113 protein-coding genes, 3 tRNA genes, 1 pseudogene and 1 other annotated feature (1 of these 118 only partly in view) are annotated in these 113532 nt (G+C 55.6%); of the genes and pseudogenes, 55 read left to right on the forward strand and 62 right to left on the reverse strand.

The window, feature by feature from the left end; translation table 11 throughout:
- Window positions 1-224: 224 nt before the first annotated feature.
- From dapB to B3511_RS15540, 7 genes and pseudogenes are all read right to left on the reverse strand, one after another.
- Window positions 225-1046 carry a 4-hydroxy-tetrahydrodipicolinate reductase gene (dapB, locus tag B3511_RS15510; protein ID WP_286783734.1) on the reverse strand — a complete coding sequence of 274 codons (822 nt, stop codon included), beginning with the start codon at window positions 1044-1046 and terminating at the stop codon, window positions 225-227.
- Between the two features lie 189 nt (window positions 1047-1235).
- A complete protein-coding gene (ispH, locus tag B3511_RS15515) occupies window positions 1236-2186 on the reverse strand; it encodes a 4-hydroxy-3-methylbut-2-enyl diphosphate reductase (protein ID WP_286783735.1) in 951 nt (316 codons plus the stop codon).
- A 1-nt stretch (window position 2187) separates the two neighbouring features.
- Window positions 2188-2637 carry an FKBP-type peptidyl-prolyl cis-trans isomerase gene (gene fkpB, locus B3511_RS15520; RefSeq protein ID WP_040077225.1) on the reverse strand — a complete coding sequence of 150 codons (450 nt, stop codon included), beginning with the start codon at window positions 2635-2637 and terminating at the stop codon, window positions 2188-2190.
- Window positions 2638-2689: 52 nt separating this feature from the next.
- The gene (lspA, locus tag B3511_RS15525; RefSeq protein WP_046885016.1) at window positions 2690-3190 is read right to left on the reverse strand and encodes a signal peptidase II; all 501 of its coding nucleotides are present in this window, start codon (window positions 3188-3190) and stop codon (window positions 2690-2692) included.
- Window positions 3190-6006 carry an isoleucine--tRNA ligase gene (gene ileS, locus B3511_RS15530; protein WP_286783736.1) on the reverse strand — a complete coding sequence of 939 codons (2817 nt, stop codon included), beginning with the start codon at window positions 6004-6006 and terminating at the stop codon, window positions 3190-3192. The genes lspA and ileS overlap by 1 nt, the downstream gene beginning before the upstream one ends.
- 33 nt (window positions 6007-6039) lie before the next feature.
- Complete coding sequence (gene ribF, locus B3511_RS15535) at window positions 6040-6978, reverse strand: bifunctional riboflavin kinase/FAD synthetase (RefSeq protein ID WP_046885018.1); 939 nt, start codon at window positions 6976-6978, stop codon at window positions 6040-6042.
- 7 nt (window positions 6979-6985) lie between these two features.
- A pseudogene (locus tag B3511_RS15540) lies at window positions 6986-7183 on the reverse strand (DUF2575 domain-containing protein).
- Between the two features lie 123 nt (window positions 7184-7306).
- On the opposite strand from B3511_RS15540, the gene rpsT reads away from it, so the two are divergent.
- The gene (gene rpsT / locus B3511_RS15545) at window positions 7307-7570 is read left to right on the forward strand and encodes a 30S ribosomal protein S20 (protein ID WP_001518655.1); all 264 of its coding nucleotides are present in this window, start codon (window positions 7307-7309) and stop codon (window positions 7568-7570) included.
- Between the two features lie 59 nt (window positions 7571-7629).
- Here rpsT and nhaR read toward each other — a convergent pair whose 3' ends face one another.
- The 4 genes from nhaR to dnaK all read right to left on the reverse strand — a co-directional run bounded on the left by nhaR (window position 7630) and on the right by dnaK (window position 13082).
- Window positions 7630-8529, reverse strand: a complete 900-nt coding sequence (gene nhaR / locus B3511_RS15550; RefSeq protein WP_040077230.1) for a transcriptional activator NhaR — start codon at window positions 8527-8529, stop codon at window positions 7630-7632.
- Between the two features lie 60 nt (window positions 8530-8589).
- Window positions 8590-9765, reverse strand: coding sequence for a Na+/H+ antiporter NhaA (gene nhaA, locus B3511_RS15555; protein ID WP_046885020.1), 1176 nt, complete (start codon window positions 9763-9765; stop codon window positions 8590-8592).
- A gap of 170 nt (window positions 9766-9935) precedes the next feature.
- Window positions 9936-11075, reverse strand: coding sequence for a molecular chaperone DnaJ (gene dnaJ / locus B3511_RS15560; protein WP_046885021.1), 1140 nt, complete (start codon window positions 11073-11075; stop codon window positions 9936-9938).
- A gap of 87 nt (window positions 11076-11162) precedes the next feature.
- Window positions 11163-13082 carry a molecular chaperone DnaK gene (gene dnaK / locus B3511_RS15565; protein WP_040077235.1) on the reverse strand — a complete coding sequence of 640 codons (1920 nt, stop codon included), beginning with the start codon at window positions 13080-13082 and terminating at the stop codon, window positions 11163-11165.
- A 296-nt stretch (window positions 13083-13378) separates the two neighbouring features.
- On the opposite strand from dnaK, the gene satP reads away from it, so the two are divergent.
- From satP to B3511_RS15585, 4 genes are all read left to right on the forward strand, one after another.
- Complete coding sequence (satP, locus tag B3511_RS15570; RefSeq protein WP_286783737.1) at window positions 13379-13945, forward strand: acetate uptake transporter; 567 nt, start codon at window positions 13379-13381, stop codon at window positions 13943-13945.
- Between the two features lie 230 nt (window positions 13946-14175).
- Window positions 14176-15249: a FecCD family ABC transporter permease gene (locus B3511_RS15575; protein ID WP_286783738.1), complete on the forward strand. Its 1074-nt coding sequence runs from the start codon at window positions 14176-14178 to the stop codon at window positions 15247-15249.
- Window positions 15246-16022 (forward strand): ABC transporter ATP-binding protein, encoded by a 777-nt coding sequence (locus tag B3511_RS15580; protein WP_414671880.1) that lies wholly within the window; start codon window positions 15246-15248, stop codon window positions 16020-16022. Before B3511_RS15575 ends, B3511_RS15580 begins: the two co-directional genes overlap by 4 nt.
- 25 nt (window positions 16023-16047) lie before the next feature.
- A complete protein-coding gene (locus tag B3511_RS15585) occupies window positions 16048-17172 on the forward strand; it encodes an ABC transporter substrate-binding protein (RefSeq protein WP_286783739.1) in 1125 nt (374 codons plus the stop codon).
- Here the strand turns inward: B3511_RS15585 and B3511_RS15590 are convergent.
- The 3 genes from B3511_RS15590 to tal all read right to left on the reverse strand — a co-directional run bounded on the left by B3511_RS15590 (window position 17147) and on the right by tal (window position 20234).
- Entirely contained in the window at window positions 17147-18460 is a 1314-nt protein-coding gene (locus B3511_RS15590; protein ID WP_046885024.1) for an MFS transporter, read from the reverse strand. The genes B3511_RS15585 and B3511_RS15590 overlap by 26 nt on opposite strands.
- Window positions 18461-18582: 122 nt before the next feature.
- The gene (mog, locus tag B3511_RS15595; protein WP_040077241.1) at window positions 18583-19170 is read right to left on the reverse strand and encodes a molybdopterin adenylyltransferase; all 588 of its coding nucleotides are present in this window, start codon (window positions 19168-19170) and stop codon (window positions 18583-18585) included.
- 110 nt (window positions 19171-19280) lie between these two features.
- Entirely contained in the window at window positions 19281-20234 is a 954-nt protein-coding gene (tal, locus tag B3511_RS15600) for a transaldolase (protein WP_040077242.1), read from the reverse strand.
- A 260-nt stretch (window positions 20235-20494) separates the two neighbouring features.
- On the opposite strand from tal, the gene B3511_RS15605 reads away from it, so the two are divergent.
- Together B3511_RS15605 and yaaA are read left to right on the forward strand one after the other, a co-directional pair.
- A complete protein-coding gene (locus B3511_RS15605; protein WP_286783740.1) occupies window positions 20495-21925 on the forward strand; it encodes an alanine/glycine:cation symporter family protein in 1431 nt (476 codons plus the stop codon).
- 66 nt (window positions 21926-21991) lie between these two features.
- Entirely contained in the window at window positions 21992-22765 is a 774-nt protein-coding gene (yaaA, locus tag B3511_RS15610) for a peroxide stress protein YaaA (RefSeq protein ID WP_286783741.1), read from the forward strand.
- A 31-nt stretch (window positions 22766-22796) separates the two neighbouring features.
- Here yaaA and B3511_RS15615 read toward each other — a convergent pair whose 3' ends face one another.
- From B3511_RS15615 to yjjY, 7 genes are all read right to left on the reverse strand, one after another.
- Window positions 22797-23087 carry a DUF2502 domain-containing protein gene (locus B3511_RS15615; protein WP_286783742.1) on the reverse strand — a complete coding sequence of 97 codons (291 nt, stop codon included), beginning with the start codon at window positions 23085-23087 and terminating at the stop codon, window positions 22797-22799.
- Between the two features lie 213 nt (window positions 23088-23300).
- The gene (thrC, locus tag B3511_RS15620; RefSeq protein WP_286783743.1) at window positions 23301-24587 is read right to left on the reverse strand and encodes a threonine synthase; all 1287 of its coding nucleotides are present in this window, start codon (window positions 24585-24587) and stop codon (window positions 23301-23303) included.
- A gap of 3 nt (window positions 24588-24590) precedes the next feature.
- Window positions 24591-25520 (reverse strand): homoserine kinase, encoded by a 930-nt coding sequence (gene thrB / locus B3511_RS15625; RefSeq protein ID WP_286783744.1) that lies wholly within the window; start codon window positions 25518-25520, stop codon window positions 24591-24593.
- 1 nt (window position 25521) lies between these two features.
- Window positions 25522-27984 carry a bifunctional aspartate kinase/homoserine dehydrogenase I gene (gene thrA / locus B3511_RS15630; RefSeq protein ID WP_286783745.1) on the reverse strand — a complete coding sequence of 821 codons (2463 nt, stop codon included), beginning with the start codon at window positions 27982-27984 and terminating at the stop codon, window positions 25522-25524.
- A 24-nt stretch (window positions 27985-28008) separates the two neighbouring features.
- Window positions 28009-28126 (reverse strand) — a sequence feature (Thr leader region).
- Window positions 28065-28133, reverse strand: a complete 69-nt coding sequence (gene thrL, locus B3511_RS15635) for a thr operon leader peptide (RefSeq protein ID WP_072039575.1) — start codon at window positions 28131-28133, stop codon at window positions 28065-28067. (Overlaps the previous feature by 62 nt.)
- Window positions 28134-28345: 212 nt before the next feature.
- The gene (locus B3511_RS15640; protein WP_286783746.1) at window positions 28346-29032 is read right to left on the reverse strand and encodes a tRNA/rRNA methyltransferase; all 687 of its coding nucleotides are present in this window, start codon (window positions 29030-29032) and stop codon (window positions 28346-28348) included.
- A 398-nt stretch (window positions 29033-29430) separates the two neighbouring features.
- Entirely contained in the window at window positions 29431-29571 is a 141-nt protein-coding gene (gene yjjY, locus B3511_RS15645) for a protein YjjY (RefSeq protein WP_085938930.1), read from the reverse strand.
- Window positions 29572-29666: 95 nt separating this feature from the next.
- Here yjjY and arcA point away from each other — a divergent pair, with 95 nt between their 5' ends.
- On the forward strand, window positions 29667-30383 hold the full coding sequence (arcA, locus tag B3511_RS15650) for a two-component system response regulator ArcA (RefSeq protein ID WP_040077250.1): 717 nt from the start codon (window positions 29667-29669) through the stop codon (window positions 30381-30383).
- 43 nt (window positions 30384-30426) lie between these two features.
- Here arcA and creD read toward each other — a convergent pair whose 3' ends face one another.
- From creD to creA, 4 genes are read right to left on the reverse strand one after another with little or no spacing between them, the layout of a single operon-like run.
- Window positions 30427-31767 (reverse strand): cell envelope integrity protein CreD, encoded by a 1341-nt coding sequence (gene creD, locus B3511_RS15655; RefSeq protein ID WP_286783747.1) that lies wholly within the window; start codon window positions 31765-31767, stop codon window positions 30427-30429.
- Window positions 31768-31824: 57 nt separating this feature from the next.
- A complete protein-coding gene (creC, locus tag B3511_RS15660) occupies window positions 31825-33249 on the reverse strand; it encodes a two-component system sensor histidine kinase CreC (protein ID WP_286783748.1) in 1425 nt (474 codons plus the stop codon).
- Entirely contained in the window at window positions 33249-33938 is a 690-nt protein-coding gene (creB, locus tag B3511_RS15665; RefSeq protein WP_207292963.1) for a two-component system response regulator CreB, read from the reverse strand. The genes creC and creB overlap by 1 nt, the downstream gene beginning before the upstream one ends.
- 14 nt (window positions 33939-33952) lie before the next feature.
- Window positions 33953-34423, reverse strand: coding sequence for a protein CreA (gene creA, locus B3511_RS15670; RefSeq protein ID WP_207292962.1), 471 nt, complete (start codon window positions 34421-34423; stop codon window positions 33953-33955).
- Between the two features lie 213 nt (window positions 34424-34636).
- Here creA and robA point away from each other — a divergent pair, with 213 nt between their 5' ends.
- Window positions 34637-35506: an MDR efflux pump AcrAB transcriptional activator RobA gene (robA, locus tag B3511_RS15675; protein ID WP_040077258.1), complete on the forward strand. Its 870-nt coding sequence runs from the start codon at window positions 34637-34639 to the stop codon at window positions 35504-35506.
- Here robA and gpmB read toward each other — a convergent pair.
- Window positions 35503-36150, reverse strand: a complete 648-nt coding sequence (gene gpmB / locus B3511_RS15680) for a 2,3-diphosphoglycerate-dependent phosphoglycerate mutase GpmB (RefSeq protein WP_286783749.1) — start codon at window positions 36148-36150, stop codon at window positions 35503-35505. The two genes, robA and gpmB, sit on opposite strands and share 4 nt — an antisense overlap.
- Before the next feature lie 49 nt (window positions 36151-36199).
- Here gpmB and yjjX point away from each other — a divergent pair, with 49 nt between their 5' ends.
- Window positions 36200-36715 carry an inosine/xanthosine triphosphatase gene (gene yjjX / locus B3511_RS15685; RefSeq protein ID WP_046885036.1) on the forward strand — a complete coding sequence of 172 codons (516 nt, stop codon included), beginning with the start codon at window positions 36200-36202 and terminating at the stop codon, window positions 36713-36715.
- Here the strand turns inward: yjjX and trpR are convergent.
- Both trpR and sltY read right to left on the reverse strand, forming a co-directional pair.
- On the reverse strand, window positions 36706-37035 hold the full coding sequence (gene trpR / locus B3511_RS15690) for a trp operon repressor (RefSeq protein ID WP_040077262.1): 330 nt from the start codon (window positions 37033-37035) through the stop codon (window positions 36706-36708). The genes yjjX and trpR overlap by 10 nt on opposite strands.
- A gap of 56 nt (window positions 37036-37091) precedes the next feature.
- The gene (gene sltY / locus B3511_RS15695) at window positions 37092-39029 is read right to left on the reverse strand and encodes a murein transglycosylase (protein ID WP_286783750.1); all 1938 of its coding nucleotides are present in this window, start codon (window positions 39027-39029) and stop codon (window positions 37092-37094) included.
- Window positions 39030-39248: 219 nt separating this feature from the next.
- On the opposite strand from sltY, the gene ettA reads away from it, so the two are divergent.
- Entirely contained in the window at window positions 39249-40916 is a 1668-nt protein-coding gene (ettA, locus tag B3511_RS15700; RefSeq protein WP_040077264.1) for an energy-dependent translational throttle protein EttA, read from the forward strand.
- Window positions 40917-40992: 76 nt separating this feature from the next.
- Here the strand turns inward: ettA and B3511_RS15705 are convergent, their stop codons facing one another.
- On the reverse strand, window positions 40993-41892 hold the full coding sequence (locus B3511_RS15705) for a LysR family transcriptional regulator (RefSeq protein WP_286783751.1): 900 nt from the start codon (window positions 41890-41892) through the stop codon (window positions 40993-40995).
- A 108-nt stretch (window positions 41893-42000) separates the two neighbouring features.
- Between B3511_RS15705 and B3511_RS15710 the strand changes: the two genes are divergently transcribed.
- Window positions 42001-43002, forward strand: coding sequence for a zinc-binding alcohol dehydrogenase family protein (locus B3511_RS15710; protein WP_040077266.1), 1002 nt, complete (start codon window positions 42001-42003; stop codon window positions 43000-43002).
- Between the two features lie 140 nt (window positions 43003-43142).
- On the opposite strand, the gene nadR is transcribed toward B3511_RS15710, so the two are convergent.
- The 3 genes from nadR to serB are packed head-to-tail and all read right to left on the reverse strand — an operon-like array spanning window position 43143 to window position 46773.
- Window positions 43143-44375, reverse strand: coding sequence for a multifunctional transcriptional regulator/nicotinamide-nucleotide adenylyltransferase/ribosylnicotinamide kinase NadR (gene nadR / locus B3511_RS15715; RefSeq protein ID WP_040077267.1), 1233 nt, complete (start codon window positions 44373-44375; stop codon window positions 43143-43145).
- A 35-nt stretch (window positions 44376-44410) separates the two neighbouring features.
- On the reverse strand, window positions 44411-45793 hold the full coding sequence (gene radA / locus B3511_RS15720; protein ID WP_040077268.1) for a DNA repair protein RadA: 1383 nt from the start codon (window positions 45791-45793) through the stop codon (window positions 44411-44413).
- A gap of 11 nt (window positions 45794-45804) precedes the next feature.
- The gene (gene serB, locus B3511_RS15725; RefSeq protein ID WP_286783752.1) at window positions 45805-46773 is read right to left on the reverse strand and encodes a phosphoserine phosphatase; all 969 of its coding nucleotides are present in this window, start codon (window positions 46771-46773) and stop codon (window positions 45805-45807) included.
- A 118-nt stretch (window positions 46774-46891) separates the two neighbouring features.
- Between serB and B3511_RS15730 the strand changes: the two genes are divergently transcribed.
- Both B3511_RS15730 and lplA read left to right on the forward strand, forming a co-directional pair.
- Window positions 46892-47536: a YtjB family periplasmic protein gene (locus B3511_RS15730; protein ID WP_040077271.1), complete on the forward strand. Its 645-nt coding sequence runs from the start codon at window positions 46892-46894 to the stop codon at window positions 47534-47536.
- A 38-nt stretch (window positions 47537-47574) separates the two neighbouring features.
- On the forward strand, window positions 47575-48591 hold the full coding sequence (lplA, locus tag B3511_RS15735; protein ID WP_040077273.1) for a lipoate--protein ligase LplA: 1017 nt from the start codon (window positions 47575-47577) through the stop codon (window positions 48589-48591).
- A gap of 59 nt (window positions 48592-48650) precedes the next feature.
- Here the strand turns inward: lplA and deoD are convergent, their stop codons facing one another.
- From deoD to B3511_RS15795, 12 genes are all read right to left on the reverse strand, one after another.
- Window positions 48651-49370: a purine-nucleoside phosphorylase gene (gene deoD / locus B3511_RS15740; protein WP_040077274.1), complete on the reverse strand. Its 720-nt coding sequence runs from the start codon at window positions 49368-49370 to the stop codon at window positions 48651-48653.
- A 130-nt stretch (window positions 49371-49500) separates the two neighbouring features.
- Window positions 49501-50724, reverse strand: coding sequence for a phosphopentomutase (gene deoB / locus B3511_RS15745; RefSeq protein WP_040077275.1), 1224 nt, complete (start codon window positions 50722-50724; stop codon window positions 49501-49503).
- 53 nt (window positions 50725-50777) lie between these two features.
- Window positions 50778-52100: a thymidine phosphorylase gene (gene deoA, locus B3511_RS15750; RefSeq protein ID WP_286783753.1), complete on the reverse strand. Its 1323-nt coding sequence runs from the start codon at window positions 52098-52100 to the stop codon at window positions 50778-50780.
- Window positions 52101-52154: 54 nt separating this feature from the next.
- Window positions 52155-52934 (reverse strand): deoxyribose-phosphate aldolase, encoded by a 780-nt coding sequence (gene deoC, locus B3511_RS15755; RefSeq protein WP_040077277.1) that lies wholly within the window; start codon window positions 52932-52934, stop codon window positions 52155-52157.
- A gap of 642 nt (window positions 52935-53576) precedes the next feature.
- On the reverse strand, window positions 53577-54359 hold the full coding sequence (locus tag B3511_RS15760; RefSeq protein ID WP_286783754.1) for a TatD family hydrolase: 783 nt from the start codon (window positions 54357-54359) through the stop codon (window positions 53577-53579).
- Window positions 54356-55426: a patatin-like phospholipase family protein gene (locus tag B3511_RS15765; RefSeq protein WP_233801893.1), complete on the reverse strand. Its 1071-nt coding sequence runs from the start codon at window positions 55424-55426 to the stop codon at window positions 54356-54358. Before B3511_RS15765 ends, B3511_RS15760 begins: the two co-directional genes overlap by 4 nt.
- 136 nt (window positions 55427-55562) lie before the next feature.
- Window positions 55563-55724 (reverse strand): DUF1328 domain-containing protein, encoded by a 162-nt coding sequence (locus B3511_RS15770; RefSeq protein ID WP_046885052.1) that lies wholly within the window; start codon window positions 55722-55724, stop codon window positions 55563-55565.
- Between the two features lie 126 nt (window positions 55725-55850).
- Window positions 55851-56468, reverse strand: a complete 618-nt coding sequence (gene osmY, locus B3511_RS15775; RefSeq protein ID WP_046885053.1) for a molecular chaperone OsmY — start codon at window positions 56466-56468, stop codon at window positions 55851-55853.
- A gap of 304 nt (window positions 56469-56772) precedes the next feature.
- Window positions 56773-58362, reverse strand: coding sequence for a peptide chain release factor 3 (gene prfC / locus B3511_RS15780; RefSeq protein WP_046885054.1), 1590 nt, complete (start codon window positions 58360-58362; stop codon window positions 56773-56775).
- Window positions 58363-58452: 90 nt separating this feature from the next.
- Entirely contained in the window at window positions 58453-59130 is a 678-nt protein-coding gene (gene yjjG, locus B3511_RS15785; RefSeq protein WP_040077282.1) for a pyrimidine 5'-nucleotidase, read from the reverse strand.
- Between the two features lie 16 nt (window positions 59131-59146).
- On the reverse strand, window positions 59147-59590 hold the full coding sequence (gene rimI, locus B3511_RS15790) for a ribosomal protein S18-alanine N-acetyltransferase (RefSeq protein ID WP_286783755.1): 444 nt from the start codon (window positions 59588-59590) through the stop codon (window positions 59147-59149).
- The gene (locus B3511_RS15795; RefSeq protein WP_040077284.1) at window positions 59559-59972 is read right to left on the reverse strand and encodes a DNA polymerase III subunit psi; all 414 of its coding nucleotides are present in this window, start codon (window positions 59970-59972) and stop codon (window positions 59559-59561) included. The genes rimI and B3511_RS15795 overlap by 32 nt, the downstream gene beginning before the upstream one ends.
- Before the next feature lie 101 nt (window positions 59973-60073).
- Here B3511_RS15795 and rsmC point away from each other — a divergent pair, with 101 nt between their 5' ends.
- The 4 genes from rsmC to B3511_RS15815 all read left to right on the forward strand — a co-directional run bounded on the left by rsmC (window position 60074) and on the right by B3511_RS15815 (window position 61568).
- Complete coding sequence (rsmC, locus tag B3511_RS15800; RefSeq protein ID WP_286783756.1) at window positions 60074-61102, forward strand: 16S rRNA (guanine(1207)-N(2))-methyltransferase RsmC; 1029 nt, start codon at window positions 60074-60076, stop codon at window positions 61100-61102.
- Between the two features lie 147 nt (window positions 61103-61249).
- A tRNA-Leu gene (locus B3511_RS15805) sits at window positions 61250-61335 on the forward strand.
- A 28-nt stretch (window positions 61336-61363) separates the two neighbouring features.
- Window positions 61364-61449: transfer RNA gene (locus B3511_RS15810), tRNA-Leu, on the forward strand.
- A gap of 33 nt (window positions 61450-61482) precedes the next feature.
- Window positions 61483-61568: transfer RNA gene (locus B3511_RS15815), tRNA-Leu, on the forward strand.
- A gap of 28 nt (window positions 61569-61596) precedes the next feature.
- Here the strand turns inward: B3511_RS15815 and B3511_RS15820 are convergent.
- The gene (locus B3511_RS15820; RefSeq protein WP_286783757.1) at window positions 61597-61827 is read right to left on the reverse strand and encodes a DUF1435 domain-containing protein; all 231 of its coding nucleotides are present in this window, start codon (window positions 61825-61827) and stop codon (window positions 61597-61599) included.
- Between the two features lie 151 nt (window positions 61828-61978).
- Between B3511_RS15820 and fhuF the strand changes: the two genes are divergently transcribed.
- On the forward strand, window positions 61979-62767 hold the full coding sequence (gene fhuF, locus B3511_RS15825; RefSeq protein WP_212478236.1) for a siderophore-iron reductase FhuF: 789 nt from the start codon (window positions 61979-61981) through the stop codon (window positions 62765-62767).
- Window positions 62768-63081: 314 nt separating this feature from the next.
- Here fhuF and B3511_RS15830 read toward each other — a convergent pair whose 3' ends face one another.
- Window positions 63082-64425 (reverse strand): PTS sugar transporter subunit IIC, encoded by a 1344-nt coding sequence (locus B3511_RS15830; protein WP_040077289.1) that lies wholly within the window; start codon window positions 64423-64425, stop codon window positions 63082-63084.
- 329 nt (window positions 64426-64754) lie between these two features.
- Here B3511_RS15830 and B3511_RS15835 point away from each other — a divergent pair, with 329 nt between their 5' ends.
- The gene (locus B3511_RS15835; RefSeq protein ID WP_046886515.1) at window positions 64755-65213 is read left to right on the forward strand and encodes a YbaK/EbsC family protein; all 459 of its coding nucleotides are present in this window, start codon (window positions 64755-64757) and stop codon (window positions 65211-65213) included.
- A 32-nt stretch (window positions 65214-65245) separates the two neighbouring features.
- On the opposite strand, the gene bglJ is transcribed toward B3511_RS15835, so the two are convergent.
- On the reverse strand, window positions 65246-65881 hold the full coding sequence (bglJ, locus tag B3511_RS15840; protein ID WP_040077290.1) for a DNA-binding transcriptional activator BglJ: 636 nt from the start codon (window positions 65879-65881) through the stop codon (window positions 65246-65248).
- Window positions 65878-66612 (reverse strand): helix-turn-helix transcriptional regulator, encoded by a 735-nt coding sequence (locus tag B3511_RS15845; RefSeq protein ID WP_040077291.1) that lies wholly within the window; start codon window positions 66610-66612, stop codon window positions 65878-65880. The genes bglJ and B3511_RS15845 overlap by 4 nt, the downstream gene beginning before the upstream one ends.
- A gap of 365 nt (window positions 66613-66977) precedes the next feature.
- Between B3511_RS15845 and B3511_RS15850 the strand changes: the two genes are divergently transcribed.
- From B3511_RS15850 to opgB, 9 genes are all read left to right on the forward strand, one after another.
- The gene (locus B3511_RS15850) at window positions 66978-67754 is read left to right on the forward strand and encodes a threonine/serine ThrE exporter family protein (protein ID WP_046886512.1); all 777 of its coding nucleotides are present in this window, start codon (window positions 66978-66980) and stop codon (window positions 67752-67754) included.
- Entirely contained in the window at window positions 67745-68218 is a 474-nt protein-coding gene (locus B3511_RS15855; RefSeq protein ID WP_286783758.1) for a threonine/serine exporter, read from the forward strand. Before B3511_RS15850 ends, B3511_RS15855 begins: the two co-directional genes overlap by 10 nt.
- A 65-nt stretch (window positions 68219-68283) precedes the next feature.
- On the forward strand, window positions 68284-68925 hold the full coding sequence (locus tag B3511_RS15860; RefSeq protein WP_286783759.1) for a TetR family transcriptional regulator: 642 nt from the start codon (window positions 68284-68286) through the stop codon (window positions 68923-68925).
- Window positions 68926-68966: 41 nt separating this feature from the next.
- Window positions 68967-69419 (forward strand): MarR family winged helix-turn-helix transcriptional regulator, encoded by a 453-nt coding sequence (locus B3511_RS15865; protein ID WP_046886510.1) that lies wholly within the window; start codon window positions 68967-68969, stop codon window positions 69417-69419.
- 82 nt (window positions 69420-69501) lie between these two features.
- The gene (locus B3511_RS15870; protein WP_040077297.1) at window positions 69502-69930 is read left to right on the forward strand and encodes an organic hydroperoxide resistance protein; all 429 of its coding nucleotides are present in this window, start codon (window positions 69502-69504) and stop codon (window positions 69928-69930) included.
- Window positions 69931-70037: 107 nt separating this feature from the next.
- Window positions 70038-70583: a primosomal protein DnaT gene (gene dnaT, locus B3511_RS15875; RefSeq protein ID WP_046886509.1), complete on the forward strand. Its 546-nt coding sequence runs from the start codon at window positions 70038-70040 to the stop codon at window positions 70581-70583.
- Window positions 70580-71317 (forward strand): DNA replication protein DnaC, encoded by a 738-nt coding sequence (gene dnaC / locus B3511_RS15880; RefSeq protein WP_040077299.1) that lies wholly within the window; start codon window positions 70580-70582, stop codon window positions 71315-71317. Before dnaT ends, dnaC begins: the two co-directional genes overlap by 4 nt.
- 76 nt (window positions 71318-71393) lie before the next feature.
- Complete coding sequence (locus B3511_RS15885; RefSeq protein ID WP_286783760.1) at window positions 71394-71876, forward strand: DUF2501 domain-containing protein; 483 nt, start codon at window positions 71394-71396, stop codon at window positions 71874-71876.
- Between the two features lie 274 nt (window positions 71877-72150).
- Window positions 72151-74442 carry a phosphatidylglycerol--membrane-oligosaccharide glycerophosphotransferase gene (gene opgB / locus B3511_RS15890; RefSeq protein ID WP_286783761.1) on the forward strand — a complete coding sequence of 764 codons (2292 nt, stop codon included), beginning with the start codon at window positions 72151-72153 and terminating at the stop codon, window positions 74440-74442.
- 80 nt (window positions 74443-74522) lie between these two features.
- On the opposite strand, the gene B3511_RS15895 is transcribed toward opgB, so the two are convergent.
- Window positions 74523-75545 carry a zinc-binding alcohol dehydrogenase family protein gene (locus B3511_RS15895; RefSeq protein WP_286783762.1) on the reverse strand — a complete coding sequence of 341 codons (1023 nt, stop codon included), beginning with the start codon at window positions 75543-75545 and terminating at the stop codon, window positions 74523-74525.
- Window positions 75546-75689: 144 nt separating this feature from the next.
- Here B3511_RS15895 and B3511_RS15900 point away from each other — a divergent pair, with 144 nt between their 5' ends.
- Both B3511_RS15900 and B3511_RS15905 read left to right on the forward strand, forming a co-directional pair.
- Complete coding sequence (locus tag B3511_RS15900; RefSeq protein WP_046886505.1) at window positions 75690-76604, forward strand: GntR family transcriptional regulator; 915 nt, start codon at window positions 75690-75692, stop codon at window positions 76602-76604.
- A gap of 212 nt (window positions 76605-76816) precedes the next feature.
- Window positions 76817-78178 carry an MFS transporter gene (locus B3511_RS15905; RefSeq protein ID WP_212478244.1) on the forward strand — a complete coding sequence of 454 codons (1362 nt, stop codon included), beginning with the start codon at window positions 76817-76819 and terminating at the stop codon, window positions 78176-78178.
- 38 nt (window positions 78179-78216) lie between these two features.
- Here B3511_RS15905 and tsr read toward each other — a convergent pair whose 3' ends face one another.
- Complete coding sequence (gene tsr / locus B3511_RS15910) at window positions 78217-79881, reverse strand: methyl-accepting chemotaxis protein (RefSeq protein ID WP_286783763.1); 1665 nt, start codon at window positions 79879-79881, stop codon at window positions 78217-78219.
- Between the two features lie 86 nt (window positions 79882-79967).
- Window positions 79968-80408: a homoprotocatechuate degradation operon regulator HpaR gene (gene hpaR / locus B3511_RS15915; RefSeq protein ID WP_040077306.1), complete on the reverse strand. Its 441-nt coding sequence runs from the start codon at window positions 80406-80408 to the stop codon at window positions 79968-79970.
- 270 nt (window positions 80409-80678) lie between these two features.
- Between hpaR and hpaG the strand changes: the two genes are divergently transcribed.
- The 14 genes from hpaG (at window position 80679) to yjiA (ending at window position 95673) form a co-directional block, all read left to right on the forward strand.
- A complete protein-coding gene (hpaG, locus tag B3511_RS15920; RefSeq protein ID WP_212478245.1) occupies window positions 80679-81956 on the forward strand; it encodes a 4-hydroxyphenylacetate degradation bifunctional isomerase/decarboxylase in 1278 nt (425 codons plus the stop codon).
- Window positions 81953-83419 (forward strand): 5-carboxymethyl-2-hydroxymuconate semialdehyde dehydrogenase, encoded by a 1467-nt coding sequence (gene hpaE / locus B3511_RS15925; RefSeq protein ID WP_286783764.1) that lies wholly within the window; start codon window positions 81953-81955, stop codon window positions 83417-83419. Before hpaG ends, hpaE begins: the two co-directional genes overlap by 4 nt.
- A 1-nt stretch (window position 83420) precedes the next feature.
- Window positions 83421-84272, forward strand: a complete 852-nt coding sequence (gene hpaD, locus B3511_RS15930) for a 3,4-dihydroxyphenylacetate 2,3-dioxygenase (protein ID WP_040077310.1) — start codon at window positions 83421-83423, stop codon at window positions 84270-84272.
- A 9-nt stretch (window positions 84273-84281) separates the two neighbouring features.
- The gene (locus tag B3511_RS15935; RefSeq protein ID WP_286783765.1) at window positions 84282-84662 is read left to right on the forward strand and encodes a 5-carboxymethyl-2-hydroxymuconate Delta-isomerase; all 381 of its coding nucleotides are present in this window, start codon (window positions 84282-84284) and stop codon (window positions 84660-84662) included.
- A gap of 131 nt (window positions 84663-84793) precedes the next feature.
- Window positions 84794-85597, forward strand: coding sequence for a 2-oxo-hept-4-ene-1,7-dioate hydratase (gene hpaH / locus B3511_RS15940; RefSeq protein ID WP_015572593.1), 804 nt, complete (start codon window positions 84794-84796; stop codon window positions 85595-85597).
- A 9-nt stretch (window positions 85598-85606) separates the two neighbouring features.
- Entirely contained in the window at window positions 85607-86404 is a 798-nt protein-coding gene (gene hpaI, locus B3511_RS15945) for a 4-hydroxy-2-oxoheptanedioate aldolase (protein ID WP_286783766.1), read from the forward strand.
- 21 nt (window positions 86405-86425) lie between these two features.
- Entirely contained in the window at window positions 86426-87772 is a 1347-nt protein-coding gene (gene hpaX / locus B3511_RS15950; RefSeq protein WP_286783767.1) for a 4-hydroxyphenylacetate permease, read from the forward strand.
- Window positions 87744-88670: a 4-hydroxyphenylacetate catabolism regulatory protein HpaA gene (gene hpaA, locus B3511_RS15955; RefSeq protein WP_286783768.1), complete on the forward strand. Its 927-nt coding sequence runs from the start codon at window positions 87744-87746 to the stop codon at window positions 88668-88670. The genes hpaX and hpaA overlap by 29 nt, the downstream gene beginning before the upstream one ends.
- A 184-nt stretch (window positions 88671-88854) precedes the next feature.
- On the forward strand, window positions 88855-90417 hold the full coding sequence (gene hpaB, locus B3511_RS15960) for a 4-hydroxyphenylacetate 3-monooxygenase, oxygenase component (protein ID WP_010427196.1): 1563 nt from the start codon (window positions 88855-88857) through the stop codon (window positions 90415-90417).
- A 17-nt stretch (window positions 90418-90434) separates the two neighbouring features.
- Entirely contained in the window at window positions 90435-90947 is a 513-nt protein-coding gene (locus B3511_RS15965; RefSeq protein ID WP_040077316.1) for a 4-hydroxyphenylacetate 3-monooxygenase reductase subunit, read from the forward strand.
- 205 nt (window positions 90948-91152) lie between these two features.
- Window positions 91153-92040, forward strand: a complete 888-nt coding sequence (locus B3511_RS15970; protein ID WP_286783769.1) for a helix-turn-helix transcriptional regulator — start codon at window positions 91153-91155, stop codon at window positions 92038-92040.
- 215 nt (window positions 92041-92255) lie between these two features.
- A complete protein-coding gene (locus B3511_RS15975; protein WP_046886494.1) occupies window positions 92256-94409 on the forward strand; it encodes a carbon starvation CstA family protein in 2154 nt (717 codons plus the stop codon).
- A 96-nt stretch (window positions 94410-94505) separates the two neighbouring features.
- A complete protein-coding gene (locus B3511_RS15980) occupies window positions 94506-94709 on the forward strand; it encodes a YbdD/YjiX family protein (protein ID WP_046886493.1) in 204 nt (67 codons plus the stop codon).
- Window positions 94710-94719: 10 nt separating this feature from the next.
- A complete protein-coding gene (yjiA, locus tag B3511_RS15985; RefSeq protein ID WP_286783770.1) occupies window positions 94720-95673 on the forward strand; it encodes a GTPase in 954 nt (317 codons plus the stop codon).
- 35 nt (window positions 95674-95708) lie between these two features.
- Here the strand turns inward: yjiA and B3511_RS15990 are convergent, their stop codons facing one another.
- Together B3511_RS15990 and B3511_RS15995 are read right to left on the reverse strand one after the other, a co-directional pair.
- Entirely contained in the window at window positions 95709-96188 is a 480-nt protein-coding gene (locus B3511_RS15990) for an Hcp family type VI secretion system effector (RefSeq protein ID WP_207292928.1), read from the reverse strand.
- 225 nt (window positions 96189-96413) lie between these two features.
- Entirely contained in the window at window positions 96414-97106 is a 693-nt protein-coding gene (locus tag B3511_RS15995; protein ID WP_286783771.1) for a hypothetical protein, read from the reverse strand.
- A 546-nt stretch (window positions 97107-97652) separates the two neighbouring features.
- On the opposite strand from B3511_RS15995, the gene B3511_RS16000 reads away from it, so the two are divergent.
- A complete protein-coding gene (locus tag B3511_RS16000; protein ID WP_286783772.1) occupies window positions 97653-98198 on the forward strand; it encodes a YfaZ family outer membrane protein in 546 nt (181 codons plus the stop codon).
- A gap of 54 nt (window positions 98199-98252) precedes the next feature.
- Here the strand turns inward: B3511_RS16000 and B3511_RS16005 are convergent, their stop codons facing one another.
- Window positions 98253-99623, reverse strand: coding sequence for an NAD-dependent succinate-semialdehyde dehydrogenase (locus B3511_RS16005; RefSeq protein WP_286783773.1), 1371 nt, complete (start codon window positions 99621-99623; stop codon window positions 98253-98255).
- A 344-nt stretch (window positions 99624-99967) separates the two neighbouring features.
- On the opposite strand from B3511_RS16005, the gene B3511_RS16015 reads away from it, so the two are divergent.
- From B3511_RS16015 to B3511_RS16025, 3 genes are read left to right on the forward strand one after another with little or no spacing between them, the layout of a single operon-like run.
- A complete protein-coding gene (locus B3511_RS16015) occupies window positions 99968-100711 on the forward strand; it encodes a helix-turn-helix transcriptional regulator (RefSeq protein WP_212478262.1) in 744 nt (247 codons plus the stop codon).
- Window positions 100712-100756: 45 nt separating this feature from the next.
- Window positions 100757-101422: a LysE family translocator gene (locus tag B3511_RS16020; RefSeq protein ID WP_286783774.1), complete on the forward strand. Its 666-nt coding sequence runs from the start codon at window positions 100757-100759 to the stop codon at window positions 101420-101422.
- Window positions 101423-101426: 4 nt separating this feature from the next.
- A complete protein-coding gene (locus B3511_RS16025; protein WP_040077327.1) occupies window positions 101427-102695 on the forward strand; it encodes a DUF445 domain-containing protein in 1269 nt (422 codons plus the stop codon).
- Here B3511_RS16025 and B3511_RS16030 read toward each other — a convergent pair.
- A complete protein-coding gene (locus B3511_RS16030) occupies window positions 102685-103548 on the reverse strand; it encodes a LysR substrate-binding domain-containing protein (RefSeq protein WP_286783775.1) in 864 nt (287 codons plus the stop codon). The genes B3511_RS16025 and B3511_RS16030 overlap by 11 nt on opposite strands.
- A 95-nt stretch (window positions 103549-103643) precedes the next feature.
- On the opposite strand from B3511_RS16030, the gene B3511_RS16035 reads away from it, so the two are divergent.
- Together B3511_RS16035 and B3511_RS16040 are read left to right on the forward strand one after the other, a co-directional pair.
- Window positions 103644-103952 (forward strand): carboxymuconolactone decarboxylase family protein, encoded by a 309-nt coding sequence (locus B3511_RS16035; protein WP_286783776.1) that lies wholly within the window; start codon window positions 103644-103646, stop codon window positions 103950-103952.
- Window positions 103952-104332, forward strand: a complete 381-nt coding sequence (locus tag B3511_RS16040; protein ID WP_233801852.1) for a tautomerase family protein — start codon at window positions 103952-103954, stop codon at window positions 104330-104332. The genes B3511_RS16035 and B3511_RS16040 overlap by 1 nt, the downstream gene beginning before the upstream one ends.
- Here B3511_RS16040 and B3511_RS16045 read toward each other — a convergent pair.
- From B3511_RS16045 to B3511_RS16065, 5 genes are all read right to left on the reverse strand, one after another.
- On the reverse strand, window positions 104323-105387 hold the full coding sequence (locus tag B3511_RS16045; protein ID WP_286783777.1) for a DUF2955 domain-containing protein: 1065 nt from the start codon (window positions 105385-105387) through the stop codon (window positions 104323-104325). The two genes, B3511_RS16040 and B3511_RS16045, sit on opposite strands and share 10 nt — an antisense overlap.
- Window positions 105377-106444, reverse strand: coding sequence for an HlyD family secretion protein (locus B3511_RS16050; RefSeq protein ID WP_233802039.1), 1068 nt, complete (start codon window positions 106442-106444; stop codon window positions 105377-105379). Before B3511_RS16050 ends, B3511_RS16045 begins: the two co-directional genes overlap by 11 nt.
- Window positions 106441-106911: a MarR family winged helix-turn-helix transcriptional regulator gene (locus B3511_RS16055; protein ID WP_040077330.1), complete on the reverse strand. Its 471-nt coding sequence runs from the start codon at window positions 106909-106911 to the stop codon at window positions 106441-106443. Before B3511_RS16055 ends, B3511_RS16050 begins: the two co-directional genes overlap by 4 nt.
- Before the next feature lie 109 nt (window positions 106912-107020).
- A complete protein-coding gene (locus tag B3511_RS16060; RefSeq protein WP_233801848.1) occupies window positions 107021-107623 on the reverse strand; it encodes a YcxB family protein in 603 nt (200 codons plus the stop codon).
- A 134-nt stretch (window positions 107624-107757) separates the two neighbouring features.
- A complete protein-coding gene (locus tag B3511_RS16065; RefSeq protein WP_286783778.1) occupies window positions 107758-109167 on the reverse strand; it encodes an aldehyde dehydrogenase family protein in 1410 nt (469 codons plus the stop codon).
- A gap of 100 nt (window positions 109168-109267) precedes the next feature.
- On the opposite strand from B3511_RS16065, the gene B3511_RS16070 reads away from it, so the two are divergent.
- Window positions 109268-110167: a LysR family transcriptional regulator gene (locus B3511_RS16070; protein WP_286783779.1), complete on the forward strand. Its 900-nt coding sequence runs from the start codon at window positions 109268-109270 to the stop codon at window positions 110165-110167.
- Here the strand turns inward: B3511_RS16070 and B3511_RS16075 are convergent.
- Window positions 110157-110633, reverse strand: a complete 477-nt coding sequence (locus B3511_RS16075) for a carboxymuconolactone decarboxylase family protein (RefSeq protein WP_040077335.1) — start codon at window positions 110631-110633, stop codon at window positions 110157-110159. The genes B3511_RS16070 and B3511_RS16075 overlap by 11 nt on opposite strands.
- A gap of 102 nt (window positions 110634-110735) precedes the next feature.
- Between B3511_RS16075 and B3511_RS16080 the strand changes: the two genes are divergently transcribed.
- Window positions 110736-112127 (forward strand): PLP-dependent aminotransferase family protein, encoded by a 1392-nt coding sequence (locus B3511_RS16080; RefSeq protein ID WP_286783780.1) that lies wholly within the window; start codon window positions 110736-110738, stop codon window positions 112125-112127.
- 103 nt (window positions 112128-112230) lie between these two features.
- Complete coding sequence (locus tag B3511_RS16085; RefSeq protein WP_040078604.1) at window positions 112231-112485, forward strand: DUF4282 domain-containing protein; 255 nt, start codon at window positions 112231-112233, stop codon at window positions 112483-112485.
- 24 nt (window positions 112486-112509) lie between these two features.
- On the opposite strand, the gene B3511_RS16090 is transcribed toward B3511_RS16085, so the two are convergent.
- Window positions 112510-112701 (reverse strand): DUF1127 domain-containing protein, encoded by a 192-nt coding sequence (locus tag B3511_RS16090; protein ID WP_040077337.1) that lies wholly within the window; start codon window positions 112699-112701, stop codon window positions 112510-112512.
- 177 nt (window positions 112702-112878) lie between these two features.
- On the opposite strand from B3511_RS16090, the gene B3511_RS16095 reads away from it, so the two are divergent.
- A protein-coding gene (locus B3511_RS16095; protein WP_286783781.1) for a PLP-dependent aminotransferase family protein crosses the window boundary here: on the forward strand, window positions 112879-113532 show its beginning. 762 nt of this gene lie beyond the right edge of the window; only the first 654 of its 1416 coding nucleotides appear in the window; it begins with the start codon at window positions 112879-112881; its stop codon lies off the right edge, out of view.

Genomic DNA, 113532 nt, shown 5'->3' on the forward strand with positions numbered 1-113532 from the left:
TGCGGAGGGGTTTAATTAACAATTATCAATGAGGAGGGCCTAAAAGTGGACCAGATGGTCAAATTTTACAAAAAAGCAACGATAAATACGCAGATAATTGTTAATAACAACGGCTTTAAAGCAATAACTAGACATAAAACCTAAAATAAAGGGGCAATAAAATATTGCCCCGTGCAATCAAGTGCTTATGACTGCCATAACCACATCACGAAGGGTAATAATCATCATAAATTGTTGAGATCGAGTACATCTCGCATATCAAAAAGACCTTTATCCTTACCTTTTAACCACAAACCCGAACGAATCGCCCCGTTGGCGAATGTCATACGACTCGAAGCCTTATGGGTAATCTCTACGCGCTCGCCGATATCGGCAAACATAGCAGTATGCTCGCCTACAATGTCGCCTGCGCGAACGGTAGCAAAACCGATAGTACCTGGCACACGTTCGCCTGTATGCCCTTCACGAGAGTACACCGCGCAGGACTTCAGATCTTTATCCATGGCCTGAGCAATGGCTTCGCCCATTGCCAGCGCTGTCCCGGATGGGGCATCCACTTTGTAACGGTGATGCGCTTCGACAATTTCTATATCGGTGTAATCACCCATGACTTTTGCCGCCTTCTCCAGCAGCTTGAGCATCACATTGACGCCGACGCTGAAGTTGGCCGCAAAAACGATAGCGATCTCTCCAGACGCGTCCTGAATGGCCTGCTTACCCGCGTCATCAAACCCGGTAGTCCCAATGACCATTCCCTTGCCGTGCTGACGGCAAAACGCCAGGTGATGCAGTGTGCCCTCTGGACGCGTGAAGTCGATGAAGACATCGAAATCCTCTTTTACCGCCTCAAGGCTGCTCTGAACGGTGACGCCAGTTTTCGCGGTTCCTGCCAGTTCACCGGCATCAACCCCCAGCAGAGAAGAGCCTTCGCGCTCCAGTGCGGCACCCAGCGCAACGCCATCCATCTGGAGCGTAGCCTGAATCAACTGACGGCCCATACGGCCGCCTGCGCCCGCGATTGCGACACGGACCTGTGCATCATGCATAGTTATTCTCTTACGTTAAAATGATGTAAATCGTTTTCAGATTAACCAGCCTCCGCCGAAGCCGCCATCTGAAAACGTCGATAATTAGAATTTAATGATAAACAGCAGGAACTATCAGTAAAAGACATGATTTACCGCACTGGGCGGTAAAACAAAAAAGCCAGCAATGAATTGCTGGCTTTGGAAGGATTACTCCACTTCTCGTGCGTCGATTCGCAGCTCTTTAGGGACTTCGAAGACAATATTCTCTTCGCGCCCTTCCAGCGGTATCGCCTCGCCGCCGCCCAGTTCCTGCAGACGGGAAATGACGTTCTGCACCAGGATATCCGGCGCGGAAGCTCCGGCCGTTACGCCAACGCAGGCTGCGTTTTTCACCCATGCTTCCTGAATATCCGTAGCGTCGTCGATCAGAAACGCCGCTTTCCCCATACGCTGGGCCAGCTCGGCCAGGCGATTGGAGTTTGAGGAGTTTTTCGATCCGACCACCAGCACCACATCCGCCTGTTCAGCCAGCGCACGCACGGCTTCCTGACGGTTGGTGGTGGCGTAGCAGATGTCGTCTTTACGCGGCCCGACGATTTTCGGGAAGCGCTGGCGCAATGCGTCGATTACATCAGAGGTGTCATCAACGGAGAGCGTGGTCTGGGTCATAAACGACAGCTTCGCTTCGTTTTTCACGTTCAGCGTTATTACATCTTCCGGCGACTCAACCAGATACATCCCCCCTTCCGGGTTACTGTACTGGCCCATCGTGCCTTCGACTTCCGGGTGGCCTGCGTGACCAATCAGAATAGATTCTTCACCACGACGGCTGGCACGCGCGACTTCCATATGTACTTTTGTCACCAGCGGACAGGTGGCATCAAACACAGTCAGATCGCGGCTTTTCGCCTCGTTACGTACCGCCTGGGAGACGCCGTGGGCGGAGAAGATGAGGATCGCCCCGTCCGGCACTTCACTGAGCTGTTCAATGAAAATGGCGCCGCGCTCGCGCAGGCTGTCGACCACGTAGCGGTTATGCACCACTTCATGACGCACGTAAATAGGGGCGCCGTAAATTTCCAGCGCATTTTCAACAATGCTGATAGCGCGGTCTACACCGGCGCAGAAACCGCGCGGGTTAGCCAACAGGATCTGCATTTCACGCCTCCAGTGCCGGATCGATCTCCAGCACTTCGATATCAAAATGGACCGTACGCCCGGCAAGGGGATGGTTGAAATCGACGGTAATAGAGTCACCGTTAATTTCGCGGATCACGCCAGGCATTTCGCTGCCATCCATTGCGGTAAAGAGCATAATTGCCCCAATCTCAGGTTCACCCGCATCCATAAATTCACGGCGCGAGAAATACTGGATCAGGTCCGGGGTCGGCACGCCAAATGCCGCGTCCGGCTCCAGAGAAAAGGCTTTTGTCTCACCCTCTTTCAACCCCAGAAGCTGCTGCTCCAGGCCTTCAGAAAGCGAGGTATCACCAAGACGAAACAGCGCAGGCTTACCATTATTGCGGGTAGACTCAGCCGTGGAACCATCATCAAGTTTCAGGGTGAAGTGAACGAGGATCGCGCTGTTGCTCTGTACGGATTTAGACATGCAAGTTGCTCGCTGGTTTTGCCCGGTGACGCTACACCACCGGGCGAGTATGTTACGCCTGCTCTTTTGCGGCCGGTTTCGGCAAGAAGCCTTCCAGCACGATTAACACCGCGCCTACGCAAATTGCGCTATCGGCCAGGTTAAAGGTGGCGAAGTGCCAGTTGCCGACATAGAAGTCGATCATATCGACCACAAAGCCGTGCCACAGACGGTCAAACAGGTTGCCCAGCGCGCCGCCAATGATCAGCGCGTAAGCGATATTGTTAAGCTTCTGCGTCGCCTTAGCGCGGTACATCAGCACTGCCAGCACCACACAGATACCGAAAGCGATACCCGCAAAGAACCAGCGCTGCCAGCCGCCGCTGTCGGCGAGGAAGCTAAAAGCCGCACCGTAGTTGCGCGCATAATGCAGATTAAGCGACGGGAACAGCGGGACCGTATCCCCCAGAGCGAAATTCTGGAGGATCAGGAACTTGCTACCCAAATCGATAATCAGCACAACCACGACCAGCCACAGCCAGCGCAGTCCCGTTGAACTCAGAGATTTACTCATCAGGCAAACTTACGTTTTTCGCCATCACCGGCGACGTTGCTGACACAGCGTCCGCAGATATCTGCGTGTTCCGCCACCTGGCCAACATCGGTGGTGTAGTGCCAGCAGCGCGGGCACTTCTCACCGTCGGCTTTGCTCAGCGCGACTTTCAGTCCTTTGAGCAGTTCACTCTGCTGAGCATCAGCAGAAGCGTCAGCATAATCCGCAACTTTCGCACCGGAGGTCAACAGGACAAATCGCAATTCATCGCCCAGCGCCGTCAGTTTTGCCGCCAGCTCAGGTTCCGCGTACAGGGTGACTGCCGCTTCCAGTGAGCCGCCGACTTTCTTGTCAGCACGCGCCTGCTCAATCACCTTGTTCACTTCGCCACGCACTTTCAGCAGCGCGTCCCAGTAAGTATGGTTCATCGCTTCAGTGCTGGAGAGATCAAACAGACCTTCATACCACTCACCGGTGAAGACATACTTCTCGCGATCGCCCGGCAGGTAGCCCCAGATTTCATCTGCGGTGAAGGACATGATCGGTGCCATCCAGCGTACCAGCGCTTCTGCAATGTGATAAAGCGCGGTCTGGCAGCTACGACGCGCCACGCTGTCCGCTTTCGCGGTGTACTGACGGTCTTTGATGATGTCGAGGTAGAACGAGCCCATTTCGATGGAGCAGAAGCGCATCAGGCGCTGCACCACTTCGTGGAAGTCGTAAGACTCGTAAGCTTTTACGATGTCTTCCTGCGCCGCTTTGGCACAGCCTACCGCCCAACGGTCCAGCACAACCATCTCTTCCGGTTTCACCATGTCTTTTGCCGGATCAAACCCGTTAAGGTTCGCCAGCAGGAAGCGCGCGGTGTTACGGATACGACGATAGCTGTCGGCGGCACGCTTCAGGATTTCATCAGAAACGGCCATTTCGCCGGTGTAGTCGGTAGAGGCAACCCACAGACGCAGAATGTCCGCGCCCAGTTTGTTCATCACGTCCTGCGGAGAGACGGTGTTGCCGATAGATTTGGACATCTTACGGCCCTGACCATCAACGGTGAAACCGTGGGTCAGTACCTGGCGGTATGGCGCTTTACCTTTCATGGCGGTGGAGATCATCAGCGATGACATGAACCAACCGCGGTGTTGGTCAGACCCTTCCAGATACATATCGGCGGCGTGACCGGCAAACTCAGGGCGCACATCCACAACGGAAGAGTGGGTAGAACCGGAGTCAAACCACACGTCCAGGGTGTCGGGCACTTTCTCGTAGTTGTCTGCGTCCGCGCCCAGGATGTCGCGGACGTCGAGATCCCACCACGCCTGAATGCCGTCAACTTCGACGCGCTTCGCCACTTCTTCCATCAGCTCCAGCGAGTTCGGATGCAGCTCTTGCGTCTCTTTATGGACGAACAGAGACATCGGCACGCCCCAGGTACGCTGACGGGAGATACACCAGTCAGGACGGTTAGCCACCATGGATTCGATACGCGCCTGGCCCCAGTCCGGGATCCACTGCACGCCTTTGATCTCTTTCAGCGACTGCGCGCGCAGACCTTTCTGATCCATGCTGATGAACCACTGCGGGGTCGCACGGAAAATGATCGGTGATTTGTGACGCCAGCAGCACGGATAGCTGTGCTGCATTTTCTCAACGTGCAGCAGCGCGCCGCTGATGCGCAGGATGTCAACGATGATGTCGTTGGCTTTAAAGACGTTGATACCGTCCAGCGCCGGGTAAGTGCCAGGCAGGTAAGAGCCGTCCGGACCCACTGGGTTCGCGATTTCCAGACCGTATTTCAGGCTGATGTTGTAGTCGTCAGGACCGTGGCCACCGGCGGTGTGAACCGCACCGGTACCCGCGTCCAGCGTCACGTGGTCACCCAGGATGGCCGGAACGTCGAAGTCCAGGAACGGGTGTTTAAAGCGCATCAGCTCCAGGGCGTCACCTTTGACGGTGCCCAGAATGCTGTAGTCGGTGATGTTCGCGCGTTTCAGTACGCTCTCGACCAGATCTTTCGCCAGGATAACCGCGCGGCCTTCAATCTGCACCAGCGCGTATTCAAACTCGCTGGAGAGGGAGATTGCACGGTTGGCTGGCAGGGTCCACGGGGTGGTGGTCCAGATCACCAGAGAGATCGGGCCATTTACGCCAGGCAGACCAAATTTACCTTTGACTGCATCCTGATCGACCGCTTCGAAAGCAACGTCGATAGATGGCGAGGTTTTGTCGTAATACTCAACTTCCGCTTCTGCCAGCGCAGAACGGCAGTCCACGCACCAGTGCACCGGCTTCGCGCCTTTATGCAGGTGGCCGTTACCGATGATTTTGCCCAGCGCACGGATGATGTTGGCTTCGGTTTTGAAATCCATGGTCAGGTACGGGTGCGACCAGTCGCCCAGCACGCCCAGACGGATAAAGTCTTTACGCTGACCATCAACCTGCTGTGCTGCGTATTCGCGGCATTTTGCACGGAACTCGGCCGCGGTGAACTTCTCACCCGGTTTGCCATATTCCTGCTCTACTTTCAGCTCGATTGGCAGACCATGGCAGTCCCAGCCCGGTACGTAAGGCGAGTCATATCCCGCAAGTCCTTTGGACTTCACGATAATGTCTTTCAGAATCTTGTTTACAGAGTGACCAATATGAATGCTGCCATTCGCATATGGAGGGCCATCATGCAGAATGAAGGTTTTTTTGCCTTTCTTGGCTGCACGGATGATGCCGTACAGGTCATCATCGGTCCAACGCGCCAGCATTCCCGGTTCGCGCTTGGCGAGATCGCCGCGCATTGGGAACCCTGTTTCCGGCAAATTCAGGGTTGATTTATAGTCACTCATCAGATTCTCGGTTCCGTATTTATCACTCAGGCGTTACGCCGGGTTTGAAAGCCCAAAAAATTCCCGGGCCGTTAACTCATCTCTCGCGATTTGCGCTTTCAACTCATCAAGCGAAGCAAATCGCTGCTCATTGCGTATTTTTTTACGCAGGATTACATCTATATGGCGACCGTAGAGGTCCATTACAACGTCCAGCAGATGCACTTCCAGTTGCTGACGTACGCCAGCAACTGTCGGACGGGTGCCAATATTGGCCACGCCCGGCAAGGGCTTATCGCCCAGTCCTGTCACTTCTACCGCATAGACCCCTTTTACCGGGGAGACCTGACGACGCAGCGGTAAGTTCGCCGTCGGAAAACCAATGGTGCGGCCCAGCTCATCACCATGCACGACGCGTCCGGAAATAGTAAACGGACGCCCTAGCAGGTTCTCTGCCGCGTCGAGTTTATCTTCCGCCAGCGCTTGCCGCACAGCCGTGCTGCTGACGCGCACTCCGCCTTCACAGAAAGTTTGCGTGCTGGTCACGTCAAAGCCGTACTCGAGGCCAGCCTTCTGTAATAGCAAGAAATCCCCCTGACGACCAGCGCCAAAGCGGAAATCATCACCCACGGCGAGAAACTGTACGCCAAGTCGTTTCACCAACAGGTCGCCAACAAAATTTTGCGCCGTCAGTGCGGCAAAACGTCTGTCAAAACGCACGCACAGCACGTAGTCGACGCCGCATTGCGCCAGATAGCGCAATTTCTCGCGCAGGCGAGTCAGACGCGCAGGGGCTTTTTCGCTGGCAAACAGCTCCAGCGGTTGTGGTTCAAATATCATGACCACTACCGGCAGGCCACGCGCCCGCCCCTCTTCGCGTAATCCTTGCAACAGCGCCTGATGCCCACGATGCACGCCGTCGAAATTACCAATAGTCAGCACACACCCGTGCGGGGCCTGACTGAGATTATGTATGCCGCGTATCAGCTTCATGACTGGCTCAAAACAGTGAAAATCGCCCGAGTATACCTTGTACAGCGATTAAGGTTAACCGACGATTGTCGCCGTAAAAGAGAAAGCCGTAATGATTTCATCACGCTTGCCTTTCAAAGCGAAAAAATCTGCCTGTGTTAGACGTTTTTTGTGCCGAAAAGCTGTATTCAGCCCTCACAAGCTGGTAGAATCCTGCGCCATCAATACGTAACGAGCGTTGTCACACTAACGGCGCTTATTTGCACAAATCCATTGACAAAAGAAGGCTAAGAGGTCATATTCCTCGGCCTTTGAATTGTCCACATAGATCATATTTGGGAGTTGGACCTTGGCTAATATCAAATCAGCTAAGAAACGTGCCGTTCAGTCTGAAAAGGCTCGTAAGCACAATGCAAGCCGTCGCTCTATGATGCGTACTTTCATCAAGAAAGTATACGCAGCTATCGAAGCAGGCGACAAAGCTGCTGCACTGAAAGCATTTAACGAAATGCAACCAATCGTGGATCGTCAGGCTGCTAAAGGTCTGATCCACAAAAACAAAGCAGCGCGTCATAAAGCAAACCTGACCGCGCAGATCAACAAACTGGCTTAATCGTCGCTTGTTGTTGCTTGTTTTAAAAGAACCCGCTTAACGCGGGTTTTTTTATGCCCTTAGCGCACAGGTGGCGTAAACAGCGATGCGTAGTTCTGATTACAGATGCGCTGCACCGCCGGGTGCTGGATCATTCGTTCAGCAAAAATGGCGTGGTACTCTTCCATCACATTGTCCACTCTGCCAATCTCGGTCACTCTGTCGTCGGTATAGAGATCGTGCGCATAAAGCGTCGGTGCCACGAAGATAGCGTTGTGCGCCTCGCCGAAAGCTTTCATTAGTGCGGCATCATCAAACTCACCCAGAATCTCAACGTTAAGCCCCTGTGAGGTAAACCAGTTCAGCAGCTTGCGTCCTAACATAGAACGACGGCCTGGCACCAGCAGGCGACGCTCTTCAAGACAGGCGGGGAAGGGTTTTTCCGGCGGAGGGTTGATGCACCAGAAACTGACACCGCATTCGCCGATTTTTACCGAGAACAGCCCCTCCTGCTGCGTGGAATCAATGGGGCAGTCGGAGATAATAATATCCAGCTTATGCTGGCTCAGTTGCTCCAGCAGCATCTCGTGTGTCGATTCAAAACAGCGCAAGTGAATTTGCTCGTCTGCCACCACCGCCGCATCCAGCACGCCGCTCACCAACCGTTTTGAGAGCGCATCCGCCACCCCCACATCGAAGAGCAAGTTCGACTCTTTGCGGTAGTTAACGATATCCAGCATCTCCTGGCTCAGGGTGAACATTTTATCGGCGTAGCGGAACACCAGCTCGCCCAGTTCGCTTGGTTCAATGCCCCGCCCTTTACGCTTAAAGAGTTTGCCTTGCAGGCGTTCTTCAAGCGCTTTGATCTGCCCGGTAATGGTCTGGGGCGTGAGATAGAGCGCCTCAGCAGCCCCTACCACCGAGCCCTCTTTATAGACGTGCCAGAAGTAGTACAGATGGTTGTAATTAATATGAGACATGCGTGCTTCTCTCCCTGCTAATTTTGACGGGAGGGCACCCTTGCCCTCCCCCGATTCTCTTTAGGCCGGATGCTGCTGCTCCGGTAGTTTCATCTTCAGTAAGGTGTAGCCCACAAACGCGGCCAACAACGAGCCTGTTAAAATGCCCAGCTTAGCCCAGACGATAAGCTCCGGGGCATGCGAGCCAAACGCCAGCGTCGAAATGAAAATCGACATTGTAAAACCGATACCACATAGCACGCCGACCGCCATAATTTGTCGACCGGTGGTGCCGTGCGGCAGCGATGCCAGCTTCAGTTTCAGCGCCAGCCAGCAGAACAGGCTAATCCCCAGCGGCTTACCAATAAACAGCCCGGCGATGATCCCCAGCGGCAGCATGGAGGTCAGGCCCGCCAGCGTCACACCGTCCAGCGATACCCCCGCGTTCGCAAAAGCAAACAGCGGCAGGATCAAAAAGGCGACCCACGGGTGTAAAACATGCTCGAGCTGTTTCGCCGGAGATTTACCCTCCTGCTGCTTCAGGGGGACGAAGAAACCGACGATGACCCCGGCCAGGGTCGCATGGACCCCCGATTTCAGTACCGCCGTCCATAAGACCATGCCCACCAGCACATAGATGCCCACCCGGCGCACGTTACAGATATTCAAAAGTGCCAGTACCGCAATCGCGGCCGCCGCGACGCCCAGAGAGAGCATCGACAGATCGCTGGTGTAGAACAGTGCGATGATTATAATCGCGCCCAGATCATCGATGATCGCCAGCGCCATCAGGAAGATTTTAAGCGCCATGGGCACGCGATTGCCGAGCAGTGCCAGCACCCCAAGGGCAAACGCAATATCGGTCGCAGCCGGTATCGCCCAGCCGTGACGCGCAACAGGATCCTGGTAGTTAAACGCCAGGTAAATCAACGCTGGCACCACCATACCGCCAAGGGCGGCAATCACCGGAAAGGCTGCACGCTGCCGGCTGGCCAACGATCCCAGCACCAGTTCGCGCTTCACCTCCAGGCCCACTAGCAGGAAGAAGACCGCCATCAACGCGTCGTTAATCCACAGCAGCATGTTTTTATTGATCTCCAGAACCCCGACTTTTAACTCGACGGGGGTTTCCAGAAAAGCGTGATACATGCTCTGAGTGACATTCAGGTTCGCCAGCATCATTGCCAGCGCCGCGGCAATAATCAGAATGATGCCGCTGGACGCTTCGCTATTAAAGAAACGCTGTAATAATTTCATTTAAGTTCTCTCTTACCACAATACCTCGATAAAACCATAATACCAAGCCACACATATCGGTAAAAACAGATATATATTGCCAATACATTCAGTTTTACCGAGCAATCCCTGCAAAAACAAAAAGCCCGGAATCGCTTCCGGGCTTTCAGAGACAGGCTTCTGCTAAGTGATTAGCGAGTCAGGTCATCAAAGAATTTTTTGACGCCATCGAAGAAGCTTTTAGAACGCGGGCTATTCTTTTCACCCGTCGGACCGCCGAAGCTCTCCTGCAACTCTTTCAGCAGCTGTTTCTGTTTATCGTTCAGGCCGACCGGGGTCTCTACTACCACGCGACACAGCAGGTCACCCTGTGCACCACCGCGGACAGATTTCACGCCTTTACCGCGCATACGGAACAGCTTGCCGGTCTGAGTTTCACCTGGCACTTTCAGGTTCACGCGCCCATCCAGCGTCGGCACTTCGATTTCACCACCCAGCGCAGCCATGGCGAAGTTGATCGGCACTTCGCAGTAAAGGTTATTGCCTTCACGCTCAAAGATAGCGTGCTGCTTCACCTGAACCTGAACGTACAGATCGCCTGCCGGTGCACCGTGCTCACCCGCTTCGCCTTCGCCAGCCAGACGGATACGATCGCCCGTATCCACACCTGCCGGGATTTTAACCGACAGCGTTTTGGTTTTCTCGACGCGACCGTGGCCATGACACTTGTTGCAAGGGTCTTTAATCAGCGTACCGCGACCATGACAGTGTGGACACGCCTGCTGTACCGCGAAGAAGCCCTGACGCATCTGTACCTGGCCGGAACCGTGACAGGTCGGACAGGTTTGCGGCTGCGTACCCGCTTTGGCACCGCTACCATGGCAGATGTCGCACTCTTCCAGAGTCGGAATGCGGATCTCTTTAGTCACACCGCGAACGGCTTCTTCAAGAGACAGCTCCATGTTGTAGCGCAGATCGGCACCGCGCGCCGCGCGCTGACGACCACGGCCGCCGCCAAAGATATCGCCAAATACGTCGCCAAAGATATCGCTGAAGTCCGCACCGCCGCCGCCGAAGCCACCGCCGTATCCGCCCCCACCGCCTTGTTCAAACGCGGCGTGGCCATACTGATCGTAGGCAGCACGTTTTTGGGCGTCGGTCAGGATCTCATACGCTTCTTTAATCTCTTTAAATTTCGCTTCGGCCTCTTTGTCACCCTGGTTACGGTCCGGGTGAAACTTCATGGCCAGGCGCTTGTAGGCCTTTTTGATTTCACGCTCTTCCGCACTTTTCGGAACGCCTAAAATCTCGTAATAGTCTTGCTTTGCCATTGTTTTTTTTAAGCCCCTTAACATGCAAGCACGGGCGGAGAGGAAACCTCTTCGCCCGTGCCGGTTAATTACCCTGCATCAGGGCGATTATTTTTTGTCTTTAACTTCTTCGAACTCAGCGTCGACAACGTCGTCGTCTTTTGCGTTGTTCTGGGAAGCGTCAGCACCCGCGCCAGCCTGCTGCTGAGCGTGTTGCTGCTGAGCGATTTCCATCAGTTTCTGGGAAACCTGCGCCAGCTCCTGCATCTTCGCTTCGATATCTGCTTTATCTTCGCCTTTCAGAGACGTTTGCAGTGCAGTCAGCGCCGCTTCGATTGCAGTTTTGTCGTCAGCTGGCAGCTGTTCGCCTGCTTCTTCAACCTGCTTACGGGTGCTGTGCAGCAGATGGTCGCCCTGGTTACGGGTCTGTACCAGCTCTTCAAACTTACGGTCGGATTCGGCGTTTGCTTCCGCTTCCTGAACCATTTTCTGGATCTCTTCTTCATTCAGACCGGAAGAGGCCTTGATGGTGATCTTCTGCTCTTTACCGCTGTTTTTGTCTTTCGCGGAAACGTGCAGGATACCATCAGCATCGATATCGAAGGTCACTTCGATCTGCGGCATGCCGCGCGGTGCCGGGTTGATACCATCGAGGTTAAACTGACCCAGAGATTTGTTATCGCCGGCACGTTTACGCTCACCCTGCAGCACATGGATGGTTACCGCAGACTGGTTGTCTTCAGCGGTAGAGAACACCTGGCTGTGCTTGGTCGGGATGGTGGTGTTTTTGTTGATCAGCGCAGTCATCACGCCGCCCATGGTTTCGATACCCAGAGAGAGCGGGGTAACGTCCAGCAGCAGTACGTCTTTCACTTCACCAGTCAATACACCACCCTGAACGGCAGCACCGATAGCAACGGCTTCGTCCGGGTTAACGTCTTTACGCGGCTCTTTACCAAAGAATTCAGCGACTTTCTTCTGAACCATTGGCATACGAGTCTGACCACCGACCAGGATAACGTCCTGGATGTCAGACACGGACAGGCCAGCGTCCTGCAGTGCAACTTTCAGCGGCTCGATAGAACGGTTAACCAGATCTTCTACCAGGCTTTCCAGTTTCGCACGGGTCACTTTGATGTTCATGTGTTTAGGACCGGTCGCGTCTGCAGTGATGTACGGCAGGTTCACGTCGGTCTGCTGAGCGGAAGAGAGTTCAATCTTCGCTTTCTCAGCGGCTTCTTTCAGGCGCTGCATCGCCAGCGGATCGTTACGCAGGTCGATGCCCTGATCTTTCTTGAATTCGTCAACGAGGTAGTTGATCAGACGGGTATCGAAGTCTTCACCACCCAGGTGGGTATCACCGTTGGTTGCCAGAACTTCGAAGGTTTTTTCGCCATCAACTTCGTCGATTTCGATAACAGAGATATCGAAGGTACCACCACCCAGGTCGTAAACCGCGATAGTACGGTTGCCCACTTCTTTATCCAGACCGTAAGCCAGTGCAGCTGCGGTTGGTTCGTTGATGATACGCTTAACTTCCAGACCTGCGATACGGCCAGCATCTTTGGTTGCCTGACGCTGAGCATCGTTGAAGTATGCAGGAACGGTAATAACTGCTTCAGTTACCGGTTCGCCCAGGTAATCTTCCGCCGTTTTCTTCATTTTCTTCAGCACTTCTGCAGAGATCTGCGGTGGTGCGGTTTTGGTGCCTTTCACATCAAGCCATGCGTCGCCGTTATCGGCAGCAATGATTTTGTACGGCATGATGGAAACGTCACGCTGCACTTCTTCGTCCTGGAAGCGGCGGCCAATCAGGCGTTTGATCGCAAACAGGGTGTTTTGCGGGTTTGTCACTGCCTGACGTTTAGCCGGCTGACCAACCAGAGTTTCACCATCCTGGGTATAAGCAATGATAGAAGGCGTGGTGCGATCGCCCTCGGCGTTCTCCAGCACACGTGCAGTAGTGCCGTCCATAATCGCTACACAAGAGTTGGTAGTACCCAGGTCGATACCAATAATTTTACCCATCTAAACGTCTCCACTAAAAATTCGATCAACATGTGGTTGTGTACCTGTAATAAGGGCAGAAGGTGCTTTTTCAACTGCCCAGATCTGTTTTTTTTCAGGTCCACTCACTGCGGTTGACTACAAGATGGGGTCGCCACGGCATCCATCAAGGGGGAAGGATAAAAAATATTTTAATTTCACCCTGATCAGATCATAGACGGCATCGATAGCGCCCATTATGATGCCGCGCCCCGTCAGGGAGAATTGACGCGGGATTCACCATTTCACCATATTAATGATGATTTTTTTGAGGACTTATGGGCAACACTAAGTTGGCTAATCCGGCTCCGCTGGGCCTGATGGGTTTTGGCATGACCACCATCCTGCTGAACCTGCATAACATCGGGCTCTTCCCGATGGATGGCATTATCCTGGCGATGGGCATTTTTTACGGCGGTATCGCGCAAATCTTCGCGGGCCTGCTGGAATATAAGAAAGGCAATACCTTCGGTTTAACGGCATTTACCTCCTACGGTTCGTTCTGGCTGACGCTGGTCGCAATTCTGCTGATGCCTAAAATGGGTCTGACAGAAGCGGCGAACGGCCACTTCCTGGGTGTCTACCTGGGCCTGTGGGGCGTCTTCACCCTGTTCATGTTCTTCGGTACGCTGACCAGCAACCGCGCGTTGCAGTTTGTGTTCCTGAGCCTGACCGTCCTGTTTGCCCTGCTGGCAATCGGCCATCTCGTGGATAACGAAGGCATCGTTCATGTCGCGGGCTGGATTGGCCTGGTTTGCGGCGCAAGCGCTATCTACCTGGCGATGGGTGAAGTGCTGAATGAGCAGTTTGGTCGTACCGTGCTGCCTATTGGTGAAAAACACTAATCCGCTCTTTAACGTGCCTGCCCTCGCAGGCACGTCTCCTCTCCCGCTTACTTTTCCAGCAAAACCCAAACAATTAATCAATGAAAGAGCAATAACTCCATCATTGAATTGATAAGCATTATCACTTTGCATACCCTCCCCCGGTATCTCCCGGATAATGGATATCAGGCAGCACGACCAACAGGAAGGTGGGAGACAGACGATTTTGTTGTGTTGCTTAAGGTTATCCAATGAATTCCAGCCTTGCCGCCGCCGTAAAGCCTGACGAAACGACCGTTGCCGCCCACTATCGCCGGGTGGTGCTACGCCGCTACGCACTCGCGGGCGTGCTTCTGCTATTTATACTCTGCTCGCTGCTGCTTGATTTCACCCTTGGCCCTTCGGGCATGTCGGTATCAACGCTCTGGCATACGCTATTCCATGCCGATGCCGCCGATGCAGGTACGCGCGTTATCGTCTGGGATATCCGTCTTCCCTTCGCTCTGATGGCGATCGTCGTCGGGATGGCGCTGGGACTGGCGGGCGCAGAGATGCAAACCATCCTGAATAACCCCCTTGCCAGCCCCTTTACGCTGGGCGTTTCGTCGGCCGCCTCGTTTGGCGCCGCGCTGGCAATCGTGCTTGGTCTTGGCATCCCCGGCGTACCGGATCAATGGTTTATCTCAGTCAACGCCTTCGTCTTTGCCCTGATGGCCTGTTTTATTCTCGATGGTATTAGCCGTTGGACGCGCGTGGCGACCTCCGGGGTGGTGCTCTTCGGCATCGCCCTCGTCTTTACCTTTAATGCGCTGATCTCAATTTTGCAATTTGTTGCCAGCGAAGACACGTTACAAGGGCTGGTTTTCTGGACCATGGGCAGCCTCGCCCGCGCTTCATGGGATAAGCTTGGCATCATGACACTGGTCCTGCTTGTCGTCGCGCCGCTGTCATTGAAAAACGCCTGGAAGCTCACCGCCCTGCGCCTTGGTGAAGATCGTGCCGTGAGCTTTGGCATTAATGTTCGTCAGCTACGCCTGACAACCTTGCTGCGCATCAGCATCATTTCAGCGTTGACCGTGGCCTTTGTCGGCCCGGTAGGCTTTATCGGCCTGGTGGCCCCTCATATTTCACGCATGATGTTTGGCGAGGATCACCGTTTCTATCTGCCGGGCAGCATGTTTATTGGTGCGCTGGTGTTGTCACTGGCGTCGGTGATGTCTAAAAATATCGTCCCTGGCGTCATCATTCCTGTGGGCATTGTCACCTCCCTGGTCGGCGTACCCTTCTTCCTGAGCATTATCATTCGCCACCGGGGTACGCTGTGATGGACGGCCTGCTGATTCGCGATCTTCATACGGGCTACCGTAAAAAGAACATTATCGAGGGACTCACTACCCCACTTCTGCCGCGCGGCAAAATCACTGCCCTGCTGGGGCCCAATGGCTCAGGCAAATCCACGCTGTTGCGCGCGCTGGCCGATCTTAATCCGGCCGAAGGCAGCATTGAACTCAACGGCGAAAACCTGATGCACTTGTCGGGCGCTGAGCGCGCGCAAAAAGTCGTTTATCTGCCCCAGTCGCTGCCTGCAGGAGTGCATTTGCACGCGCTTGAGTCGGTGATGGTGGCGCGCCGCGCCAGCGGATATCAGCAGCAGGGTAATGCCGAGCAAGAGGCCTTTGCGATCCTCGACAAGCTGGGGGTTGCTCACCTGGCCATGAGCTTCCTCGACCAACTCTCCGGCGGACAGAAACAGCTGATTGGTCTGGCGCAGTCGCTGATCCGCCAGCCCGATCTGCTGCTGCTGGATGAACCCTTAAGCGCTCTCGATCTCAATTATCAGTTCCACGTCATGGATATCGTCGCACGGGAAACGCGCCTGCGAAATATCGTCACCCTGGTGGTTATCCATGACATCAACATCGCGCTGCGCCACGCCGAGTACGCCACGATGTTAAAAAACGGCGCGCTCATTGCCAGCGGCAGGCCCGACGAGGTCGTTACGCCCGCCAATCTGGCGACGGTATATGGCGTAGAAGGCCGGGTGGAATATTGTTCGCAAGGGCTGCCACACGTGGTAGTGGATGGTTTAACGATATAACTAGAATCTGCAGACAGGGGAAATCATGGCAATAAAGAAAGCACTTCTTGGCGTAGCGCTACTGCTCTCGCCACTACTGGCGCTGGCACAAACCTGGCCCGTTACCGTAAAAGATATTGATAACCGCACGGTGACCATTCCACAGGAGCCGCAGCGCATCATATTGCAGGATGGTCGGGATATCCTCACCCTGGCAATGCTGGAACCTAAAGACCCCTTCGCCAAAGTTGTGGCCTGGAACAATCTGCCCAAAAAACAGGACACCGAAACCTGGAACGTTTTGAAACGCAAATGGCCGGAGGCTGAGCGGATCCTCGACATGAAATTCTCCGACCAGGGCAATGTGGATCTGGAAACTGTCATATCGCGTAAGCCGGATCTGATGATTGCTCAACTGCGGGCCAAACCCGCTCTGACCCAGAGCGGAGTCTTAACACAGCTTGAGGCCCTGCATGTGCCCGTGGTGTTTGTGGATTACGAGTTACATCCCGTTGAAAACACTCGCCCCAGCATTTCTCTGTTAGGCAAGGTGCTGGGCCAGCCCGAGCGGGCGCAGGCTTATGTCGACTTCTATCAACAGCGCCTGGACCAGATCCATCAACGCCTGGCCAAAGCCGGGAAAAAACCGCTGGTATTTATTGAGCCCATAGCCGGTGTTGCGGGGCTCGACAACGGCTGCTGCTTTACCCATGCGCGAAACGGCTGGGGCGGCCTGGTCGAGGCTGCTGGTGGAGAAAATATCGGTTCTGCCCTGCTGCCGGGCGCGACGGGGACAGTCTCGGTAGAAAAGATCATTTCAATGAACCCTGACTATTACCTGATGACCGGCTCCAAACGCCCGGGCAAAGGCACCGCCATCATTCCGTTTGGCTACAACGTACAGGCGAATGCGGTGCAATCGGCCTTCACGGCGTTACTGGCGCGACAGGGGGTTAGCAGTATCCCGGCGGTAGAGAAAGGCCATACCGGGGCGCTGTATCATCATTTCTACAACAACCCCTACAACATCATTGCCATCGAAGCGTTGAGTAAAATTTTCTACCCAACGCTGTTTGCCGACGTGGATCCGCTGGCGGATTATCATCTGCTTATCACACGCTTCACTCAGATTCCGGATGACAACATTATTTTGAGCTATACCCCTCATTAACCGGCGCAGGCGCCATCAACTGATGGCGCTCACCGCGTAACCAGAGACCAATTCCCAATCCCATCAATGAGAGCGCCAGCACGTACCAGGCGGGTGCCATCGGCGATACGCCCATTAACAGCGTAACGGCGATGGGGGTTAAGCCACCGAAGATGGCGTACGAGACGTTATAAGAGAATGAGATGCCGGTGAAACGTACCTCTGGCGGGAAGGCGCGAACCATCACGTAGGGCACTGCCCCCACGACACCCACGCAAAGCCCCACCGTGCCATACAACAGGAACAGCTGTTCTGGATGGGCTCCCGCCAGATGATAGAAAGTCCAACTGGAGCCGGCCAGCAAAAGGCTTCCGATAATAAAGGTCACGCTGGAGCCAAAACGATCCACCACCAGGCCGGCAATCAGGCAACCGAAGCAGAGCATAATCGTGGCGATGCTGTTGGCCTGCAGGGTTACCGCCGGCGCGAAGCCATACTGTTTTTGCAGCCAGACGGGCGACATCAGGATCACGACCACGATACCGGCGGAGAGCAGCCAGGTCAGCAGCATGGAGACCACGACGGCTCGCTTATGACGTACCACTACCGCCTTCACCGGCAACTCTTGCGCCAGCGCTTTACGCTGCTGCATCTCCAGGAAGATGGGGGTTTCTTGCAGCCAGCGGCGCAGATACATCGCCACCAGGCCAAATGCACCGCCCAGCAGGAACGGGATACGCCAACCCCAGTCATGCACAGCCTGTTGCGTCATGCTGGTATTGATAAGGGTAGCGACCACCGAGCCGAGCAGGATCCCTATGGTTAACCCGGCGGTTAAGGTTCCGCAGGCGATACCAATGCGGCGTGCCGGAACGTGTTCCGCCACAAACACCCAGGCGCCGGGGACTTCGCCACCAATGGCCGCGCCCTGCAGCAGGCGCATCAGCAGCAGCAACAGCGGAGCAACGATACCCATTGAGGCATAGGTTGGCAGCAGACCGATCGCCAGTGTCGGTACTGCCATCAACAGAATACTGAGCGTAAACATCTTCTTACGCCCCACCAGATCGCCAAAATGCGCCATAATAATGCCGCCCAACGGACGCGCCAGATAGCCTGCAGCAAAAATGCCGAAGGTCTGAACCTGACGCAGCCATTCCGGGATATCAGCCGGGAAGAAGAGCTCTCCTACCACAGCCGCAAAAAAGACGAAGATGATGAAGTCGTAAAACTCCAGCGCGCCACCTAAAGCAGCGAGCGTAAGCGTTTTATAATCCTGACGATTCAGAGGCCGGGTGTAATGTGACATAGCGAACCTGTTTATCTGTGTTGTTGATTTATTTTTACAGCGATCGTAAAGAAAAAATTACTATACCGAAAAACCAACCGCACGCTATCAGCGCTGCAGCTTATGTCACAAAAGCACTAATTTCAGGAGATTGTTTCGCGTCGCGCGCTTTTAGGACGAAAAGCTGCTATCACCTGCGGATCGGTTTCGACGTAAGGACCATCCAGCAGCTGTATACAATACGGTACACTTGCAAAAATACCGGCGACGACCACTTTTCCATCTTCCTCTTTTACCCCTTCCAGCGTCTCTTTAATCGACTTTGGCTGGCCTGGCAGGTTAAGGATCAGTGCTTGCTTACGAATCACTCCAACCTGTCGAGAGAGAATAGCCGTCGGCACAAAGTGCAGGCTAATTTGTCGCATCTGCTCGCCGAAGCCCGGCATTTCGCGATCGGCGATGGCGAGGGTGGCATCCGGTGTCACGTCGCGCCGTGCAGGGCCGGTGCCGCCGGTGGTTAATACCAGGTGGCAGCTCATCTCATCCACCAGCTCGCACAGTGTCTGTTCGATGATGGCCTGTTCGTCGGGGATCAGCCGGGTCTCTATTTCAAATGGGGTTGTCAGTGCGCTGCCCAGCCACGCTTCTAGCGCAGGCAGGCCTTTATCCTGATAAACACCGCTGGAGGCGCGGTCAGAGATCGAGACTAAGCCGATGCGTAAGGTATTCATATTCATTCCATTCAAACAATACTGATTGAAGTGAATGATACACGCAGAGGAGGAATTCAGACAGGAGACAAAAGAAGACGCGTGACCGGGAGCCCGGTCACGCAGAGTGATTACAGCAGATCGCCGATCATTTTTTCCAGTTTTTCCTGGTCGATAGCAAACTTACGGATACCATCCGCCAGCTTGTCTACAGCCATTGGATCCTGGTTGTGCTGCCACAGGAACTCAGACTCGGTAATGCGCTCTGGACGCGCTTTCACTTCGCCGGTGTAAGAGAGTTTACGCTCAATGGCACCTTCGCTCTCTGCCAGCTCTTTCAGCAGCGCAGGGGCGATGGTCAGGCGGTCACAGCCAGCCAGTTCGATGATCTCACCAACGTTACGGAAGCTTGCGCCCATAACGACGGTCTCGTAACCGTGCTGTTTGTAGTATTCGTAGATCTCAGAAACAGAAACCACGCCCGGATCTTCAGCAGCGGCATACTCTTTCTTGTCGGTGTTGGCTTTGTACCAGTCCAGAATACGGCCCACGAACGGAGAGATCAGGTACACGCCTGCTTCCGCACATGCACGCGCCTGCGCGAAGGAGAACAGCAGAGTCAGGTTACAGTTGATACCGTCTTTTTCCAGCTGCTCGGCAGCACGGATACCCTGCCAGGTAGAAGCCAGTTTGATCAGGATACGGTCATTGCTGATACCCGCATCGTTGTACAGTTTGATCAGACGTTTTGCTTTGGTAATTGACGCTTCGGTGTCGTAGGACAGGCGGGCATCAACTTCAGTAGAGATACGACCTGGAACCAGTTTCAGGATTTCCAGACCGATGTTAACAGCCAGTTTATCAGTGGCATCCACAACCTGCTGCGCACGGTCGTTGCTCTGCGCTTTCGCCCAGGTAACAGCGTCGTCGATCAGCTTGCGGTATTCAGGGATCTGGGCGGCGTTAAGGATCAGAGAAGGGTTGGTGGTGGCATCCTGCGGCTGATACAACTTCATTGCCGCGATATCTCCGGTGTCAGCTACGACAGTGGTGAACTGACGAAGGGAGGTCAATTTATCCGTCATGATAGTGTTTCTCTTTACTTGCCCTGGATAATTCGCGTAACCGGCAGGATGCCAGAAACGGAAAAATGACAGGTTTACTTGTTAGGGGGATGTAACCGGTCTGCCCTGATGATAACACGACGGAATGACAGCGCAACCGCAGACAATGCGCTTACGGAGAGTATGATAAACTCAAGAGATTATCTGCTCGCCAATGGCCTGGTTGTTCAATCAGTCATAGCCCTTATCTATGCACTTCGGCATCAACAAGAGGGACGTTAATGCCTGATTTCTTATCCTTTATTAATGAAATTCTCTGGGGTTCGGTGATGATCTACCTGCTTTCTGCGGCAGGTATCTGGTTCACCTTTCGATGCGGTTTTATTCAATTTCGCGCCTTTCGCTACCTCGGAAAAAGTCTGAAAAACAGCCTCTCCCCGCAGCCGGGGGGATTAACCTCATTTCAGGCACTCTGTACGAGCCTGGCGGCGCGCGTCGGCAGCGGTAATCTTACCGGCGTGGCGCTGGCCATCAGCGTCGGTGGCCCTGGCGCCGTTTTCTGGATGTGGGTCACCGCGCTCTTCGGGATGGCCACCGCCTTTGCCGAATGCTCGCTGGCTCAGTTGTATAAAGAGCCGGACAAGCAGGGACAGTTTCGCGGCGGCCCGGCCTGGTATATGGCTCGCGGCCTGGGTATGCGCTGGATGGGCGTGCTGTTCTCCATCTTTCTCCTCATCGCCTATGGGCTGATTTTTAACACCGTACAGGCTAACTCAGTCTCCCACGCCCTGCGCTTTGCCTTTGATTGCCCGGAAATTCTCACCGGCAGCGTGATGGCAATGGCGACGTTGCTGGTGATTGTCACCGGTATTAAAGGGGTTGGCCGCATAATGCAGTGGATGGTGCCGGTCATGGCGCTGCTGTGGGTAGCGGCCAGCCTGGTGGTGAGCGCGCTCAATATTGAGCAACTACCCGATATCTTCACGCTTATCATGAACAGCGCCTTCGGCTGGCGCGAAGCGGGCGCCGGAGTAATGGGCTATACCCTGAGCCAGGCGCTGGCTGCGGGTTTCCAGCGCGGCATGTTTTCAAACGAGGCCGGGATGGGATCTACCCCCAATGCCGCTGCGGCTGCCGCCTCCTGGCCACCGCATCCGGCTGCGCAAGGGATCGTGCAGATGATTGGCGTTGTTGTGGATACCCTGGTTATCTGTACCGCCAGCGCAATGATTGTGTTGTTGGCCGGGCCTGTTGATGATGAGCAGAACGTGGCTGGTATCCAGTTGGTACAGCAGGCGCTCATGAACCTCGCCGGCGGCTGGGGCGCTGGTTTCGTGGCGCTGATTGTCATCCTCTTCGCCTTTAGCTCCATCGTGGTGAATTATATCTATGCGGAGAATAACTTAATCTTTCTCCACCCCACGGCCGGCAAATCGCGCTGGCTGCTGCGCGGCAGTGTAGTCGCCATGGTGGTGATGGGATCGTTACTGAGCCTGCCACTGGTCTGGCAGCTGGCTGACGTGATCATGGCGCTGATGGCGATCACCAACCTGACCGCTATCCTCCTGCTCTCGCCGGTAGTGCTGCTCATCGCCCGGGATTATCTGCGCCAGCGGAAGCTTGGCATCCAGCCCGTCTTTGATGCAGCCCGCTACCCGGACATCGAGGCGCAAATCGCCCCCGGTGCCTGGGATGATTTGCCGCGTCAATAACAGCTATTGATCAACCGTAACGGTTTATTTGATAAAATCGCACCAAATTTCCCGCAAGGACTGGATATGCTGATTCTGATTTCACCTGCCAAAACGCTCGATTACCAGAGCCCGCTTGCCACCGAGCGCTATACCCAGCCTGAGCTGTTGGATTACTCACAACAACTGATTCGCGAAGCGCGCAAACTCAATGCCCCGCAAATCGCGAAGCTGATGAGTATCAGCGATAAACTGGCGGATTTAAATGCTACCCGCTTCCACGACTGGCATCCCGATTTCACACCGGCTAACGCCCGCCAGGCGATTCTCGCCTTTAAAGGTGACGTTTACACCAGTCTGCAGGCGGAAACATTTAGCGAAGCTGACTTCGATTTTGCACAGAAGCACCTGCGCATGCTCTCGGGTCTGTATGGCGTGCTGCGCCCGTTGGATCTGATGCAGCCCTACCGTCTGGAGATGGGTATTCGTCTGGAGAATGCGAAAGGCAAAGATCTTTACCATTTCTGGGGCGAGACCATTACCCAGACGCTGAATGACGCGCTTAAAGAGCAAGGCGATAACGTCGTCATTAACCTGGCCTCTGACGAATACTATAAATCAGTGAAGCCAAAACTACTGAATGCCGGGATCATCAAACCGGTCTTCCTTGATGAGAAGAACGGCAAGTTTAAAGTCATTAGCTTCTACGCCAAAAAAGCCCGTGGGCTGATGACCCGTTACATCATTGAAAATCGCCTGACACAACCGGAACAGCTGACCGCGTTTAATAGCGAAGGGTACTTCTTCGATGAAGAAACTTCAGAAAACGGTGAGTTAGTCTTTAAGCGTCACGAGCAGTAATAACAAACCCCGCCATCAGGCGGGGTTCTTGTTAGTGGTGCTTCCAGCCCGGTCCCGGACGGCGATCGTCCCGGTGGTCATGGTGGTCATGGCGGTCATGATGAGCGTCATGGGCGCGCCAGCGGTTATCACGCCATTCGTAATGTGACTTCCACCAGCTATGGTCGCGCCAGTGGCCGCCATCCCAGTAGTGTCCGTGATTATCCCGATCGCCAATCTGCAGTTTTACCGCAGGTAACAGCGTGATTTCCGATGCCTGTACCGCCATGGGAGCGACCAGCATCAGTGAAAGTGCGATGAGAGCAGGTTTCAGTGTAGACATGGGTGACTCCTTATTCAGCTTGCCCAGCGTGGGCCGATGTAAGGAGATTACGCGAGGAGTTAAGAGGGCGTTATTCTCTGCAATCCTATTCTGTAAGTTACCGCATTTATTGGGAATTTCTGCTTTTTTACTGCTATTTTTCTCCATAATTTCTTCACAAAAAAGCCCGGCGGCGATCTCGCCTTTCCGGGCCTGTGTCACTGCTAAGGGCTTTTACGCGCGCGTCATCATCAACTTACGCAGCTCGGCAAAGTCTGCCGGCAGCGTGTGGGAGAGCAGCGGTAAATCGGCACGATCCGCCAGCTCTTTTGGCAACGGCAGCGATTCACCCAGAATTTCATCCACGCTCTCCTTAAACTTCGCCGGATGCGCCGTGCCAAGGAACAGACCATATTCACCCGGGTTCAGTTGATCGCGCAGGGCGCGATATGCCACCGCCGCGTGCGGCTCGGAGGTGTATCCCAGTTGCTTCAGTGCGCGCATGGTCTCTTTAGTGGTTTCATCGGTGACAGAGGCGTAGCCCAGGTCGCCCAGACGCCAGATCTTGCGACGGAACAGCTCTTCCACGCGTGGCCAGTTGTTAGGCTGGGAAACGTCCATCGCATTCGAGAGCGTCGCCTGCGTCGCGTTTGGCGTCCATTTGCCCTCTTTCAGGAAGCGCGGCACCGTATCGTTGGCGTTGGTGGCGGCGATAAAGCGCTTCACCGGCAGCCCGAGCGATTTTGCCAGCAGGCCTGCCGTCAGGTCGCCGAAGTTACCGCTCGGAACAGAGACCACGAGCTGATTACGCGCTTCCTGCGGCAGCTGCGCCACGGCTTCGAAGTAGTAACAGATCTGCGCCAGCAGACGGCTGATGTTGATGGAGTTTGCCGAGTTCAGGCCCAGCGCCGTTTTCAGCTCTTCGTCATCGAAGGCCTGTTTTACCAGCGCCTGACAGGCATCGAAATCCCCGTCGATAGCAACGGTTTCAATATTGCCGCCGAGGGTGCAGAACAGTTTTTCCTGCAGTGGGCTGATTTTACCCTGTGGATAGAGAATGACTACGCGGACGTTTTTCAGACCATAAAACGCATGCGCCACGGCCGCACCGGTATCACCGGAGGTCGCGGTCAGGATGGTTACCGGCTTGTCGCCGCTGATGTGCGTCAGCATCTGGGCCATAAAACGGCCGCCAAAATCTTTGAATGCCAGGGTCGGGCCGTGGAACAGCTCCAGGCACCCTACGTCCGGCTCCACCTGGCTCACCGGCGCCGGGAAGGCAAACGCCGCGCGAACGCGCTCTTCCAGCAGCTCCTGCGGAATTTCGTCGCCAATAAACGCGGAGAGAATTTTGGTGCTGCGGCTGACAAAATCCATCTCCAGCATCGCATCAATATCGGTCAGGCTAAATTCCGGCAGATCGTGCGGAAAGAAGAGCCCCTGGTTTTTACCCAGCCCCTGAGTCACCGCCTGCGCGAAGCTGACCTGCTCATTGTGATCTTTAAGATTGTAGAGTTTCATCGATTATCCCAGTACTCGTGCGCCCGCCGTGTCCAGACGGCAAATATGAACAAAGCCTTCCTGATTTTGCAGGTAATTTTTACCCAGCCACTCCGCGACGCGCTGCGCGGTATCCGGCTTATCGCACAGTGCGAACAGCGTCGGACCGGAGCCGGAAATACCGCACGCGACCGCGCCGATCTCCAGGGCGGCGCTACGCGCCTCGTTAAACCCTGGTAGCAGCCTGGTGCGGTACGGCTCGGCTATTACGTCTTTCATCAATTTCGCCGCCAGTTGAGGCTGACGGGTATAACAGGCATGAATGAAGCCTGCCAGGTGACGACCATGCGCGATACAGTCCTGGCGACGATACTGCGCCGGCAGAATGGCACGCGCTTCGGCGGTCGAAACTTTAATGCCCGGATAGGCCAGCACCCATAGCCACTCATCAAAGCCGGGGACCTGCTGACTGATGATGCCATTCTCTTCAATCATCAACTGCATGCCGCCCAGGAAGCAAGGGGCCACGTTGTCGTAATGAATGCTGCCAGAGATGCGTCCTTCCAGCTCGCCCATCAGCGCCAGCAGACGGTTGTTATTCAGCGGTTTGCCGCAGTGTTCGTTCATCGCGACCAGGGCCGCAACGACGGAGCAGGCGCTGGAGCCCAGACCTGAGCCAATCGGCATCCCCTTTTCAAGGGTCATGGCCACCGGAACGGTTTTCCCTATCTCCTGACAAAAACGTTCCCAGCACTGGTAAACAATGTTTTCACGCGGTTCCGTTGGCAGCTTGCTGGCAAAACGCCCTACATTTTGCAGGCTAAACGTCTGAGCCGCTTCGACAGTGACGATATCGCCCAACAGAGAGCCCTCGGTTGGCGTAACAGCCGCCCCCAGAACATCAAACCCGACGCTCATATTGGCGCTGGAAGCCGGGGCATAAACTTTAACCATCTTAAACTCCTAACTTCCATGACAGGGTACGCAACAGATCGGCAAACACCCCCGCCGCTGTCACATCATTCCCTGCGCCATAACCGCGAAGCACTAACGGCAATGGCTGATAATAGTGACTGTAAAATGCCAGCGCATTTTCGCCGTTTTTAACTTTGAACAGCGGATCGTTACCGTCCACTTCTGCAATCTTCACGCGACAGACGCCGTCCTCTTCGATATTGCCAACATAGCGCAATACGCAACCTTCATCACGGGCTTTCGCTACGCGAGCAGCAAAGAGATCGTCCAGCTGCGACAACCGGCTCATAAAGTCAGCCACGTCGCCCTTGTCATCGAAGGATGCGGGTAGCACAGGTTCGATCACTATGTCGCTCAACTCCAGTTCACGCCCGGTTTCACGGGCAAGGATCAGCAGCTTACGCGCCACATCCATACCAGAAAGATCATCACGCGGATCCGGCTCGGTGTAGCCCATCTCACGGGCTAATCGGGTAGCTTCAGAGAGGCTCATGCCCTCGTCGAGTTTACCGAAAATGAACGAGAGCGAGCCTGAGAGGATCCCGGAGAAACGTTGCAGTTCATCGCCGGCATTCAGCAAGTTTTGCAGGTTTTCGATAACCGGCAGCCCTGCCCCGACGTTGGTATCGTAAAGGAATTTGCGTCGCGATTTTGCCGCTGCGTGGCGCAGTTGATGGTAATAGGCCATCGACGAAGTGTTGGCTTTTTTGTTCGGGGTGACCACATGGAAGCCTTCGCGCAGGAAGTCGGCGTACTGATCGGCGACGACCTGGTTCGACGTACAGTCGACAATGACCGGGTTCAGCAGATGGTACTCTTTCACCAGGCGGATCAGGCGCCCAAGGTTAAAGGGCTCTTTGGCTTCGGCCAGTTCAGTCTGCCAGTTTTCCAGATTCAGGCCATGCACGTTGGTCAGCAGCGCTTTTGAGTTCGCCACGCCACAGATGCGCAGATCGATATGTTTGTTCTTCAGCCACGTCTGCTGGCGCTTGACCTGCTCCAACAGCGCGCTGCCGACGCCGCCTACACCGATCAGGAACACTTCGATCACCTGGTCGGTGTTGAAAAGCATCTGGTGGGTAACGCGCACACCGGTCGTCGCATCGTCATTATCCACCACCACGGAGATTGAACGCTCAGAAGAGCCCTGCGCAATGGCCACGATGTTGATATTGGCGCGAGCCAGTGCGGCAAAGAACTTCGCGGAGATGCCGCGCAGGGTACGCATGCCATCGCCTACAACCGAGATAACGGCCAGACGCTCCTGAATGGAGAGCGGCTCAAGCAACTCCTCTTTCAGCTCCAGATAGAACTCCTCTTCCAGCGCCCGGCGTGCACGCAGACAGTCGCTCTGAGGGACGCAAAAACTGATGCTGTACTCAGAAGAGGATTGGGTGATCAGTACCACCGAGATGCCATTGCGCGACATGGCGGCAAACACGCGGGCCGCCATCCCGACCATACCTTTCATTCCGGGGCCAGAGACGCTGAACATCGCCATGTTGTTCAGGTTAGAAATGCCTTTCACCGGCAGGCCATCTTCATCGCTGCTCGCCCCAATCAGCGTGCCAGGTGCCTGCGGATTACCCGTATTTTTAATCAGGCAGGGGATCTGGAATTGGGCAATCGGAGAGATGGTACGCGGGTGGAGCACTTTGGCGCCGAAGTAGGAGAGCTCCATCGCCTCCTGGTAAGACATTGACTTCAGCAGGCGCGCATCCGGCACCTGGCGCGGATCGCAAGTATAGACCCCATCGACGTCAGTCCAGATCTCACAACAGTCGGCGCGCAGGCAGGCGGCCAGTACCGCGGCAGAGTAATCAGAACCATTACGCCCCAGCACGACGAGCTCGCCTTTCTCATTTCCGGCGGTGAAGCCCGCCATCAGGATCATGTGGTCGGCAGGAATTTTCCCTGCTGCGATACGACGGGTTGATTCGGCAATATCAACGGTAGATTCGAGGTAGTGACCTACGGCGAGAAGCTTTTCCACCGGATCGATCACGGTGACGTTATGGCCACGCGCTTCCAGTACGCCTGCCATGATAGCGATAGAGAGTTTTTCACCGCGGCAGATGAGCGCCGCATTGATGCTGTCCGGGCATTGCCCTAACAGGCTGATACCATGCAGTACGTGTTTGATCTGCGCGAACTCTTGCTCAACAAACGCTTTCAGTTGCGCGAGGGGAAAACCGGGCTGGGCATCGGCCAGGCCCTGCAACAGCTCGGCGAAAATGCGTTCGGCGTCGCTGATATTCGCCAGCGCGTCCTGGCCACCGATGGTTTTTTCAATCATCGCCACCAGATGGTTAGTAATTTTGGCCGGGGCAGAGAGCACCGTTGCTACCTGCCCCTGCCTGGCATTGCTTTCCAGGATGTCGGCAACCCGCAGAAAACGTTCTGCATTTGCCACTGATGTACCGCCGAACTTCAACACTCGCATGGTATTACCTCATGATCTTTGGCCGAAAAAAAAGCCCGCACTGTTCAGGTGCGGGCTTTTTTCTGTTTTTCCTGTACGCGTCAGCCCGCATCGTTACCTGTGGTAATGATGGTGGTTGTAGTAATGGTGGTGATGCTGATGCGTTTCATGGATGTTGTGTACTCTGTAATTATTATCTGTCTGTGCTGTATCCCTATATTGGTTAAAGTATCCGGGCGGCTAAGTCAACGAATTTCTATTTTAAGCCCCTGACAGGGAGCTTTTACGTCTCGCTGCTGAGGGGTTTATTTCATTCCGGATCGGACCGAAATACCTCCCCAAACCCGGAGCTTTATCCATAACAAAAAGTGATAACAGAATTTTACTCTGCCAGTTTTTTTTCAATATCGTGCAGCAATCGGTGCAACATTGCCGTGTCTCGTTGCTCAAGCAAGCCAATGCGCTGGGCTATCCAGTCAGCCATTTTTTGATCATCTGCCACATTCAGCGTCGATAAAAGACGTTCTACCCTGGCACGCAATGCCTGAAGCTGATTTTCATCTGCCTGGTCGATAGGCGCTGCGGGAATTTGCATTAGGGAAGCTAATTGATAACAGTAAACCATCACCGCCTGCCCCAAATTGAGTGAAGGATAATCGGCCACCATAGGCACCCCTGTCAGCACATCGGCGAGCGCCAGTTCTTCATTAGTGAGACCCGAATCCTCCCTTCCAAAGACCAGCGCCGCCCGATTTATCCATTGGCTTTTTTCCTGCATCAGCGGCACCAGTTCGGCGGGCGTCGCATAGTAATGGAATTTTGAACGACTGCGTGCGGTGGTCGCGACGGTAAAGGAAACATCGTGCAGCGCGGCTTCAAGCGTTTCGTAAGTAGTTATATTATCGAGTATTTCCCCCGAACCATGGGCAACGCGACGGGCACCCTCTGCCAGGTGCGCTTCGCTGGCTACGATGCGCAGATCGGTAAACCCCATGGTCTTCATAGCGCGTGCGGCAGCGCCGATATTTTCCGCTCTTGCCGGGGCGACCAGCACGATAGACAAATGCATTAATGCTCTCTTTTTAGGCAGTTAGCGCGTAAAATTGTGATGTCCATCAACATATTACGCAGCACGAATTTACAAAATTGCAACACGAATCACCGAAATAGCGTTTCATAACAAATTAAAATCGCTAAACTATTTATGAACGAAACTTCAGCGATAATGTTAAAAAAAGCTGGTTATCCTCATGTTTATTAATGATAATATCATTACAAGATGTTGCAGGACATTGGATTCGCCTCGTTTATCAATCAATCAGCGCAACTAGTTGGTTTATTGAAAATTTGTGACAAAGGCTAGCAATCCGCTACGAGGATTTCATCAAACTGTTAACGTGCTACAATTGAACTTGATATATGTCAACGAAGCGTAGTTTTATTGGGTGTCCGGTGTCACTTAGCCTGTTATGTTGCTGTTAAAATGGTTAGGATGACAGCCGTTTTTGACACTGTCGGGTCCAGAGGGAAAGCACCCACGACCAAGCTAATGATGTTGTTGACGTTGATGGAAAGTGCATCAAGAACGCAATTACGTACTTTAGTCACGTTACGCCGGTCATGTTAATTTGCGACATGTATCAGGCAGGTCAGGGACTTTTGTACTTCCTGTTTCGATTTAGTTGGCAATTTAGGTAGCAAACATGCAGACCCCGCACATTCTTATCGTTGAAGACGAGTTGGTAACACGCAACACGTTAAAGAGCATTTTCGAAGCAGAAGGCTACGATGTCTTTGAAGCGACCGATGGCGCAGAGATGCATCAGATCCTTTCTGAAAATGATATCAACCTGGTTATTATGGACATCAACCTGCCCGGGAAAAACGGCCTTCTGCTGGCGCGCGAATTGCGTGAGCAGGCGAACGTGGCGCTGATGTTCCTGACAGGCCGCGACAATGAAGTGGATAAAATCCTCGGCCTGGAGATCGGTGCGGATGACTACATCACCAAACCTTTCAACCCTCGCGAGCTGACCATTCGTGCGCGCAACCTGCTGTCCCGTACCATGAACCTGGGCACAATCAGCGAAGAGCGCCGCAGCGTAGACAGCTACAAGTTCAACGGTTGGGAATTAGATATCAATAGCCGCTCCCTGGTTAGCCCGAATGGCGATCAGTATAAACTGCCACGCAGTGAGTTCCGCGCTATGCTGCACTTCTGCGAAAATCCGGGCAAAATTCAGTCTCGTGCAGAACTGCTGAAGAAAATGACCGGCCGTGAGCTGAAGCCGCACGACCGTACCGTCGATGTCACTATTCGTCGCATTCGTAAACATTTCGAATCCACGCCGGATACCCCGGAAATCATCGCCACTATCCACGGTGAAGGTTACCGTTTCTGCGGTGATTTGCAGGAATAATCCAGCCAAAGACGTAAAAACGGCGCACCTAGCGCCGTTTTTTTTATTTCCATAGCCGCATTGAATTCTCATCTGGCTCACGCGGTTTTACGGTTGAAAACGCATACCAGTCCAGATGACGCGTCAGGTACATCACCGCAAACAGCGCCAGCACCAGTACGCCTGAACCCAGTAGCAGCGCGCTATCTTCAGAACGCAGCAGGAACCACATCACCGTATCCAGCATCAATAACGCGATGACGAAAACGACGCCGCGCCTCCAGCTTTTGAGCACCGCCTGTAAGTAAATGCCGTTCATCATTGCTCCCAGCAGGCTGGCAATGACCCATGCCGGCGTGAATCCTACATGCTCTGAGCAGGCCAGCAAAACCAGGTAAAAGAGCACTAGCGACAGGCCAACCAGCAGATACTGCATCGGATGCAGACGCAGCCTGGTCAGGGTTTCGTAGACGAAAAAGGCCATAAACGTCAGGGTAATAAGCAAAATCGCATATTTGATGGCACGGTCCGTCAGCTGATATTGATCCGCCGGCGTCGCCACCGTGACGCTAAACGCAGGGACGTTGTGCCATTCGGGGAGGGCTTTCTCGCTGAACAGGCTTTCAAGGTTGTTCGCAAACCAGCTACTTTCCCAGTGTGCCTGGAACCCCGAGGCAGTGATGTCACGCTTTACGGGCAGGTAGTCACCCATAAAGCCGGGATGCGGCCAGTTACTCGTCAGGTTAAGCTGGCTATTGCGCCCCACGGGCACCACCGAGAAGCTTCCTGTACCGTTCAGACTGAGTGACATCTCCAGGGCGATCGTTTTCTCTTCCAGAATTTTACCGCTCAAGGGAATATGAATGCCCGGCAGCTGCCCGGCCACACCCGAGCCGGGTTCAACGGTGAGCGTTTCGCCGTTGACGGGCGATACTTTCACCGCGCTAATACCTCGGGCATCCCCTACGCCGACCACAATAAACGGCTGCCCCAATGTCAGCGTTTCGCCTGTCAGTTGCGCCAGTTTTTCGGTGTTATACCGCGCCTGAAGCTTAAGATCGGTATGCCAAATCTGACCGTCATAAATGCCGATACTCCGGGACTCAACCTGTTGATTTCCGTCAACCACCAGGGATTCCGGCAGCAAAAAATGGAGGAAGCTGCGCTTATGCTCAACTTTTTTATCCTCCTCGTATTTGTAAAAGACCTCGGTAACCGGTATAGCGATCAACGGTCCAACCAGCTGCTGTGAACCACTGGTACTCTGGCGCAGCGCACTCTCCACCTCCTCGCGATAGCTGGCGCGCTCATCGGTCAGGTTACTGACCATTAGCAAGGGAACGAGCAGCAGCATAATGCAGCCGATAAGGGTAGTAACTTTCCAGAACAGGGGGGATTTTTTCATGACCTTCTCCTTTGTGATGGAGAAAGCGTACGGCAGCTCTGTGCGGGTAATTTGAAGTTATGTGAAGGGACGGTGAAGTTCCAGTACGGCCTCTACCCCACCCTCTTTGCGGTTGTGAAGATGGATCTCTCCCTGATGAAGGCGCGCCACTTCCTGCACAAAGGCCAGCCCCAGCCCACTGCTCTTAAGGCCGTTTTCCCGCGGTAAGGAGTAAAAGCGCTCGAATACGCGCTGCAGGGCGTAGTCAGGGATCCCACTGCCGCTGTCCGTCACGCACAGCATAACCCGCTGATGCGCTTCGCGGGCCGTAAGCGCAAGGGTTCCTTCTGGCGGCGAGAAATCCATCGCGTTATCCAGCAAATTCCCCAGCGCCTGCTCCAGCAACTCCTCATCACCCTGAACCATCAGCGATGATGTCGGGCAGATGACGTTAAGCTTTTTCGCCTGAATCTGTGCAGCACGGGCATCAAGGAGGCGGCGGAACAGTGCATCCACCGAAACAGCCGTAGCGCTGATTTCGATACGGTTTTCCAGCCGCGCCTGCGCCAGCAGCTTTTCGACCAGCGTCTGCATCCGCGCATTTTGCACAAGGATATTATCCGTAAAGCGCGCAGCGACATCCGGCGGGGGCAATTCCCGTAAGATTTCTGCCGCGCCGCGTATGGCGGCAAGGGGACTCTTCAGCTCATGGGTCAGAGCGTGAACGTACTGCTCTATGTAATTTTTACCTTCCAGACGCATACGCATATTCTCCAGCGCCTGCGCCAGTTTGCGAAGCTCGCTACTTCCGGGATCGGGCAGCGGTAGCGGGTTGTCGCCGCTGACGGAATCGGCATAGCGTGACAGCGCGCTTATCGAACGGTTAATCCACCAGGCCACCGCCAGGCCAATCATCAGGGCAATACCCAGCAAAGCGCCACCGGCCCACAGAATACGGCGCTCACTGCGCTTGATCACCGGTGCCATCGCGCTATTGGGTTTGCCAACGCTCAGTACGCCAATAATTTTGCCGTTCTCCGTTACCGGAGCGGCCACATACATTACTGTGCTTTCGGGATCTGCGGGGTTGCTCTGCGTGCTCCGGGCACCGTATTCACCGCGAAGCGTCAGCCAGACATCATTCCAACGCGAATAATCCTGCCCCACGGCTTTGCCAGCGGAGTCAAACACCACTCGCCCCTGGGCATCGGTCATGTAGACGTGATACTCGTTACGGACTTTATGAATCCCGCCAATATCGGCGCGAAACGGGCGCGCAGCGAGCCGGGAAAATGCCTGGGCCAGCTTGCCGTTTAGCGGGTCGCCCGACAGCAGGTCGTCGCGCCCGACTTCGGCCAGTAACGTGGCGGTATCGATGAGCGTCCCTTCGGTGGCGCGGCGCACCCCGGGTTTGACCTCTTGTACGAAGATGGAGAGCACAAACCAGGCGGCGATCGCCACAATCAAAAAATAACCCAGCAATAACCGCATCCCGATGCGCATTAATTCAGACCCAGACTGTAGCCGAGCCCACGATGGGTGCAAATGGGTGACAAGTCGCCATTGATAGCCCGCAGCTTGGCGCGCAAGGTTTTGATGTGAGTATCTACGGTGCGGTCAAAACTGTCGCCCTCATCTCCCCAGACCATGTCCATCAGTTGCTGCCGTGAGTAGACGCGTCCTGGGGCACGCAGCAGCGTCTTCAAGAGTAAAAATTCATAGCGGGTCAGCTGCAGCGGTTTGCCGCACCAGCTGATGTGCGCCGCGGGCTCATTAAGCGCAAACTGTCCGATGTGTACGATCTCTGCAGGTGTGGAAGATTTCTGCAAGCGCCGCAGAATAGTCCGGACCCGGGCGCACACTTCACGTGGTGAGAAGGGCTTCGCCACATAGTCATCGGCCCCCATCTCCAGACCCAGCAGCTTATCCACCTCATCACTGCGGGCAGTGAGAAATAACACCGGCAGCAGAGGATGCTGCGCCAGCAGCTGGCGGCACAGCTCAAAACCGCTGATATCAGGCAAACCAACGTCAAGGATTGCCAGCGCCGGAAGTTGATGCCGGGCTTCCTCCAGCGCAGGCAGACCCCTGGCAAACGCTTTGACCCTAAACCCCTCCTGCGAAAGCATGTAAATGAGGGTGTCGGCAATGCTGGCTTCATCCTCAACCAGCCATATCAACGGTTGCTGCATGCTGCGTCCTTATATTAATGCCACGGCATAATTGGCACCGCGCTGAGCGCGTTTTTCGGCGATCCTTCTACCACTTTATCGGAGTAGGCCAGGTAGGCCAGGGTGTTGCGCTTTGCATCGTAAAAACGCACGACCTGCAGTTTTTTGAAGACCAATGACGTGCGTTTCTGGAAGACCACATCCCCTTCTGTCTTGCCCTTTTTGATCTTGTCGCTGAGCTCAATAGGGCCCACCTGCTGACAAGAAATGGCCGCATCGGAGGTATCTTCAGCCAGCCCCAGGCCACCCTTGATGCCGCCCGTCTTCGCCCGACTGATATAGCAAGTCACATTCTTCACATCAGGATCGTCGAAGGCTTCAACCACGATTTTGTGGTCAGGGCCAAAGACTTTAAAAACGGTGTCAACGGAACCAATTTGCTCGGCCTGCGCGGCATGAGCGCCAGCAAAAAGGAGCGTGAAAGCGATCAAACTCTTGTATTTCATATTGTTACCATATCAGAAAATTGCGTTGCGTAATTATTCAACACGTGAGTAGAAAAAGGTAGCAAGATCACAGGATTAGAAAATAGTTCTCATATCCACTGGTCAAAACGCATCAATGCGCAAAAAAAACACCGAATGCTTAAACATCAAAAAATGCTATTATCCGCTAACCTGTTAGCAGGGCTCTTGCTGTTTTAAGGATGAGGATAGTATATGGATCAGTCTGGAATTATTCGCGATCTGCTTACCTGGCTGGAAGGCCACCTGGACCAACCTTTGTCACTTGATAATGTGGCGGCAAAAGCGGGTTATTCCAAGTGGCATTTACAACGGATGTTCAAAGATGTCACCGGCCACGCTATCGGTGCCTATATCCGCGCTCGTCGGCTCTCTAAATCAGCCGTCGCGCTTCGCCTTACCGCGCGTCCGATTCTGGACATCGCGCTGCAATACCGTTTCGACTCGCAGCAAACCTTTACCCGAGCCTTTAAAAAGCAGTTCTCGCTCACGCCGGCGCTCTATCGCCGCTCGCCGGACTGGAACTCCTTTGGGATGCGACCACCGCTGCGCATGGGTGAATTCACTATGCCTAAGCATGAATTCATTACCCTGCCTGAAACGCACCTTATCGGCACCACGCAGAGCTACTCCTGCTCACTGGAGCAGATTTCAGAGTTTCGTCATCAGATGCGCGTACAGTTCTGGCGTGACTTCCTGAGCCATGCCCCGGCCATCCCGCCGCTGCTGTATGGCCTGAACGAAACGCGTCCGAGCCAGGAAAAAGATGACGAACAAGAGGTGTTCTACACTACCGCGCTGACGCCAGAGATGGCCAACGGCCATGTCCATGATGCCAAACCGGTGGTAGTGGAAGGCGGTGAGTATGTGATGTTCACCTATGAAGGGCTGGGAACCGGGGTGCAGGATTTCATTCTGACGGTTTACGGCACCTGCATGCCTATGCTCAATCTGAACCGCCGTAAAGGGCAGGACATTGAGCGTTACTACCCGGCCACCGATGTGAAGCCGGACGAACGCCCAATCGACCTACGCTGCGAATACCTGATTCCGATTCGTCGTTAACGCTGCAGTTCGTCCAGTGCAGGGGCATCCAGATGCGAAATGTCCCCTGCCATCTCCACTACCCATCCCGACGCCAGCCACGGGCTTTCCTGATAGTCGATACGGGAAAGCGAGCAGTTGCGCAGACGCAGGCGGCGCTCAGCGTAGGCCGGCAGTCCAAGAATGGTACTCACCAGGCAGCCCAGCGCCATACCATGGCTTACCAGCAAAGGACGACTCCCCTCCGGCAGCTTCAGGCACTCTGCCAGCGCCGCGTGCATACGCTGGCTCAGCTCAAGCATGGACTCACCTTCAGGAATACGTCCATCTTCCGTACCGTTAACCAGCGTTCGACGCCAGCTCTCCTCTTCTTCTGTCAGGGAGGCGACGTGACGCTGCTCCAGCACACCCATGTCCAGTTCGCGCAGGCGAGAGTCCAGGGTGATCTCGCATCCGCAGGCATCTGCGATAATGCGCGCCGTTTGTTGAGTGCGGCCCAGGTCGCTGGCAATGACGTGGGTGATCCCCAACGTTCTTGCACGCTCCGCCACTTGCCACGCTTGTTCCACCCCTTTAGAGGTGAGAGGACTGTCTGACTGGCCTTGAATACGTCGCTCGGCGTTCCACTGCGTTTCACCGTGGCGAACAAGGTAAACCTGTAACATGTTATTTTCCGTTATACTGCGATGAGTTTTTTTTGAATCGAGTTCAATTATGCACCATGTTGTCTCTGCTACCACTAATCCTGCCAAAATTCAGGCAATTCTAAAGGCTTTTGAAGAGATCTACGGCGAAAGATCGTGCCACATTGACGCCGTCAGCGTCGAGAGCGGCGTCCCGGAACAGCCTTTTGGCAGTGAAGAAACACGGGCTGGCGCACGTAATCGCATTGCCAATGCCAAAGCCGCGGTACCGGATGCCGATTTTTGGGTCGCCATTGAAGCCGGTATCGACGAAGGGGCGACATTCAGTTGGGTGGTGATCGAAAGCCGGGATCAGCGCGGCGAAGCCCGCTCGGCAACCCTGCCGTTACCCGAGAAGATTTTAAGAAAAGTGCAAGAAGGTGAAGCGCTCGGGCCGGTGATGTCGCACTACACCGGCATCGATGAGATTGGTCGTAAAGAGGGGGCGATCGGTGTCTTTACTGCCGGGGCACTCACGCGCGCGAGCGTCTATCACCAGGCGGTGATCCTGGCGTTGAGTCCGTTCCACAACGCTATCTATCGCTGATCGCCCAGTAGAACAGAGTCGAGCCAGTGACGAAGCTCTACGGGAGCCGATTTCAGGCTGTTTGAGCCTCGGGTGATGGTGGCAATACCGGCGCCAAGTTCGCTTTTCAGCTCGCGCTGGCTCATTTCACCGCGCAGAAGCTCTTCGATAATACGCACCCGCGTGCCCAGCGCTTCGCGCTCGTCGGGGGTGAGCATTAACTGCAGCAGCGGTAAGTGCAAGTCTTGCTCATAAGATTGACGAAGCAGCTCCACAAAACGAAGCCACTCCTGGTTGCGTTGTTCGGCCATTGCCGAGGAATACGGGGAATGCTGGGTCATGTTATGCCGCCTGTTGTACTCTTAAACGAGTACAAGCATAACATAACCCACCGCGATCAGTAACGTCGCTGCCACTCACTCTCACTCAACAGGGTATCTTTCTGCCCCATGAAGTGACGATAGTAGGCATCATAAGCCAGCACGTTTTTCACATAGCCGCGGGTTTCAGAGAACGGAATGCTTTCAACGAAGGCGACCGCGTCGATACGCCCTGCGCTGTTATTCAGCCAGGTGCGTACGCGTCCAGGACCGGCATTATAGGCCGCTGAGGCGAAGATACGGTTGTTACCAAACTGCTCATAAACATGCTGCAGATAGCTGGTGCCGATATTGATATTCATCTCCGGCTCCAACAGTTGCGCAGAGCTACTGTAACCCGGGATATTAAACATCTTCACCGTATGCGTCGCCGTGGCGGGCATCACCTGCATCAGGCCACTGGCACCTACCGGCGAACGTACTTTTGGATTCCAGGCGCTCTCCTGGCGGGCGATCGCCATCGCGTAGCTCTGCGGGATCGCTTTGCCAGTGACGTACTGCGCAAAGAGATCGTTATAGGCCAGCGGGAAACGCTCCTCGAGATGATCCCACAGCTTGCCGGCGATCGTGGCCTGTACGCTAAGATCCCACCAGTGATTGTTAAAGGCATAGCGGGCCAGCTGCGCTTTTTCATCCTGGGTACGACTGGTCACCAGATTGGCCCACTCACTGCGCGCGGTATTATCCAGGTTCCAGTACATTAACTCGCGTACGCGCGCCATCTCTGGCCCCTGCACCAGCGACGGGTCGATCGTTGTCGGCGCTTTATCGATCTTGTAGGTGTACTCTTCACCAAGACGCTGAGCGGAGATCATCGGATAGAAACCGCGCTGCTGCATCAGGGAATGCAGGATCGTCTTCGCCTCTTCCTCCCGGCCACGCTCCAGCAGCAGATCGGCCTGCCAATAACGCCACTCGTCTTTCTCTTTCGCATCCATTGGCAGACGCGCCAGCCAGGTATTCAACCCCCGGCGATCGCCGCTTCCCAGCGCCATACGGACACGGCGCTCCACCAGCGAGGTAGAGTTCGAGCGCATGATGGCATCATCACGCCAGCGTGCCTGTTCATCGGTAACATCATTGCCCATCAAACGCCAGGCGACGATGTCCCGTAGCGCTTGCGTCTGCTCCTCGTTGAGCTGCTGTGCCTCTGCCAGCGACGGGATCATCAGGCGGGCGTTTTCCGCATCCTCCCGCGCCACGCTGGTGAAGGCCACCTCCGCCATCTGACGCGTGAAATCGGTCGCGCCGGTCGTGCGGGCAAAATCCATCACCGTGTCTGGATTGTTCGCTAACTGGATAACGGCAGAGGAGATAGTTTGATACTCCGACGGCATCTGCCCGGCAAGGGTGGTCACCAGACGGGTGTTGCCAGCTTTCATTGCCAGGCGAATGCGTTCGAGCCAGGCCAGCGGATCTTGTTTGCCGGAGGCACGCCAGGCGCCGAAGAGGGAATCACAGGCGTTTGGCTGGCTTTTTCCGGACAGCCACAGCGCTTTCGCTCCTGCCCAGGCCTCGTCCTGCTGACCGGTAACCCATTTGGCGTAGTAGTAGTTGCACTGTGCTTCTGTGGTGCCCGGTTTTTCCGGGCTGAAGGCCAACAACCCGCGCCAGTCTTCCCGGCGCGCCAGTTCATTCACAAAACGTGACTGCAGGGTACGCGCAGGCGGCAACGTTGGGTTGGCCTGGATGAAATTGGCGACGGCGACGGTCGGCTGGTTCATCAAATCGTCAGTCAGCTGACGATATTCCAGGTAGGGGTACAGCGGATAGTCTTTGAGGCTGGGCATCAGCGCCTGGACGGTGTCCATCTGGCGGCTGTCCCAGGCCTGCTTGATCTGCGCATAGCGGTTACGTTGTTCATCCAGTGAATCGGCGCGAGCCACGTGGTTTATCGTCATCACGCATACGCTGGCAGCCAGCAGACGCCAGACCACCTGTTTGGCTTTTTCCACAAGCTCTTCCTCTTGATTCATCATTAAATGCAGCATCTTGCCGCGTAAAAGCGTCACTCACTTATGCTAACCAGGCATCCGGCAGCGCGCCACGTTACGGACACTTTTTTACCTTTTCTGCGCGTTTTAACACTCCAGGCGTCGGTGGCTGGGATTAGGGCGGGAAAAAGGCTACACTTCGCAGCTATTCTCATCACGATAAAAGAGGCGAAGTCCAACGTGGCTCAATTCGTTTATACCATGCATCGTGTCGGCAAAGTCGTACCGCCGAAACGTCATATTCTCAAAAATATCTCGCTGAGCTTCTTCCCGGGCGCGAAAATCGGGGTTCTGGGTCTCAACGGTGCCGGTAAGTCCACCCTGCTGCGCATCATGGCCGGCATTGATACAGACATCGAAGGCGAAGCCCGTCCGCAGCCTGGCATCAAGATCGGCTACCTGCCGCAGGAGCCGCAGCTGAATCCGGAACACACCGTACGTGAATCCGTGGAAGAGGCGGTTGCCGAAGTGGTTAACGCTCTCAAAGGGCTGGACGAGGTGTACGCAAAATACGCCGAGCCCGATGCGGACTTCGACAAGCTGGCTGCTCAGCAGGGCAAGTACGAAGAGATCATTCAGGCGCACGACGGCCATAACCTGAACGTGCAGCTGGAGCGCGCGGCGGATGCCCTGCGTCTGCCAGACTGGGATGCGAAGGTCGAGAAGCTTTCCGGTGGTGAACGCCGCCGCGTGGCGCTGTGCCGCCTGCTGCTGGAAAAACCAGACATGCTGCTGCTCGACGAACCAACTAACCACCTGGATGCAGAATCCGTGGCCTGGCTGGAACGCTTCCTGCACGACTTCGAAGGTACCGTCGTGGCCATTACCCACGACCGTTACTTCCTCGACAACGTGGCGGGCTGGATCCTGGAACTGGACCGTGGCGAAGGTATTCCATGGGAAGGTAACTACTCCTCCTGGCTGGAGCAGAAAGACCAGCGTCTGGCTCAGGAAGCCTCTGCTGAAGCGGCGCGTCGCAAGTCTATCGAGAAAGAGCTGGAGTGGGTACGTCAGGGTGCGAAAGGCCGTCAGTCTAAGGGTAAAGCCCGTCTGGCACGCTTCGAAGAGCTGAACAACACCGAATACCAGAAACGTAACGAAACCAACGAACTCTTTATTCCACCTGGAGCACGTCTGGGGGATAAAGTGGTGGAAGTCAGCAACCTGCGTAAATCCTACGGCGACCGCCTGCTGATTGACGATCTGAGCTTCTCCGTGCCGAAAGGGGCGATCGTCGGCATCATCGGTCCGAACGGCGCGGGTAAATCCACCCTGTTCCGCATGATGTCCGGTCAGGAACAGCCTGACAGCGGCTCTATCACCCTGGGTGAGACCGTGAAGCTGGCCTCCGTTGACCAGTTCCGTGACGCGATGGATAACAGTAAAACCGTGTGGGAGGAAGTCTCCGGCGGTCTGGATATCATGCGTATCGGCAACACCGAGATGCCAAGCCGCGCCTACGTTGGCCGCTTTAACTTCAAAGGCACCGACCAGGGTAAACGCGTGGGCGAGCTCTCCGGTGGTGAGCGTGGTCGTCTGCACCTGGCGAAACTGCTGCAGGTAGGCGGAAACGTGCTGCTGCTCGATGAACCGACCAACGACCTGGATATCGAAACCCTGCGCGCGCTGGAAAACGCCCTGCTGGAGTTCCCGGGCTGCGCGATGGTTATCTCGCACGACCGTTGGTTCCTCGACCGTATCGCAACCCACATTCTGGACTACCAGGACGAGGGTAAAGTGGAATTCTTCGAAGGTAACTTCACCGAATACGAAGAGTACAAGAAACGCACGCTGGGCGCTGATGCGCTGGAGCCAAAGCGTATCAAGTACAAGCGTATCGCGAAATAAAAGCAAAACGGCAACTTCGGTTGCCGTTTTTTATATTTGTTCCGGCTCCCCGTGGGAAGGGCATCAGGCCGTCTTTTCACACTCCCACGTAAAACCGCTTCACCTCATCAAACTGCATTGCAAACTCGATATAACTCATTAGCGCAGGCGAGTTCAGTTTGCGGCTCGGATAGGCCAGCCACAGGTCGTTCCCCTCGACGTTCCACTCCGGCAGCACTTTTACCAGCGCCCCTGTCTCAATCTTATCTTCCAGCAGGAACGCGGGGAGCAGCGTGATCCCGGCCCCGGCGATAGCACACTCCCGGGCGTAGACCAGGTTATCGGTCAGATGGGCATTATCCGGCAGATAACGGTAATCCTCGTTCTCGCTTTGCAGCAACCACTCTGACCAGGCTTTATGAGTAATACAGCGGTGCTCTACAAGCAGGCTGGGATGGGTGAGCGGAGCCCGACTCGCCAGATAGTCCGGCGAGGCCAGCATGTAACGAGGACAGTGGCCAATCATGCGGCCAATCAGGGAGGAGTCCTGTGGCTTGCCGGTGCGCAACGCGACGTCAAAGCCCGACTCAACCAAATCCACCACGTCGTCAGAGATGGACACATCCAGCGAAACGTCCGGATAGCGGCGCTGAAATTCGGCATTCAAATGGGCCAGCAACGTCGCGCCGAGACCTGCCGGGCAGGTGATACGCAGCCGCCCGCTGGGGTTATCCCGTAGCCGCTGAATGGCATACTCGGCGCGTTCACTGGCGGCAAGCATCTCCCGACAGTGAATCAGGTAATGCTCCCCGGCAAACGTCAGATTGAGTTTGCGGGTCGTTCGGTTGAGCAGGCGGATCCCTACCTGCTGCTCAAGCTGGCTAATGCGCTGACTGACGCTCGACTTCGGCAGACCCGCCTTTAGCGCAGCCGAGGTAAAGCTGCCCAGTTCCGCCACCAGCGCAAAGAGCGCCATATCCTGCAGCTGTTTAAACATGATTGTTCACCTTATGCGAACACTGCGTTCTTGATTGTCCATCTTATCACGCAACTGATGGCTTAATAGACTAGCCTCAACACTGCGCATTCCAATGAGGAGATCACCATGTCAGTTAAAGCCATTGCCGTTAACCCAGCGAACCCCGCCGCTTTTATTGAAATCACCCCGCCGATGCCGCAGCCGGGTGAGCACGATCTCCTGGTTGAAGTGAAGGCCGTCTCCATTAACCCGGTCGATACCAAAGTCCATGCCGGGATAGCTAAAAACGGCCTACAGGAACCGCGTATTCTCGGCTGGGATGCCAGCGGCATAGTCAAAGCCGCAGGAAGCGCCGTCACGGGTTTTAAAGAAGGTGATGAGGTCTGGTATGCCGGCGATATTACCCGCCCAGGCAGCAACACTACGCACCAGCTGATTGATGCACGCATTGTCGGCCATAAACCCACCCGCCTCGACTGGGCCGCTGCTGCCGCCCTGCCCCTGACGGCACTCACCGCCTGGGAGGGACTGTTTGAACGACTCAACGTACAGGATGCCGACGCGGATAAAACCCTGCTGATTATCGGTGGCGCGGGCGGGGTCGGCTCGCTGGCGATCCCGTTTGCGAAGCACAACAGCAAGGTGAAGGTGATTGCCACCGCATCGCGTGAGGATTCCGCGCAGTGGTGTCGGGATCGCGGTGCGGATATGGTGGTGAACTACCGCGATCTAAAAGGTGAGCTGGCGAAACAGGGGATTAACTTCGTCGATTACATCTTTATTCTTAATGATACCGATGGCCACTGGGATGCAGTCAGTGAGCTGATTGCGCCGCAGGGGCATATCTGTACCATCGTTGAGAACGCGCATCCGTTGAATCAGGACAAGCTGAAGTCCAAATCCGCTGCTCTGCACTGGGAGTTTATGTATACCCGCAGCATGTACCAGACTGCAGATATGGCACGTCAGGGCGAGATTTTAAACGCAGTGGCGAAGCTGGTGGATGAAGGTGTGGTGGAGAGTTCCCTCAGCGAAACGCTGCATGGTCTGAGCGTAGAGAGCATCACCGAGGCGCACCGTAAAGTGCTGGAAGGGCATATGCGCGGAAAAGTGGTTGTGGCGTATTGAGCGGTCTGCTGCCCTCACCCCGACCCTCTCCCAGAGGGAGAGGGAGGTGATAGGCTACTCACCCTGTAAGCGAAGGTGAAAAGACAACTCTGAACGATCCCCTCTCCCTGTGGGAGAGGGTTAGGGTGAGGGGTGGCAATCTACCCCTGCTCCCCCATCATCGCCTTCACCAGCTCTACGCAGCGCAGGAAACGGGTGTCGTAATCCGACGCTTCAACGTGCACAAACTCAACGTTATTCTCATTAAGCATCTCCACCAGCATGGTCTGGAACTCTTTCCTGTCCACGGAACTGCCGAGGCTACGCATACCGTCTGCAACCCACGGCGTGTTGTTCTCCAGCAGGATCACCAGGTCGAAGCGATACTCATCAATCAGCGCCTGCACGAACGGGTGCTCGCGCCCTTCGTACTTCTTACAAAACGCCTGAGTAGTAACGAAATCGGTATCGATGAAAGCGACCTTATTGGCATATTTCACCGCGAAATCAATGTACTGGGCATGCCCAAGCGCAATTTTATCGTAATCAGAATACTGCAGCGCCATCTCATCACCGCCCAGATGTGAGAAGACGTAATCCCGCCCGTACTCCCATGCGCTGGTAGTGTTAAAGATGTTTGCCAGCTTGTTCACCAGCGTCGATTTACCGCTCGACTCACCGCCCAGAATCGCCACGGTACGCACGAAGAATGGCTTAACCTCGGTGGGAATGTACTCCCAGTAGCGGAACGGGTTTTCGCGGATCTGCGCGCCGCTGATGTTCATGAACGTCCGTTTAGGATCGATAAGCACCGTTTCGGTTCCCAGATGCTGCAGATACTGGGATGCGTCAGACTCTTCAGAGGTGTAGATCGAGTTCGGCTGAATCCCCTTCTCTTCCATAAACGCCCGGATGCCATTACTCCAGACGTCCCAGCCGTGGGGATACGGCTCCATCCCCTCTTCGTTGAAAGCGTGGATGCGGATATTTTTTTGATACTTAAAGGTCTGCAGCAGCCAGCGCAGACGATCCGACACCGTCGGCTGCTGGGACATCGCACTCGCCTCAAACAGCTCACGGTCGCGTTTATCATCGTAGCCCATGATGATGTGCAGCTCATCCACCTGGCTACAGGCGCGCTGAATCAGATAGATATGGCCCGTATGCAGGGGGTAAAACTTGCCGAACACCACCCCGATGTTCTTCTGAAGGCGCGGGAATTCGAGCCCCAGAAAACGGTGCAGCGCTTCAAGTTTTTGCGCACTGGGGCTTTTGATTTTGGCGTTAAGCAGTTGGCTTAGGTAGCCTTTGGTCATGCCGCTGGCTTCCGCCACCTGCTGTAACGTACAGCCCTTCTGGCGAATCGCGGTCTTGATATAGTCAAATGACGACATAAATTACGGTGCCTCCTGCAACATCGAATGCATAATTATAAGTCGTCAAAAACACTTAACGCATCAGAGAGTTTTTTAACCGGGAAGACTTTCATCCCTTCAGGCAATTTTTTCGGTACGTTGGCTGCCGGCACAATGGCCCGACGGAAGCCATGTTTTGCAGCCTCGGAGATACGCTCCTGGCCGCTCGGTACGGGGCGAATCTCCCCGGCCAGACCCACTTCACCAAAGACCACCAGATCCTGCGGCAGCGGCCTGTCGCGCAGGCTCGAGACCATCGCCAGCAACAATGCCAGGTCAGCGCTGGTCTCAGTGACCTTCACGCCGCCCACGACGTTGACAAAGACATCCTGATCCGCCATCTGCAAGCCACCGTGACGGTGCAGCACCGCCAGAAGAATGGCCAGGCGGTTTTGCTCAAGCCCCACCGCCACGCGGCGCGGGTTGCCCATCATGGAGTGATCCACCAGCGCCTGAATCTCTACCAGCAGCGGACGGGTCCCTTCCCAGACCACCATCACCGAACTGCCAGAGGTTACTTCATCGCCGCGGCTTAAGAAGATGGCCGACGGGTTGCTCACTTCACGCAGCCCCTGTTCGGTCATGGCAAAGACCCCCAGCTCATTGACCGCGCCAAAGCGGTTTTTATGGCTGCGCAGAGTACGGAAACGGGAATCGGCGTCGCCATCCAGCAGTACCGAACAGTCGATACAGTGCTCAAGCACTTTTGGGCCGGCCAGCGAGCCATCTTTGGTCACGTGGCCCACCATCACAATGGCCACACCCCGCGTTTTGGCAAAGCGCGTCAGGTAGGCTGCAGTTTCACGCACCTGGGCCACGCTGCCCGGCGAGGATTGGACATCGGCCATGTGCATCACCTGAATGGAGTCGATCACCATCAGTTTCGGCTGCTCTTCATCAGCGATCATGCAGATCTGCTCGATGCTGGTTTCCGACAGCATGTTCAGGTTGCCGGTGGGCAGACCCAGACGGTGGGCGCGCATTGCCACCTGCTGCAGCGACTCTTCCCCGGTGACGTACAGGGTTTTCATCTGTTCGCTCAGTTTGCACAGCGTCTGTAACAGCAGCGTGGATTTCCCGGCGCCCGGGCTCCCGCCAATCAGAATGGCGCTTCCCGGCACAACGCCGCCGCCCAGCACGCGGTCAAACTCTTTGAAACCGGTAGAGAAACGCGGCAGCGCTTCCAGGCTGATTTCAGACAGCTTCTGGACCTTCGAAACGCCCGCATTACCCGCATAGCCCGTCAGGCGCTCGTTGCGGGCAACGGTTGGCGAAGCGGCCACACGCACTTCGGTGATGGTGTTCCAGGCATGACAGGCGCTGCACTGCCCCTGCCAGCGCGGATAATCCGCACCACATTCATTACAGACAAATGCGCGTTTTGGAGCTTTCGCCACGGTTTACCTCGTTATTTCTGATTCAGGCTACCGGAGAGGATGCAGAACACCCCCATCAGGTCAGCATGACGGATAGTCACTTCCGTCTTTTCATTAACTTTTGGCTTGGCATGGTATGCCACGCCCAGCCCTGCCGCTTTAATCATTGGCAGATCGTTCGCGCCGTCGCCGATAGCCACGGTTTGCTCGAAGGGTATGGCGTATTTCTCTGCCAGACTCAGCAAGGTGTTCGCTTTGTACTGGGCATCCACGATATCGCCGATCACCTGGCCGGTGAGTTTACCGTCCCGGATCTCCAGTTCGTTCGCCACCACCGCGTCAAGACGCAGTTTATCGCGCAGATAGTCAGCGAAGAAGGTAAAGCCGCCAGAAGCGATAGCCACTTTCCAGCCGAGCGTCTCCAGCTTGAGCACTAACTGCGCCAACCCTGGCATCAGCGGCAGCGTTTCACGCACCTGCATCAGGATATTGGCATCGGCATCTTTCAGGGTGGCTACGCGCTGTTTCAGGCTGGCGGTAAAGTCCAGCTCACCGCGCATCGCGCGCTCAGTGACTTCTGCCACCATTTCGCCGGTCCCCGCCAGTTTGGCGATCTCGTCGATACACTCAATCTGGATAGCCGTTGAATCCATATCCATCACCAGCAGGCCCGGCGTTTTCAGATGCGGGATTTTCCCCAGCGGCGCAACGTCCATCCCGGCATCATGTGCCAGGCGCGTGGCGCGCTGCGTTAAGGAGCCCGCCAGACGGATGACCTGATAATCTTCTACGCACCAGGCCGCAACGATAACCATCGCTGCGCCCAGCTTGCGCTGATATTTCGTCAGTTGCTGTTTATCCAGGCCGCGTCCGTACAGCAGCCAGCCGCTACGGCCAGCGTGGTAATCCAGTGGCATTACCTCATCGCCACTGAGAGAGAGCGGCAATCCTGGCCAGAGAGAGACATCATTAGGCAGGTCGCACCAGGTAATGTTTGGCATTAAAGCTCCTGTAAAATCGTTCGCGCCGGGAATCATCCAGGGGGAAAATAACGCATGAGGCTACCTTGTAACCATCACTTCTGGCAACATTAAGCCGAAAATTTTCAGCAGGTGGAATATGGCTCGCGCAAAACTGAAATTCCGGCTTCACCGTGCCGTGATCGTCCTCTCCTGTCTCGCCCTGTTAGTGGCGTTGATGCAGGGAGCGTCGTGGTTCAGCCAGAACCACCAACGACAACGGAATCCCCAGCTTGAAGAGCTGGCCCGCACGCTGGCGCGACAGGTTTCACTGAATGTCGCCCCGATGATGCGTACCGAAACGCCCGATGAAAAACGCATCAGCCAGGTGTTGCGGGTGTTAACCGAAGAGAGCCGCATCCTGGATGCCAGCATTTACGACGAATCTGGCGAACTGGTTGCCCGCTCCGGCGAGCACGTCGAGGTGCGTGACCGACTGGCGCTGGATGGCAAAAAAGCGGGCGGATATTTTAACCAGCAGATTGTTGAGCCGATCCAGGGCAAAAACGGTCCGCTGGGTTACCTGCGCCTGACCCTCGATACCCACACGCTGGCAACCGAGGCCAAGCAGGTGGATAACACCACTAACATTCTGCGCCTCATGTTGCTGCTGTCGCTGGCAATCGGCGTGGTGCTGACGCGAACCCTGTTGCAAGGGAAACGTACCCGCTGGCAACAATCGCCCTTCCTGCTGACCGCCAGTAAATCGGTGCCGGAAGAGGAAGAGAGCGAAAAGAAAGAGTAGTGGTACAGTTGACTCCCCTTTCAGAAAAGGAAATCTGCATGTCTACATTACGCCTGCTTATCTCAGATTCATATGATCCCTGGTTTAACCTTGCGGTGGAAGAGTGCATCTTCCGCCAGATGCCCGCCACCCAGCGCGTGCTGTTCCTGTGGCGTAACGCCGATACGGTAGTCATTGGTCGGGCGCAGAACCCCTGGAAGGAGTGCAACACCCGGCGCATGGAAGAGGACAACGTGCGCCTGGCGCGCCGGAGCAGCGGCGGCGGCGCGGTGTTTCACGACCTGGGTAACACCTGCTTTACCTTTATGGCGGGTAAACCGGAGTATGACAAAACGATCTCGACCGCCATTGTGCTCAATGCGCTCAATTCGCTGGGCGTGACAGCAGAAGCCTCGGGTCGTAACGATCTGGTGGTGAAAACCGCGGAGGGCGACCGAAAAGTGTCCGGCTCTGCCTACCGGGAGACCAAAGATCGGGGCTTCCACCACGGCACGCTGCTATTGAATGCCGATCTGAGCCGTCTGGCAAATTACCTCAATCCGGACAAGAAAAAGCTACAGGCTAAGGGGATTACCTCGGTGCGTGGCCGCGTGGCGAATCTGGTGGAGCTGCTGCCGGGGATCACTCATCAGCAGATTTGCGACGCCGTGCGCGAGGCCTTTTTCGCCTATTACGGCGAGCGCGTGGAAGCAGAGGTGATCTCACCGGACAAAACGCCGGATCTGCCCAATTTCGCTGAGACTTTTGCCCGCCAGAGCAGCTGGGAATGGAATTTCGGTCAGGCGCCGGCATTCTCCCATCTGCTGGATGAGCGCTTTACCTGGGGCGGCGTGGAGCTGCATTTCGATGTTGAAAAAGGGCATATTACCCGCACGCAGGTCTTTACCGATAGCCTGAATCCGGCCCCGCTGGAAGCATTGGCGGCGCGTTTACAGGGCTGTCTGTACCGGGCCGATATCCTGCAGCAAGCGTGCGATGCGTTGTTAGGGGATTTCCCGGAGCAAGAGAAAGAGTTGCGGGAGTTATCGACGTGGATTGCGCGGGCAGTACGATAACGGGCGGTATGATAACCGCATTCCAGCCCTCTCCCAGAGGGAGAGGGAGGACGAGATGATTAGGCTTTATCGCCCAGCAGAACGGATTCCAGCGCGATTTTAATCATGTCATTAAAGGTGGTCTGACGCTCAGCGGCAGTGGTCTGCTCGTGGGTACGGATGTGGTCAGACACGGTGCAGATGGTCAGCGCTTTGGCACCGAACTCCGCCGCGACACCGTAGATGCCCGCCGCTTCCATTTCCACGCCCAGAATGCCGTACTTCTCCATCACGTCGAACATTTCACCGTCCGGAGAGTAGAACAGGTCTGCGGAGAAGATGTTGCCCACGCGCGCATCCACACCCAGGTTTTTCGCCGCGTCTACCGCGTTACGCACCATATCGAAGTCCGCGATGGCGGCAAAGTCGTGATCTTTGAAACGCATACGGTTGACTTTGGAGTCGGTGCAGGCACCCATACCGATCACGATATCGCGCAGCTTAACGTCCATACGCACTGCGCCGCAGGAGCCCACACGGATGATCTTCTTCACGCCGAAATCGGTGATCAGCTCTTTGGTGTAGATGGAGCAGGATGGGATGCCCATACCGTGACCCATAACAGAGATTTTGCGGCCCTTATAGGTACCGGTGAAGCCCAGCATGCCGCGAACGTTGTTCACTTCACGCACATCTTCCAGGAAAGTTTCAGCAATGTGCTTAGCGCGCAGCGGGTCGCCCGGCATCAATACGACGTCAGCGAAATCACCCATTTCTGCATTAATGTGAGGAGTTGCCATCTTTCAGTTCCTTTTCATTGAGATTTTCCCTCTCCCTGTGGGAGAGGGTTGGGTTGAGGGCATCAGACCGCACCCTTGTTTATTATGTGAGAGGGCCGGGGTGCCGGCATCAGGCCGCACCCCTGTCACATCAGAACATGGCCTTGCCATATTCCATGTCGGACGTACCAAAGTATTTCGCGATGGTCTGGCCAATATCCGCGAAGGTTTCACGGTGCCCCAGAGAGCCTGGTTTCACTTTCGGACCGTACACCAGCACCGGAATGTGCTCACGGGTGTGGTCGGTACCGGTCCAGGTTGGGTCACAGCCGTGGTCAGCGGTCAGGATCAGAATGTCGTCCTCACCCACCAGCTCCATCAGCTCAGGCAGACGACGGTCGAATAACTCCAGCCCACCGGCGTAGCCTGCAACGTCGCGACGGTGGCCCCAGGAGGAGTCAAAGTCTACGAAGTTAGTGAAGACAATGGTTTTATCGCCCGCCTCTTTCATCTCTTTGATGGTGGCATCAAACAGCGCGTCCAGACCGGTGGCTTTCACTTTTTTGGTGATGCCGCAGTTGGCGTAGATATCCGCGATTTTACCCACGGAAACCACCTGGCCGTCTTTCTCGTCGACCAGTTTTTGCAGCACGGTCGGTGCCGGTGGCTCAACGGCCAGATCGTGACGGTTGCCGGTACGCTGGAAGTTACCCGCTTTGTCGCCGATAAACGGACGCGCGATGACGCGGCCAATGTTGTAGCCGCCTTCGGTCAGCTCTTCTCGGGCGATTTCGCACAGCTCGTAAAGTTTATCCAGGCCAAACGTCTCTTCGTGGCAGGCAATCTGGAACACGGAGTCAGCGGAGGTATAGAAAATCGGCTTACCGGTTTTCATATGCTCTTCGCCAAGCTGGTCCAGAATCACGGTACCGGAGGAGTGGCAGTTACCGAGGTAACCCGGCAGGTTAGCGCGCTTAACCAGTTTATCCAGCAGCTCCTGCGGGAAGCTGTTTTCGTGATCGGAGAAATAGCCCCAGTCGAACAGAACTGGCACACCGGCGATTTCCCAGTGGCCTGACGGGGTATCTTTACCGGAAGAGAGCTCGTGCGCCCAGGCGTAGGCGCCCACCACTTCCGCGTTACCGTCCATACCGGCGGCGATTTTACCCGTCGCGCCTTCGTGGGCCTTCACCAGGCCCAGGCGGGTCAGGTTTGGCAGAGTCAGAGGGCCTTTACGACCGTTGTCCGCTTCGCCTTTTGCGCAGGCTTCAGCGATGTGACCCAGGGTATCGGAACCCACGTCACCAAAACGTTCTGCATCTTCGGTTGCGCCGATGCCGAATGAGTCCAGCACCATAATAAATGCACGTTTCATAATTGTTCTCCGTACGTAGTGCTTCAAAAATGAGTGATCAGATCAGTATACCGCTATTCAGTGACACGGCGATAGACCGTCGGGGTGGTTTCCGGCGCTTTATCGTCAAGGGAAATTGCCGCTTTCACCGCCTTCGCCGCTTCCTGCCAGCTGGCTTCATCTTTCGCGTGGATCACCGCCAGCGGACGCTGCCCGTCAACGCTGTCACCCAGGCGGGCCATGTCGGTGAAACCGACGCTGTAATCAATAGTGTCCGAGGCCTGACGGCGACCGCCACCCATCGAGACGACCGCCATGCCAAGCGCGCGGGTGTCCATCGCTGAGACGAAGCCTTCGGTATCCGCATACACGGCTTTGTTGAGCGTCGCCGTCGGCAGGTATTTGGCATAGTTTTCGACGAAGTCGGTTGGCCCTTTTTGCGCGGCAACCATCCGGCCAAAGATCTCGGCCGCTTTGCCGTTGTCCAGCACCGCCTGCAGCTTCGCCCGCGCCTCTGCATCGTCTTTGGCAAGCTTGCCGGAGATTAACATCTCGACGCACAGCGCCATGGTCACGTCGAGCAGACGTGGGTTACGGTACTCTCCGGTCAGGAACTGCACCGCTTCACGCACTTCGACGGCGTTACCCGCGCTGGAGGCCAGCACCTGGTTCATATCGGTCAGCAGTGCGGTGGTGCGCACGCCCGCGCCGTTGGAGACGCCAACGATCGCTTCGGCAAGCGCTTCAGAGAGCTCATAGGTTGGCATAAAGGCGCCGCTACCCACCTTCACGTCCATCACCAGCGCATCCAGCCCTTCCGCCAGCTTTTTCGCCAGAATAGAGGCGGTAATCAGCGGGATGGAGTCCACGGTGGCGGTAATATCGCGGGTGGCGTAGAAACGCTTGTCCGCTGGCGCAAGCGAACTGGTCTGGCCGATAATCGCCACGCCAACGTCTTTAATAATATCGCGGAAGCGATTGTCATCCGGGAAGATATCGAAGCCCGGAATGGCTTCCAGTTTGTCGAGCGTACCGCCGGTATGACCCAGGCCACGCCCGGAGATCATCGGGATGTAACCGCCGCAGGCTGCCACCATCGGGCCCAGCATCAGGGAGGTGACGTCACCGACTCCGCCGGTGGAATGTTTATCGACGATCGGGCCGTTAAGGTTAAGACTTTTCCAGTCCAGCACCGTTCCTGAATCCCGCATCGCCATGGTCAGCGACACGCGCTCAGGCATAGACATATCGTGGAAGAAGATGGTCATCGCGAGGGCGGCAATCTGCCCTTCAGAGATGGTGTTATCGCGAATGCCGTTGATAAAGAAGCGGATCTCTTCGTCGCTTAAGGCCTGACCATCACGTTTTTTACGAATAATTTCTTGTGCGAGAAACACGGTAACCTCCCGGAAATAGGCCGGGAGCGCAACGCGTCACCCGGCAATTCATACTTAGTAGCTGCTGGCGCTCTTACCGTCGCCATGACCCAGCGCTTTCAGCAGGCTTGCCAGCAGGCTGGATGCGCCGAAACGGTAGTGACGGGAATCCGCCCACTCTGCGCCAAAGAGTTCATCGGCAATGGCGAGGAACTGCTGGGCGTCTTCTGCGGTACGCACGCCGCCAGCCGGTTTGAAGCCGACGGTTTTTTCCACGCCCATGTCGCGGATCACTTCCATCATGATGCGCGCGCTTTCCGGGGTTGCGTTCACCGGCACTTTACCGGTAGAGGTTTTGATGAAATCGGCGCCCGCTTTGATCGCGATTTCAGACGCTTTACGAATCAGCGCCTCTTCTTTCAGCTCGCCGGTTTCGATGATCACTTTCAGCAGCACGTTTGCCGCGGCACAGGCCTCTTTACAGGCTTTCACCAGGTCAAAACCGACCTGCTCGTTGCCAGCAATCAGCGCGCGATACGGGAAGACCACATCCACTTCGTCAGCACCGTAGGCAATGGCGGCGCGGGTTTCGGCCAGCGCGATCTCAATATCGTCGTTCCCGTGCGGGAAGTTGGTAACGGTCGCAATGCGAACTTCCGGCGTGCCCTGCTCTTTCAGCGTTTTACGCGCAATCGGGATAAAACGTGGATAGATACAGACGGCAGCGGTAGTCCCCACCGGGGTTTTGGCCTGGTGACACAGGGCGATCACTTTTTCATTAGTGTCGTCGTCATTCAGGGTAGTCAGATCCATCAGTTTCAACGCGCGCAGGCTGCTTGCGGTTAAATCGGTCATATCAGTCTCCAACGGCTTTGCCGTAAAATTTCACCTTGCGGGTCTGTGAATATTCTAACATCCACCCGCACACACACTTCGACATTCATCACAGTTAATGAAAACTGCATACAAATTTGCATTACTGTAATGAGATCCAGTTCAAATAATCTCACCCTGACGGCTGAGGATGACCTCAGGCAGACGCGTAGGTTTACAAGCCAGATGCCGCACGCTCTCTCCAGGTGGCTCATGCCAGACCGTAGTGCGAATTGTTATAATTCTAACACAAGAGGAAATTGAGCGTCGCGTAAAACAAATCTGCCGTCATCGCTATCGCGCTCGGCCTGAAGCCTTTTTGTAAGTGTATATCTGCCTGAAAGATGTGCACGTCACACGCACGAATGTATGCGCAGACGTAGAGTGGAAGGAGACTGAGACAATTTTAACGTTGATTTATTATGTGCAGATGACGCCGGAAGGTTCGCTGCTGAAGTTGGCAAAAGATATTTGCCTGTGCAGAAAATTTTACCTTTGCATCACATCGATGAATGATAAAATTTTCACAAATAGCGTTATTTTGTGGTCAGTTGTGACAACACACTGCCGCTGACCAGGATATCGGCGCAAGCGGGGATCATAACGATCCCTCAGGCACAATCTTCAGAGCGGCAGTTCAAAGAGCGCGCGGGTATTATCCAGCAGCGCCCCGGCGATCACCTCTGGGGGTTCATTACGCAGTTCGCAGAGAGTGGCAAAGACCCGGGCCGCCTGCTCGGGGCGATTCGGTTGCCCCTGAAAACCGTTAAGCGGCATGTCAGGCGCATCGGTCTCCAGCAATAGCGCGGAGAGTGGCAGCTGCGCCATCACATCACGCGTTTTACTGGCACGCGGATAGGTAATGGTGCCGCCGACGCCAATTTTGTAACCCATGTCGATAAACCGCTGCGCCTGCTGCAGGCTGCCGGCAAAGCCGTGCACCACCCCGGTACGCGGAAGATCCTGCCGCTTAAGGTGCATAGCCAGCTTATCGTGAGTACGGCGGGAGTGAAGAATCACCGGTAGCTCATAGCGTTTTGCCAGTTTTAACTGGGCCTCGAGGATCGCTTCCTGACGCGCAAACTGGGGATCAGCGCGATACAGATCGAGGCCGATCTCGCCGATGGCCACCAGCTTTTCAGGCCTGGCCTGAAGCGCCGCTTCCAGCGCCTCCAGATCGCGCTCCTGATGGGTTTCGATCACGATAGGATGCAGGCCGAGGGCAGCATACAGAGCCGGATGCTCGCCTACTAATTGCAGTACCTGCTCAAAGCGCGCAGCCTGAATAGCGGGCACGATGATCGCCTCCACACCCACCTTTGCCGCCCTCTCGATGCTGGCCGTCTCATCGCCAGTAAACGGAGGGAAATCGAAATGGCAATGGGTGTCTACAAAGCGGTAACTCACGCTAAATCCTCGTTATCAAACAGCGTATCGTTCGCCTGGGGAATATCCACCAGCGGCGTGGTAACGGCATCGTTGGCCACGGTTGCAGGCGGTACCACCACCGTAGCCGGGGGGATAAGCCGCGTATGGCGGCGCAGCGGTGGACTTTCCGCCAGCAGCTTGCCGAGGGTTGCCAGGAAATAACGCCCGCACTGGCGCCCTGTTTTGTAATCTTCCCGCAGCGCGGGCAGACGACTGCCCAGCGCCATACTGCTCAAAGGCCTGGGCGGATAGATTTCGATGACGCGCACCTTTCCCGGCGGCTTATCGATGAATTGCTGGATCGCGTGATAGGTCGTCTCATGATGATGTACGAGGTTCATCAGCGGCTGCAGGCTGCTCTCCCCAAGCCAGCGCTCCATGCGCTTAAACCACTGGGGGGTGTAGTACATCTGGGAGGGAACCGTGCGGATCACCACGATTGTCTGTGCTCCACGCCGGGCCGCCTCCTGCACCGGAATGGCATCGCTAACGCCGCCGTCCAGATAGTTAATGCCATCCAGTGTGGCGCCGTTACGATAGAAACCCGGTATGGCGCTCGAGGCGCGGATAATATCCAGCCAGTTCTCTTTCAGCGGGGAAAAATAGCCCGGCGTATAGTCATCGCTGCGACTTGCGCACATCCAGAAAGATTTACCGGTATCAAACAGCCTCGCGGCGGTGTCCATCGCCAGCGGCATTTGACGAGAGGTAGAGTCCAGTAGCCAGTCGAGGTCGATCAGGTTTCCTCCCCGCACAAAACGTACCGGGTCAAAAAACTCCCGCGAGGTGGTGTAGCGCATAATGACCTTGCGGGCATAACCGGGCTGATTACAGACATAGGCAGAGAGATTTTGCGCACCCGCAGAGGTGCCGAAATAGAGATCGAAGGGGTTAAATTGCGCGCGCATAAACTCATCCAGCACCCCTGCTGTGAAGATGCCACGCTGCCCCCCACCTTCGCAGACTAATGCTATCTGCCCGGGGCGAAAGGGTTTTATCGCCAGCGGCGCAATATTGCCGAGCGTAACGGGAATTCGCTGACCCACCTCTGCCTTCCTGTTTTTAATTATTGTGTCAGGACACAGTAACGCAAACGTGGCCTGTTCCTCAAACGGGAAAAGCCAGTCGCAAGGACTGGCTTTTAAGATGCTCCGGTATATCCGTGTTACGGATTAGCTGTTGCTACGGACGGCGTCGTCCGGTGAACAGGCTGACCAGGAACAGAACAATACCGACAACGAAGACAATTTTCGCCGCGCCAGCCGCGGTACCCGCCAGTCCGCCAAAACCAAGAGCGGCGGCAATTAACGCGATAACCAGAAATATAATGCCCCAACGAAACATAAGCCTCTCCTTTACCATAGTTAATGTCGACCGCTAAATCTGAGCGCTCAGATGCTCACGCGATATCTACAGGTGTAATTCTGATCTCGCCTTCTGGCCTCAGCCAGAAGGGCGAATTTAGATTTTTTATTTCGATTTCAGGTCGTTTTTAACGCTTTTCACGCCATCAACCGCTTTCGCGATGCTTTCAGCGCGGTCTACCTGCGCCTGAGAGTCAACCGTACCGGAGAGCTGAACTACGCCATCGGTAGTTTCAACTTTCACTTTACGTGACGGAACGATGTCATCTGCTAACAGTTTAGCTTTGATTTCGCTGGTGGTTGCAGTATCGCCTGCATAGCCTTTAACGCCCTGCTCTTTACCATCACGTACATGCAGTTTGTCGCTGACTGAGGAGACACCCTCAACCTCTTTCGCCACTTTCACAGCCTGTTCGGCTTGTGCCTGGCTTTCAACGAAGCCACTCAGGGTGACGACAGCTTTTTCCGTTTTCACGGAGATATCGGTGCTCTTGATATTATCGTGATCCACCAATGCCGCTTTAACTTTAGCCGTGATAGCACTGTCATCCATGAAATTACCGACTTTATTCATAGAGCTATCGATTTTTTCACCTGCGCTGCTCGCGCTGTTTTGCGCCTTGTCCGTGGTGGTCTCTTCCGCCAGCGCGGAACCACTTACCAGGGCACTGCCCAACATAACGGCCAGCAGGGTTTTTGAAATCTTCACACTTTTCATATTCATCGATGTACTCCTGTTATCTACTCGTTATTCGAGCGACGAATATCCCTTAGATTCAGTCTTTAATATTGTGAGAGAACACAGGGTGAGGATGAGAGACTTATCAACACGCATTGAACAGAGCTTTCATCCACACCCGGTGTTAAACACTGAGTTAAATATAGATCACAATTTTAACGCCGCTTTCAGAATCGAGGAAAAAATGAACAACCAAAAGCAAATCGCGGTGATTTAAGAACATTCCGCAAGGAGTTAATAAGGCAGGGAATTAAGCAGAGCACGGCGACAGCCGTGCTCTGAGAGGGGATTAGTGCTCGCGGGTTTTACGGAACTGTACGTCAGGATAACGTTCTTGAGTGAGGTTCAGGTTCACCATAGTTGGCGCGATATAGGTGAGGTTATCACCCCCATCCAGCGCCAGTTGAACTTCGTTTTTGCGCTTGAACTCTTCGAATTTCTTCACATCGGCACATTCTACCCAACGGGCGGTCGCGACGTTGACCGATTCGTAAATCGCTTCCACGTTGTACTCGCTCTTCAGACGGGCAACCACCACGTCGAACTGCAGTACACCCACCGCCCCTACGATCAGATCGTTGTTGGCGATAGGGCGGAATACCTGTACCGCACCCTCTTCGGAGAGCTGGACCAGCCCTTTGAGCAGCTGTTTCTGCTTCAGCGGATCGCGCAGACGAATACGGCGGAACAGTTCCGGAGCGAAGTTCGGAATACCGGTGAACTTCATCATTTCACCCTGGGTGAAGGTATCGCCAATCTGGATAGTACCGTGGTTGTGCAGACCAATGATGTCACCCGGATACGCCTCTTCTACATGCGAACGGTCGCCCGCCATGAAGGTCAGGGCGTCGGAGATCACCACGTCTTTACCGATACGTACCTGGCGCAGTTTCATGCCCTTTTCGTACTTGCCGGACACCACGCGCATAAAGGCGACGCGGTCACGGTGTTTCGGATCCATGTTGGCCTGAATTTTAAATACGAAGCCGGTGAATTTCTCCTCCTGCGCTTCCACTTCACGGGTGTCGGTTTTACGTGGCATCGGCTTCGGCGCCCACTCCACCAGGCCGTCGAGCATATGGTCTACGCCAAAGTTACCCAGCGCGGTACCAAAGAAGACCGGGGTGATATCCCCGCTCAGGAACAGCTCTTTATCGAACTCGTGAGAAGCACCTTTGACCAGCTCAAGCTCATCACGCAGCTGCGCCGCCAGCTCTTCGCCAACCGCCGCGTCCAGATCCGGGTTATCCAGCCCCTTCACGATACGGACTTCCTGGATGGTGTGGCCTTTACCGGTCTGATAGAGGTAGGTTTCGTCTTTATAGAGGTGATACACCCCTTTGAACAGCTTCCCGCAGCCAATCGGCCAGGTGATAGGCGCACAGGCGATCTTCAGCTCGTTCTCCACTTCATCCATCAGCTCCATCGGATCGCGGATGTCACGGTCGAGTTTGTTCATGAAAGTAAGGATCGGCGTATCGCGCAGACGGGTCACTTCCATCAGCTTACGGGTCCTGTCTTCAACACCTTTCGCGGCGTCAATCACCATCAGACAACAGTCCACCGCCGTCAAAGTACGATAAGTATCTTCGGAGAAGTCTTCGTGGCCCGGGGTGTCCAGCAGGTTGACCAGGCAGTCGTGATACGGGAACTGCATCACGGAGGTGGTAATAGAGATACCACGCTGCTTTTCCATCTCCATCCAGTCAGATTTTGCATGCTGGCTAGAGCCGCGACCTTTTACGGTACCGGCGGTCTGGATCGCCTGTCCGAACAGCAGCACCTTTTCGGTGATGGTGGTTTTACCGGCATCCGGGTGAGAAATAATGGCAAAAGTGCGGCGCTTGGCCACCTCCTGCAAATAAGGAGACAACGTCATAATTAATCTTCTAAGTAAGCACGGCGAAGCGCCACGCATGATGAATACGAAAAATTGCGGCTATTTTACCCATCAACGGGGGGGAGGCAATCAGTGTTTACACAGGAGCTGCTCCAGTTCGCTCAACGAGGTAACGGTCCAGGTCGGTTCGATGCCTTCAGGCAGCGCGCGACCGTGCGCATTTAGCCAGCAGGTAGCCAGCCCGGCGTTCATGCCGCCGCGAATATCAGACTCTGCGGTATCGCCCACCATCAGTACGCGGGCGCGATCCGGATTACCGGCAAGCTCCAGCGCATAGTCAAAAATACGCGGATCCGGTTTTGGTACACCGACCTCTTCTGAGATCACCAGCGCATCAAAGTAGTCACGCAGACCCGTGCGTTCGAGGCGGATCTGCTGCAGTGCCGTAAAGCCGTTGGTGATAATCCCCAGCTTCGCTTTGCCTTTCAATGAGTCCAGCAAAGAGACGGCACCCGGCAGCGGAGCGCAGATTTCAGCCATCGCATTAAGGAAGGCATCATTCAGTACGCCAGGGCTGACGTTCAGGCGGCCGGCCCAGAGGTCAAAACGCTGATGTTGCAGCTGTAACGCAGTGATGGCGCCATTCTGGTAATCGACCCACAAAGGTTTGTTCACCGCCTGGTAATCCTGAAAATCCTCAGCGGTAAAGGTGATGCTGTAATCCAGAAACATCCGCTGTAAGCCGCCAAACGAATCGAAAGTAAACAGCGTTTCGTCGGCATCAAAGAAAATCCAGTCCCAGTTCATTTTACAACCTTTTTAGTTATCCAAGCGGTACAGCCATGATGATGGCGTCTTCACGTCCTTCTGCAGTGGGGTAATAGTTACGGCGAATCGTCGCCTCGTTGAAGCCTAAGCTTTCATACAGGGCGATGGCGGCGACGTTCGATGCACGTACTTCCAGCCACAGCGTGAATACGTCTCGTGTTTCCAGCTCGCGAATAAGGTGCTCAAGCAGCGCCCTGCCCAGGCCACGGCGCTGGAAAGCAGGATCGACTGCAATGTTAAACAGCGTCGCTTCATCCAGAACAACCTGCGTGATGGCGAAAGCCGCCATAGTGCTATCGACATCCATGCGATAGTTCAGATACCGCTCACCCTGGTTGCTGGCGAAGGTTTTTTCACTCCACGGAAAGGCGTGGGCGCGTTTTTCAATGGCAAACGCCTGCGCTAAATCAGTCGTCGTGAGGGAAGAAATTGTGTTCATGTTCGCAGATTTGTTGCCACAGCGCGCTGAGGGCGGCCGGGTTGGCTTTAAGTTCGTCCAGCGCTGGGGTAGCAAGATTGCTGCCGTTAAGCGCCATCGCTTCCGTCACGCCGAGCTGCCAGCTGTTACAGCGACTCCCTTCTGGCAACATCGCCACGCGCTCCGGGGTGAGCTGTAGCACCTCATCGGGCGTCAGCTTCAGGGCGCGAAGGACATCGGTCACGAAAGGCTCGCTCAGCGCGGGCAGGTTATTTGCCACCATCACCAGGCGCACATGCGCAGGGAGGGAGATGGCGATTTCGCCCTGCAATGCCGCCGGGCGGCGCAGCGCCCACTGGGTAATGCCCAGCTGCTGTAATTGCCTGTCTCGTCGGGATGTCATTGCGAAAACTCCTGTCTGTCAGGCGCGCAAATATACCAAACTCGTCGAATCTGCGCCAACAAACAACTATAATCGCCGCCACTGATTATTGAGGAACAACTATGTCTGCATTTACCCCGGCAAGTGAAGTCTTGCTGCGTCACAGTGATGATTTCGAACAAAGCCGTATTCTGTTTGCCGGAGATATGCAGGATGACCTGCCTGCCCGTTTCGATTGTGCCGACAGCCGTGCGCACACTCAGCAGTATCACCACTGGCAGGTTTTAAGCCGTCAGATGGGCGAGCGTGCGCGCTTTAGCCTGGTCGCGGAGCAGAACGATGTGGCTGACTGCGACACCCTGATCTACTACTGGCCAAAGAATAAGCCGGAAGCCCAGTTCCAGTTGATGAACCTGCTCTCACTGCTTCCGGTGGGCTGCGATATCTTCATCGTCGGCGAGAACCGCAGCGGCGTGCGTAGCGCCGAACCGATGCTGGAAGAGTACGTCACGCTGACCAAAGTCGACAGCGCCCGTCGTTGCGGCCTCTATCATGGCCGTCTGGACAAAAAACCGGCGTTCGATGCCGAAAAATATTGGGGGGAATACGCCCTCGATACGCTTACCATCAAAACCCTGCCGGGCGTCTTCAGCCGTGACGATCTGGACGTAGGAAGCAAACTGCTGCTTTCAACCCTGACGCCACATACCAAAGGTAAAGTGCTGGACATGGGCTGCGGTGCAGGGGTGCTCTCCGCGGTGCTTGCCAGCCATTCGCCGAAGGTGCGCTTAACCCTGTGTGACGTGAGCGCGCCGGCCATTGAAGCCAGCCGTGCGACGCTTGCCGCCAATGGTATTGAAGGTGAAGTGTTCGCCAGCAACGTCTTCTCGGACGTGAATGGTCGTTTCGATATGATCATCTCAAATCCGCCTTTCCACGATGGTATCGAAACCAGTCTTGAAGCGGCCCAGACCCTGATTCGTGGTGCGGTGCGCCATCTGAACAGCGGCGGCGAACTGCGCATCGTCGCGAACGCCTTCCTGCCTTACCCAAAAATCCTGGATGAAACCTTTGGCTTCCATGAAGTGTTAGCCCAGACCGGCCGGTTTAAAATTTATCGCGCCATCATGACCCGCCAGGCGAAAAAATAACGTCTCCTGCCCGGCGTAAGCCGGGCACCGTTAAAGCCCATTTTTGCACCGTTCACGCTGCCCCTACGCATTTTTCTGTTGACGTCCTTCTTAAAACATCTAGAATGCGCCTCCGTGGTTACGATACTTTTAAAGTATCGATGGTTTGCGAAGGTGGCGGAATTGGTAGACGCGCTAGCTTCAGGTGTTAGTGTCCTTTGGATGTGGGGGTTCGAGTCCCCCCCCTCGCACCATAAATCACGTTGATATTGCTCGCACTGGGCGAAGGTGGCGGAATTGGTAGACGCGCTAGCTTCAGGTGTTAGTGTCCTTAGGATGTGGGGGTTCGAGTCCCCCCCCTCGCACCAACGAGGCGATATCAAAAAAAGTAAGATGACTGTGCGAAGGTGGCGGAATTGGTAGACGCGCTAGCTTCAGGTGTTAGTGTCCTTAGGATGTGGGGGTTCGAGTCCCCCCCCTCGCACCAAATCTTACCTTCTCTCTTGCAGTACCCTTCACTTCAGATTCATCATCAGCACCAACATCCCACTGATTAGCGCAACACACGATGGCAGCAACACAAAGTGCCGTAATGTTTTATGCCAGATCATGACCGATGTCAGCAGTAACCCAGTGACGATAATCCCTTTCCAGATCACCATAGGCAGATCGACAAAGGCCAGCGTGGCGATAATCATCGCCGGCAGTAATATCCCCCACCCACTCCCTAATGCTTTGCTTAACATAGTCTGTCCCGCACACTGATAATGATAACCAATATCATATGGTAATATTTCTCATTTGTCAGCACGGGCGGGAGTAAAATCCCTTGCGATCGGTTTTATCTATAGTTAGGATTGGCAATCATTATCATTTAGATTTTTATCCAATCCGCTTATGGCCATACAGTCCGCACAAGCCGTTGAAAATATTCTCTGGCGCGCACCTCTCCCTACCGGGAGGTCGGCGCTTGCGGATGCGTTGCACAACACCATCGCCCAGACGCGTGAACATCTGCTGGAGTTCATTAAACTGGATGAAGCTCCCCCGCACAGCAGTATGACGCTGGCGCAGTGGCGCCGTCCGGTTGAGCTGCAATCGCTGCTGGCTGCCTATTCGGATCACATCTACCGTAATCAACCCAGCCTGACGCGCGAAAACAAGCCGCTCCTCTCTTTGTGGGCGCAGTGGTATGTCGGACTGATGGTGCCGCCGCTGATGTTAGCGCTGCTTGCGCAGGATACGGCGCTGGATGTCTCTCCCGAACATTTCCATGTGGAATTCCATGAAACCGGGCGTGCCGCCTGCTTCTGGATCGACGTCCATGAGGATAAGCAGACGTCGCGGCTTTCAGCTCAGCAGCGAATGGAAGTGTTGATTACGCGGGCGCTGGTTCCGGTCATTGAGGCGCTGGAAGAGACCGGGCAGATAAACGCGAAACTCATCTGGAGCAATACCGGTTACCTGATCAACTGGTATCTGAATGAGATGAAACCGCTGCTGGGGGAAGAGAAAATTGACGCACTGCGTCACGCCTGTTTCATGGACCGCTCGCTTTCTGATGGCAGCGATAACCCCCTTTTCCGCACCGTTGTTCTGCGCGACGGTTTGCTGGTGCGCCGTACATGCTGTCAGCGTAACCGCCTGCCCGATGTGCAGCAGTGCGGCGATTGCACGCTGAAGTAGGTTTTTGAGGGCGGATGCCCTTCCCCACGGCCCCGCAACGAAATCGATGCTTCGCACTGCGCTCACCTCCTGACCGCCTGCCTGCGGTCGGCTCAACTCGACATCCCTGTCTCGCTTCGCCTCTGGCCGCCATCCATGGCGTCCAGCCCTTGTCATCCGGTCTCCGGTTCGCCGATTTCAGCGGGGAGTCAACACCCGTGCACCGGTCAGGCCGCAGAGGAACCGGCATAAAGCAGAGATGCCTTAGTGAACGGAACGATTCCACCGTGCTTAACCGATCGGCATTATAACCTCAGTTGCCGGTTTGCTTTTACCTAAGCCACCTGCTGGCTCTCCTCTTCCGCGCGCTGCGCCTCTTCAGCCTCCTGCGCGAGAAGCTGTTTCTCGTACACCTTGAAGAACGGGTAATAAATAATGGCAGAAACCAGCGCCAGCAGTATCACCAGTACGGCGGCCCTGAAATCCCAGCCCAGTGCCCATGCCGCGCCAACCGGAGCCGGGGCCGTCCAGGGGACCACCGATATCACGCGTCCAATCAGATCCAGTTTCATTGCCGCCCATGCCAGTACCGCATTGACCATAGGTGCCAGCAGGAAGGGGATAAAGAAAACGGGGTTCATTACGATAGGGGTGCCAAAGATCACCGGTTCGTTAATGTTGAAGATACTTGGCACCACGCTCAGACGCCCAATAGAGCGTAAATGCGCAGACCGGCTACGTAAGTAGCAGAAGACCAGCCCCATGGTTGCGCCCGAGCCGCCAATCACGATAAAGAAGGTCCAGAACGCCTCCATAAAGATGTGCGGCAGCGGTGCGCTCTGTGCCAGCGCCGTCTGGTTCATCCCGAGGTTAGTGAGCCAGAACATCTGCAGCATGCCAGAGACGATGGCAGCCCCATGGATCCCTGCAAACCAGAGCAGGTGCCCAATCAGCACCGCCAGCAGAATAGCTGGCAGAGAATCGGCAGCCGACACCAGCGGTTTGAAGATAGCCATAATGGCCTGCGGGATGAGCATATCGAACTGCGACTGAATAAACAGGCTCAGCGGATAGAGGGTTAGCACCACCACCAGGACGGGAATCAGCAGATCGAAGGAGTTTTTGATCATTGGCGGCACCTGGTCAGGCAGGCGAATACCAATGTTGTGCGCTTTCAGGAAACGCATCATCTCCACGCAGTAAATCGCGACAAGGATGGCCGTAAAAATCCCCGTCCCGCCGAGGCTGTCTACCGGCATCGCCCCTTTCGTTTTAGGCGCGGCGATGAGTAAAAACGCCATTAAGGAGAGCATGGCGCACATGAACGGGTCAAGCTGATGCGAGTTAACGTAATGCTTGCCCAGGTTGTAGGCAATGGCCGCGCAGATGTAAATGGACATAATGCCCATGGTCATATCAAACGGGGTCAGGATTTGGCCTTCAAACTGTTTTGCCATATCAAGCCAGGCGCGGGCAAAGCCCCAGGTGGTATCTGGCGAGAATGGCGGATAGGCAAACACCAGCAGGAACGAACCCACAATCATAAACGGCATGGCTGAGATAAAGCCGTCGCGGATGGCCATAACGTGGCGTTGGGCAGAGATACGCCCGGCAACAGGACTGACATAATTTTCGACAAAACGGAATATCAGGTTAAACGCAGCATGGTTGGCAGACATAACGGCTCTCCTGTCACAGGTTCGTTTCGGGCGCCTGCGCGCCGCACGGTGTTCCATAAACCACTTTCACCACCTTGCTGGTTCGTCTACCAGCGGTACTGCTCAAACGGATAGGTTTCATAGTCGACTCTTATTATTGGATACAGGGGGAGTTACGTATTCAGTATTAATCTCTGCATACGGCAACTGCAACCGGTTACTGTAACCGGTTTCCGTGAATGTGAAGGCGATCCAGAAATCACTGATACGGGATTTTTGTTACTTAAGGGATATTTACAGAGCATAATTTGATATGAAAGATTACGCAGACTATTTCGCAGGAGAAAACAATGAGTTTGCAGTCTGTAAGGCAATTTTTTGCCGACAATGCCCCGGACATTGAAGTCATCGAGCTCAGCCAGAGTACCGCTACCGTTGCGCTGGCTGCGGCGGCACACAACGTTGCCCCCGGCCAGATCGCCAAAACCCTTTCACTAAAGGTTAAAAACGAGGTGATTTTAGTGGTGGCAAAAGGTGACGCCCGCCTGGATAACAAAAAATTAAAAGAGGCCTTTGGCGCCAAAGCACGCATGCTCAGCAGCGACGAAGTCGTGACCGTAACCGGCCATCCTGTAGGCGGCGTTTGCCCTTTTGGGCTGGAAAATCCGCTGGCAGTCTACTGCGATGTCTCTCTGCGGGAGTTTGAAGAGGTGTTACCCGCTGCGGGGGCCATTCACAGTGCCGTTCGCATTTCACCGGAGAGAATGGCCACGCTGACGGATGCCACCTGGGTGGACGTCTGTCAGTAAGCAGGGCGCCAGAGAAACCTCTGGCGTCATGTTCAGGAGTGATAAAGCATAAAGTTTTGTGGATTACGACGATCCGGCATCGGGAAGTGGCTCAGGATGTCGGCAGCATTCAGCAATCCCATGTCGGAGTGAACACCCAACTTAACCATGGCGTTAAACTTATGTGCGCGAATGGTTTTGATATTGCGATCCAGACGCGTGGCAATCTCCGGGATTGAATATCCGCTGGACATAAATTGCAGAATGGCGCGCTCTGTCGGGCTCAGTAAGCGTCCACGATGCAGGTTCCAGTGATTATGAATACTGTCACTGCTCCGCCGCGTTTCGCTTAACAGCGCACCTAACTGCTCCTGTAACGCTTTGACCGATTCCGATTTAATCACAATACCGTGCAAATGCGACGGGGAGAGATGGTTTATAAGACTGGCCTCTTTGGTATCAGACGCCAGAACAATACGCTGAATATGGCTATGATTGGCGGCCAGCGACTTTAAACATTCCAGACAATAACGGCGCTCATTTCGCGAATCGGAAAGCGAATAGATAAGTGCTGAAAATGGAATAGTCTCAAGTGCTTCATTAAATTGCGCAATATCGCTGAAAATAGAGGGATGATAATTTTTAAGAGTCGGGCTGGAAAACAGATGTTCCAGACCAACGGCACTCATTGTGCACTTTTCGACGATAGCGATAGGTCTCTTAACGGCGCTCTTTTCCATTCGTCCTGTTCTCCATAGGCTGAAAAAAGATTCAGCTCTTTCATTCCCTTGTTACTGTTAATCCACGCGTACATTTCGGCATTACTGCGTAATGACAGTCGCCTCATGGCGCTATTTTTTTGGGCACTGACCGTTTTGTTGCTTTTTTTAAGCAAGGCGGCAATTTGATTTATGCCCCAGCCTTTTCCAAGCAGGCGTAACACCTTGCGTTCAGAGTGAGTCAACATCACCTCATCCCGACTTTCGTCGAGTTCCTCCAGCTCCGGTTTTAGCAGCGTCTGGCTAATGCGTTCTGCACTCTGGCTTCCGCCACGAATGGCGTTAATCACGCCCTCAATGGGCTCGATATCTGAAAGCAATGAACTCTCTGGTCGTAACAGAAGCTCTACCGCACAGGGATAGACCCGGCGTGAAACTAAAAATATCCAGTGAATATCACGGTAATGATTCTGCAAAGAATAATATTCTTCGCAAATTCGACGCGGGTTACGTTGATCCCCGGAGATATCGGCAATAACAACATTCGCCCGACGTAATTGAAGAAGTGTAAGCTCTTCCTGAGAGCGGCAATAGGAAACTTCATAATCAGGCAAATTACGTGAGATAATACAACCTAAGCCCGTTTGCATTACCGGTAATTTACTGATAATAATTGCGTGCTGACAACTTATTGGCGTCATTTTTGTTTTGAGTCCTTTCCTGACGTTGATCAAACGCCGTTATCTTTATCGCATCCTCGATAAAGTAGTGCATCCTGTTTTTATACACCGCAAAAGTCGCTTACAATATCGCACACCCTGCCGAATTTGATAATGTACTATCACTGATCATTTTAAAAAGGTGAAGTTAGAAATTCTAAATATAACAAAAAGCGGAATGGATAGATTAATCATATAAAAATCCAGAATTAATAACGCCATTAATAACGCGAAAAATAAAATACCGATAGCCGAAAGTTTGATCTGCCTCAGCACCGGCGTTACAGCGATGTGTTGTAAAAGTAACCATTACGGGCTTTCAGGCATCACCATCGTCAGGGTAATCCATGCAGGTAGATCAGTCATCGCAGCGCGCAACGACGCGGCTGTGTATTCAGTGCGGTCTGTTTTTATTACAGCACGGTGCGGAAAGCACGCTTGTTGAGGAGTTATCCACCCGCCTGGGGCTGGCGCTGGGCATGGACAGCGTCGAAAGCGCCATCTCCTCCAATGCCATTGTGCTGACCACTATCAAAGAGGGCCACTGCCTCACCTCTACGCGCAAAAATCACGATCGCGGAATTAACATGCACGTGGTGACCGAGGTACAACATATCGTCATCATGGCCGAGCACAAGCTGCTGGATGGCAAAGATGTTGAAAAGCGCTTTAACCAAATTAAACCACTCCGCTACCCCCGTTGGCTGGTAGTGCTGATGGTGGGGCTCTCCTGCGCCTGTTTCTGCGTGCTCAATAAAGGCGGCTGGGACGGGGCTGCCATTACCTTTGCCGCCAGCGCGCTGGCGATGTATGTGCGTCAGGTCCTTACCCACCGACAGATTCACCCGCAGATCAACTTCTGCATCACCGCCTTTGTGGCAACAACCGTCTCCGGCCTGCTGCTGCGGCTACCCGGCTTCGCCAGTACGCCCACTATCGCGATGGCCGCCAGCGTGCTTCTGCTGGTGCCTGGCTTTCCGCTGATCAACGCCGTGGCCGACATGTTCAAAGGCCATATCAATACCGGCCTTGCCCGTTGGGCTATCGCCAGCTTACTCACGCTTGCCACCTGTATTGGCGTCGTGACGGCCATGACCTTATGGGGGCTTCGCGGATGGGCGTAATCACGTTTTTACTGGCATTAGTGCAGGACATGCTGCTGGCGGCAATTCCGGCAGTGGGCTTTGCCATGGTCTTTAACGTTCCCCAGCGTGCGCTGGCCTGGTGCGCCTTACTGGGGGCTATCGGGCATGGTTCACGAATGGTGATGATGACAGCCGGACTCAATATTGAATGGGCAACCTTTATCGCCGCGATTCTGGTCGGCAGCATTGGCATCCAGTGGTCGCGCTGGTATCTGGCCCATCCGAAGGTGTTTACCGTCGCCGCGGTCATTCCGATGTTTCCCGGCATTTCGGCCTACACGGCGATGATCTCGGCGGTCAAAATTAGCCATCTCGGTTACAGCGAGCCCCAGATGATTATGCTGCTGACAAACTTCCTGAAGGCCTCCTCGATTGTCGGCGCGCTCTCCATTGGCCTGTCGATCCCCGGTTTGTGGTTATATCGAAAACGTCCTCGGGTATGAAATTTGTGTTCCCGGTCGGCCCCAGAGATAATCGCCTGACCCACCCGGCAATAAAAGGAAGCGATGTGGCATACCCTGACAGCGAAGCTGGCGAAATCACTGACGAATCCAGCCTGAAAGACAAAATTTTCCTCAGCGCCATCGCCCTGTTCGCCGAATACGGCCTGAACGGCGCGCGTATGGAGCAGATTGCCGAGAAGGCAGGTACCACCAAGCGCATGGTGGTTTACCATTATAAAAATAAAGAAAATCTCTATCTGCTGGTGCTGGAGTATGTCTATACCCAGATCCGCGCCAGTGAAAGACAGTTGAGCCTCGATGGCATGCCTCCCGTCGAAGCGCTGGTGCATCTGGTGGAGACCACCTTCGATTACCACGCCGATCACCCGGACTATATTCGCATCATCTGCATGGAGAATATGCAGCGTGGCCGCTTTATGCAGCAATCCAGCTATTTGCGGCAGGTCAACCGCAGCGCACTGGAGTTGCTGGAGGTCATCCTCACGCGCGGCAAAGCAAAACAGCTGTTTAACCAGAGCGTGGATGCCCGGGATCTGCACCGTTTGATCAGCAGTTTTAGCTTTCATTATGTGGCGAACAGTTACACCTTTACCCTACTCTTTGAAGAGGGGGCAGACGAGCAGGCCCAACGACAGCACTACCGTAAGATGGCGGTACAGGTCGCCCTGCGTTACACCTGCCCATAAAATCGCTTGCAATTAAATTGCGCACTACCTATATTGAAGACATGAAAACGACACCCACTGATAACACCGCTGCGCTGTTGCTGGATAACCAGCTCTGTTTCGCCCTCTATTCGGCGAACCTGGCGCTGAACAAGCTCTATCGGCAACTGCTGGCGCCGCTTAATCTCACCTACCCGCAATATCTGGTGATGCTGGTGTTGTGGGAGCAGGATGACATTACCGTGTCGGATATTGGTGAACGTCTCTTTCTGGATTCAGCCACCTTAACGCCGCTGTTAAAGCGTCTTGAGGTTGCGGGCTTAATCGTTCGCCAGCGTTCGCGCCAGGATGAGCGTCAGGTGGCCGTCACCCTTACTGAAGCAGGTACTGCCCTGCAACAGCAGGCGCTGGGTATTCCCAATGCTGTAGGCTGCGCAGCCCAGTGTGATGTCGACACGCTGTCCGTCCTGAAACAGCAGCTTGAACAATTACGTCATCAGCTTCACCGCGCGTGAAGCTATAGTTTATATGTTTGCCACACGTAACTAAATCGCTCGCTATTAAATAGCAAGCAAAACACAAGATAAGGAACCTGCCATGTCTTTAGAAAAAGTTGTCTACACCGCCAAAGCGACCGCTACCGGAGGCCGTGACGGCCGTGCTACCTCTTCCGATGGCGTTCTGGATGTTAAACTGGGCGTACCCAAAGAGATGGGCGGCGCGGGCGGCGAAGCCACCAACCCAGAGCAGCTGTTTGCTGCGGGTTACTCCGCCTGCTTCCTCGGTGCCATGAAGTTTGTTGCGGGTCGTGACAAAATCAGCATGCCGAAAGAGGCCTTTATTGAAGGCGAAGTGGGTATCGGTCCGCTGCCGACCGGTTTCGGGATTGAAGCCAAACTGAACATTCACCTGCCAGGTATGGATCAGGCAGAAGCGAAAAAACTGGTCGATGCGGCCCACATTGTCTGCCCTTACTCCAACGCAACGCGCGGCAACATTGATGTGACTCTCAACATCATCGCGTAATCCGCTGGCTGCCCTTATCCTCTGGATAAGGGCACATTCATCCCCCCTTCTCTCTGTGCTACTATGTGCTGCAATCACGCCCGCAGTAATCCAGTTGAGAAAGTGCTATGTCCTCCAGAATCCTGACAACCCGCGTCACTGGCCTTGATGCCCTCACGCACGATCCTCGTGGCGTGCTGGCCAATGCCGAAGGCGGCGCCATCGCGGTCTTTGTCGATAATGCGCCTGCTTTTTACGCCATTACCCCGGAACGTCTGGCGCAGTTGTTGGAAACCGAAGCGCGGGTTGCCCGCCCGGCCAGCGATGTCACCCTGGATACGCAATTTTTCGAAGAACCTACCAGCGCCCCGGTCGCCGTACCGATGGGCAAATTTGCCATGTATGCCGGCTGGCAGCCGGATCCCGATTTTCAGCGTCAGGCGGCCTTGTGGGGCATTGCCCTCACCCAACCCGTCACGCCGGAAGAGCTGGCGGCGTTTACAGCTTACTGGCAGGCTGAAGGCAAAGTTTTTCACCATATTCAATGGCAACAAAAACTGGCGCGCAGCGTACAGATCAACCGCGCCAGTAATGGCGGCCAGGCCAGACGCGATATCAATTCATTTTCAGAACCGGATAAACAGATCCCCCACGGATTCCGAGGTGCCAAATGAAAGAGTTCGGCGAACTGATGAAACGCCTGCAGAAGATCATGCCGGCGAACGTGAAACCGGCGTTTACCACCGGCGAAGAGCTTCTGGCGTGGCAAAAAGAGCAAGGTGAGATCCGCGCCGCGGCGCTGGCCCGCGAAAACCGGGCCATGAAAATGCAGCGCACCTTTAACCGCTCCGGCATTCGCCCGCTGCATCAGAACTGCTCGTTTGAAAACTACAAGGTAGAGAGCCAGGGGCAACTCGCGGCGCTAACGCAGGCGCGTCAGTACGTGGAAGAGTTCGACGGGAATATCGCGAGCTTTATCTTTAGCGGCAAACCCGGCACCGGCAAAAATCATCTTGCTGCGGCCATCTGCAACGAGTTGCTGCTGCGCGGTAAGTCGGTGCTGATCATCACCGTAGCCGATATTATGTCGGCAATGAAAGACACCTTCAGCAATCGCGAAACCAGTGAAGAGCAGTTACTCAACGATCTGAGCAACGTCGACCTGCTGGTCATTGATGAAATTGGCGTCCAGACCGAATCCCGTTATGAGAAAGTGATCATCAACCAGATTGTCGATCGCCGCTCCTCCTCCAAGCGCCCCACCGGCATGCTGACCAACCACAACATCGATGAGATGACCCGTCTGCTGGGTGAACGCGTTATGGATCGCATGAAGCTCGGCAACAGCCTGTACGTGATATTTGACTGGGAGAGTTACCGTAGCCGTGTCACCGGGAAGGAGTATTAAGAAATCTACCCGGGAAGTGTCTGGCCGTGGGGTTTATACTGGCCCCACTTCCGCCCCAACTCTTTGAGTAAGTCTTATGAAAACAGCATTTCTTCTCAGCGCCGTATTAAGCGCCACGTTAGTTCTGGGTTCCGCCCACGCCGCATCCTGGCAGGATTCGCTCTCCAGTGCCGCCAGCGAACTTTCCAAAAGCAGCGGTTCAGAAAGCGGCGGCCTCTCAGCCGGTACCCTGACCGGCCTGCTGGGCAACAGTAACCAGAGCCTGAGCGCGGGTACCATGAACAACGCCGCCGGGATCCTGGAGTATTGTGCGAAACAGAAACTGGCGTCGGTCACCGACACGCAGAATATTAAAAACCAGGTTCTGGGTAAGCTGGGTCTGGATACGCAAGAACAAAAAGAAGATACCAATTTTATGGACGGTATTCAGGGTCTACTGAATGCACAGAATGGTCAGCAGCTGAACCTGAACACGCTGGGCGACTCCGCGCTGGGTAAAAAGGTCAAAACCAAAGCCTGCGATTTAGTATTGAAGCAGGGACTTAACTTCCTCTCCTGATCCTCCCCCTTTTTGACGACTTCACGCCGCGATTAACAGCTTACGTTCACCTCGCGGCGTGCACGCTTTATTTCCCCTGCCTGACATTGCCTGAGCCCCCGTATCGAGGGATGAGACGGCGCTCAAAGTTTGCAATATCTAAACCAAATCCTAACAACAGCACAATTTGATGACACTAGAATTGCAGCTACATGGCATCGCAATTACATTGTATTACCCAAAAAATAGACAGTTGGTTTGTTAACCCGCGGCTGCAATCGTTGAGGATAAGCTGTTGTCAGAGTTACTTTCTTTTACCCTGTTTCTCGCTTCGGTAATGGTTTATGCCTGGAAAGCGGGTCGCAACACCTGGTGGTTTATTGCCACGCTGCTGGTGCTGGGGCTTTTTGTTGTTTTAAATATTACCCTGTACGCCAGCGATTACTTTACTGGCGATGGCATTAACGATGCCGTTCTTTATACCCTGACCAATAGTCTTACAGGCGCGGGAGTTAGTAAGTACATACTTCCCGGTATCGGGATCGCTACCACGCTGGTCCTGGTGTTTGGTCTGTTGGGCTGGGTGTTGCGCCGTCGTCGCCACCATCCGCACCATCTTGGCTATAGTCTGCTGGCGCTGATACTGGCATTGGGCTCTGTGGATGCCAGCCCGGCATTTAATCAGATTACCGAGCTGGTAAAATCCCAGTCTCGCGACGGTGACCCCGATTTTGCCGCCTGGTACAAAGAGCCCGCGAAAACCATCCCCAACCCCAAACTGAACCTCGTTTATATCTATGGTGAAAGCCTGGAGCGCACCTACTTTGACAACGACGCCTTCCCGAATCTGGCGCCGGAGTTAGGGGCGATCAAAAATGAAGGGATTGATTTCAGCCATACTGCTCAGCTGCCGGGTACCGATTACACCATTGCGGGCATGGTGGCCTCCCAGTGCGGTATCCCGCTGTTCGCCCCGTTTGAGGGCAATGCCTCGGCCTCGGTGTCGAGTTTCTTCCCGCAAAATATCTGCCTGGGCGACATCCTGAAAAACTCCGGCTATGAGAACTATTTTATGCAGGGCGCCAACCTGCGCTTTGCCGGGAAAGATGTCTTTTTGAAATCTCACGGTTTCGACCATCTCTACGGGGCCGAGGAGTTAAAAACCACCGTCGCCGACCCGAGCTATCGCAACGACTGGGGCTTTTACGATGATACGGTCCTGGACGAGACCTGGAAAAAATTCGAAGCGCTGTCCAGGTCCGGTAAGCGTTTCTCGCTATTCGCCCTGACGGTGGATACCCATCACCCGGATGGCTTTATCTCCCGCACCTGCCAGCGCAAGAGCTATGCCATTGATGGCAAACCGAACCAGTCGTTTAGTGCCGTTGGCTGTAGCCAGGAGCACATTGCAGCGCTGATCGAGAAAATCAAAGCCTCGCCGTACTTTAAAAACACGGTGATTGTGGTCTCTTCCGATCATCTGGCGATGAAAAATACCGCCTGGGACGAGCTGAATAAACAAGATCGCAGCAATCTGTTCTTCGTGCTGCGCGGCGATAAGCCGCAGCAGGAGACGCTCGCCGTGAAGCGCAACACCATGGATAACGGCGCCACGGTGCTGGATATTCTCGGCGGCGATAACTTCATCGGTCTGGGCCGCAGCAGTCTGTCAGGGCAATCCTTGTCAGAAATTTTCCTCAATATGAAAGAGAAAGTGCTGGCCTGGAAACCGGATGTCATCCGCCTGTGGAACTTCCCGAAAGAGCTAAAAGCGTTCACCGTCGATAGCGATAAAAATATGATGGCCTTCTCTGGCAGCCATTTCCGCCTGCCGCTGCTGCTGCGCGTTTCGGATAAGCGCGTCGAGCCGCTGCCAGAGAGCGAATACTCCGCACCGCTACGCTACCAGCTGGCAGATTTTGCTCCGCGCGATAACTTCGTCTGGGTCGATCGCTGTTACAAGATGGGCCAGCTCTGGTCACAGCCGCTGGCGCTCTCTACCGACTGGTGCGTCTCCCAGGGCCAGTTGGGCAGTGAGCAGAACATTCAGCGTGTGGACAAGCCTCAGTGGCAGGGTAAAACAGCGTTCAAGGATACGGTCATCAGCACCGATCGCTATAACCGCAACGTCGAGATGCTGAAGGTGGCCGATAACGACATTCGCTACAAAGCCGACAGCTTTGTCTTTAACGTCGCCGGTGCGCCAGAAGAGGTGAAGCAGTTCAGCGGCATCTCGCGTCCGGAATCCTGGGGCCGCTGGTCTAACGCCCAACTGGGCGACGAAGTGAAGATTGAATATAACCAGCCCCTGCCGGCGAAGTTTGACCTGGTCATCACCGCCAAGGCCTTTGGCCCCAATGCCAATCGCCCTATCCCGGTGAGGATTGGCCAGAGCGAGCAGACCCTGAAGCTCGGCAACGAGGTGACCACCACCACGCTGCATTTCGACAACCCTTCTCGCAGCAGCACCCTGGTCATTGTACCGCCGGATCCGCAGTCCACTAACGAGGGCAATATCCTCGGTCACTCTCCGCGCCAGTTGGGGATTGGAATGGTGGAGATCAAAATCGTCAACGCCGAAGGCTAACCGCAGGAGAGGGCTGCCTCTCCTGCGCGGCAATAAAAAAACAGCGCCCAACACCACCCCGGGCGCTGTATGGCAAGACGTTAAAAGGCAATCACCCCTTTAATCAGCTGACGATTATTGATCACCCCCGGTTCGTAACTCTCTGCCAGCTCGTGAAAAGCGTAGCGGTGCGTCAACATCATGTCTGCGCTCAGCTTGCCCTCCGCCATCAGCCTGCCGACCTTTGCAAAATCCTCTGCGGTGGCATTCCGGCTGCCCATCAGGGTGGTCTCTTTCTTGTGAAATTCGGGATCCGAAAAACAGAGATCGCCCTTAAACAGGCCGACAAAAACAATGCTCCCCCCGTGACGAATCAAGTTCACGCTGTTGTTCATGGCGTGCGGGTTGCCGGTAGCGTCGATCACCGTCTGCGCCAGCGCCCTGTCAAAGTGCGCCCGTAGCTGGTCGGTAAAGTCCGCCGCCGCAGGGTCAACCGTCGACAGGCCAAGAGATCCGGCAACATGTTCACGCCTGGAAATGCTGGTATCCGCAACGACCACCCGGGCGCCATCCGCATGGGCAATCGCCGCCGCCCCCAGCCCAATGGGCCCGGCCCCTACCACCAGCACCGCATCGCCGGGCTGTACGGCCGCACGGCGGACCGCATGGGCGCTGATGGCGAAAGGCTCAATCAACGCCGCCGCTTCGGGGTCGATACCCTCTGCCAGCAGCAAATTAGTAACGGGCACGGCGAGATACTCGCAGAAGCCGCCATCCTGATGCACGCCAATGACCGAAATCGCCTCGCAGCAGTTGGTCCTGCCGCTCAGGCAGGCGGGACAGCGCTGACAAGCCACATAGGGGATCACCGCCACCTGTTGCCCCGGGCGCAGCGTACGAATATTTTCCCCCACGCTAATGATCTCGCCACATATTTCATGGCCTAACACCCGGGGGTAATTAAAAAAGGGTTGATTCCCACCCCAGGCGTGAATATCGGTACCACAAATCCCGACGTTTTTTATTTTTATTAGCGCTTCGTTTTCGCCCGCTACGGGAATGTCTCGCTGCGCCCAAATAAGTTTTTTTGGTTCCTGACATACCAGCGTATTCATTGTTGCCATTTTTCTGCCTCCCGTTTTTTTGTGGATTCAGATATTGATGAAAATAAGAAATAACGGGCAGGCAAAAAGCTGAAATGTGAAATCACGCGCATAAAGCCGTTTTAAATAGGGTTTTAATGCCCTCCACCGGCAAAAGGAGCCCGTATGAGCCGCTCACAAAATTTGCGTCATAACGTGATCAATCAAGTCATCGACGATATGTCACGGGGGCATATTCCCTCGCCGCTGCCGTCGCAAAGCGCGCTGGCGGAGATGTATAACATCAGCCGCACCACCGTTCGCCACATCCAGTCTCACCTGTGCACCCGCGGCGTACTGGCCCAGGTGAACCATGACTATGTGATTATCCGTCAGCCCACCAGCGAGGATGGCTTCACCTGCGACGCGGCCCCGCTGGCCGAGCAAAACCGATTATTTGAGCAGGCGTTTTTTTCAATGATTAACCAGCGCCAGCTGCGCGCAGGCGAATCCTTTTCCGAGCTGCAACTTGCTCGCGCCGCCGGGGTCAGCCCTGTGGTAGTGAGGGAGTACTTACTTAAGTTCAGCCGCTACAACCTGATTGAGAGCGACAAACGCGGCCAGTGGAGTATGAAGCAGTTCGACCAGTCCTATGCCGAGCAGCTGTTTGAACTGCGCGAGATGCTGGAAACCCACGCCCTGCAGCACTTTCTGAACCTGCCAGACAACGATCCGCGCTGGCTACAGGCGAAAACCCTGCTGGAGGAGCACCGCGCCCTGCGCGACAGTATTGGCGACAGTTTTCGCACGTTTTCCCTGCTGGATCGCGACTTTCACTCGCTGCTGCTCAGCGCCGCCAATAACATCTTTTTCAACCAGTCGCTGGAGATCATCTCCGTGATCTTCCATTTCCACTACCAGTGGGATGAAAGCGACCTCAAACAGCGCAACATCATCGCCATTGACGAGCACATGACCATTCTCAGCGCGCTTATCTGCCGCAATGATCTGGATGCCAACCTGGCGTTGCGTAACCACCTCTCCACCGCAAAACAGTCCATGATCCGCTCCCTGCAACAGAGCGCGACGGTCTTTTATTAAGTACCGATTAAAAACGACAAACTATTAAGGGCAGCACGCTTCCGATAAAAGGCCCGCGCGAGAAAAAAAAGGCTGCCTATGCTCACGAGAAGTCGACCTGGTGTTATTTCCCGTGAGTGACAGTGAATTTAAATTTACATCACTTGTCGTTATCAATATTCCTCTTATTTATAAAAAAAGAGAAATAATCAAAAATATTTCAGGAGTCAGGTGTGGAAAAAAACAATATTACTCTCGACCCGCAAACCACCTTCGACAAAGAAAAAACGCGGGATATTCCCGTGCCGCCGGTGGGTGCCGTAGCGCGTTCTCCGCGTATTAAACGCATTCAGACGACCGCCATGCTGTTATTATTTTTTGCGGCGGTGATTAACTACCTTGACCGCAGCTCGCTGTCGGTGGCAAACCTCACCATTCGCGAAGAGCTGGGGCTAAACGCGACCGAAATCGGCGCCCTGCTCTCCATTTTCTCGCTGGCCTACGGTATCGCACAGTTACCCTGCGGCCCGCTGCTGGACCGCAAGGGCCCACGGCTTATGCTGGGGATAGGGATGTTTTTCTGGTCGCTCTTCCAGGCGCTCTCCGGCATGGTGCAGAACTTTACCCAGTTTGTGCTGGTACGCATCGGGATGGGGATTGGCGAAGCGCCCATGAACCCCTGCGGCGTTAAAGTGATTAACGACTGGTTTAACATCAACGAGCGTGGCCGCCCTATGGGCATCTTCAATGCCGCATCCACTATCGGCGTGGCCATGAGCCCACCTATCCTGGCCGCGATGATGCTGGTCATGGGCTGGCGCGGTATGTTTATCACTATCGGCGTGCTGGGGATTTTCCTCGCCATCGGCTGGTACATGCTCTATCGCAACCGTGAAGAGTTATCGCTGAGCGGCCAGGAAGAGGCTTACCTGAACGCGGGCAGTGTCAACGCCCGGCGCGATCCGCTCACTTTCGCTGAGTGGCGGAGCCTGTTCCGCAACCGCACCATGTGGGGGATGATGCTCGGCTTCAGCGGCATCAACTATACCGCCTGGCTCTACCTCGCCTGGCTGCCAGGTTACCTGCAAACGGCTTATAACCTCGATCTGAAAAGCACCGGTCTGATGGCGGCCATTCCGTTTATCTTTGGGGCGGCAGGGATGTTAACTAACGGCTTCGCCACCGACTGGCTGGTCAAGCGGGGGATGGCGCCGGTGCGGAGCCGTAAAATCAGTATTGTTATCGGTATGCTCTGCTCAGCGGCCTTTACCTTTGTGGTACCGCAGGCAACCACACCGATGAGTGCTGTTTTGTTGATTGGGATGGCGCTGTTCTGCATCCACTTTGCGGGTACATCGTGCTGGGGATTGATTCATGTCGCCGTCGCTTCGCGCATGACGGCCTCGGTAGGTAGCATTCAAAACTTTGCCAGCTTTATCTGTGCGTCCTTTGCGCCCATCGTGACCGGATTTATCGTGGATACGACCCACTCCTTCCGCCTGGCACTTATCATCTGCGGCTGCGTCACCGCACTGGGGGCGCTGGCCTATATCTTCCTGGTTCGCAAACCGATCGACGATCCTCGTCAGGCGTAAGTCAGAAATACGCGCCCCGGAACGGGGCGCGTGGTTTATCAGAAGGTTTCCCAGTTGTCGCCAGCATCAGCGGTTGCGGTTTTACGCGCCATCGCCGGGGCAGCAACAGGTTTCAGCGACGCGTTAGCGCGCGCTTTCTGCTGCTCCTGCTGAATGCGGAAGACCGCTACGGCCTGCGTCAGACGGCTCGCCTGCTCTTCCAGCGCGGCGGCGGCGGCGGCGGACTCCTCCACCAGCGAGGCGTTCTGCTGAGTCACGCGATCCATCTCCGCAACGGCCAGACCTACCTGGTCGATACCGCGGCTCTGCTCATCAGAGGCCGAAGCAATTTCGCCCATGATGTCCGTAACGCGGGTCACGGCATTAACGATTTCACCCATGGTTTCACCGGCGCTCTCTACCAGGGTAGAGCCCAGATCCACGCGGCTCACGGAGTCTTCAATCAGACTCTTAATCTCACGCGCGGCCTGAGCACTGCGCTGAGCCAGGTTACGTACTTCGCCAGCAACAACCGCAAAACCACGACCCTGCTCGCCCGCACGCGCCGCTTCAACGGCGGCGTTGAGCGCCAGGATGTTAGTCTGGAAGGCAATGCCGTCGATCACGCTAATGATGTCGGCAATTTTTTGCGAACTGCCGGCAATATCACGCATGGTCTGCACCACGTTATCCACCACTTTGCCGCCTTTCTGCGCGGTTTCAGAGGCGCTTAATGCCAGATGGCTCGCCTGACGGGCGTTCTCGGCGTTCTGCTTCACGGTGGCGGTCAGCTCTTCCATGCTGGCGGCGGTCTCTTCCAGAGAAGCGGCCTGCTGTTCAGTACGGGAAGAGAGATCGTTGTTACCCATGGAGATTTCGCTCGCGCCGCTGTAAATCGCGTTCGCGCCATTACGCACGTCGCCGACGGTACGCACCAGCTCACCCTGCATATGACGCAGCGTTTCAGCCAGCTGACCCATCTCGTTAGTCCCTTCCACATCGATGCGCTTCACCAGATCGCCGCTGGCGATATGACGAATGCTGTCGATCAGACGGTTCATCGGAGAGATCAGGGCCTGACGGATACCCAGCCACACGCCAACAATCACCACCAACACCGCAACCAGAATGCTAATCAGCACCCAAATCGCCTGGCTGTAAGAGCTGTTGCTGTCATCCACCGCAGTCTGATACAGCTTGTCGTTCTGCTGCAGGTAGTTAACGTACTCTTTCTCGAAAGCGTCCTGATAACCCTGAGTCGGCTGGTCAAAGAATTCGTTAATTTTACCCGCGCCCAGCAGCTGGATCAGCTCGGCCAGTGCGCCATGATAGATATCGTAGTTACGTTTAATTTCCAGCGCTGCGGCGTCGTTCTGACGCGGGTCGCGCGGCAGAGCTTCGTAGTCAGCCCAGCTTTTTTCCGCCTGCTTCAGGGAAGCCGCAGCAATCTGCATCAGATCGTTAACGGTCGCACCGCTGCCGATATTATTCTGATCCATCATGTAGCGGATACCCGCACGGTTCAGGGTATTACGGGTTTGCAGCAACGCGACCCAACTGCCGTTAAGCGTGGATTGTTGCTGACGAATGGTTTGCAGAACGGTGAAGTTTTCTTTGTCATGCTTCAGGGCATTAAAGAAAAGACCACCGGATGTGAGTTGTAAAAGGCCAAAAATAGCTAACACTATCAACAAGCTAGTAACAATCTTAATACGATTTAACATTTTTTCTCTTTCCACCAGACAGATAACAGAATTTTCGGCCTGGTAAGGGAAAACTTTACGAAAATCGTCCTGATCGTTTGCAGAATTTACTCTTCATCCTGCCTGGCGGAGCGCTGCTGACCCAGCGCAATAAACTCCCGCAGTAGTCCGGTCAACTGCTGCATCTTCTCTGCGGTAAATTCCGCCTCGATCTGCTGATACACCTCTTCCACTTCGGCCTGGGCGTGGGCGTACAGCGCCTGCCCCTCTTTGGTAAGCGAAACATAGAGTTTGCGCTGGTCATTCACCGGTTTTAATCGCAACACCAGCCCTACGCTCTCCATCCGGGTGAGGATGCCGGTCAGGCTGGGGCGCAGAATGCAGGTTCGAAAGGCGAGATCGTGGAAATCCATATTCGGGTTTTCAGCCAGCACGCGCACGATGCGCCACTGCTGCTCCGTCAGATTATGGCGTTTGACGATGGGGCGAAACCAGGCCATCGCCGCTTCCCTGGCCTGAAGCAAAGCAATGGTGAGTGAGTCGTGCATAGCACCTCCCTTAAAATCATTAACAAGCTAACAATCGTCTCCGACGGACTCTGACTGCCTCCTTCACGTGAAGAAAAAAGTCTAACAGAAAACAGATAAAATCATTAACTCACTGTATATAAACACAATTATTATAAACATGTAAATTTATTGTTATTGGTATCACAAATATTTCACTTCCGTTTGCCAATGTCCGAACGAAAGCCTAAAACCTATTCATTAATATATTAACGAACTCAAAACCGGGCAACAGAGCCTGAGGAGAGAGCAATGAAAGGTACGGTTTTCGCAGTCGCCCTCAACCACCGCAGCCAGCTTGCCGCCTGGCAAGAGGCATTTGGACAGCCCCCCTACAACACACCGCCTAAAACAGCGGTATGGTTTATCAAACCGCACAATACGGTGATTCAGGCCGGTGAGCCGATCCCCCACCCCGCCGGTGAAAAGGTGCTGAGCGGGGCGACGGTTGCGTTGATTGTGGGCAAAACCGCCAGCCGCGTGCGGGTAGACGAGGCGCAGCACTACATTGCCGGTTACGCGCTGGCGAACGACGTGAGCCTGCCGGAAGAGAGCTTTTACCGCCCGGCCATCAAGGCGAAATGCCGCGACGGCTTTTGCCCGCTCGGGGAACTGGCCGCCGTTGATAATATCGATAACCTGAACATCATCACCGAAATCAATGGCCGCGAAGCTGACCACTGGAACACCGGCGATCTCGAGCGCAATGCCGCCGAACTGCTGAGCGCCCTGAGCGAATTCGCCACCCTCCAGCCCGGTGACGCCATTCTGCTGGGTACCCCACACACCCGCGCCGAGATCCGTCCCGGCGATCGCGTGCGCATTCTGGCTGAAGGTTTCCCGCCGCTGGAAAACCCGGTAGTGGATGATCACGACGTCGCCATTACACCGGCCACACCCCCGCACGCCACGCTGTTTGCCCTCGGGCTGAATTACGCCGATCACGCCAGCGAACTGGCCTTCACTCCGCCCACCGAGCCGCTGGTGTTTATTAAAGCGCCGAACACCCTTAACGGTGATAACCAGACGTCGGTGCGCCCGAACAACGTCGAGTACATGCACTATGAGGCGGAGCTGGTGGTGGTCATCGGCAAAACCGCGCGTAAGGTCAGTGAGGCCGACGCGATGGACGTTGTTGCGGGCTACACCCTCTGCAACGATTACGCCATCCGCGACTATCTCGAAAACTACTACCGCCCCAACCTGCGGGTGAAAAGCCGCGACGGGCTAACGCCGATCGGCCCGAACATCGTGCCGAAAGCTGCCATTCCCGATCCGCACAACCTCACCCTGCGCACCTTCGTTAACGGCGAACTGCGACAGGAAGGCACGACGGCAGACCTCATCTTCAGTATCCCGTTCCTGATCGCGTATCTGAGTGAATTTATGACCCTGCAGCCGGGCGACATGATCGCCACCGGCACGCCGAAGGGGCTCTCCGACGTGGTCCCGGGCGATGAAGTGGTGGTGGAAGTGGAAGGCGTAGGTCGCCTGGTCAACCGGATTGTCAGCGAGGAGACGACAAAATGAAAAAGATAAACCATTGGATCAACGGCAAAAACGTGGCGGGTAGCGACTACTTCCACACCACCAACCCGGCCTCCGGGGAGGTCTTAGCGGAAGTGGCCTCCGGCGGTGAAGCGGAGATCCATCAGGCGGTCGCCGCCGCGAAAGAAGCCTTCCCGAAATGGGCCAACCTGCCGATGAAAGAGCGCGCGCGCCTGATGCGCCGGCTGGGGGAGCTGATCGACGAGAACGTCCCGGCGATCGCTGCCATGGAGACCGCCGACACCGGCCTGCCGATCCACCAGACCAAAAACGTGCTGATCCCGCGCGCCTCGCACAACTTCGAGTTCTTCGCCGAGGTGTGCCAGCAGATGAACGGCAAAACCTACCCGGTCGACGACACCATGCTCAACTACACCCTGGTGCAGCCGGTGGGCGTTTGCGCGCTGGTCTCACCGTGGAACGTGCCCTTTATGACCGCCACCTGGAAGGTCGCGCCGTGCCTGGCGCTGGGTAACACTGCGGTACTGAAGATGTCTGAACTCTCCCCGCTGACCGCCGACCGCTTAGGCGAGCTGGCGCTGGAGGCGGGTATCCCGGCGGGGGTGCTGAACGTGGTGCAGGGCTATGGCGCGACGGCCGGTGATGCGCTGGTGCGTCATCACGACGTGCGTGCCGTCTCGTTCACTGGCGGCACCGCCACCGGGCGCAACATCATGAAAAACGCCGGGCTGAAAAAATACTCAATGGAGCTGGGCGGCAAATCGCCGGTGCTGATTTTTGAGGATGCCGACATCGAACGCGCCCTGGACGCTGCCCTGTTCACCATCTTCTCCATCAACGGCGAGCGCTGCACCGCCGGTTCGCGCATTTTCATTCAGCAGAGCATCTACCCGGAATTCGTCAAACGCTTCGCCGAACGCGCCAGCCGCCTGCGGGTGGGCGACCCGACCGATCCCAACACTCAGGTTGGCGCGCTGATCAGCGCCCAGCACTGGGAAAAAGTCTCCGGCTATATCCGCCTCGGTATTGAGGAAGGGGCGACCCTGCTGGCGGGCGGGCCGGATAAACCCACCGATCTGCCTGCGCACCTGAAAGGCGGCAACTTCCTGCGCCCGACGGTGCTGGCGGATGTCGATAACCGGATGCGCGTGGCCCAGGAGGAGATCTTCGGGCCGGTAGCCTGCCTGCTGCCGTTTAAGGACGAAGCGGAAGGCCTGCGCCTGGCGAACGACGTGGAGTACGGCCTGGCGTCGTATATCTGGACCCAGGACGTCAGCAAAGTGCTGCGCCTGGCACGCAACATCGAAGCGGGCATGGTGTTTGTCAACACCCAGAACGTGCGCGACCTGCGCCAGCCGTTTGGCGGCGTGAAGGCCTCCGGCACCGGGCGCGAGGGCGGCGAGTACAGCTTTGAAGTGTTCGCCGAGATGAAAAACGTCTGCATCTCGATGGGCAACCATCCGATTCCAAAGTGGGGTATCTGATATGGGCACCTTAGCGTTAGCGGCAAAAATCACCCACGTGCCGTCGATGTACCTTTCCGAACTGCCGGGCAAAAACCACGGCTGCCGCCAGTCGGCCATTGACGGGCATAAAGAGATCAGCAAGCGCTGCCGCGAGCTGGGGGTCGATACCATTATCGTCTTCGACACCCACTGGCTGGTGAACAGCGCCTATCACATTAACTGTGCGGACCATTTTTCCGGCGTCTACACCAGTAACGAGCTGCCGCACTTTATCCGCGACATGACCTACGACTACGACGGCAACCCGGAACTCGGGCAGTTGATCGCCGACGAGGCGGTGAAGCTCGGCGTGCGCGCCAAAGCGCACAACATCCCGAGCCTGAAGCTGGAGTACGGCACCCTGGTGCCAATGCGCTACATGAACGCGGATAAGCACTTCAAAGTGGTTTCCATTTCGGCGTTCTGCACCGTTCACGATTTCGCCGACAGCCGCAGGCTCGGCGAGGCCATCGTCAGCGCCATCGAAAAATATGACGGCACCGTAGCGGTGCTCGCCAGCGGCTCGCTTTCGCACCGCTTTATCGACGACCAGCGCGCGGAAGAAGGGATGAACAGCTACACCCGCGAGTTTGACCGTCAGATGGACGAGCGCGTGGTCAAGCTGTGGCGCGAGGGCCAGTTCAAAGAGTTTTGCAGCATGCTGCCGGAGTACGCCGACTACTGCTACGGCGAGGGCAACATGCACGACACGGTGATGCTGCTGGGGATGCTCGGCTGGGACAAATACGACGGCAAAGTGGAGTTCCTCACCGAGCTGTTCGCCAGCTCCGGTACCGGTCAGGTTAACGCCGTTTTCCCGCTGCCCGCGTAAGGAGCCATCATGCCGCACTTTATTGCTGAATGTACCGACAACATCCGCGAGCAGGCCGACCTGCCGGGGCTGTTTGCCAGGGTGAACGCGGCGCTGGCCGCCACGGGTATCTTTCCGATCGGCGGTATCCGCAGCCGCGCCCACTGGCTGGATACCTGGCAGATGGCCGACGGGAAACACGATTATGCCTTCGTGCACATGACGCTGAAGATTGGCGCGGGGCGCAGCCTGGAGAGCCGTCAGCAGGTGGGCGAGATGCTGTTTGCGCTGATTAAAGATCATTTCGCCGGGCTGATAGACGCACGCTATCTGGCGCTGTCGTTTGAAATCGAAGAGCTGCATCCGACGCTCAATTACAAGCAAAACAACGTGCACGCGTTGTTTAAGTAGTACCTCTCGATCTGTCCCCTCTCCCTTTGGGAGAGGGTTAGGGTGAGGGAAATCTCTGCGGCCTGACTGACGCCCTCACCCCGGCCCTCTCCCACAGGGAGAGGGAGAAAACAATACAACAGGATATCGCCATGCTCGACAAACATACCCACACCCTGATCGCCCACCGCCTGCATCAGGCGGAACAGTCCCGGGAGCAGATCCGCGCGATCTCGCTGGAGTATCCGGAGATCACCATAGAAGACGCCTACGCTGTTCAGCGCGAATGGGTGAGCCTGAAAATTGCCGAGGGCCGCGTGCTGAAGGGCCATAAGATCGGCCTGACCTCCAAAGCGATGCAGGCCAGTTCGCAGATTAGCGAGCCGGACTATGGCGCGCTGCTGGACGATATGTTCTTCCACGATGGCAGCGACATCCCCGTCGATCGCTTTATCGTCCCGCGCATCGAAGTGGAGCTGGCCTTCGTGCTGGCAAAACCCCTGCGCGGCCCAAACTGCACGATCTTCGACGTCTACAACGCCACGGACTATGTGATCCCCGCCCTGGAACTGATCGACGCTCGCTGTCACAACGTTGATCCTGAAACCCAGCGCCCGCGCAAGGTGTTCGACACCATCTCCGATAACGCCGCCAACGCGGGGGTGATCCTCGGCGGCCGCCCGATTAAGCCCGACGAACTGGATCTGCGCTGGATCTCCGCCCTGCTCTATCGCAACGGCGTCATCGAAGAGACCGGCGTCGCCGCGGGCGTGCTTAACCACCCGGCGAACGGCGTGGCGTGGCTGGCGAACAAGCTTGCGCCGTACGACGTTCAGCTTGAGCCCGGCCAGATCATCCTCGGCGGCTCCTTTACCCGCCCGGTTGCCGCCAGCCGGGGCGACACCTTCCACGTGGACTACGGCAACATGGGGTCCATCAGCTGCCGCTTTGTCTAGGAGACGACCATGCAAAACGCATTCAAAACGGCACTGAAAGCCGGAACACCGCAAATCGGTTTGTGGCTGGGACTGACCAGCAGCTACAGCGCGGAACTGCTGGCGGGCGCAGGCTTCGACTGGCTGCTGATCGACGGAGAGCACGCCCCGAACAGCGTGCAGACAGTCTTAACCCAGCTGCAGGCCATCGCCCCCTATGCCAGCCAGCCGGTGGTGCGCCCGTCATGGAACGATCCGGTGCAGATCAAACAGCTGCTGGACGTGGGCGCGCAAACGCTGCTGGTGCCGATGGTGCAGAACGCCGACGAAGCGCGTCTGGCGGTGAGCGCTACCCGCTATCCGCCTGCGGGTATCCGTGGGGTCGGCAGCGCGCTGGCGCGGGCATCACGCTGGAACCGCATCCCGGATTACCTGCAACAGGCCAACGACGCCATGTGCGTACTGGTGCAAATTGAAACTCGCGAGGCGCTGAAAAACCTGCCGCAGATCCTCGACGTGGAAGGCGTCGACGGCGTGTTTATTGGCCCGGCGGATCTCAGTGCCGATATGGGATTTGCCGGTAACCCGCAACATCCCGAGGTGCAGGCCGCCATCGAACGGGCCATCACGCAAATCCGCGAGGCGGGGAAAGCCCCCGGCATTCTGATGGCGAACGAAGCGCTGGCGAAACGCTATCTCGAGCTCGGGGCGCTGTTCGTCGCGGTTGGCGTCGACACTACTCTACTCGCCCGCAGCGCCGAAGCGCTGGCCGCACGCTTTATCGATAAACCGGTTACGTCAGTAAATAACAATAAATCCGTCTACTAAAGGTAAGATCAGGAGCGCAGCATGACGACCTCTACCCTGCAAGATGAAAAAGCCGTTGAACATCGTGCCATTAACAAGCTGTTCCGTCGTTTGATCGTGTTTCTCTTTATTCTGTTTGTCTTTTCCTTCCTTGACCGCATCAACATCGGCTTTGCCGGGCTGACAATGGGCAAGGATCTGGGCCTGACCTCTACCATGTTTGGCCTGGCCGCCACGCTGTTTTACGTTACCTATGTTCTGTGCGGGATCCCGAGCAACATTATGCTGGCGAAGGTGGGTGCGCGCCGCTGGATCGCCAGCATCATGGTGGTATGGGGCATCGCCTCCACCTGTACGATGTTCGCCACCAGCCCGGAAACGCTCTACGTTCTGCGCATGCTGGTGGGGATTGCCGAAGCCGGCTTCCTGCCGGGGATCCTGGTCTATCTTACCTGGTGGTTCCCGGCATACCATCGCGCCCGCGCCAACGCGCTGTTTATGATCGCTATGCCGGTCACCATGATGCTCGGCTCGATCCTCTCCGGCTATATTCTGGCGATGGACGGCTTGTGGAACCTGAAAGGCTGGCAGTGGCTGTTCCTGCTGGAGGGGCTGCCCTCCGTGGTGCTCGGGGTGGTGACCTGGTTTTATCTTAACGACACACCGGACCAGGCGAGCTGGCTGGACGAGGACGAAAAGCGGGCGCTGAAAACAATGATCGCCCGCGAACAGGAGCTGGCTATCGCGCGCCCCTCCACGCCGCGCTCAACGCTGCGCGAGGTGTTAACCCCGGCGGTGCTGCTCTACACGCTGGCCTACTTCTGTCTGACCAACACCCTGAGCGCCATCAACATCTGGACGCCGCAGATCCTCCAGAGCTTCAACACTGGCAGCAGCAATATCGTGATCGGCCTGCTGGCGGCGATCCCGCAATTCTGTACCATCCTCGGGATGATCTGGTGGAGTCGCCGCTCCGACAGGCTAAAAGAGCGAAAAAAGCACACCATCCTGCCGTACCTGTTCGCCGCGGCGGGCTGGATGCTGGCCTCCGCAACGGATCACGGCCTGATCCAGCTGCTTGGCATCATTATGGCCTCAACCGGAGCCTTTACCGCTATGGCGATCTTCTGGACCACCCCGGATCGGGTCATTAGCCTGCAGTCCCGGGCGGTGGCGCTGGCGGTGATCAACGCCATCGGTAACGTCGGATCGGCCGTCAGTCCGCTGCTGATCGGCATTCTGCGCGACGCGACCGGCAGCTTCAGCTCAGGTTTGTGGTTTGTCGCCGGGCTGCTGGTGGTTGGCGCGCTCGTGCTGACCCGTATTCCGATGACGCAGCAGGATCAACAGAGGAACGACCATGTGCCAGAGCCCTATCGCCAACATTGATATCAGCAAAGAGTATGACGAAAGCCTGGGCACCGACGATGTGCACTATCAGTCGTTTTCTCGCATGGCGGCCTTCTTTGGCCGCGACATGCAGGCGCACCGGCACGACCAGTATTTTCAGATGCACTTTCTCGATACCGGACAGATTGAGCTGCAACTTGACGATCACCGCTACTCGGTGCAGGCCCCGCTGTTTGTCCTCACGCCGCCGTCGGTGCCACACGCGTTCATCACCGAATCGGACAGCGACGGCCACGTGCTGACGGTACGCGAGGATCTGATCTGGCCGCTGCTGGAGGTGCTCTATCCCGGCACCCGGGAGGCGTTCGGCCTGCCGGGGATCTGCCTCTCGCTGGCCGATAAACCGGACGAGCTTTTGGCGCTAAAACACTACTGGCAGCTGATAAAGCGCGAATCCACCGCGCAGCTGCCCGGCCGCGAGCATACGCTGGTACTTTTAGCCCAGGCGGTCTTTACGTTGCTGCTGCGCAACGCGAAGCTCGACGACCATGCTTCAAGCGGCATGCGGGGCGAGCTAAAGCTTTTCCAGCGCTTTACCCAGCTGATTGACGCGCATTACCACCAGCACTGGACGGTGCCAGAATATGCCAGCGAGCTGCATCTCACCGAATCGCGCCTGACGGATATCTGCCGCCGCTTCGCCAACCGCCCGCCAAAACGGCTGATCTTCGACCGTCAGCTGCGCGAGGCCAGACGGCTGCTGCTTTTTTCCGACAGCGCGGTGAACGAGGTGGCCTGGAAGCTCGGCTTTAAAGACCCGGCCTATTTTGCCCGCTTTTTTAACCGGTTAGTGGGGTGTTCACCGAGCGCGTATCGGGCGCAGAAAGTACCGGTTACCCCTCACCCCGGCCCTCTCCCCAAAGGGGGGAGGGTGTAACTATTCCCTCTCCCCTTTGGGGAGAGGGTTAGGGTGAGGGGACAGCGATCACAAAACCCGATCTCACCCGAAAAGTACCCGCCGTTGTCCCAATCGTCCCTTCACGTTCCCTTCCTCTCAAGCTTCAATTAAACAACAAAAACAAAACATAAATTTAACAATCATCTTCCGATACGAGGTCCCTATGAAGCCTGAAGATTTCCGCGCCGATGCCAAACGCCCGCTCACCGGCGAAGAGTATTTAAAAAGCCTGCAGGATGGCCGCGAGATTTATATCTACGGCGAACGCGTTAAAGACGTCACCACCCATCCGGCATTTCGTAACGCGGCGGCGTCCATCGCGCAGATGTACGACGCGCTGCACAAGCCGGACATGCAGGACACCCTCTGCTGGGGCACCGATACCGGCAGCGGCGGTTACACCCACAAATTCTTCCGGGTGGCGAAAAGCGCCGATGACCTGCGCCAGCAGCGTGATGCCATCGCTGAGTGGTCCCGCCTGAGCTACGGCTGGATGGGCCGAACGCCTGACTACAAAGCGGCTTTCGGCTGCGCGCTGGGGGCTAACCCGGCGTTCTACGGCCAGTTTGAGCAGAACGCCCGTAACTGGTACACCCGCATTCAGGAGACCGGCCTGTACTTTAACCACGCCATCGTCAACCCGCCGATCGACCGCCACAAACCGGCGGACGAGGTCAAAGATGTCTACATCAAGCTGGAGAAAGAGACCGACGCCGGGATCATCGTCAGCGGCGCGAAAGTGGTGGCAACCAACTCGGCGCTGACCCACTACAACATGATCGGCTTTGGCTCCGCGCAGGTGATGGGCGAAAACCCGGACTTCGCGCTGATGTTCGTCGCGCCGATGGATGCCGAGGGCGTGAAGCTGATCTCCCGCGCCTCCTACGAGATGGTGGCCGGTGCCACCGGCTCGCCGTATGACTATCCACTCTCCAGCCGCTTCGACGAGAACGATGCGATCCTGGTGATGGATCATGTGCTGATCCCGTGGGAGAACGTGCTGATCTACCGCGATTTCGATCGCTGCCGCCGCTGGACCATGGAGGGAGGATTTGCCCGCATGTACCCGCTGCAGGCCTGCGTACGTCTGGCGGTGAAGCTCGATTTCATCACCGCCCTGCTGAAAAAATCGCTGGAGTGTACCGGTACCCTGGAGTTTCGCGGCGTGCAGGCCGATCTTGGCGAAGTGGTGGCCTGGCGCAACATGTTCTGGGCATTGAGCGACTCCATGTGCTCGGAGGCGACCCCGTGGGTCAACGGTGCGTACCTGCCGGACCACGCGGCGCTCCAGACCTACCGCGTGATGGCCCCAATGGCCTACGCCAAAATCAAAAATATTATTGAGCGCAACGTTACCAGCGGCCTGATCTACCTGCCGTCCAGCGCCCGGGATCTGAACAACCCGCAGATCGACCAGTATCTGGCGAAGTACGTGCGCGGCTCCAACGGCATGGATCACGTCGAGCGCATCAAAATCCTGAAACTGATGTGGGATGCCATCGGCAGCGAGTTCGGTGGCCGCCACGAGCTGTATGAGATCAACTACTCCGGCAGCCAGGATGAGATCCGCCTGCAGTGCCTGCGACAGGCGCAAAGCTCCGGCAACATGGACAAGATGATGGCGATGGTCGACCGCTGCATGTCCGAGTACGACCAGCACGGCTGGACCGTGCCGCACCTGCACAACAACACCGATATCAACATGCTGGACAAGCTGCTGAAATAACGCAGCGGGAGGTTTCAATGCAATTAGATGAACAACGCCTGCGTTTTCGCGACGCGATGGCCAGCCTGTCGGCGGCGGTCAACATTGTCACTACTGAGGGTGAGGCGGGACGCTGTGGCATTACCGCGACGGCGGTTTGCTCGGTTACTGATACGCCACCGTCCGTGATGGTGTGCCTCAATGCCAACAGCGCCATGAACCCGGTCTTTCAGGGTAACGGCAAACTGTGCATTAACGTGCTAAACCATGAACAGGAGCTGATGGCCCGCCACTTCGCCGGGATGACTGGCATGGCGATGGAAGAGCGGTTCAGCCTCTCCTGCTGGCAGAAAGGGCTGCTGGGTCAGCCGCTACTAAAAGGGGCGCTGGCAAGCCTTGAAGGCGAAATCAGCCAGGTACAGACCATCGGTACCCATCTGGTCTATCTGGTGGCGATCAAAAATATTGTCCTGGCTGAAGAGGGCCACGGGCTCATCTACTTTAAACGCCGTTTCCACCCGGTCATGATGGCACTGGAAGCCGCGCTTTAACCCTCTCTGCGCTGGCATTCTTTGATGACCAGCGCAAAATTTCCTCTCTTTTCCTCTCCTGCACAAAAAGCATTAATGTTTATCGCAAATCACGCCGTTATATATATCCATAAGAGAAATTTTCATGTCATTGACACGGCTGACATATTTTGTCAGCAGCGTGGGCATAATTCACAGCAATGCTTTAGTTTACGGGAACTTTATTATGACAATTCCGAGCAGGAGTCGGTCAGCGGAGAGGCTGGTCGATATTCTGATGGAGCTGCATTTACACGGTGTGGTTAGCCGACATGCCCTGATGCACAAATTTAATATTACCGAGCGGACAGTCTATCGGGACCTCAATGCGCTCTCCCCTATTGTTGAACATACCGGAGGCGGACAATACCGCTTAATCCACGCAGTACAAAACTCGGCCGGACAGGGGTTGCACCATACCATTGCTAACTTCCTGAATGCCGATAGCTTTTTCCCGGACAGAGGCACGGAGTTCTGGCAAAAACTGGAGTCACGCGTCGACGAGAGTTATATTCAAATCCTTAACAATGATGCCGAACATTCGGTCGAAAACGATATCCGTCGATATTTACCGTCGATTGAGAAATCGATTAAAAATCGTAATGTTTGCAAGATCGTTTATAAAGACAAAAATCGTACTGTTCACCCCTATAAACTGATTAACAAAAAGAACATCTGGTATTTGCAGGCGACTGAAAATGGCCGTTTGAAATCGTTTTCTTTAAGCCAGATTAAATGGCTCGATATTCAGAATGCCACTTTTAGCCCTGAAGAACACGCGATAGCGCTGCTGGAAAAGAACCTTAGCCCGTGGGTTTCGGAAGATACTTTCGAAGTGAAAATATTTATTAACAATACTATCTCGCACTACTTTCGCCGCCGCAATTTGCTGCCGCAGCAAGAGATTCTGGAAGATCACGCTCACGGCACCACTATTCGCTGCATGGCGGCACACGAGAATCAGATCCTGCCGCTGATTTTCTACTGGCTGCCCAATATTCAGGTACTGGAGCCCGCGTGGCTTAAGCAAAAGATGGTCAAAACGCTGGAGAGCTATCTGACGCCCGAAACCTGACCCGCAGGCCGCGTGATCCTTATCACACTCTCTCCTTCCCGCACGGCGAGCCTCAACCGCTCGCCCTCTTTTTTGACCGTTCATCGCCCCATTTAACCACTCACGCATTTACCGTCCTTTACGCGCGCGGGGATCTGGCACGATCGCCGTAGCATTACTCACTACATCTACAACATACCCTGACCCTTTTTTCAGCTAAAAAACCAGGTCTTATTATGGATACCAAAAAACTACTTAAGCACGTGCCCTGGGCGCTCCTCGGGATCCTCGGCGCTTTCTGTCTGGCAGTGGTTGCACTACGCCGGGGCGAGCACGTTAGCGCCCTGTGGATCGTGGTCGCCTCCGTCTCTGTCTATTTAGTGGCCTACCGCTACTACAGCTTATACATCGCGCAGAAGGTCATGAAGCTCGACCCTACGCGCGCTACCCCGGCGGTCATTAATAATGACGGCCTGAACTACGTGCCAACTAACCGCTACGTGCTGTTTGGCCACCACTTTGCCGCGATCGCCGGCGCGGGTCCGCTGGTCGGCCCGGTACTGGCCGCGCAGATGGGGTACTTGCCGGGTACCCTCTGGCTGCTCGCAGGCGTAGTGCTGGCAGGCGCGGTGCAGGACTTTATGGTGCTGTTTATCTCCTCGCGCCGTAACGGCTCCTCGCTGGGTGAGATGATCAAAGAAGAGATGGGCCGCGTGCCGGGGACTATCGCCCTGTTCGGCTGCTTCCTGATTATGATCATCATCCTCGCGGTGCTGGCCCTGATCGTGGTGAAAGCGCTGGCTGAAAGTCCGTGGGGCGTCTTTACCGTCTGCTCTACCGTACCGATTGCGCTCTTTATGGGCATTTACATGCGCTTCCTGCGCCCTGGCCGCGTAGGCGAGGTGTCGGTGATTGGTATCGTGCTGCTGGTGGCCTCAATCTATTTTGGCGGCATCATCGCCCACGACCCTTACTGGGGCCCGGCGCTGACCTTCAAAGACACCACCATCACCTTTGCGCTGATTGGCTATGCGTTCATCTCCGCCCTGCTGCCGGTCTGGCTGATTCTGGCCCCGCGTGACTATCTAGCCACCTTCCTGAAAATCGGCGTTATCGTGGGCCTGGCCATCGGGATTGTGATCATCAACCCTGAGCTGAAAATGCCGGCGGTCACCCAGTACATCGATGGTACCGGTCCGCTGTGGAAGGGGGCGCTGTTCCCGTTCCTGTTTATCACCATCGCCTGTGGCGCCGTGTCTGGCTTCCACGCACTCATCGCTTCCGGCACCACGCCGAAGCTGATGGCTAACGAAACTGACGCGCGCTTTATCGGTTATGGCGCGATGCTGATGGAGTCCTTTGTGGCGATCATGGCGCTGGTTGCAGCCTCCATTATCGAACCGGGTCTCTACTTTGCGATGAACACCCCGCCAGCCGGTCTGGGCATCACCATGCCAAACCTGCATGAGATGGGCGGCGAAAATACCGCAATGATCATGGCGCAGCTGAGAGAGGCCAGCGCACATGCGGCGGCAACCGTCAGCTCGTGGGGCTTTGTGATCTCGCCTGAGCAGATCATGCAGACCGCGAAAGACATCGGCGAACCATCGGTACTGAACCGTGCTGGCGGCGCACCGACGCTGGCTGTGGGTATCGCCCACGTGTTCCACAAAGTGCTGCCGTGGGCGGACATGGGCTTCTGGTACCACTTCGGTATTCTGTTTGAAGCGCTGTTTATCCTCACCGCGCTGGACGCGGGTACCCGTGCGGGCCGCTTTATGCTGCAGGATTTACTCGGCAACTTCGTGCCGTTCCTGAAGAAAACCGATTCCCTGGTGGCGGGCGTTCTGGGTACCGCGGGCTGCGTCGGTCTGTGGGGTTACCTGCTGTATCAGGGCGTGGTCGATCCGCTGGGCGGCGTGAAGAGCCTGTGGCCGCTGTTCGGTATCTCTAACCAGATGCTGGCGGCCGTGGCGCTGGTACTTGGCACCGTGGTACTGGTGAAGATGAAACGCACCAAATACATCTGGGTGACGGTAGTACCGGCCTGCTGGCTGCTGCTCTGCACGACCTGGGCGCTGGGCCTGAAGCTCTTCAGCGCCAATCCACAGCTGGAAGGCTTCTTCTTTATGGCTAACCAGTACAAAGAGAAGATTGCCGCTGGCGGCGCGGATCTGACCGCGCAGCAGATTGCCAACATGAACCATATCGTGGTGAACAACTACACCAACGCAGGTCTGAGTATTCTGTTCCTGGTGGTGGTGTATAGCATTATCTTCTACGGCATCAAAACCTGGATGAAAGTGCGTAATACCGACGGTCGTACGGATAAAGAGACCCCATACGTGCCGGTACCGGAAGGCGGCGTGAAGACCTCTTCACACCATTAAACCTTCCCCCTCACCCTAACCCTCTCCCTCAAGGGAGAGGGGACTGCCCGGCGCGCTCTTTTCTCCCTCGCCGGGCTTTTTTGTCTGGGAGGCATAATGTTTGGTAATTTAGGCGAAGCAAAAAAATACCTCGGTCAGGCGGCGAAAATGCTGATTGGCATTCCGGACTATGACAACTACGTTGAACATATGAAGACCAACCACCCGGATAAGCCGTACATGACCTACACCGAATTCTTCCGCGAGCGACAAGAAGCGCGCTACGGCGGAAGTGGAAAAGGCGGCGTTCGCTGCTGCTAAAGGAGAGACCATGACCCCGATTGCCGTTACCCTGCTCACCGGCTTTCTTGGCGCCGGTAAAACGACCCTGCTGCGCCACATCCTCAACGAACAGCACGGTTTCAAAATCGCCGTCATCGAAAACGAATTTGGTGAAGTGTCCGTTGACGATCAGCTGATTGGCGATCGCGCCACCCAGATCAAAACCCTTACCAACGGCTGCATCTGCTGCACCCGCTCTAATGAACTCGAAGACGCCCTGCTGGATCTACTCGATAGCCGCGATCGCGGGGAGATCGACTTCGACCGCCTGGTGATTGAGTGCACCGGCATGGCCGATCCCGGCCCGATTATCCAGACCTTCTTCTCGCATGAGATCCTCTGCCAGCGCTATCTGCTCGACGGGGTGATCGCTCTGGTGGATGCAGTGCATGCCGACGAGCAGATGAACCAGTTCACCATCGCCCAGTCGCAGGTAGGCTACGCGGACCGTATCCTGCTCACCAAAACCGACGTGGCAGGCGACAGCGAGAAACTGCGCGAGCGGTTGACGCGCATTAACTCACGCGCCCCGATTTACACCGTGACGCACGGCGATATTGACCTGGCACAACTGTTCAACACCAACGGCTTTATGCTGGAAGAGAACGTCACCTCAAAACCGCGCTTTCACTTTATGGGCGACAAGCAAAATGACGTCTCGTCGATTGTGGTGGAGCTGGATTACCCGGTAGATATCAGCGAAGTCTCCCGGGTGATGGAGAACCTGCTGTTGTCGTTCGCAGACAAGCTGCTGCGCTATAAAGGCATGCTATGGATCGACGGGGAGCCGAACCGTCTGCTGTTCCAGGGCGTGCAGCGGCTCTATAGCGCCGACTGGGACAGACCCTGGGGCGAAGAAGTGCCGCACAGCGTGATGGTGTTTATTGGCATTGCGCTGCCGGAAGAAGAGATTCGGGCGGCATTTGCGGGGCTGCGTAAGTAAACACACTAGTGCCCTTCTCCCTTTGCAGAGGGGCACTAGCTTATACATTGAGCGTTCCACCTATCGCGATAGATAATATTGCCTTCCGTATACTTCCAGGTTATCGACTCATAACGTAATTCCAGCGTCTCCAGATGCGTGCTGCTCAGACCATTAGGCGACAGGTACGGCGAAACCGTTATCAGCTTTACGTTATCCAGCGTGATAGTGAAATATTCGGCCTCAATGCCGGACTCAAGAATACGGTACATCCTGAAGATTGCTCTCTTCAACGTGCGCCCCTCACACACCGCGCGATAAAGGATCGGGGTTGTCTGGTCGAACTCTTTGACGACGATAATAGGGCTGTGAACCCGTGTACTGGTGAGCTTGCCCCAGTTGGGATCAACGGGAATGGTTACGCTGTGAGAGAAAGACTTTAATTCAATGGAGCCTAAGCGCAGAGGCATTAAACAGCTACCGACAATGGGAGAGCCGTTTTCATCTTCTAGCCATAAGTGTGCGGGGGCAGACATATTATTTCCTTAGTAAAATTTTGAAGGTTAACGCTTTACCACTTTACATAACGTGCAAATATATAAATTATTAAAATCGCAAAGAGACCAATAGGCCAGAGTGGGCCCTCGCGAAAAAAATGTATATATGACAATGCAAACACGATCACACATAATTGTGGCGCATATAATGCAAACAGTTGTCGAACTAACCAAAGGAGCATTCTTTTAATGTATATCATTGTCCTACCGAATCATCCTTACAATGATATCTGCAATTTCCTCGTCTGAAACCCAATGTGCTTTTAATGCGCCCGCACGCTGAAATAGAGGTTCAATCAAGAAATACATCATTTCTAACTCTTGCGTATATAATGTCGCGTAATAAGCAGGATAAGAGAATTCGAGTCTACGAGCGCTATCGGCGGCCTTTTGAACAATGCCATATAGACTCACCCCCACTGTAGCTATACCAGCTATACGTCCTACAAGGACACTCATTTCAAGTCGAAGACCCATGCCCACAGCAACGGAGGTTGCCGTAGCTAATGCGAACCCGACTCTGGAAAGAGAGCTAGCAGCAATATGAACATTCGCAGCCATCAACATCTTTTTGATTCTGTCTAATTGTTCAGCTGTTTTATTTTTAAATATTTCCTCAAAATATACTTTGAGCAATTCATAAACAACATCTTTTCGTTGCAAAAGATTAACTACTCCATATAAAAATCTCCGGTCTTCAGTTTGCTGTCTTTTACACACATCCTGATACTCATCCGTAAAACATGAGGTGTAATATAATGCCCGCGTTGCACCGGCACCCATTGTTTCGATTTGATTCGTTACCGCCATCTTTACGCCTGCAACCGCATGATCAAGTTTCACTGCGAGAATCTTATTAGACTGCAAATAACTGATGACGTCGTTCCGGTAATACATGGACGCTCCTTGCCAATAATGACATCCTGCAAAAAGTGTATGTACTGCCTGTTTTCGAGTAAATGGATAAGGAGAGTTTCATTTGCGATCGCGATCAGAATTTAAAAAGACAATAAACCGGCTTACACTACCTAAGACTCACAAACGTTTTACACGCAATTTTTGGCCAAATGAAATCTGCGTCCAATATTCGCACTATCTATACGTAGAGGTGACAAAATAGTGAGTTGATTTTAACCAAAGAAATGTAAACTTACGTTGTTATCTATGACAAATGAAACACTTTAGTGAAATTATTAGCGGCTTAATTAATGCGTCCCGAATCACTATTCCTTCCCTGTTCAATGTCCGTTTAGAAAAAAATTAAACCTGGACTAAACGCCGAACCATTACGCATTGACGCCAGAACAAACCAATCTTTTACAAACACAAAAAGGTTAATCCATTAACAAAACCAGCATAAAACCTCGATCCTCATCACATTTGCAGTCATAAACATCGCTTGCTAAGGTGCCCTCAGATTAATTTGATGACGAGGAAAACCACATGAAAAAACTGAATATCTTTATTCTTGCCGCGCTGACTGCGGTATCGGGTTCCGCACTGGCGATGGGCGGCAGCATTGAGCAGGGTAAAAACTACACCAACCTCAATCTGGAAATGGGTAAATCCTCGTCCGGCCTCTATGCCGAAAGCAACTGGCTGAAAAACACTGACGACGGCACCCAGACCGGCGGCGTAGGTGCAGGTTATAACCTGGAACTGGGTCCGGTCATGCTGAACGCAGGCGCAAAAGCGATCTACATCGGCCCGAAAAAAGGCGATAACGGCGTTGCGTTCCCGATTGGCGGTGGCGTAAACGTGGCGCTGACTGACAGCATCCACGTTTTCGGTGAAGGGTATGCCGCACCGGAAGGGCTGAACAACAGCGTGAAGAACTACGTTGAAGCCAACGGTGGCGTAAGCTGGACGCCAATCAAACCCGTAACGCTGAAAGTGGGCTATCGCCACGTGAGCGTTGACGGCAAAGATGGCCGCCCTGGCCACACCCTGATCGACGGTGCTTATGTCGGCGGCGGCGTGAGCTTCTAAAGCGCCCTAAAAACAAAAAACCTGCCAGATGGCAGGTTTTTTTTGGCTGATGCCTTACCGGCGTATGACCACCAGCTTCTGGTTCACAAACTCTTTGATCCCCAGGTCCGACAGCTCGCGTCCGTAACCGGAACGCTTCACGCCACCAAACGGCAGCTCGGCGGCGGTATCGGTGAGCCAGTTGATCCACACCATCCCGGTTTCGATACGCGAAGCCATCTTTTTAGCGCGCTCGGTGTCTTTGCTGAACACCGCTCCGCCCAGGCCGTAGTGGGAATCGTTGGCGAGGGCAACCGCCTCGTCGTCGTTTTTCACCACGTAAATCTGCGCCACCGGGCCGAAGAACTCTTCAAAGTACGCCGGGTTATCGCGGGTGATATTGGTCAGGATCGTCGGCTCGAAGAAACAGCCCTCGCGCGAAACGGGCTTACCGCCCAGATGCAGCGTCGCGCCATTTTTCACCGCCTCGTCCACCTGTTTGGTCAGGGTTTCCAGCGCGTCTTTGGACGACAGCGGCCCCAGGGTGGTGCTCTCGTCAAGCGGGTCGCCAACCTTCAGCTGTTTGAAGGCCTCGGTATATTTTTGCAGGAACTGCTCAGCGATGCCTTCGTGCAGGATAAAGCGTTTTGCAGCGGTACAGACCTGCCCGGCGTTAGCGATACGGGCGTTAACCCCGATTTTCACCGCCTTCTCCACATCCGCATCGTCCAGTACCACGAACACGTCATTACCGCCCAGTTCGAGGGTCGATTTTTTGATGTGCTTCGCCGCCTGAGCGGCCACCACGCTACCGGCCTTTTCCGAGCCCGTCAGCGCTGCGCCCTGCACGCGATCGTCGGCGATGATGTTCGCCACCTGATCTGAAGAGATAAAGAGGTTAGTCCATGCCCCTTCCGGCGCACCGGCTTCGCGCACCAGGTGGGCAAAGGCTTCGGCACAGTGCGGCACAATGCTGGCATGTTTGGCAAGCACCGGGTTACCGGCCGCCAGGTTCGGCGCCAGCACGCGCATCAGCTGGTAGAACGGGAAGTTCCACGGCTCCACGGCCATCACCACGCCAATCGGGTGATGCTCAACCCAGGCTTCGCCCATCTCGGAAGGGTATTTCACCGGTGCAAGAAATTGCTTCGCGTTATCAGCGTAGTAGCGGGCAATTTGCGCACAGAGCTTCACCTCGCCGCGACTCTGCTCTATGAGTTTACCCATCTCCGTACTGGCAATCTTCGCCAGCTCTTCGGTTCGCGCATCGATCAGATCCGCCAGTTTATGCAGCACCGGCAGGCGTTTATCGATACTGCCTTTCGCCCACTCGGAGTGATAAAGCGCGTCCGCCGTCTTTAGCGCCGCTTCGATATCGGCATCGGTATGGGAGGGGTATTCCTTGATGAGCTTGCTGGTAGCAGGATTCACTGTTTGATAAGCCATTATTGCCTCCTTTTTTAACGCAGAGGCTTATAAGGGTAGTCAAAATGGCTGGGGTTGAAGGTAAAGTTCGGTATATTCGCAGCGCTACATCGAGGTGGCGTGGGTTATTTTGGCCAGCATCGCTTCGCGTAAACCCGGGTTTGGTACCCTTTCCTGGGACCTTTTAACCACGCTCTGATCTGCGCATCGATACACACCGAGGCCTGCGTGATTAACGGCCTCGCAAATCCCAAAGCGTTCTCGCAAAAATATCCGGCTGGCAACGCCAGAGAACAAGGGACAGCAGGACACCTCCCCCCTCCCATGCTATAACTCCCCTCTACGCCCCCGCACAGGCACCCTTTATGACTCAGACTCGCCACGTCAATCAGACCTTCCTCCGCCGGCCCGGCGTTGAGCTGCGCAGCACCTGGCAGAGCACCCTGGCCTATAAAAGTCACAGCCATGCGCAACTCTCCATTGGCGCCATCCTTGAAGGGCAGACCTGCTGCACGTGCGAGGGTGAAGCGTTAATCCTTCAGCCTGGCGATTTGATTGTCATCCCCGCCCATATGCCGCACAGTTGCAATCCGCTGGCGGGACAGCCTCGCAGCTACCACATGCTCTATCTTGATACCGACATCCAGCCACGGCAGCAGGTGATCCGCAGCGACGCGCTGTTCAGCCTCTATCTCGAGATCGTCAATACGCTATCGCCCACGGCCATTACGCGCCTGCTAACAACCCTTGCCACACAGCCCACCGCCTGCGGATCCCTGCGCCCTACCAGCCTTGCGTTGCAAGACGCATTGCGCCACAGCCTGCACGCCCCGCCCTCGCTGGACGCCTTCGCCCGGCGCTTTTCGCTACGCAAAGAGACCTTAATCAGAACCTTTAAGCAAGATACCGGACTGACGCCCGGCGCCTTTCTGAACGTTTCACGTATTGAGTTCGCTAAAGCGCGGCTGCGTGCCGGAGATGACATTGCCGACGTCAGCTACCAGAGCGGTTTTGCCGATCAGAGTCATTTCCATAAAACCTTTGTCCGCTATACCGCCGCCACGCCGCGCCAGTACGCGACGGGTCGATCAATATCTGACAATAATTAACTCGCGCCTCACTCCAGGATGACCTTAGTATTTATTGATGAGGTCATGATGGAACTGCTTAGCACACTTTTTCCCTCCGCGTTTCTCGCCCTGGCGCTGGCCCATTTCGTGGCGCTGTTAAGCCCGGGTCCTGATTTCTTTTTACTGATAGGGTTTGCCGCCCGCCACCGCCTGCGCGGTAGCGCCGGGTTATGCGTAGGCATCGCCGCAGGCAATGGGCTGTACATACTGCTGGTGATTTTGGGATCCCACGCGCTGCGTCAGTTCACGCTGCTCTTTACGCTGATTGAGCTACTGGGCGCGCTTTATCTGCTGTGGCTCGGCTGGCTGCTGGTGCGTAGCCCGGCGAGGCCACTCAGGTTAGCCAGCACAGCGCAACGCTACCCCTCCTGGTGCAGGCAGCTCCTGCTGGGGCTGGGGTCGGCGCTGTTAAATCCGAAAAATGCCCTTTTCTACCTGGCACTCATGACCGCCCTGTTGGGGCCAGATGTTACCCTGGTGCAGCAGTCGGTGAGCGGTATCTGGATGGTCATGGTGGTGCTGACGTGGGATCTGGCCCTGGTCTCCTGTCTCGCCCTGCCTGCGGTACAAGCGCGTCTGTGCAACAACGTATGGAAAATCGAGCGTACGGCGGGCGCGATACTGCTGCTCTTCGGCGCCGGGATTATCGTCCGATTTTTGCATCTTCTTCCCGCTTCACTCTATCCTTAACCCTATGGAAAAATTAGCTGAACTCAAACGCGCCAAGCTGCTGGCGCTGTCGCTGCTGCTGATCGCCGCCGCGACCTTTATCGCCACCCTCTTTTTGCCGCAAACTTTCTGGGTGCGCGGCGTCAAAGCCATTGCTGAAGCGGCGATGGTGGGGGCGCTGGCAGACTGGTTTGCGGTCGTCGCTCTGTTTCGCCGGGTGCCCATTCCGTTTATTGCCCGCCATACGGCGATTATTCCGCGCAATAAGGACCGGATCGGCGACAATCTCGGGCAGTTCGTGCAGGAGAAGTTTCTCGATACCCAGTCGCTCATCACCCTCATTCGCCGTCACGAACCGGCCCTGTTGATTGGCAACTGGTTCAGCCAGCCGGATAACGCGCAGCGCGTGGGGCTGCATATCATGCAGGTGATGAGCGGATTTCTGGAACTGACCGATGATGGGCGCATTCAGCGAATGCTCAAACGCGCCGTCCATAAGGCGCTCGATAAGGTCGATTTCAGCGAAACCAGCGCCGCCATGCTGGAGAGCATGACGAAGAATGGCCGCCACCAGGTGCTGCTGGATGCGGTGATTAATCGCCTGATCACCCTGTTACAGCGCGACAGCACCCGAGATTTCATCGCCGCGCAAATTGTCCACTGGCTGAAGACCGAACACCCACGCAAAGCAATGGTTCTCCCTACCGAGTGGCTGGGAGATCAGAGCGCCGAAGTGGTGTCGAACGCGGTCAATGCCATTCTGGATGACGTGAGCCACGACCGCACCCACCAGATCCGCCAGGCCTTTGATCGGGCGGTGCTGAAGCTGGTTGAAAACCTGAAAAACGACCCGGAAACCGCCGCTAAAGCCGAGAACATCAAAACCTATCTCAAGAACGACGAGGCCTTTAACCGCTACCTGGGTGAGATGTGGGGCGACCTGCGTCAGTGGCTGAAGAGCGACATGCAGAGCGAGGACTCCCGGGTTAAACAGCGCATCGCCAACGCCGGACTGTGGTTTGGTGAGACCCTGGTTGCCGATAGCAACCTGCGTAACTCGCTCAATGAGCATCTGGAACAGGCCGCGCACCGCGTGGCGCCAGAGTTCGCCACCTTCCTTACCCGCCATATCAGCGACACGGTAAAAGGCTGGGATGCCAAAGACATGTCGCACCAGATTGAGTTAAACATCGGCAAAGATCTGCAGTTTATCCGCGTCAACGGCACCCTGGTGGGCGGGACCATTGGTCTTATCCTGTTCCTTCTCTCGCAAATACCGACGTTTATCCATTAAGCGCCCTGAGGATCAGCGCGCGCATACTGCTCACCGCGGCATTGGCGGATCGGTCGCACGTATGCAGCGCCATTTCCAGCTCTCCGGCGTCGGGCAGCAGACCGCGGTCGGTCTGTAGCGCGTCAGGCAGGCCGATACCTGTGCGAAGCGTCACGCCAAGCCCGGCGTTAACGCCCGCCCAGAGTCCGCTCAGGCTGTGGCTGGTAAAGGCGATGCGCCAGGGGATCCCCGCGGCGTCGAGGGCGGCAATTGCCCTGCTGCGCAACAGGCACGGCGCGTCAAACACCACCAGCGGTAGCGGCTCGCCTCTGAGCAGAAACGCCTCCAGCTCTTCTCTGGTGCGGCACACCCACCTCAGCGGTTCACTGCGCACCACCTCGCCGCCTCGCTCCTCTTGCCAGACCAGCGCGAGATCAAGCTCGCCCTGGGCGACGCCCCGCAGCAGCGCCTGATTACGGTCTACGCGCGCGGTGATGCGCAGGCCCGGATGCTGCTGGCTGAAGCGGCCCAGCACCCCCGGCATCAGCGACTCCCCGAAATCCTCCTGCATGCCCAGACGCACCTCTCCCTGCAGCAGCTCCCCCTTGATAGCACGCAGCGCCTCATCGTTCAGCGCCAGCATCCGGCGGGCATAGCTCAGCAGGATCTCTCCGGCCGGGGTCAACGCCAGCGTACGGCCCTGCCGCACGGTTAGCGGGCTGCCGCACTGCTGCTCCAGCTTTTTTAACTGCGCGCTAATGGCCGAGGTAGAGCGGCACAGCCTCTCTGCCGCCTCGGCAAAGCTGGCCGAATCGGTACCTTCAACAAAACTACGCAGCGCATCCAGATCGAGGGCTAACAGACGCTTATCCATACCATCCTTATTTTCAGGACGTTTCATCCCAAAGGTTGTGATTTTCTTTATGGTGACAGCCTGAGAAAGTGAAATCCAGACAAACGGAGGACACCATGACCCAATCCCTGAACCGCGACACCCTTGCTCAGATTGCCCCCAGGCTGGCGGAGCTTAGCCAGCAGGTACTTTTTGATGACATCTGGCAACGCCCCCAGCTTCCCACGCGCGAGCGCAGCCTGATTACCCTGGCGGCGCTGGCTGCACTTGGACGAACAGCACAGCTTCCGTGGCATATCGCCTTTGCCCAACAAAATGGCGTGACGCGGGATGAGATAGCCGAAGCCTTTACCCATCTGGCCTTTTACGCCGGCTGGCCGGCAGCGGTCAGCGCGCTAAGCTGCCTGGCAGAGGAGAACACCTAATGCCATTTGTGCGCATCATGACGGGTACGAGCTACAACGAAACGCAAAAGCGGGACATCTCCACGCTGTTGCAGCGGGCATTAAACGAGACCTTTGCCGTTCCTGCGCAGGATCGCTTCCATTTTTTTGAAAGCTTTGCGCCAGGGGATCGCTACATCGACCCTGACTATCTCAGCGCAGGGCGAACGGAGAAGGCGCTATTGTTTAATATCGTGGCGGGAAAACCGCGAAGTGAGGCGCAAAAAGCCGCCTTTTATCGCCGGCTGGCCTCAGAGCTGAGCCAGCAGATGGGCATTGCAGAAGCCGACGTGATGGTCGTGATACAGTTTACGGCCGCTGAAGACTGGAGCTTCAGCGGCGGCATACTGTATCAACCCTGAATCACGTAGCGGGTGGGGGCGAAACAGTTCAGAACCCGGTGCACCAGAAAGACCAGCGTCAGGGTCACCACCAGCGCCACGGTCACCGAGACGATGCGGTAGAGGTCGCTGAAGACCAGATCGCTATCCGGGTGCATGTTCTGACCAAACATAATGCCGATGGTGGTGGTAATGGAGAAACCGACCCCCGCCCCCACCTTCTCCATCACGTGCAGCCGGGCGCCAAACGCCAGCCCAAGGGCAATCAGCGGCATCATCAACAGCATATGGCTGCTGTGATCGTACAGCACCAGCTGCACCACCAGAATGTACAGACACCCCATTACAACGCCCACCACGCGCCAGATGGAGCTCATCACCGCGCCGCGATAGTTCATCGGAAAGAGGATCAAGATACCCGCCATCAGCGCGGAGAGAGAGTCGCTAAGGTCACTGATCTGAAACACCACAAAAATCAGGGTCGCCACGGTGCCGGAAAGCAAAGACTCATGGCGCACGCGGGCGTCGTCTTTCTCGATCAGCGGTGGCGGCTTGCGTGGCTCAACGTCCGGCAGCAGGTAGTTCATCAGCGCGCTCAGGCACACCGCCATCACGCTGGCCTCGATGTTGGAAAAGAGCAGCGTATGCCAGTCCGTGGTGGGATAGCTCATAAAGTTGAGCATCACGCTCTGGCACACCACGCCCATTGAGCCAAACAGGAACAGCGGCCCCTTACTCATAAAGCGAAATCGCATCACATACAGCGCAAAGACGACCGCGGTCATGATCAGCGGCCATTGTGATAGATAGCCGATAATCAGGACCATTTCGATGCAGTTTAGCGAGGCGCTGAAGATAAATTGTTTCGCAACGTGGCGATTAAAGACCGGCACCAACGACAACAACATGATCGGGTAGACCACAAAAAAGACGCCATAGCTGGTGTTGTAAAAGCTCGACACGCTAAGGGCAATCACCCCCGCCAGCACGACGCGTAGCGTCTGACGAAAATCATTAGCGGTGTAAACGATGTTGCCGTGCGGGGTGAACACCCGCGCGAGGGTATTAATAGACATAGTGCAGCAAGCTTACCAGGTGAATCTGCACGCCAGAGAAGAAGCGCGCAAACGGCCCTTCGCTGTTATAAAGCTGCACGGTAGCACGCGCGCCGGTGGGCAGATGCTTTGGCAAGGCCTCGTCCAGCGCCACGTGAATACGCATACGTTGCGCGTCGCGAACCCAGCGGTTAGAGGTCTCCGGCGCGGAAAGCTCACCGTTAACTGCCTCCTGCCCCGCCAGAATACCGGCATCGCTGCTGGTTACGTGGGCGCGGAACACCTGCCCCGGAAAGGCATCGAACACCACTGCGGCATCGGTCCCTTGGTGGGTATGACGCAGGCTTTTCTCGCGAAAATCGGCCACGATATCGGTCTGGTTGTTGACCAGCGCCAGCGCCGCCGAGCCGGACGAGGCGTAATACCCCGGACTTAGCTGCAGGTTGCTGACGGTCCCGTCGTTTTCCGCGTAGACCTTCGTCCAGCCAAGGTTAAGCTCGGCCTCTTCCAGTGCGTTACGGTACTTTTGCAGCGTCACGTTGCGGGCCTCATCGCGTTCGCCGCGCTCAATGCGCAGCTGATGGAGGGTGGCTTCAAGATTGGCAACCGACTGCTCGCTGCTCTGCCAGGTGGTGCGCACTTTATCGAGATCCGACTGCGACACATTCTGCATGCTACTCAGCCGCTGATAACGATCGAAGGTCACCTTGTCGTTACGCGCAGTGAGCTGCGCCGTTTTCAGGCTGGCCTGGGCGGCGACAATTTGTGCATCCAGCTGCTGATTAGCAAGGCGGGCCTGCTCCAGCGCAATCTGCGCCGCTTCCACTTTATTGCGGAACGGCGTTGGGTCGAGTTCAAACAGCAGATCGCCTCTCTTCACCTGGCTGTTGTTGTGGACATGCACCGCCGCCACGTAGCCCGGGACGCGGGCAGAGACCGGCGTCACCACGCGCATCACGGTGGAGTCTGGCGTCAGCGGGATCCAGATATCCGCCACGATGAAATAGACAAACATCAGCAGGAAAGAGGCAATACTCACCCTTACCCAGCGGGCAAACTTTTGTTCAGGAGTCATTATTTTTCAGTCTTGTTATCTTCTTCGCGGATTGTCCGCAAATTGCAGGCGATTTGGTTCAGTGTGGCGCTGAAAATGTCGAGATGTTCTGGCGCAATGTTCTGTGACACGCGCGCCTGAAAGGTTTCGATCACCTGGCTGAGCGTGACCAGAACCGCTTTCCCCTCGGGTGTCAGCGTCAGTAGCCGGATGCGCTTGTCATAAGGCGATGTGACGCGCAGCAGATAACCCTGCTTCTCCAGCTGTGTGAGGGTGCGCATGAGCGGCGGCAGTTCAATGCCCTGGACCTCCGCCAGTTCGCTTACCGAGACGTTATCCCCCAGCTGTTTTAGCTGCATCATTACCGTCCAGCTTGACTGGGTTAACCCGGTCTCGAGAATGGCATCGTCAATCACTGCGCGCCATTGACGCACAATCATGGCCATGCGCATGCCCATAGGCCGACGGCAGAACAGATCTTCTTCACTCATGGGGGAACCTCGCTTCACACCGCGCCACGATAATGGTTATCAGGGTAAGTATCAAGAAACGAGGTTGATAAGCGCAGGAATTGCGAACCGGTGATAGCGATTCAGGGAGTTACGGCGTCATAAGCCGTTGCCGGTGGCGTGCAATCTGTGCCGCAATAAAGTCGTAGGTTTGTGCGGCCTCATCGGGGGAGGCAAAAATGCGCTCAGGTATCACTACGCATTGATTACTTCTCAAATGGATGAAAATAAAGCCCCCTTTTCTATAGCTCTCCTTGATATTTTCCCAGTAGGTTTTGCCGCTCGCCACCCGGGTAATATGTTCGATGAAATAGCGGTTTAGCTTAACCTTATGCTGGGTTTCGTCATCTTCCTGCTCCTGCGGCTCACGGCTGGCCATGATTTTGTTAATGAGCAGTTCATAAATTTTCAGTAACAGGCCCCCGGTGCAGAAAAGGCCGAGAAGCACCATGCTGCTGTGTCTCATCCTTTCCATAAATGCTGTGTCTGGTGAGCGAGTTATACTGAGCGTGATAAGCAGAAGAAGCGTCAATAGCGCGGCGGCAGCCAGCAGCAGTATCGCCGCCCGCTTAATAAGAAAAATGCGGTCATAGGGCAAAATCAGTTCGTCTTTATGCGCGTTAATGAGCTGACTGGCGCGGGTCCGTTCTAAAACGGACAGCGAAAAAGAAAATGCCATTCTGCTTTTAATCATCTCTCCCCCTCTGCGTAATAACGATTTCCTACTGGCCTTAACTGCGCAAAGCCGGGGAGGATGATAGCACGCTGAAATGCAGGGGCGCGGGATAAACAGACGGGCATCTATCCTGCCCCTGGCGGGGGAAGCCCTTACCCCAAAATTGATTTCGGCTCCATATAGGCGCGTATTCCCCAGGTTCCCATCTCACGCCCTACGCCGGAGTGTTTAAACCCGCCGAAGGGGGCTTTGGGTTCATGGGTAAGGGTATTAACCAGCACCCGCCCCGCCTCTATTTGCTGCGCCACCGACCCGGCGCGCGCGCCGCCCAGCACCATCGCACTCAGGCCATAGTGCGTATCGTTGGCTATGGCGATCGCTTCAGCCTCATCGCGATAAGGAATAATGCAGAGCACCGGCCCGAAGATCTCCTCCTGGGCAATCGTCATCTGGTTATGAACGTCGCTAAACAGCGTCGGACGCACAAACCAGCCCTTTTCTGTTCCTTCCGGGCGTCCTTCACCGCCCACCAGCACCCTTGCCCCCTCATCAATGCCTTTGCGGATATACCCCTGCACCCGCAGCCACTGCTTTTCGCTCACCATCGGGCCGATTTCGGTATCGGGATGGCGCGGATCGCCAGATTTTACCGCTGCGACCGCCTGCGCCAGCGCGCTTTCGATCTCCGCTTTACGCGACGCGGGCACCAGGATACGCGTACCCGCCACGCAGGCCTGGCCGCTGTTCATAAACCCGGCCTGCACCGCCAGGGGGATCGCCTGCGCCAGATCCGCATCCTCCAGGATCAACGTTGGCGATTTGCCCCCCAGTTCCAGCGTCACCCGTTTAAAGCTGTCGGCCGCATTACGCAGGATCGCTTTGCCGGTCTGCGTCGATCCGGTAAAGGAGATTTTTGCCACGTCCGGGTGGCGGCTTATCGTGTCACCCACCGTGTCGCCGCGTCCGGTGACGATATTAAATACCCCCGGCGGCAGGCCGGCCTCGTGCAGGGCTTCGGTGACAATCTGCGTTTGCCAGGCGCTCATCTCGCTCGGCTTGATCACCGCCGTACAGCCAGCGGCCAGCGCCGCCGCCAGCTTGCCGCAGATAAATCCGGCGTCGCTGTTCCAGGGGGTGATCAGTCCTGCCACGCCAAGCGGCATCAGCTGTACGGTGGCCGCCCCGGCGCGGGTGGTAAAATCAATCGCCTCCAGCGCCTCGATGGCCTGGGCGATGACCTCCGCCGGGTAGCGCGCCATCCAGGCCGAGCGGGCGGCAGGGGCGCCATACTCCTCGATCACCGCCTCCAGCAGCGCCTCCTGTCGGGCCGCCACGGCGGCGTACATCCGCTGCAGAGCCGCAATTCGCGTCGCTTTAGGGGTGTTTGCCCACGCCGGAAACGCCGCTTTTGCCGCCGCAATGGCGCGTTCGGCATCCTGACTGTCCGCAAGCCGTACCTGCCCGAACACCCGGGCGGTGGCCGGGTTCCAGAGATCAAACCGTTCGCTGCCGTGCGGGGTCACAAACTCGCCGTTAATGTAGATCTGTTCGATGTTGCGCATAAAAACCTCCTCAGACGGTGTAGAGCCAGTCTGGCACGACTACGTCGTTTCGATAATCCACGCTATGCTGCAAAGGTTATTTCGATTTTCAGGATAATGTATGCATCGTTCAGGACTGACAGAGCTGGAAGTGGTGATGGCGGTTGTCCGTCGCGGCAGTTTTCGCGCGGCGGCGCAGGAGCTGGGGATGTCCGCCACGGCGGTAAGCAATGCGGTGGCCGGGCTGGAGAGCCGCCTGCAGACCCGCCTCTTCAACCGCACGACCCGCAGCGTGGCGCTTACCGACGCCGGGCAGCGCTATGTGGCGCGCATTGGCCCGGCGTTACAGGAAATTCGCCAGGCCAGCGAGGAGATCCACAGCGATACCGGTGAACCCGCCGGTACGTTGCGCCTGAACGTGCCGAACAACGTGGGCGCGTTGTTTCTTGATGCCCTGCTGATTGACTATATGCAGCGCTACCCGAAAATGCGGGTCGAAACGGTGAGTGAAGCGCGAATGATCGACATCGTGGCCGAGGGTTACGATGCCGGCATCCGCCTGGCGGAGTCGGTTCCCCAGGACATGATCGCTATCCCCCTTACCGCCGATATTCGCCAGGTGGTGACCGCCACGCCGGACTATTTCGCCCGCCACGGCACCCCTGGGGTGCCGGACGATCTATTGCGGCATCAGGGGATTGGTATGCGCATGGCCCACGGCGGGATCTATCGCTGGGAGTTGGCGCGACGCGGAGAACAGCTCGCCCTCGCAGTGCCGGCACGCTTCGCCACCTCGGATCTGTTTGCCTCGATCCGGGCGGTAAAAGCAGGGCTGGGGGTGGGATTTTTACCGGAACTCTATATTCAGCAAGAGCTGAACCGCGGTGAGCTGATCACCGCCCTAAACGACTGGACGCAGCCTTTCGCCGGGCTGCGTCTCTACTATCCCGGTCATCGCCATATCCCGCCGGGATTGCGGGCGCTGGTGGCGATGATCCGCGAACGCGGGGTTACAGGTTAGCCTTTTTCAGACCATAGGCCTCATCCAGCGCGCCGGGCACCATGCGGGAGGTGATGCCTAAGCGGTTCCAGGCATTGATGGCCACGATGGCGAAATTCAGTTCGGAAATCTCCACGTCAGAGAAGTGCTCCGCCACGCTGCGGTACAGCGCGTCGCTCACCCCGTGGGCGCTGATTTGGGTCAGCGCTTCGGTAAAGGCCAGCGCCGCTTTTTCGCGGGCGTTGAACAGCGGAGACTCACGCCAGGCGGCAAGGTGATAAAGGCGCAGTTCACGTTCACCGGCGATTTTCGCCTCCTTCGAGTGCATATCCAGACAGAACGTACAGCCGTTCAGCTGTGAAACACGAATATCAATCAGATGCTTCAGGGCCGGGTCGAGCGAGGTTTTGGCCACCGCCATGCTCAGATCGGACAGGGCTTTACTGAGGGCAGGTGTGGCTGTGTGATGATTAACGCGAGTGCTCATTTTCTTTCCTCTTTTTGGGACGGCATAGTCATTGCGATGAGGCAAATGTACGCCGTTTATGACATAGTCAAAAGATACAAAAACCGTTAAAAGAGGTAGGACATGAAGCCGGGATATCAGCAGATTTATACCCGCTACCGGGACAATATTACGCGCGGTATCCTGAAACCTGGCGATAAAGTTCCGGCTATCCGCGTACTGGCGGCAGAGCTCAGGGTGGCGCGTAAAACCGTTGAAACCGCCTACGCCATTTTAAGCGGCGAAGGGTATCTGGTAAGCCAGGGGGCACGCGGTACGCGGGTGAATCCGGATCTGATCCTGCCCGCCAGCCCGTCCCCGTCGTCAGAGGCCGTAACCGGCACGCTGCCGGCCTCGCTTATTGCCCAGCGCGAACGGGCCGGTTTTTTACGCCCCGGCATCCCGTCGCTGGACAGTTTTCCCTATAAAAAGTGGTTGCTGCTGGCAGGACAAGCGACCCGCGCCATGCGCCAGGAAGAGATGCTGAATCCGCCGGTGATGGGCTGGTATCCACTGCGCCAGGCGATTGCCAGCTATCTGAATATCTCCCGGGGACTCTCCTGCAGCGCCGAACAGGTGCTGATCACCAGCGGCTACAGCGGCAGCCTGCGTCTGATCCTCGACACGCTTGCCAGCCGTAGCGATAAGGTGCTGTTTGAGGATCCGGGCTATTTTATGGGCCAACAGCTACTAAAGCGTATTGTGCCAAACCTGCATACCGTACCGGTGGATCGCGCGGGCATGGATACCGATTATCTGCTGCGCCATCATGCGGATGCCCGCTTTGCTATCGTCACCCCCTCGCATCAAAGCCCGCTGGCGGTCACGCTGTCGCTGCCGCGCAAGCAGCAGTTACTCGACTGGGCGACCCGAAACGATGCCTGGATCATCGAAGATGACTACGACGGCGAGTTTCACTATACCCGCAAGGTGCTGCCCTCACTGAAGAGCCTTGATCGACACGATCGGGTGATCTTTATGGGCACGTTCAGCAAAACGGTGATGCCTTCGCTGCGTCTCGGTTACGTGGTGATGCCCACCAGTACGGTACCCGCCTTTACCGACTGCGCGGATATTGTCGCCAGCGGTCAGCCGGTGCTGACGCAGAAGATCCTCACCGCGTTTATTAGTGACGGCCATTTCTTCCGCCATCTGAAAAAGATGCGCGCCCTGTATCAACAGCGGCGCGACTGGATGATCGCGGCGTTGCAGGAGGTGTATGGCGATCGCTTTTTCACCGAGCAAAACGACGGCGGGATGCACATCGTGGCGTTCCTCACCGCAGGCAATAACGACCGCGAGATCGCCCGCTGCTGGCAAGAGCAGCAGCTGCAGGTGAATGCGTTGTCGGAGTGGTATCGCGGCTCGGGCAAGCGCTACGGCCTGGTGATGGGCTATAACAACGTGCGCTCCTGGGACGAGGCGGTGGCGTTAATTTCGCGGCCCAGGGCGCAAACACTCGAACTTTTAAAATAGCAACCCCCTGATTTCGCACCATTTTAAGGGGATGTCAGGCCTGTACATCACGGCGAAGGACTTTATAATCAGCGCGCAAAATAAACATTATCAAGGATTAAAAATGAAACAACTTCTGGGATTTGACTACCTGCTCACACCGCGCGTACTGGTCTTCTTCTACTGGATCGTCATGCTGTTCATCCTGATCGGCGGGCTCTACTCCATGTTCACCGGCAGCCTGATTGCCGGCTTTTTCGGCATGCTCTTTAGCCTGATCGGCTGCCGCGTCACGTTTGAACTGATTATGGTCGCGTTCAAAAATAACGAATACCTGCGCCGCATTGCTGAAAATACCGGTAAACCTACCGCCGAGTAATGCTGTGACCCGCCGGATGAGATGTCACTTCATCCGGCCATCCTGCCCATAACGTCCCAAATCCGCCCGCGACAGACCAATATCCCGCAGATGTTCATCACTCAGCCGGTTCAGAATGCGCCGCGTCTGGTTAATGCGATACCAGCGGACGAGCAACTTTCCCATCCAGATGAACAGGTAGAACGGTCTTTTTGCCCGGTTTTCATAGAATTCCATATTGCGCTCCTCAGGTTGTCAGAGCCGTTATCATCACGGATTTCACGCCCGACAATACAGATTCAAAAATAACTTTTGTTTAACATACAGATCCGTTAAAACAGGATCTGAATGGCAATTTTTGCCCCGATCTGTACTGCTATTGAATTCTGTATGGTGATAACAAAGGATACAGCTATGACGCGCTATCAACATCTGGCCAACCTGCTGGCAGAACGCATTGAACAAGGGCTGTATCGCAGCGGCGAGCGCCTGCCCTCGGTGCGTGCCCTGAGCCAGGAGCATGGCGTCAGTATCAGCACCGTGCAGCAGGCCTACCAGATCCTCGAAAATCTGCAGTTGATTACCCCCCAGCCGCGCTCAGGCTATTTTGTTGCCCACCGTAAAGCGCAGCCCCCGGTTCCGGCCATGTCTCGCCCGGTGCAGCGCCCGGTAGAGGTGACCCACTGGGATGAGATACTGACCCTGATGGAGGGGCGCACCAAAACAGGTATCACGGCGTTTGGCGGCGGGCAGCCGGATCTGAGCCAGCCAACCCTCAAACCTCTGTGGAAAGAGCTGAGCCGGGTCGTTCAGCACAACGTCAACGAGATCCTCAGCTACGACGAGCTACCGGGGCGTCGGGAACTGCGCGAGCAGATCGCACGGCTGATGCTGGATGCCGGATCGGTCGTGACCGCCGACGATCTGATCATCACCAGCGGATGCCATAGCGCGCTCTCCCTGGCGCTGCTGACGATCTGCAAGCCTGGCGATATCGTGGCCCTTGAATCTCCCTCGTTCTACGGCACGATGCAGATGCTGCGGGGACTCGGTATCAAAGCCATCGAG

Origin of the sequence: Leclercia sp. UBA1284, assembly GCF_002308415.1 — a bacterium.
Lineage (GTDB): Bacteria > Pseudomonadota > Gammaproteobacteria > Enterobacterales > Enterobacteriaceae > Enterobacter > Enterobacter pneumoniae.

What these genes read in the sequence shown, in the direction of transcription:
- dapB (WP_286783734.1), bottom strand. Translation starts at nt 1,046, where the DNA reads ATGCATGATGCACAGGTCCGTGTCGCAATCGCGGGCGCAGGCGGCCGT.
- ispH (WP_286783735.1), bottom strand. Translation starts at nt 2,186, where the DNA reads ATGCAGATCCTGTTGGCTAACCCGCGCGGTTTCTGCGCCGGTGTAGAC.
- fkpB (WP_040077225.1), bottom strand. Translation starts at nt 2,637, where the DNA reads ATGTCTAAATCCGTACAGAGCAACAGCGCGATCCTCGTTCACTTCACC.
- lspA (WP_046885016.1), bottom strand. Translation starts at nt 3,190, where the DNA reads ATGAGTAAATCTCTGAGTTCAACGGGACTGCGCTGGCTGTGGCTGGTC.
- ileS (WP_286783736.1), bottom strand. Translation starts at nt 6,006, where the DNA reads ATGAGTGACTATAAATCAACCCTGAATTTGCCGGAAACAGGGTTCCCA.
- ribF (WP_046885018.1), bottom strand. Translation starts at nt 6,978, where the DNA reads ATGAAGCTGATACGCGGCATACATAATCTCAGTCAGGCCCCGCACGGG.
- nhaR (WP_040077230.1), bottom strand. Translation starts at nt 8,529, where the DNA reads ATGTCTCATATTAATTACAACCATCTGTACTACTTCTGGCACGTCTAT.
- nhaA (WP_046885020.1), bottom strand. Translation starts at nt 9,765, where the DNA reads ATGAAATTATTACAGCGTTTCTTTAATAGCGAAGCGTCCAGCGGCATC.
- dnaJ (WP_046885021.1), bottom strand. Translation starts at nt 11,075, where the DNA reads ATGGCAAAGCAAGACTATTACGAGATTTTAGGCGTTCCGAAAAGTGCG.
- dnaK (WP_040077235.1), bottom strand. Translation starts at nt 13,082, where the DNA reads ATGGGTAAAATTATTGGTATCGACCTGGGTACTACCAACTCTTGTGTA.
- satP (WP_286783737.1), top strand. Translation starts at nt 13,379, where the DNA reads ATGGGCAACACTAAGTTGGCTAATCCGGCTCCGCTGGGCCTGATGGGT.
- B3511_RS15575 (WP_286783738.1), top strand. Translation starts at nt 14,176, where the DNA reads ATGAATTCCAGCCTTGCCGCCGCCGTAAAGCCTGACGAAACGACCGTT.
- B3511_RS15585 (WP_286783739.1), top strand. Translation starts at nt 16,048, where the DNA reads ATGGCAATAAAGAAAGCACTTCTTGGCGTAGCGCTACTGCTCTCGCCA.
- B3511_RS15590 (WP_046885024.1), bottom strand. Translation starts at nt 18,460, where the DNA reads ATGTCACATTACACCCGGCCTCTGAATCGTCAGGATTATAAAACGCTT.
- mog (WP_040077241.1), bottom strand. Translation starts at nt 19,170, where the DNA reads ATGAATACCTTACGCATCGGCTTAGTCTCGATCTCTGACCGCGCCTCC.
- tal (WP_040077242.1), bottom strand. Translation starts at nt 20,234, where the DNA reads ATGACGGATAAATTGACCTCCCTTCGTCAGTTCACCACTGTCGTAGCT.
- B3511_RS15605 (WP_286783740.1), top strand. Translation starts at nt 20,495, where the DNA reads ATGCCTGATTTCTTATCCTTTATTAATGAAATTCTCTGGGGTTCGGTG.
- yaaA (WP_286783741.1), top strand. Translation starts at nt 21,992, where the DNA reads ATGCTGATTCTGATTTCACCTGCCAAAACGCTCGATTACCAGAGCCCG.
- B3511_RS15615 (WP_286783742.1), bottom strand. Translation starts at nt 23,087, where the DNA reads ATGTCTACACTGAAACCTGCTCTCATCGCACTTTCACTGATGCTGGTC.
- thrC (WP_286783743.1), bottom strand. Translation starts at nt 24,587, where the DNA reads ATGAAACTCTACAATCTTAAAGATCACAATGAGCAGGTCAGCTTCGCG.
- thrB (WP_286783744.1), bottom strand. Translation starts at nt 25,520, where the DNA reads ATGGTTAAAGTTTATGCCCCGGCTTCCAGCGCCAATATGAGCGTCGGG.
- thrA (WP_286783745.1), bottom strand. Translation starts at nt 27,984, where the DNA reads ATGCGAGTGTTGAAGTTCGGCGGTACATCAGTGGCAAATGCAGAACGT.
- B3511_RS15640 (WP_286783746.1), bottom strand. Translation starts at nt 29,032, where the DNA reads ATGCATTTGTCTATCGTGCTGGTCGCCCCGGCAAGAGCGGAAAATATC.
- arcA (WP_040077250.1), top strand. Translation starts at nt 29,667, where the DNA reads ATGCAGACCCCGCACATTCTTATCGTTGAAGACGAGTTGGTAACACGC.
- creD (WP_286783747.1), bottom strand. Translation starts at nt 31,767, where the DNA reads ATGAAAAAATCCCCCCTGTTCTGGAAAGTTACTACCCTTATCGGCTGC.
- creC (WP_286783748.1), bottom strand. Translation starts at nt 33,249, where the DNA reads ATGCGCATCGGGATGCGGTTATTGCTGGGTTATTTTTTGATTGTGGCG.
- creB (WP_207292963.1), bottom strand. Translation starts at nt 33,938, where the DNA reads ATGCAGCAACCGTTGATATGGCTGGTTGAGGATGAAGCCAGCATTGCC.
- creA (WP_207292962.1), bottom strand. Translation starts at nt 34,423, where the DNA reads ATGAAATACAAGAGTTTGATCGCTTTCACGCTCCTTTTTGCTGGCGCT.
- robA (WP_040077258.1), top strand. Translation starts at nt 34,637, where the DNA reads ATGGATCAGTCTGGAATTATTCGCGATCTGCTTACCTGGCTGGAAGGC.
- gpmB (WP_286783749.1), bottom strand. Translation starts at nt 36,150, where the DNA reads ATGTTACAGGTTTACCTTGTTCGCCACGGTGAAACGCAGTGGAACGCC.
- yjjX (WP_046885036.1), top strand. Translation starts at nt 36,200, where the DNA reads ATGCACCATGTTGTCTCTGCTACCACTAATCCTGCCAAAATTCAGGCA.
- trpR (WP_040077262.1), bottom strand. Translation starts at nt 37,035, where the DNA reads ATGACCCAGCATTCCCCGTATTCCTCGGCAATGGCCGAACAACGCAAC.
- B3511_RS15705 (WP_286783751.1), bottom strand. Translation starts at nt 41,892, where the DNA reads ATGTTTAAACAGCTGCAGGATATGGCGCTCTTTGCGCTGGTGGCGGAA.
- B3511_RS15710 (WP_040077266.1), top strand. Translation starts at nt 42,001, where the DNA reads ATGTCAGTTAAAGCCATTGCCGTTAACCCAGCGAACCCCGCCGCTTTT.
- nadR (WP_040077267.1), bottom strand. Translation starts at nt 44,375, where the DNA reads ATGTCGTCATTTGACTATATCAAGACCGCGATTCGCCAGAAGGGCTGT.
- serB (WP_286783752.1), bottom strand. Translation starts at nt 46,773, where the DNA reads ATGCCAAACATTACCTGGTGCGACCTGCCTAATGATGTCTCTCTCTGG.
- B3511_RS15730 (WP_040077271.1), top strand. Translation starts at nt 46,892, where the DNA reads ATGGCTCGCGCAAAACTGAAATTCCGGCTTCACCGTGCCGTGATCGTC.
- lplA (WP_040077273.1), top strand. Translation starts at nt 47,575, where the DNA reads ATGTCTACATTACGCCTGCTTATCTCAGATTCATATGATCCCTGGTTT.
- deoD (WP_040077274.1), bottom strand. Translation starts at nt 49,370, where the DNA reads ATGGCAACTCCTCACATTAATGCAGAAATGGGTGATTTCGCTGACGTC.
- deoB (WP_040077275.1), bottom strand. Translation starts at nt 50,724, where the DNA reads ATGAAACGTGCATTTATTATGGTGCTGGACTCATTCGGCATCGGCGCA.
- deoC (WP_040077277.1), bottom strand. Translation starts at nt 52,934, where the DNA reads ATGACCGATTTAACCGCAAGCAGCCTGCGCGCGTTGAAACTGATGGAT.
- B3511_RS15770 (WP_046885052.1), bottom strand. Translation starts at nt 55,724, where the DNA reads ATGTTTCGTTGGGGCATTATATTTCTGGTTATCGCGTTAATTGCCGCC.
- osmY (WP_046885053.1), bottom strand. Translation starts at nt 56,468, where the DNA reads ATGAATATGAAAAGTGTGAAGATTTCAAAAACCCTGCTGGCCGTTATG.
- prfC (WP_046885054.1), bottom strand. Translation starts at nt 58,362, where the DNA reads ATGACGTTGTCTCCTTATTTGCAGGAGGTGGCCAAGCGCCGCACTTTT.
- yjjG (WP_040077282.1), bottom strand. Translation starts at nt 59,130, where the DNA reads ATGAACTGGGACTGGATTTTCTTTGATGCCGACGAAACGCTGTTTACT.
- rimI (WP_286783755.1), bottom strand. Translation starts at nt 59,590, where the DNA reads ATGAACACAATTTCTTCCCTCACGACGACTGATTTAGCGCAGGCGTTT.
- B3511_RS15795 (WP_040077284.1), bottom strand. Translation starts at nt 59,972, where the DNA reads ATGACATCCCGACGAGACAGGCAATTACAGCAGCTGGGCATTACCCAG.
- rsmC (WP_286783756.1), top strand. Translation starts at nt 60,074, where the DNA reads ATGTCTGCATTTACCCCGGCAAGTGAAGTCTTGCTGCGTCACAGTGAT.
- B3511_RS15820 (WP_286783757.1), bottom strand. Translation starts at nt 61,827, where the DNA reads ATGTTAAGCAAAGCATTAGGGAGTGGGTGGGGGATATTACTGCCGGCG.
- fhuF (WP_212478236.1), top strand. Translation starts at nt 61,979, where the DNA reads ATGGCCATACAGTCCGCACAAGCCGTTGAAAATATTCTCTGGCGCGCA.
- B3511_RS15830 (WP_040077289.1), bottom strand. Translation starts at nt 64,425, where the DNA reads ATGTCTGCCAACCATGCTGCGTTTAACCTGATATTCCGTTTTGTCGAA.
- B3511_RS15835 (WP_046886515.1), top strand. Translation starts at nt 64,755, where the DNA reads ATGAGTTTGCAGTCTGTAAGGCAATTTTTTGCCGACAATGCCCCGGAC.
- bglJ (WP_040077290.1), bottom strand. Translation starts at nt 65,881, where the DNA reads ATGAGTGCCGTTGGTCTGGAACATCTGTTTTCCAGCCCGACTCTTAAA.
- B3511_RS15845 (WP_040077291.1), bottom strand. Translation starts at nt 66,612, where the DNA reads ATGACGCCAATAAGTTGTCAGCACGCAATTATTATCAGTAAATTACCG.
- B3511_RS15850 (WP_046886512.1), top strand. Translation starts at nt 66,978, where the DNA reads ATGCAGGTAGATCAGTCATCGCAGCGCGCAACGACGCGGCTGTGTATT.
- B3511_RS15855 (WP_286783758.1), top strand. Translation starts at nt 67,745, where the DNA reads ATGGGCGTAATCACGTTTTTACTGGCATTAGTGCAGGACATGCTGCTG.
- B3511_RS15865 (WP_046886510.1), top strand. Translation starts at nt 68,967, where the DNA reads ATGAAAACGACACCCACTGATAACACCGCTGCGCTGTTGCTGGATAAC.
- B3511_RS15870 (WP_040077297.1), top strand. Translation starts at nt 69,502, where the DNA reads ATGTCTTTAGAAAAAGTTGTCTACACCGCCAAAGCGACCGCTACCGGA.
- dnaT (WP_046886509.1), top strand. Translation starts at nt 70,038, where the DNA reads ATGTCCTCCAGAATCCTGACAACCCGCGTCACTGGCCTTGATGCCCTC.
- dnaC (WP_040077299.1), top strand. Translation starts at nt 70,580, where the DNA reads ATGAAAGAGTTCGGCGAACTGATGAAACGCCTGCAGAAGATCATGCCG.
- B3511_RS15885 (WP_286783760.1), top strand. Translation starts at nt 71,394, where the DNA reads ATGAAAACAGCATTTCTTCTCAGCGCCGTATTAAGCGCCACGTTAGTT.
- B3511_RS15895 (WP_286783762.1), bottom strand. Translation starts at nt 75,545, where the DNA reads ATGGCAACAATGAATACGCTGGTATGTCAGGAACCAAAAAAACTTATT.
- B3511_RS15900 (WP_046886505.1), top strand. Translation starts at nt 75,690, where the DNA reads ATGAGCCGCTCACAAAATTTGCGTCATAACGTGATCAATCAAGTCATC.
- tsr (WP_286783763.1), bottom strand. Translation starts at nt 79,881, where the DNA reads ATGTTAAATCGTATTAAGATTGTTACTAGCTTGTTGATAGTGTTAGCT.
- hpaR (WP_040077306.1), bottom strand. Translation starts at nt 80,408, where the DNA reads ATGCACGACTCACTCACCATTGCTTTGCTTCAGGCCAGGGAAGCGGCG.
- hpaG (WP_212478245.1), top strand. Translation starts at nt 80,679, where the DNA reads ATGAAAGGTACGGTTTTCGCAGTCGCCCTCAACCACCGCAGCCAGCTT.
- hpaE (WP_286783764.1), top strand. Translation starts at nt 81,953, where the DNA reads ATGAAAAAGATAAACCATTGGATCAACGGCAAAAACGTGGCGGGTAGC.
- hpaD (WP_040077310.1), top strand. Translation starts at nt 83,421, where the DNA reads ATGGGCACCTTAGCGTTAGCGGCAAAAATCACCCACGTGCCGTCGATG.
- B3511_RS15935 (WP_286783765.1), top strand. Translation starts at nt 84,282, where the DNA reads ATGCCGCACTTTATTGCTGAATGTACCGACAACATCCGCGAGCAGGCC.
- hpaH (WP_015572593.1), top strand. Translation starts at nt 84,794, where the DNA reads ATGCTCGACAAACATACCCACACCCTGATCGCCCACCGCCTGCATCAG.
- hpaI (WP_286783766.1), top strand. Translation starts at nt 85,607, where the DNA reads ATGCAAAACGCATTCAAAACGGCACTGAAAGCCGGAACACCGCAAATC.
- hpaX (WP_286783767.1), top strand. Translation starts at nt 86,426, where the DNA reads ATGACGACCTCTACCCTGCAAGATGAAAAAGCCGTTGAACATCGTGCC.
- hpaA (WP_286783768.1), top strand. Translation starts at nt 87,744, where the DNA reads ATGTGCCAGAGCCCTATCGCCAACATTGATATCAGCAAAGAGTATGAC.
- hpaB (WP_010427196.1), top strand. Translation starts at nt 88,855, where the DNA reads ATGAAGCCTGAAGATTTCCGCGCCGATGCCAAACGCCCGCTCACCGGC.
- B3511_RS15965 (WP_040077316.1), top strand. Translation starts at nt 90,435, where the DNA reads ATGCAATTAGATGAACAACGCCTGCGTTTTCGCGACGCGATGGCCAGC.
- B3511_RS15970 (WP_286783769.1), top strand. Translation starts at nt 91,153, where the DNA reads ATGACAATTCCGAGCAGGAGTCGGTCAGCGGAGAGGCTGGTCGATATT.
- B3511_RS15975 (WP_046886494.1), top strand. Translation starts at nt 92,256, where the DNA reads ATGGATACCAAAAAACTACTTAAGCACGTGCCCTGGGCGCTCCTCGGG.
- B3511_RS15980 (WP_046886493.1), top strand. Translation starts at nt 94,506, where the DNA reads ATGTTTGGTAATTTAGGCGAAGCAAAAAAATACCTCGGTCAGGCGGCG.
- yjiA (WP_286783770.1), top strand. Translation starts at nt 94,720, where the DNA reads ATGACCCCGATTGCCGTTACCCTGCTCACCGGCTTTCTTGGCGCCGGT.
- B3511_RS15990 (WP_207292928.1), bottom strand. Translation starts at nt 96,188, where the DNA reads ATGTCTGCCCCCGCACACTTATGGCTAGAAGATGAAAACGGCTCTCCC.
- B3511_RS15995 (WP_286783771.1), bottom strand. Translation starts at nt 97,106, where the DNA reads ATGTATTACCGGAACGACGTCATCAGTTATTTGCAGTCTAATAAGATT.
- B3511_RS16000 (WP_286783772.1), top strand. Translation starts at nt 97,653, where the DNA reads ATGAAAAAACTGAATATCTTTATTCTTGCCGCGCTGACTGCGGTATCG.
- B3511_RS16005 (WP_286783773.1), bottom strand. Translation starts at nt 99,623, where the DNA reads ATGGCTTATCAAACAGTGAATCCTGCTACCAGCAAGCTCATCAAGGAA.
- B3511_RS16015 (WP_212478262.1), top strand. Translation starts at nt 99,968, where the DNA reads ATGACTCAGACTCGCCACGTCAATCAGACCTTCCTCCGCCGGCCCGGC.
- B3511_RS16020 (WP_286783774.1), top strand. Translation starts at nt 100,757, where the DNA reads ATGATGGAACTGCTTAGCACACTTTTTCCCTCCGCGTTTCTCGCCCTG.
- B3511_RS16025 (WP_040077327.1), top strand. Translation starts at nt 101,427, where the DNA reads ATGGAAAAATTAGCTGAACTCAAACGCGCCAAGCTGCTGGCGCTGTCG.
- B3511_RS16030 (WP_286783775.1), bottom strand. Translation starts at nt 103,548, where the DNA reads ATGGATAAGCGTCTGTTAGCCCTCGATCTGGATGCGCTGCGTAGTTTT.
- B3511_RS16035 (WP_286783776.1), top strand. Translation starts at nt 103,644, where the DNA reads ATGACCCAATCCCTGAACCGCGACACCCTTGCTCAGATTGCCCCCAGG.
- B3511_RS16040 (WP_233801852.1), top strand. Translation starts at nt 103,952, where the DNA reads ATGCCATTTGTGCGCATCATGACGGGTACGAGCTACAACGAAACGCAA.
- B3511_RS16045 (WP_286783777.1), bottom strand. Translation starts at nt 105,387, where the DNA reads ATGTCTATTAATACCCTCGCGCGGGTGTTCACCCCGCACGGCAACATC.
- B3511_RS16055 (WP_040077330.1), bottom strand. Translation starts at nt 106,911, where the DNA reads ATGAGTGAAGAAGATCTGTTCTGCCGTCGGCCTATGGGCATGCGCATG.
- B3511_RS16060 (WP_233801848.1), bottom strand. Translation starts at nt 107,623, where the DNA reads ATGATTAAAAGCAGAATGGCATTTTCTTTTTCGCTGTCCGTTTTAGAA.
- B3511_RS16065 (WP_286783778.1), bottom strand. Translation starts at nt 109,167, where the DNA reads ATGCGCAACATCGAACAGATCTACATTAACGGCGAGTTTGTGACCCCG.
- B3511_RS16070 (WP_286783779.1), top strand. Translation starts at nt 109,268, where the DNA reads ATGCATCGTTCAGGACTGACAGAGCTGGAAGTGGTGATGGCGGTTGTC.
- B3511_RS16075 (WP_040077335.1), bottom strand. Translation starts at nt 110,633, where the DNA reads ATGAGCACTCGCGTTAATCATCACACAGCCACACCTGCCCTCAGTAAA.
- B3511_RS16080 (WP_286783780.1), top strand. Translation starts at nt 110,736, where the DNA reads ATGAAGCCGGGATATCAGCAGATTTATACCCGCTACCGGGACAATATT.
- B3511_RS16085 (WP_040078604.1), top strand. Translation starts at nt 112,231, where the DNA reads ATGAAACAACTTCTGGGATTTGACTACCTGCTCACACCGCGCGTACTG.
- B3511_RS16090 (WP_040077337.1), bottom strand. Translation starts at nt 112,701, where the DNA reads ATGGAATTCTATGAAAACCGGGCAAAAAGACCGTTCTACCTGTTCATC.